104 protein-coding genes are annotated in these 115343 nt (G+C 69.0%); 45 read left to right on the forward strand and 59 right to left on the reverse strand.

Annotated features, from left to right (window positions below):
• On the forward strand, positions 1–609 hold a 609-nt coding region (locus B9C99_RS01885), incomplete at its 5' end, for a hypothetical protein (RefSeq protein WP_253249951.1).
• 10 nt (positions 610–619) lie between these two features.
• On the opposite strand, the gene B9C99_RS01890 is transcribed toward B9C99_RS01885, so the two are convergent.
• Complete coding sequence (locus tag B9C99_RS01890; RefSeq protein WP_143543535.1) at positions 620–988, reverse strand: phosphopantetheine adenylyltransferase; 369 nt, start codon at positions 986–988, stop codon at positions 620–622.
• 138 nt (positions 989–1126) lie between these two features.
• Here B9C99_RS01890 and B9C99_RS01895 point away from each other — a divergent pair, with 138 nt between their 5' ends.
• Positions 1127–1876 carry an AraC family transcriptional regulator gene (locus B9C99_RS01895; protein ID WP_172414841.1) on the forward strand — a complete coding sequence of 250 codons (750 nt, stop codon included), beginning with the start codon at positions 1127–1129 and terminating at the stop codon, positions 1874–1876.
• Here B9C99_RS01895 and B9C99_RS01900 read toward each other — a convergent pair.
• Positions 1862–4639, reverse strand: a complete 2778-nt coding sequence (locus tag B9C99_RS01900; RefSeq protein WP_088896817.1) for an FAD-binding and (Fe-S)-binding domain-containing protein — start codon at positions 4637–4639, stop codon at positions 1862–1864. The two genes, B9C99_RS01895 and B9C99_RS01900, sit on opposite strands and share 15 nt — an antisense overlap.
• A gap of 130 nt (positions 4640–4769) precedes the next feature.
• Here B9C99_RS01900 and B9C99_RS01905 point away from each other — a divergent pair, with 130 nt between their 5' ends.
• The 4 genes from B9C99_RS01905 to B9C99_RS01920 all read left to right on the forward strand — a co-directional run bounded on the left by B9C99_RS01905 (position 4770) and on the right by B9C99_RS01920 (position 12609).
• The gene (locus B9C99_RS01905; RefSeq protein WP_088896818.1) at positions 4770–8066 is read left to right on the forward strand and encodes an arabinosyltransferase domain-containing protein; all 3297 of its coding nucleotides are present in this window, start codon (positions 4770–4772) and stop codon (positions 8064–8066) included.
• Between the two features lie 44 nt (positions 8067–8110).
• On the forward strand, positions 8111–11419 hold the full coding sequence (locus B9C99_RS01910; RefSeq protein ID WP_088896819.1) for an arabinosyltransferase domain-containing protein: 3309 nt from the start codon (positions 8111–8113) through the stop codon (positions 11417–11419).
• Positions 11420–11469: 50 nt separating this feature from the next.
• Positions 11470–11898 carry a hypothetical protein gene (locus B9C99_RS01915; protein ID WP_172414842.1) on the forward strand — a complete coding sequence of 143 codons (429 nt, stop codon included), beginning with the start codon at positions 11470–11472 and terminating at the stop codon, positions 11896–11898.
• Positions 11899–11967: 69 nt separating this feature from the next.
• A complete protein-coding gene (locus B9C99_RS01920) occupies positions 11968–12609 on the forward strand; it encodes a TetR/AcrR family transcriptional regulator (RefSeq protein WP_085468766.1) in 642 nt (213 codons plus the stop codon).
• A 36-nt stretch (positions 12610–12645) separates the two neighbouring features.
• Here B9C99_RS01920 and B9C99_RS01925 read toward each other — a convergent pair whose 3' ends face one another.
• The 14 genes from B9C99_RS01925 to B9C99_RS01990 all read right to left on the reverse strand — a co-directional run bounded on the left by B9C99_RS01925 (position 12646) and on the right by B9C99_RS01990 (position 36046).
• Positions 12646–14187 (reverse strand): acyl-CoA carboxylase subunit beta, encoded by a 1542-nt coding sequence (locus B9C99_RS01925; protein ID WP_016692631.1) that lies wholly within the window; start codon positions 14185–14187, stop codon positions 12646–12648.
• A gap of 8 nt (positions 14188–14195) precedes the next feature.
• The gene (pks13, locus tag B9C99_RS01930) at positions 14196–19103 is read right to left on the reverse strand and encodes a polyketide synthase Pks13 (protein ID WP_088896821.1); all 4908 of its coding nucleotides are present in this window, start codon (positions 19101–19103) and stop codon (positions 14196–14198) included.
• A gap of 53 nt (positions 19104–19156) precedes the next feature.
• Positions 19157–21046, reverse strand: coding sequence for a long-chain-fatty-acid--AMP ligase FadD32 (gene fadD32 / locus B9C99_RS01935; protein WP_088896971.1), 1890 nt, complete (start codon positions 21044–21046; stop codon positions 19157–19159).
• Between the two features lie 684 nt (positions 21047–21730).
• Positions 21731–22690, reverse strand: a complete 960-nt coding sequence (locus tag B9C99_RS01940) for a cutinase family protein (protein ID WP_024102678.1) — start codon at positions 22688–22690, stop codon at positions 21731–21733.
• A 20-nt stretch (positions 22691–22710) separates the two neighbouring features.
• Positions 22711–23283, reverse strand: a complete 573-nt coding sequence (locus B9C99_RS01945) for a DUF732 domain-containing protein (RefSeq protein ID WP_088896822.1) — start codon at positions 23281–23283, stop codon at positions 22711–22713.
• Positions 23284–23448: 165 nt separating this feature from the next.
• Positions 23449–25365, reverse strand: a complete 1917-nt coding sequence (locus B9C99_RS01950; RefSeq protein WP_088896823.1) for an alpha/beta hydrolase-fold protein — start codon at positions 25363–25365, stop codon at positions 23449–23451.
• Between the two features lie 258 nt (positions 25366–25623).
• Positions 25624–26634 (reverse strand): alpha/beta hydrolase family protein, encoded by a 1011-nt coding sequence (locus B9C99_RS01955; protein ID WP_088896824.1) that lies wholly within the window; start codon positions 26632–26634, stop codon positions 25624–25626.
• 267 nt (positions 26635–26901) lie between these two features.
• Positions 26902–28848, reverse strand: coding sequence for a flagellar motor control protein ZomB (zomB, locus tag B9C99_RS01960; RefSeq protein ID WP_088896825.1), 1947 nt, complete (start codon positions 28846–28848; stop codon positions 26902–26904).
• Between the two features lie 4 nt (positions 28849–28852).
• On the reverse strand, positions 28853–29758 hold the full coding sequence (locus B9C99_RS01965; protein ID WP_016692623.1) for a decaprenyl-phosphate phosphoribosyltransferase: 906 nt from the start codon (positions 29756–29758) through the stop codon (positions 28853–28855).
• The gene (locus B9C99_RS01970) at positions 29755–30246 is read right to left on the reverse strand and encodes a phosphatase PAP2 family protein (protein ID WP_026061215.1); all 492 of its coding nucleotides are present in this window, start codon (positions 30244–30246) and stop codon (positions 29755–29757) included. The genes B9C99_RS01965 and B9C99_RS01970 overlap by 4 nt, the downstream gene beginning before the upstream one ends.
• Positions 30247–30349: 103 nt before the next feature.
• Positions 30350–32248 (reverse strand): glycosyltransferase, encoded by a 1899-nt coding sequence (locus tag B9C99_RS01975; RefSeq protein WP_026061214.1) that lies wholly within the window; start codon positions 32246–32248, stop codon positions 30350–30352.
• A gap of 50 nt (positions 32249–32298) precedes the next feature.
• Complete coding sequence (gene glf / locus B9C99_RS01980; RefSeq protein WP_016692620.1) at positions 32299–33519, reverse strand: UDP-galactopyranose mutase; 1221 nt, start codon at positions 33517–33519, stop codon at positions 32299–32301.
• Between the two features lie 72 nt (positions 33520–33591).
• Positions 33592–34344, reverse strand: a complete 753-nt coding sequence (locus tag B9C99_RS01985) for a MerR family transcriptional regulator (protein ID WP_088896826.1) — start codon at positions 34342–34344, stop codon at positions 33592–33594.
• A 142-nt stretch (positions 34345–34486) separates the two neighbouring features.
• Positions 34487–36046, reverse strand: coding sequence for a SpoIID/LytB domain-containing protein (locus B9C99_RS01990; protein WP_088896827.1), 1560 nt, complete (start codon positions 36044–36046; stop codon positions 34487–34489).
• 273 nt (positions 36047–36319) lie between these two features.
• On the opposite strand from B9C99_RS01990, the gene B9C99_RS01995 reads away from it, so the two are divergent.
• A complete protein-coding gene (locus tag B9C99_RS01995; protein WP_088896828.1) occupies positions 36320–38470 on the forward strand; it encodes an N-acetylmuramoyl-L-alanine amidase in 2151 nt (716 codons plus the stop codon).
• Between the two features lie 25 nt (positions 38471–38495).
• On the opposite strand, the gene B9C99_RS02000 is transcribed toward B9C99_RS01995, so the two are convergent.
• Together B9C99_RS02000 and B9C99_RS02005 are read right to left on the reverse strand one after the other, a co-directional pair.
• Positions 38496–39332 carry a Cof-type HAD-IIB family hydrolase gene (locus B9C99_RS02000; RefSeq protein ID WP_088896829.1) on the reverse strand — a complete coding sequence of 279 codons (837 nt, stop codon included), beginning with the start codon at positions 39330–39332 and terminating at the stop codon, positions 38496–38498.
• Between the two features lie 55 nt (positions 39333–39387).
• Positions 39388–40203, reverse strand: coding sequence for a 1-acyl-sn-glycerol-3-phosphate acyltransferase (locus tag B9C99_RS02005; RefSeq protein ID WP_088896830.1), 816 nt, complete (start codon positions 40201–40203; stop codon positions 39388–39390).
• Positions 40204–40266: 63 nt separating this feature from the next.
• Between B9C99_RS02005 and B9C99_RS02010 the strand changes: the two genes are divergently transcribed.
• Both B9C99_RS02010 and B9C99_RS02015 read left to right on the forward strand, forming a co-directional pair.
• Positions 40267–41082, forward strand: a complete 816-nt coding sequence (locus B9C99_RS02010; protein ID WP_088896831.1) for a hypothetical protein — start codon at positions 40267–40269, stop codon at positions 41080–41082.
• A 52-nt stretch (positions 41083–41134) separates the two neighbouring features.
• A complete protein-coding gene (locus tag B9C99_RS02015; RefSeq protein WP_088896832.1) occupies positions 41135–42685 on the forward strand; it encodes a Rieske 2Fe-2S domain-containing protein in 1551 nt (516 codons plus the stop codon).
• A 14-nt stretch (positions 42686–42699) separates the two neighbouring features.
• On the opposite strand, the gene B9C99_RS02020 is transcribed toward B9C99_RS02015, so the two are convergent.
• Positions 42700–43902 carry an MFS transporter gene (locus B9C99_RS02020; RefSeq protein ID WP_088896833.1) on the reverse strand — a complete coding sequence of 401 codons (1203 nt, stop codon included), beginning with the start codon at positions 43900–43902 and terminating at the stop codon, positions 42700–42702.
• 92 nt (positions 43903–43994) lie between these two features.
• On the opposite strand from B9C99_RS02020, the gene B9C99_RS02025 reads away from it, so the two are divergent.
• The gene (locus B9C99_RS02025; protein ID WP_088896834.1) at positions 43995–44495 is read left to right on the forward strand and encodes a PaaI family thioesterase; all 501 of its coding nucleotides are present in this window, start codon (positions 43995–43997) and stop codon (positions 44493–44495) included.
• Positions 44496–44573: 78 nt separating this feature from the next.
• Here the strand turns inward: B9C99_RS02025 and serS are convergent, their stop codons facing one another.
• Positions 44574–45836 carry a serine--tRNA ligase gene (gene serS / locus B9C99_RS02030; protein ID WP_059382100.1) on the reverse strand — a complete coding sequence of 421 codons (1263 nt, stop codon included), beginning with the start codon at positions 45834–45836 and terminating at the stop codon, positions 44574–44576.
• A gap of 11 nt (positions 45837–45847) precedes the next feature.
• Positions 45848–46240: an ankyrin repeat domain-containing protein gene (locus B9C99_RS02035; protein ID WP_016691842.1), complete on the reverse strand. Its 393-nt coding sequence runs from the start codon at positions 46238–46240 to the stop codon at positions 45848–45850.
• 45 nt (positions 46241–46285) lie between these two features.
• Between B9C99_RS02035 and B9C99_RS02040 the strand changes: the two genes are divergently transcribed.
• Together B9C99_RS02040 and B9C99_RS02045 are read left to right on the forward strand one after the other, a co-directional pair.
• The gene (locus B9C99_RS02040; protein ID WP_172414843.1) at positions 46286–47335 is read left to right on the forward strand and encodes a septum formation family protein; all 1050 of its coding nucleotides are present in this window, start codon (positions 46286–46288) and stop codon (positions 47333–47335) included.
• 13 nt (positions 47336–47348) lie between these two features.
• The gene (locus tag B9C99_RS02045; protein WP_016691840.1) at positions 47349–47687 is read left to right on the forward strand and encodes a metallopeptidase family protein; all 339 of its coding nucleotides are present in this window, start codon (positions 47349–47351) and stop codon (positions 47685–47687) included.
• A 27-nt stretch (positions 47688–47714) separates the two neighbouring features.
• Here the strand turns inward: B9C99_RS02045 and B9C99_RS25795 are convergent, their stop codons facing one another.
• The 9 genes from B9C99_RS25795 to B9C99_RS02085 all read right to left on the reverse strand — a co-directional run bounded on the left by B9C99_RS25795 (position 47715) and on the right by B9C99_RS02085 (position 54488).
• Entirely contained in the window at positions 47715–47876 is a 162-nt protein-coding gene (locus B9C99_RS25795; protein WP_016691839.1) for a hypothetical protein, read from the reverse strand.
• Positions 47877–47998: 122 nt separating this feature from the next.
• Entirely contained in the window at positions 47999–48286 is a 288-nt protein-coding gene (locus tag B9C99_RS02050; protein ID WP_016691838.1) for an antibiotic biosynthesis monooxygenase, read from the reverse strand.
• 87 nt (positions 48287–48373) lie between these two features.
• On the reverse strand, positions 48374–48802 hold the full coding sequence (locus tag B9C99_RS02055; RefSeq protein ID WP_016691837.1) for an NUDIX domain-containing protein: 429 nt from the start codon (positions 48800–48802) through the stop codon (positions 48374–48376).
• Between the two features lie 19 nt (positions 48803–48821).
• Entirely contained in the window at positions 48822–49580 is a 759-nt protein-coding gene (locus B9C99_RS02060; protein WP_016691836.1) for an SDR family NAD(P)-dependent oxidoreductase, read from the reverse strand.
• 23 nt (positions 49581–49603) lie between these two features.
• The gene (locus B9C99_RS02065; protein WP_016691835.1) at positions 49604–50761 is read right to left on the reverse strand and encodes an acyl-CoA dehydrogenase family protein; all 1158 of its coding nucleotides are present in this window, start codon (positions 50759–50761) and stop codon (positions 49604–49606) included.
• Between the two features lie 8 nt (positions 50762–50769).
• Positions 50770–51753, reverse strand: coding sequence for a nitronate monooxygenase family protein (locus B9C99_RS02070; protein ID WP_016691834.1), 984 nt, complete (start codon positions 51751–51753; stop codon positions 50770–50772).
• A 39-nt stretch (positions 51754–51792) separates the two neighbouring features.
• Positions 51793–52446: a TetR/AcrR family transcriptional regulator gene (locus tag B9C99_RS02075; protein WP_016691833.1), complete on the reverse strand. Its 654-nt coding sequence runs from the start codon at positions 52444–52446 to the stop codon at positions 51793–51795.
• A gap of 31 nt (positions 52447–52477) precedes the next feature.
• Positions 52478–53239, reverse strand: a complete 762-nt coding sequence (locus B9C99_RS02080) for a 3-hydroxyacyl-CoA dehydrogenase (protein WP_016691832.1) — start codon at positions 53237–53239, stop codon at positions 52478–52480.
• A gap of 55 nt (positions 53240–53294) precedes the next feature.
• Positions 53295–54488: a thiolase family protein gene (locus B9C99_RS02085; protein WP_016691831.1), complete on the reverse strand. Its 1194-nt coding sequence runs from the start codon at positions 54486–54488 to the stop codon at positions 53295–53297.
• Positions 54489–54660: 172 nt separating this feature from the next.
• On the opposite strand from B9C99_RS02085, the gene B9C99_RS02090 reads away from it, so the two are divergent.
• Both B9C99_RS02090 and B9C99_RS02095 read left to right on the forward strand, forming a co-directional pair.
• Positions 54661–55638 (forward strand): NADPH:quinone oxidoreductase family protein, encoded by a 978-nt coding sequence (locus B9C99_RS02090; protein ID WP_026061063.1) that lies wholly within the window; start codon positions 54661–54663, stop codon positions 55636–55638.
• Between the two features lie 10 nt (positions 55639–55648).
• The gene (locus tag B9C99_RS02095) at positions 55649–56428 is read left to right on the forward strand and encodes an enoyl-CoA hydratase (protein ID WP_016691829.1); all 780 of its coding nucleotides are present in this window, start codon (positions 55649–55651) and stop codon (positions 56426–56428) included.
• A 61-nt stretch (positions 56429–56489) separates the two neighbouring features.
• Here the strand turns inward: B9C99_RS02095 and B9C99_RS02100 are convergent, their stop codons facing one another.
• On the reverse strand, positions 56490–57065 hold the full coding sequence (locus B9C99_RS02100; RefSeq protein ID WP_016691828.1) for a TetR/AcrR family transcriptional regulator: 576 nt from the start codon (positions 57063–57065) through the stop codon (positions 56490–56492).
• Positions 57066–57135: 70 nt separating this feature from the next.
• Between B9C99_RS02100 and B9C99_RS02105 the strand changes: the two genes are divergently transcribed.
• The gene (locus B9C99_RS02105; RefSeq protein WP_016691827.1) at positions 57136–57711 is read left to right on the forward strand and encodes a dihydrofolate reductase family protein; all 576 of its coding nucleotides are present in this window, start codon (positions 57136–57138) and stop codon (positions 57709–57711) included.
• Positions 57712–57737: 26 nt separating this feature from the next.
• Here the strand turns inward: B9C99_RS02105 and B9C99_RS02110 are convergent, their stop codons facing one another.
• The 4 genes from B9C99_RS02110 to B9C99_RS02125 form a co-directional block, all read right to left on the reverse strand.
• Positions 57738–58373 carry a TetR/AcrR family transcriptional regulator gene (locus B9C99_RS02110; protein ID WP_006553412.1) on the reverse strand — a complete coding sequence of 212 codons (636 nt, stop codon included), beginning with the start codon at positions 58371–58373 and terminating at the stop codon, positions 57738–57740.
• 92 nt (positions 58374–58465) lie between these two features.
• The gene (locus tag B9C99_RS02115) at positions 58466–59128 is read right to left on the reverse strand and encodes a histidine phosphatase family protein (RefSeq protein ID WP_172414844.1); all 663 of its coding nucleotides are present in this window, start codon (positions 59126–59128) and stop codon (positions 58466–58468) included.
• A gap of 2 nt (positions 59129–59130) precedes the next feature.
• Positions 59131–60057 (reverse strand): prephenate dehydratase, encoded by a 927-nt coding sequence (gene pheA / locus B9C99_RS02120; RefSeq protein WP_016691825.1) that lies wholly within the window; start codon positions 60055–60057, stop codon positions 59131–59133.
• Positions 60058–60131: 74 nt separating this feature from the next.
• Complete coding sequence (locus B9C99_RS02125) at positions 60132–60794, reverse strand: hypothetical protein (protein ID WP_088896835.1); 663 nt, start codon at positions 60792–60794, stop codon at positions 60132–60134.
• Positions 60795–60902: 108 nt separating this feature from the next.
• Here B9C99_RS02125 and B9C99_RS02130 point away from each other — a divergent pair, with 108 nt between their 5' ends.
• Complete coding sequence (locus tag B9C99_RS02130; protein WP_016691823.1) at positions 60903–61670, forward strand: DUF2470 domain-containing protein; 768 nt, start codon at positions 60903–60905, stop codon at positions 61668–61670.
• A 32-nt stretch (positions 61671–61702) separates the two neighbouring features.
• On the opposite strand, the gene B9C99_RS02135 is transcribed toward B9C99_RS02130, so the two are convergent.
• Positions 61703–63004 carry an MFS transporter gene (locus B9C99_RS02135; protein WP_026061061.1) on the reverse strand — a complete coding sequence of 434 codons (1302 nt, stop codon included), beginning with the start codon at positions 63002–63004 and terminating at the stop codon, positions 61703–61705.
• 195 nt (positions 63005–63199) lie between these two features.
• Here B9C99_RS02135 and B9C99_RS02140 point away from each other — a divergent pair, with 195 nt between their 5' ends.
• The 3 genes from B9C99_RS02140 (at position 63200) to B9C99_RS02150 (ending at position 66100) form a co-directional block, all read left to right on the forward strand.
• Positions 63200–64006: a CPBP family intramembrane glutamic endopeptidase gene (locus B9C99_RS02140; RefSeq protein WP_088896836.1), complete on the forward strand. Its 807-nt coding sequence runs from the start codon at positions 63200–63202 to the stop codon at positions 64004–64006.
• 202 nt (positions 64007–64208) lie between these two features.
• Positions 64209–65420, forward strand: a complete 1212-nt coding sequence (locus B9C99_RS02145; RefSeq protein WP_253249953.1) for an LCP family protein — start codon at positions 64209–64211, stop codon at positions 65418–65420.
• Between the two features lie 131 nt (positions 65421–65551).
• The gene (locus B9C99_RS02150; RefSeq protein ID WP_172414845.1) at positions 65552–66100 is read left to right on the forward strand and encodes a ferritin; all 549 of its coding nucleotides are present in this window, start codon (positions 65552–65554) and stop codon (positions 66098–66100) included.
• 84 nt (positions 66101–66184) lie between these two features.
• On the opposite strand, the gene B9C99_RS02155 is transcribed toward B9C99_RS02150, so the two are convergent.
• From B9C99_RS02155 to B9C99_RS02170, 4 genes are all read right to left on the reverse strand, one after another.
• Positions 66185–67102, reverse strand: a complete 918-nt coding sequence (locus B9C99_RS02155; protein WP_088896838.1) for a DUF5926 family protein — start codon at positions 67100–67102, stop codon at positions 66185–66187.
• 62 nt (positions 67103–67164) lie between these two features.
• The gene (locus tag B9C99_RS02160; protein ID WP_088896839.1) at positions 67165–67938 is read right to left on the reverse strand and encodes a glycerophosphodiester phosphodiesterase; all 774 of its coding nucleotides are present in this window, start codon (positions 67936–67938) and stop codon (positions 67165–67167) included.
• On the reverse strand, positions 67935–68993 hold the full coding sequence (locus B9C99_RS02165; RefSeq protein WP_088896840.1) for a DUF4328 domain-containing protein: 1059 nt from the start codon (positions 68991–68993) through the stop codon (positions 67935–67937). Before B9C99_RS02165 ends, B9C99_RS02160 begins: the two co-directional genes overlap by 4 nt.
• The gene (locus B9C99_RS02170; RefSeq protein ID WP_060652314.1) at positions 68993–69319 is read right to left on the reverse strand and encodes a rhodanese-like domain-containing protein; all 327 of its coding nucleotides are present in this window, start codon (positions 69317–69319) and stop codon (positions 68993–68995) included. Before B9C99_RS02170 ends, B9C99_RS02165 begins: the two co-directional genes overlap by 1 nt.
• Before the next feature lie 258 nt (positions 69320–69577).
• Here B9C99_RS02170 and B9C99_RS02175 point away from each other — a divergent pair, with 258 nt between their 5' ends.
• On the forward strand, positions 69578–70513 hold the full coding sequence (locus B9C99_RS02175) for an LLM class F420-dependent oxidoreductase (protein WP_088896841.1): 936 nt from the start codon (positions 69578–69580) through the stop codon (positions 70511–70513).
• Positions 70514–70528: 15 nt separating this feature from the next.
• On the opposite strand, the gene B9C99_RS02180 is transcribed toward B9C99_RS02175, so the two are convergent.
• The 3 genes from B9C99_RS02180 to B9C99_RS02190 all read right to left on the reverse strand — a co-directional run bounded on the left by B9C99_RS02180 (position 70529) and on the right by B9C99_RS02190 (position 73049).
• On the reverse strand, positions 70529–71119 hold the full coding sequence (locus tag B9C99_RS02180) for a hypothetical protein (protein ID WP_253249954.1): 591 nt from the start codon (positions 71117–71119) through the stop codon (positions 70529–70531).
• A gap of 157 nt (positions 71120–71276) precedes the next feature.
• Complete coding sequence (gene msrA / locus B9C99_RS02185; RefSeq protein ID WP_006553397.1) at positions 71277–71945, reverse strand: peptide-methionine (S)-S-oxide reductase MsrA; 669 nt, start codon at positions 71943–71945, stop codon at positions 71277–71279.
• Between the two features lie 9 nt (positions 71946–71954).
• Positions 71955–73049, reverse strand: coding sequence for an acyltransferase (locus B9C99_RS02190; RefSeq protein WP_088896843.1), 1095 nt, complete (start codon positions 73047–73049; stop codon positions 71955–71957).
• 297 nt (positions 73050–73346) lie between these two features.
• On the opposite strand from B9C99_RS02190, the gene B9C99_RS02195 reads away from it, so the two are divergent.
• The 7 genes from B9C99_RS02195 to B9C99_RS02225 all read left to right on the forward strand — a co-directional run bounded on the left by B9C99_RS02195 (position 73347) and on the right by B9C99_RS02225 (position 79318).
• On the forward strand, positions 73347–73970 hold the full coding sequence (locus tag B9C99_RS02195) for a superoxide dismutase (RefSeq protein ID WP_006553395.1): 624 nt from the start codon (positions 73347–73349) through the stop codon (positions 73968–73970).
• 231 nt (positions 73971–74201) lie between these two features.
• On the forward strand, positions 74202–74735 hold the full coding sequence (locus tag B9C99_RS02200) for a hypothetical protein (protein ID WP_016694588.1): 534 nt from the start codon (positions 74202–74204) through the stop codon (positions 74733–74735).
• Positions 74736–74999: 264 nt separating this feature from the next.
• On the forward strand, positions 75000–75698 hold the full coding sequence (locus B9C99_RS02205) for a TMEM165/GDT1 family protein (RefSeq protein ID WP_016694589.1): 699 nt from the start codon (positions 75000–75002) through the stop codon (positions 75696–75698).
• A gap of 78 nt (positions 75699–75776) precedes the next feature.
• The gene (locus B9C99_RS02210; RefSeq protein WP_016694590.1) at positions 75777–76280 is read left to right on the forward strand and encodes a MarR family winged helix-turn-helix transcriptional regulator; all 504 of its coding nucleotides are present in this window, start codon (positions 75777–75779) and stop codon (positions 76278–76280) included.
• Positions 76277–77524 carry an MFS transporter gene (locus tag B9C99_RS02215; protein WP_016694591.1) on the forward strand — a complete coding sequence of 416 codons (1248 nt, stop codon included), beginning with the start codon at positions 76277–76279 and terminating at the stop codon, positions 77522–77524. Before B9C99_RS02210 ends, B9C99_RS02215 begins: the two co-directional genes overlap by 4 nt.
• A gap of 130 nt (positions 77525–77654) precedes the next feature.
• Positions 77655–78422 carry an SDR family NAD(P)-dependent oxidoreductase gene (locus tag B9C99_RS02220; RefSeq protein WP_006553390.1) on the forward strand — a complete coding sequence of 256 codons (768 nt, stop codon included), beginning with the start codon at positions 77655–77657 and terminating at the stop codon, positions 78420–78422.
• 86 nt (positions 78423–78508) lie between these two features.
• Positions 78509–79318 (forward strand): alpha/beta hydrolase, encoded by an 810-nt coding sequence (locus B9C99_RS02225; protein WP_088896844.1) that lies wholly within the window; start codon positions 78509–78511, stop codon positions 79316–79318.
• Here the strand turns inward: B9C99_RS02225 and B9C99_RS02230 are convergent.
• Together B9C99_RS02230 and B9C99_RS02235 are read right to left on the reverse strand one after the other, a co-directional pair.
• On the reverse strand, positions 79302–80060 hold the full coding sequence (locus B9C99_RS02230; RefSeq protein ID WP_016694594.1) for an IclR family transcriptional regulator: 759 nt from the start codon (positions 80058–80060) through the stop codon (positions 79302–79304). The genes B9C99_RS02225 and B9C99_RS02230 overlap by 17 nt on opposite strands.
• Positions 80057–81571 (reverse strand): APC family permease, encoded by a 1515-nt coding sequence (locus tag B9C99_RS02235; protein ID WP_088896845.1) that lies wholly within the window; start codon positions 81569–81571, stop codon positions 80057–80059. The genes B9C99_RS02230 and B9C99_RS02235 overlap by 4 nt, the downstream gene beginning before the upstream one ends.
• 354 nt (positions 81572–81925) lie before the next feature.
• On the opposite strand from B9C99_RS02235, the gene B9C99_RS02240 reads away from it, so the two are divergent.
• The 8 genes from B9C99_RS02240 (at position 81926) to B9C99_RS02275 (ending at position 88391) form a co-directional block, all read left to right on the forward strand.
• Positions 81926–82507 carry a MauE/DoxX family redox-associated membrane protein gene (locus tag B9C99_RS02240; protein ID WP_088896974.1) on the forward strand — a complete coding sequence of 194 codons (582 nt, stop codon included), beginning with the start codon at positions 81926–81928 and terminating at the stop codon, positions 82505–82507.
• Positions 82508–82528: 21 nt separating this feature from the next.
• A complete protein-coding gene (locus B9C99_RS02245) occupies positions 82529–83143 on the forward strand; it encodes a redoxin domain-containing protein (RefSeq protein ID WP_016694597.1) in 615 nt (204 codons plus the stop codon).
• Positions 83144–83245: 102 nt separating this feature from the next.
• Positions 83246–83914 carry a methylamine dehydrogenase light chain gene (locus B9C99_RS02250; RefSeq protein ID WP_088896846.1) on the forward strand — a complete coding sequence of 223 codons (669 nt, stop codon included), beginning with the start codon at positions 83246–83248 and terminating at the stop codon, positions 83912–83914.
• Positions 83911–85218 (forward strand): hypothetical protein, encoded by a 1308-nt coding sequence (locus B9C99_RS02255; protein ID WP_088896847.1) that lies wholly within the window; start codon positions 83911–83913, stop codon positions 85216–85218. Before B9C99_RS02250 ends, B9C99_RS02255 begins: the two co-directional genes overlap by 4 nt.
• A complete protein-coding gene (locus B9C99_RS02260) occupies positions 85215–86807 on the forward strand; it encodes a multicopper oxidase family protein (RefSeq protein ID WP_088896848.1) in 1593 nt (530 codons plus the stop codon). Before B9C99_RS02255 ends, B9C99_RS02260 begins: the two co-directional genes overlap by 4 nt.
• Before the next feature lie 10 nt (positions 86808–86817).
• Complete coding sequence (locus B9C99_RS02265; protein WP_016695408.1) at positions 86818–87159, forward strand: plastocyanin/azurin family copper-binding protein; 342 nt, start codon at positions 86818–86820, stop codon at positions 87157–87159.
• A complete protein-coding gene (locus B9C99_RS02270; protein ID WP_088896849.1) occupies positions 87156–87479 on the forward strand; it encodes a cupredoxin domain-containing protein in 324 nt (107 codons plus the stop codon). The genes B9C99_RS02265 and B9C99_RS02270 overlap by 4 nt, the downstream gene beginning before the upstream one ends.
• 60 nt (positions 87480–87539) lie before the next feature.
• Positions 87540–88391, forward strand: a complete 852-nt coding sequence (locus B9C99_RS02275) for a methylamine utilization protein (RefSeq protein ID WP_088896850.1) — start codon at positions 87540–87542, stop codon at positions 88389–88391.
• Between the two features lie 61 nt (positions 88392–88452).
• Here B9C99_RS02275 and B9C99_RS02280 read toward each other — a convergent pair whose 3' ends face one another.
• The gene (locus tag B9C99_RS02280) at positions 88453–90030 is read right to left on the reverse strand and encodes a TM0106 family RecB-like putative nuclease (RefSeq protein WP_088896851.1); all 1578 of its coding nucleotides are present in this window, start codon (positions 90028–90030) and stop codon (positions 88453–88455) included.
• A 149-nt stretch (positions 90031–90179) separates the two neighbouring features.
• Between B9C99_RS02280 and B9C99_RS02285 the strand changes: the two genes are divergently transcribed.
• From B9C99_RS02285 to B9C99_RS02305, 5 genes are read left to right on the forward strand one after another with little or no spacing between them, the layout of a single operon-like run.
• Positions 90180–90863 carry a DUF6474 family protein gene (locus B9C99_RS02285; protein WP_088896852.1) on the forward strand — a complete coding sequence of 228 codons (684 nt, stop codon included), beginning with the start codon at positions 90180–90182 and terminating at the stop codon, positions 90861–90863.
• A gap of 35 nt (positions 90864–90898) precedes the next feature.
• Positions 90899–91390: a hypothetical protein gene (locus B9C99_RS02290; protein WP_088896853.1), complete on the forward strand. Its 492-nt coding sequence runs from the start codon at positions 90899–90901 to the stop codon at positions 91388–91390.
• Positions 91391–91424: 34 nt separating this feature from the next.
• Positions 91425–92099 (forward strand): YcnI family protein, encoded by a 675-nt coding sequence (locus B9C99_RS02295; protein WP_088896854.1) that lies wholly within the window; start codon positions 91425–91427, stop codon positions 92097–92099.
• Positions 92096–92629 (forward strand): copper resistance CopC family protein, encoded by a 534-nt coding sequence (locus tag B9C99_RS02300; RefSeq protein WP_088896855.1) that lies wholly within the window; start codon positions 92096–92098, stop codon positions 92627–92629. Before B9C99_RS02295 ends, B9C99_RS02300 begins: the two co-directional genes overlap by 4 nt.
• A 5-nt stretch (positions 92630–92634) precedes the next feature.
• Positions 92635–93573 (forward strand): copper resistance D family protein, encoded by a 939-nt coding sequence (locus tag B9C99_RS02305; RefSeq protein ID WP_088896856.1) that lies wholly within the window; start codon positions 92635–92637, stop codon positions 93571–93573.
• Between the two features lie 54 nt (positions 93574–93627).
• On the opposite strand, the gene B9C99_RS02310 is transcribed toward B9C99_RS02305, so the two are convergent.
• The 9 genes from B9C99_RS02310 to B9C99_RS26245 form a co-directional block, all read right to left on the reverse strand.
• Positions 93628–94266 (reverse strand): UdgX family uracil-DNA binding protein, encoded by a 639-nt coding sequence (locus B9C99_RS02310; RefSeq protein WP_016695399.1) that lies wholly within the window; start codon positions 94264–94266, stop codon positions 93628–93630.
• Between the two features lie 19 nt (positions 94267–94285).
• On the reverse strand, positions 94286–97468 hold the full coding sequence (locus B9C99_RS02315) for a carboxyl transferase domain-containing protein (RefSeq protein ID WP_088896975.1): 3183 nt from the start codon (positions 97466–97468) through the stop codon (positions 94286–94288).
• Between the two features lie 107 nt (positions 97469–97575).
• Positions 97576–98184 (reverse strand): hypothetical protein, encoded by a 609-nt coding sequence (locus tag B9C99_RS02320; protein ID WP_088896857.1) that lies wholly within the window; start codon positions 98182–98184, stop codon positions 97576–97578.
• Positions 98181–98513, reverse strand: coding sequence for a hypothetical protein (locus tag B9C99_RS02325; protein WP_088896858.1), 333 nt, complete (start codon positions 98511–98513; stop codon positions 98181–98183). The genes B9C99_RS02320 and B9C99_RS02325 overlap by 4 nt, the downstream gene beginning before the upstream one ends.
• Positions 98514–98605: 92 nt before the next feature.
• The gene (locus B9C99_RS02330) at positions 98606–99358 is read right to left on the reverse strand and encodes an ABC transporter permease (protein ID WP_088896859.1); all 753 of its coding nucleotides are present in this window, start codon (positions 99356–99358) and stop codon (positions 98606–98608) included.
• 37 nt (positions 99359–99395) lie between these two features.
• On the reverse strand, positions 99396–99980 hold the full coding sequence (gene idi / locus B9C99_RS02335; protein ID WP_016695396.1) for an isopentenyl-diphosphate Delta-isomerase: 585 nt from the start codon (positions 99978–99980) through the stop codon (positions 99396–99398).
• A gap of 52 nt (positions 99981–100032) precedes the next feature.
• Positions 100033–101001, reverse strand: coding sequence for a phytoene/squalene synthase family protein (locus B9C99_RS02340; RefSeq protein WP_016695395.1), 969 nt, complete (start codon positions 100999–101001; stop codon positions 100033–100035).
• Positions 100994–102613: a phytoene desaturase family protein gene (gene crtI, locus B9C99_RS02345; RefSeq protein ID WP_088896860.1), complete on the reverse strand. Its 1620-nt coding sequence runs from the start codon at positions 102611–102613 to the stop codon at positions 100994–100996. Before crtI ends, B9C99_RS02340 begins: the two co-directional genes overlap by 8 nt.
• Positions 102610–102741 carry a hypothetical protein gene (locus tag B9C99_RS26245; protein ID WP_016695393.1) on the reverse strand — a complete coding sequence of 44 codons (132 nt, stop codon included), beginning with the start codon at positions 102739–102741 and terminating at the stop codon, positions 102610–102612. Before B9C99_RS26245 ends, crtI begins: the two co-directional genes overlap by 4 nt.
• Positions 102742–102918: 177 nt before the next feature.
• Between B9C99_RS26245 and B9C99_RS02350 the strand changes: the two genes are divergently transcribed.
• Together B9C99_RS02350 and B9C99_RS02355 are read left to right on the forward strand one after the other, a co-directional pair.
• Positions 102919–103692 carry a DUF427 domain-containing protein gene (locus tag B9C99_RS02350; RefSeq protein WP_016695392.1) on the forward strand — a complete coding sequence of 258 codons (774 nt, stop codon included), beginning with the start codon at positions 102919–102921 and terminating at the stop codon, positions 103690–103692.
• A complete protein-coding gene (locus tag B9C99_RS02355) occupies positions 103689–105110 on the forward strand; it encodes a DHA2 family efflux MFS transporter permease subunit (RefSeq protein WP_088896861.1) in 1422 nt (473 codons plus the stop codon). Before B9C99_RS02350 ends, B9C99_RS02355 begins: the two co-directional genes overlap by 4 nt.
• Before the next feature lie 7 nt (positions 105111–105117).
• On the opposite strand, the gene B9C99_RS02360 is transcribed toward B9C99_RS02355, so the two are convergent.
• Together B9C99_RS02360 and B9C99_RS02365 are read right to left on the reverse strand one after the other, a co-directional pair.
• The gene (locus B9C99_RS02360; RefSeq protein ID WP_253249956.1) at positions 105118–107658 is read right to left on the reverse strand and encodes a bifunctional lysylphosphatidylglycerol flippase/synthetase MprF; all 2541 of its coding nucleotides are present in this window, start codon (positions 107656–107658) and stop codon (positions 105118–105120) included.
• A complete protein-coding gene (locus B9C99_RS02365; RefSeq protein ID WP_016695389.1) occupies positions 107625–108944 on the reverse strand; it encodes an alpha/beta hydrolase-fold protein in 1320 nt (439 codons plus the stop codon). The genes B9C99_RS02360 and B9C99_RS02365 overlap by 34 nt, the downstream gene beginning before the upstream one ends.
• Positions 108945–109051: 107 nt before the next feature.
• On the opposite strand from B9C99_RS02365, the gene B9C99_RS02370 reads away from it, so the two are divergent.
• Together B9C99_RS02370 and B9C99_RS02375 are read left to right on the forward strand one after the other, a co-directional pair.
• Positions 109052–109717: a TetR/AcrR family transcriptional regulator gene (locus tag B9C99_RS02370; protein ID WP_016695388.1), complete on the forward strand. Its 666-nt coding sequence runs from the start codon at positions 109052–109054 to the stop codon at positions 109715–109717.
• The gene (locus B9C99_RS02375) at positions 109714–111279 is read left to right on the forward strand and encodes an MDR family MFS transporter (protein ID WP_016695387.1); all 1566 of its coding nucleotides are present in this window, start codon (positions 109714–109716) and stop codon (positions 111277–111279) included. The genes B9C99_RS02370 and B9C99_RS02375 overlap by 4 nt, the downstream gene beginning before the upstream one ends.
• Here the strand turns inward: B9C99_RS02375 and B9C99_RS02380 are convergent.
• Both B9C99_RS02380 and B9C99_RS02385 read right to left on the reverse strand, forming a co-directional pair.
• Positions 111248–112801: a succinic semialdehyde dehydrogenase gene (locus B9C99_RS02380; protein ID WP_016695386.1), complete on the reverse strand. Its 1554-nt coding sequence runs from the start codon at positions 112799–112801 to the stop codon at positions 111248–111250. The two genes, B9C99_RS02375 and B9C99_RS02380, sit on opposite strands and share 32 nt — an antisense overlap.
• A 66-nt stretch (positions 112802–112867) precedes the next feature.
• Positions 112868–113608, reverse strand: a complete 741-nt coding sequence (locus B9C99_RS02385; RefSeq protein ID WP_088896976.1) for a GAF and ANTAR domain-containing protein — start codon at positions 113606–113608, stop codon at positions 112868–112870.
• Between the two features lie 133 nt (positions 113609–113741).
• Here B9C99_RS02385 and B9C99_RS02390 point away from each other — a divergent pair, with 133 nt between their 5' ends.
• On the forward strand, positions 113742–115226 hold the full coding sequence (locus tag B9C99_RS02390; RefSeq protein WP_016695384.1) for an adenylate/guanylate cyclase domain-containing protein: 1485 nt from the start codon (positions 113742–113744) through the stop codon (positions 115224–115226).
• The last annotated feature ends 117 nt before the right edge of the window (positions 115227–115343 follow it).

Here is a 115343-nt window from a genome sequence, read left to right on the forward strand (position 1 = left end):
CGCCCACCCCGGGCGCCCCGCATCTACCACGGCACGGAATACACACCGCTCGACCGCAACCCACGGAACCCACCAGATGCACCGGACCATCTCGGCCCCACCCTCGAATGGCTCCAACCCACCGTCCGCGATAAATACATCAGCGCACTGCTGATAACGGGAATCTTGATCGTGTACCTCACCGTCATCAACGGAGATTTCCGCTGGATCCACTGGTGGATCATGTGGGTCATCATCATCGGAAGTGCCATGCTGTTGTTTCGAGGCATCGGGAATCACTGGACCGCAGCGGGTATCAACTGGGTTCAATGGCGCGAAGATTGGGTCGACACCTACCAACTCACCCGCATCCAGTTCTCCGCTGACGGCTACAACCGCGTTCTTCGTTTGAAAGATGTACACGGCAACGAGATCCATTCGTTCAAGATCAACGAGATCCAGCGCAACCCTGATCTGTGGGACCTGGTCTACAACGGAATCCTTTATTCCATTGCGTCGGGCAACTGCGACATCGACGCCAAGACCCGCCACATCCTGAAGATCCCCTACGAACTCGGGCCGCGCCCCACCAGAAGCGAACGCACCAGAGGGCGACACAGCAGAGGGTGAGCGCTGTCGATCACCGGGTGAGGGCCGCCGCACCGGCCAGGGCACCGAGGAGACCGACGTCGACCCGGACGATGCGGGTGAGCTCCTCGTTCGCAGGACCGGCCGCCTCGACGAGCCCGACGAACGACCCCAGCGACAGCACCCCCGCCAGCAGGGCCGGCAACCGGTAGGGCGGGTGGACCGCACCGGCGAGCAGCGCAGCACCGACGAGCCCGAAGAAGGTCGCACGGTGCCGCAGAAGCAGTTCGACGTTCCGGTCCCTCGCGTCGACGTCGTACAGACCCTCGACCCGCCGCCGCGACACCACCGCCGTCGCAGGAACGAGGTGAGCGACGCCGACTCCTGCCATGAGTAGCGAACCGATCCTCGATGAACGCATTCCGACTCCTTCGCTTCGTGATCGGACCGAATCGGTGAAGACCACCGGCTTCGGGACGGACACTCCTAGACTCGCGGCATGGCCTCCGCCGCGCTTCCGGAAACGTGCGCTGTTCCGGATTCATCGCCACCGGATCCGATGCTCTGGGTATGGCCCGGACGAGCGGCCTATCTCGGCCCGTCTCTCGAGCTCGATCCGCACTCGACGTCGGTGTACTGCGTGGTCGTCGGTGTCGACGCCCCGTTCACGCTGACCGCCGAGGACGGAACGGAGATCAGCGCCCGCAGTGCCCTGGTTCCGCCACGATTGGTCCACCGAGTGGTGTCTCCTCCACCGAACAGGATCCTGTTCTGCTACGCGGACGTGAACCAGGCATATCTCCGCGAGCACGAGGTCTGGAGATCGGATCGGTGCGGTCCGTTCCGTATCGGTCATCGTGAGGAGTCCGTACTGATCGATCTGTGCAAGGCGCCGGCTCCGGACGGCGTTGCCATCACCGCGACGGCGTCGGGACCGCCCCGACGGCGCCTGGACCCGCGGATCGCGCGGACCGTCGAACGCATGCGATCCGATCCGTCGTCCGAACGCAGCGCCGCCGATCTCGCACGGGCGGAATCACTCTCGACGCCGTACTTCCTGCGACTGTTCGGACGGGAGACCGGCACGAGCTTCCGTCGTTACCGTTTGTGGCTCCGCATGCTCGCCGTCGCCCGGACTATCGCGGAGGGAGGAGATTTCACCTCGGCCGCGATGTCGGCGGGGTTCGCGTCGCCGTCCCATTTCAGCGACACCTTCCTGCGCATGTTCGGGCTCACCGCCACGGCACTGACCGCATCCGGTGTGAGCATCGTCGTCGACGAGCGCCTCGATTCCCTACGGCAGTCGTGAGGCCAGCAACTCCGCCAGGTGCGTGCCGCGCCGCGTCGTGAGGTCGCTCAGTTGGGTACGGCACGAGTACCCGTCGGCGAGGATCACCGCGTCGTCGGATGCCGCCTCGACGGCCGGCAGCAGTTGGGTCTGCGCGACCGCCACCGACACGTCGTAATGCCCGCGTTCGACACCGAAGTTCCCGGCCAGGCCGCAACAGCCGGCGAGGCGCTGCACATCGGCGCCCGCGCGTCGCAGCAGTGCGGCGTCGGCTCCCCAGCCCATGACGGCGTGGTGGTGGCAGTGGGGTTGCGCGACGATCCGTGTGCCGTCCAGCGACGGCGGTTCCCAGTCGGCGAGGAGTTCGGCGAGGGTCGTGGTGCTGTCGGCCACGAGGCGAGCAGGTGCGGACCCGAGCAGTTCGACCGCGTCGGAACGCAGGACGGCGGTACACGACGGTTCGAGACCGACGATCGGCATGCCGCTGCGGAAGAGTTCGGCGACGGTGCGGCCCACGATCTTCCGAGCCTGGTCGAGCTGGCCGGTGGTGATCCACGTCAGGCCGCAGCAGCGGGGTTCGTCGGTGAGGTGCACGCTGTGTCCGGCGGCTTCGAGCACGCGCACGGCGGCAACCCCGATCTCCGGGGTGAAGTACTCGGTGAAAGTGTCGACGAACAGCAGCACCGGGTCGCCCGTGCGGGATCGTTGCGAGAGGGTGTCGGCGAACCACTTCCGGAAGGTGCGGGGCGCGAACCTCGGTACACGGCGGCGGCGGTCGAGACCGGCGACGGTCAACCCGAGCGGGGCGACCCCCGGAGCGCGGACAAGGGCGTTGACGGCGCTTGGCGCACGGGAGGCGATCGCCGCCCACTGCGGCAGCCTGCCGAGACCGTAGTGACTGGCGGGCCGCCTCCGTCCCCGGTAGGTCTGGTGCAGGACTTCGGATTTGAGGGTCGCCATGTCGACTCCGGTCGGACAGTCCGACAGACATCCCTTGCACGACAAGCACAGATCGAGCGCCTCGTGCACTTCCGGCGACTGCCACGACTCGGCGACGAGGTGACCGTTGAGCATCTCCTGCAGCACCCGGGCACGTCCTCGGGTGGAGTCCTTCTCCTCACGGGTCGCGAGGAAGGACGGGCACATCACCCCGCCGGTGCCGGTGTTGTCGGCGCGGCACTTGCCGATCCCCGTGCACCGGTGGACTGCCTGCGTGAAGTCGCCGCCGTCCTCGAGATAGCGGAAGGCCAGACCCTCACGAACCTTCCGTGCGGCCGGGACGCGGAGGTCGACGTCGACGGGACGTGGGTCGACGAGCACTCCGGGATTGAGGATGTTCTCCGGGTCGAAGACCGACTTCACGGCGCCGAACAGCGCGAGAGCGTCGGGCGAGTACATCAGGGGCAGCAGTTCGCTCCGGGCCCGGCCGTCGCCGTGCTCCCCCGACATCGACCCGCCGTACTCGGCGACGAGTTTGCCTGCTTCGAAGAGGAATTCGCGGAACAGGCCGGGAACCTCGAGCGGGATGTCGAGGCGGATGTGGATGCATCCGTCGGCGAAGTGCCCGTAGGGATAGCCGGTGACGTCGTATCCGGCGAGCAGTTCCTCGAAGTCGCGGAGATAGTCGCCGACGCGGTGGGCGGGGACGGCGGCGTCCTCCCATCCCGCGTGCGCGGGCAGTCCCTTCGGACTTCTCGCCGACAGGCCGGCCCCCTCCTCCCGGATGCGCCACAGCGCGGCGGCCCGCGCCTGGTCCTCGACGTGCAGGACGTCGGTCGCGGCTGCGGCGTGCGCGAGCGCCTTCGCCCGGTCGCGCACTTCGTCGGCGTCGTCACCCGCCAGTTCGACGAACAGCCACGCCGCACCCGACGGCAGGGGCGGTACTGCTTCCGGCCCGCGCCGGTGCCGGACGATGTCGACGATCCGCGAGTCGAGTCCTTCGCACGCCGTGGGCCGGAACCCGAGTAGTCCGTGCGCGGCATTGCCGGCGGCGACGATGTCGGGATAGCCGAGTACGACCATCGTGTGGACGGCAGGATCGGCGATCAATTGCACCGTCGCCTCGGTCGTGATCCCGAGGGTGCCCTCGCTGCCGACGAACAGCTTTCGGACGTCGAATCCGTTCTCCGGCAACAGATGCTCGAGTGCGTAACCCGATACCTGCCGGCCGAAGCGACCGAATTCGGTACGGATGGTTGCGAGATCGCGCGCGACGATCTCCCGCAGCGGCTCGAGCGTCGGGTCCTCGCCGGGCAGCGACAGCGGGTGCCCGGTGCCGGTGAGCACCTCGAGCGCGACGACGTTGTCGGACGTGCGGCCGTAGCCGAGCGCCCGCGCCCCGCACGCGTTGTTGCCGATCATCCCGCCGATCGTGCATCGGTTGTGGGTGGACGGATCGGGGCCGAAGCGCAGACCGTGCGGTGCCGCGGTGCGCTGGAGCTCGGCCTGCACGACCCCCGGTTGCACCCGCGCGGTCCGGGTCTCGGGGTCGACGGAGAGCACCCGGTTCAGGTGACGCGAGAAGTCGATGACGACGCCGGGTCCGACGGCGTTGCCCGCGAGGGAGGTGCCGGTGCCGCGGGAGGCGAGGGGGACACCCTCGCGCCGGCACACGTCGAGGGTCGTGGCGATGTCGTCGATCGATCGGGCGCGCACCACGGCCTGTGGTGGGACGCGATAGAGAGAGGCGTCGGACGAGTACAGCGCGCGCGTGGTCGAGTCGTCGCAGACCTCCCCGATGCCCGCCGCGCGCAGAGCGCGCCCGATCGGGGTGGAGGTCTTCATAGACAGCGATGCTAGTGGCGGGAGGTACGGCTCCGGACGTGGTCGGACAGAACCGCGGAGTACCCACGAGTAGTGCGAGCGGAGCGGCACGAGCCCGGACCGTGACGGGACTCGCCTAGCATCGACGCTTGTGCCAGCCGATACCGCTTCGCCCGGGAAAACCGATTCGTCCGACCCGACATCGCGCGTCCGCACAGCGCGGATCGTCGCGATCGTGTCGGGACTGCTCGGGTTCGTGCTGGCTCTGACCCTTCCGTTCCTGCCGGTCCGGCAGGAGACCGGCGAACTGCAATGGCCGCAGAACGGCAGCATCGACAGTGTCGAGGCGCCGCTCGTCACCTACGCCCCGCTCACGCTGCGGGCCAGCGTGCCGTGCGCGGCAGCAGCGCAGCTCGGTTCCGACGGCGGCACGCTCGTCTCGACCATCCCGTCCGGCTCCCCCGACGCCACGGCGGAGGGCCTGGTGATCCGCGCGGTACCCGGTGAGGACGGCGCCCCCGGCACCGTCGAGGCCGTCCTGCGCAACTCGGTGCTCGTCTCGGCGCCGCTCGACGAACCGTGCACGGCGGTGACCGTCGCATCGAACTCCGAACGCACCGCCGCCGAGATCGTGGGCTCCGACCCGCCGGTCGCGATCGAGCTCGAAGGCGACGAGCGACCGCAGATGGTCGGTGTCTTCAGCGACCTCACCGGCCCCGCGGGCGCCTTCGAACCCGGCGGTGACGACTCCACGGAACGGTTGTCGGTGCGCGCCGAGCTCGACTCGCGGTTCACCTCGACCCCCACGGTGCTCAAGCTCCTCGCGATGATCGTGTGCGCGCTCGCGACGCTGGTCTCCCTCGTCGCGCTGCATCGCCTGGACGGGATCGACGGGCGCCGCGCGCGCCGGTTCCTGCCGGCTCGCTGGTGGCGGTTCACCCTTGTGGACGCCATCGTCGTGGGCACTCTGTTGCTCTGGCACGTCCTCGGCGCGAACACCTCGGACGACGGCTACATCCTCAATATGGCGCGAGTGTCCGGCGACGCCGGATACATGGCGAACTACTTCCGCTGGTTCGGTGTGCCCGAGGCGCCGTTCGGCTGGTTCTACGACGTGCTCGTCGTGTTCGCGCAGGTGTCGACGTCGAGCGTGTGGATGCGCGTGCCCACGCTGATCGCGGCGATCCTGTGCTGGATGGTCATCAGCCGTGAGGTCATCCCCAGGCTCGGTGTCGCCGTCCGGCACAGCCGGGTGTCGCTGTGGACGGCCGGGCTGGTCTTCCTCGCGTTCTGGCTCCCCTACAACAACGGTCTGCGCCCCGAGCCGATCATCGCGGTCGGTGCACTGCTGACCTGGTGCTCGATCGAACGCGCCATCGCGACCGGTCGCATGCTGCCCGCCGCGATCGCGGTGCTCATCGCGGCCTTCTCCCTCGCTGCCGGTCCGACCGGCCTGATCGCGGTGGCCGCGCTCGTCGCCGGGATGCGCCCGCTGGTGAAGGTGCTCATTGCGCGCCGGCATCTCGTCGGTGTCGTCGCGCCCCTCGCGCCGATCCTCGCCTCGGGCACCGTCGTGCTCATCGCGGTCTTCGCCGACCAGACGCTCGCGTCGGTCCTCGAAGCGACCCGCGTGCGTTCGGCCGTGGGCCCGAACGTGCCGTGGTTCGACGAGCGGCTGCGCTGGGACGCGCTGCTCACCGTCTCCCCCGACGGTTCGCTGGCCCGCCGGTTCGGTGTGTTCGTGATGCTGTTGTGCCTGGTCGTGTGCGTGATGCTGATCCTGCGCAAGGGCCGCATTCCGGGCACCGCGATCGGACCGTCGCGCCGCATCCTCGGCATCGTCTTCGCGTCGTTGCTGCTCATGATGCTCACGCCGACGAAGTGGACGCACCACTTCGGTGTGTACGCGGGCCTGGCCGCGTCGGTGGCTGCGCTCGCCGCGATCGGAGTGGGTTCGGTCGGCATCCGATCGGCCCGCAACCGGGCGCTGTTCACCGCCGGGGTGCTGTTCGTCCTGGCGATGGCGTTCACCGGCTCGAACGGCTGGTGGTACGTCTCGAGCTACGGCATCCCGTGGTGGGACAAGCCGCCGTCGATCTCCGGTTACGCCTTCTCCACGGCGCTGCTCGGCCTGACGGTGCTCGCCCTGCTCCTCGCCGCGTGGTTCCACCTGCGCGAGCCGTTCACGACACCGCGGCCCGACCGCAACGGCAGGGTGCGGGCCCTGGCGTCGGCGCCGCTGACGCTGGTCGCGGCGGCGGTGGTGCTGTTCGAGGTGCTGTCGCTGCTCAAGGGCGCGGTCTCGCAGTACCCGGCGTATTCGATCGCCAAGTCGAACGCGGCGGCCCTGACCGGCAACTCCTGCGGTCTCGCCAACGAGGTGCTCGTCGAGTCCGACCCGAACGCGACGATGCTGCAGCCTCTCGACGGTGATCCGGGCGAGGCCCTGGGCGCCGGCACGGCCGTCGGTTTCACCCCGAACGGCGTGGCGCTCGACCTCACCGCGGATGCGGAGACCACCACGACCGGTGGCGCCAACACCGTCGACAGCGAGGAGGGCGGCACCACCACCTCCACCAGCGCCGGCACCGAGGGCGGTCGCACCAGCGACGAAGGCATCAACGGCAGCACCGTGAAGCTCCCCTTCGGCCTCGACCCGCAGACCACGCCCGTCCTCGGCAGCTACCGCTCCGGCGCGCAGCAGTCGGCCGAGCTCGAATCCGGCTGGTACGCGCTGCCGGAGCGCACCGACGAGACACCGCTGCTGGTCGTGACCGCGGCGGGACGCGTCCGCTACGTGGACCCGGACGGCGTCATCACCCCCGGTCAGGACGTGCTGCTGGAGTTCGGTTCGTCGTCCGGGGACGACGTGACGCCGCTGGCCACGCTCGCCCCGATCGACATCGGCCCGTCGCCGTCCTGGCGCAACCTGCGCGTGCCGAGCGACGCGATCCCGGCCGACGCCGACGCCGTGCGGATCGTCGTCGACGACGGTGACCTCTCCCCCGATCAGTGGGTCGCGGTCACGCCGCCGCGGATGCCGCGCATGCAGACCCTGCAGGAGGTCGTCGGATCCGACGCCCCCGTCCTCATCGACTGGTCGGTGGGTCTCGCCTTCCCGTGCCAGCGACCGTTCGGGCACCGCAACGGTGTCGCCGAGGTCCCCGAATACCGCATCCTCCCGGACCGTGTCGGGGCCGACGCGACGAACGGCTGGCAGGACGACATCGGCGGTGGACCGCTCGGCTGGATCCCGCTTCTGCTGAACGCCGAGGCCGTCCCCACCTATCTGAACCACGACTGGGATCGCGACTGGGGATCGCTCGAGCAGTACCGCCCGATCGACCCGGATGCCTCCCCGGCGGAGGTCACCACCGACGTGACGACCCGCTCCGGCCTGTGGTCGCCGGGCCGCATCCGTGACGGGGTCCCGGTCCTGCTGGAGTAAGGGCGAGTGCCGTCACACCACGTCGCCGGATACCATCGACTCCCGTGCCCGACGACGTGACGACCTCACCCGCGCCCGCTCCGACCGCCCCACGGTCGATGGGCGAGGACCTTCGCACTCGGTACCGGACCGCGCGACTCGTCGCCGTCGTCGCCGGGTTGCTCGGCATGATCTTGGCGCTGGCCACACCGTTCCTCCCGGTCCGCGTGACCGAGGCGACGATGTCGTGGCCGCAGGACGCGGCGGCGACCGACGTCGAACTGCCGTTGATGTCGCAGGTCCCCCTCCAGTTCCGCGCCACCGTGCCGTGCAGCGCCGCCGCGGAGATGCCGGGTGACGGCGGGATGCTGCTCGCGACGGCCCCCACCAACGGGCAGGACGCCGCGCTCAACGCGATGTTCGTGCGGGTCGGCGCCGAGAACGTCGACGTGCTCGACCGCAACGTGGTGGTCGCGACCGCGCCGCGCGCCGACGTCGAGTCGGGTGCGTGCAGCGAACTGCAGATCTTCTCCGACTCCGAACGCACCACCGCCGAGTTCGTCGGCCTCTCCGACGAGAACGGCAACCCGCGGTCCGGTGAGCTCACCGGCGACCTGCGGCCGCTCGTCGTCGGCGTGTTCAGCGACCTGCCGACCGCGGTTCCCGGCCTCGACGTCACCGTCGATGTCGACTCCCGGTTCACGTCGTCGCCGACACTGGTCAAGTCCCTCGCGATGATCCTGGCGGTGCTGTCGACGGCACTCGCGCTCGGCGCGCTGGCCAAACTCGACGGCACGGACGGTCGCGGACACCGCCGTTTCCTGCCGGCCCGCTGGTGGAAGTTCACCGGCGTCGACGTCGTCGTGGTCCTCACGCTCGTCGGCTGGCACTTCTTCGGCGCGAACACCTCGGACGACGGCTACCTGCTGACCATGGCCCGGGTGTCGGAGAACTCCGGCTACATGGCCAACTACTTCCGCTGGTTCGGTGTCCCCGAAGCGCCCTTCGGCTGGTACTACGACGTGCTGGCGGCGTTCGCGAAGATCTCCACGGCCAGCCCGTGGATGCGCATCCCGGCACTGATCGCCGGAATCCTGTGCTGGATGGTCATCAGCCGCGAGGTGGTGCCGCGTCTCGGCCGGGCCGTGCGGCACAACCGCATCGCGCTGTGGACCGGCGGACTGGTCTTCCTCGCCTTCTGGCTGCCCTACAACAACGGTCTGCGGCCCGAGCCGATCGTCGCCCTCGGTGCGCTGCTGACCTGGTGCTCGATCGAACGCGCCATCGCGACCGGTCGTCTGCTGCCCGCCGCGACCGCGGTGGTTGTCGGCGCGTTCACGCTCGCCGCGGCACCGACCGGCCTGATGTGTGTGGCCGCCCTGATCGCCGGTATCCGGCCGATGACGCGGATCATCGTGCGCCGTCACCGCGAGGTCGGCACCCTGCCGCTGCTCGCACCGATCGGTGCCGCCGGGTTGCTCGTGCTCGTCGTGGTGTTCTCGGACCAGACCCTCGCCGCGGTCCTCGAGGCGACCCGCGTGCGCACCATCATCGGCCCCAACGAGGAGTGGTGGAACGACTTCCTCCGCTACTACTACCTGATGGTGCAGACCGTCGACGGGTCGCTGCCGCGCCGCTTCGCGTTCCTCACGATGCTGCTGTGCCTGTTCACGACGCTGTTCGTGCTGCTGCGCCGCCGTCGCATCCCGGGCGTCGCCGTGAGCCCGACCTGGCGTCTGCTCGGCATCGTCTTCGGCACGATCTTCTTCATGATGTTCAACCCCACGAAGTGGACCCACCACTTCGGGGCGTACGCGGGCATCGCCGGATCGCTCGCGACGGTCACGGCCGTCGTGGTCTCCGCGAGCGCATTGCGGTCGCGCCGCAACCGCACGATCTTCCTTGCCGGACTGCTGTTCGTCCTGGCGGTGTCGTTCGCCGGCATCAACGGCTGGTGGTACGTCTCGAGCTACGGCGTGCCGTGGTTCGACAAGACCGTCTCGTTGAGCGGCTACCAGTCCAGCTCGTTGTTCCTGGTCCTGTTCGGTCTCGCCCTCGTGCTCGTCGCGTGGCAGTACCTCCGCGAGGGGTACGCACCGCCGCCGGAGTCGCCCGAGACGAAGAAGGGCCGGCGGATCCGCGCCCTCGCGGCCGCTCCGCTCACGGTCGTCGCCGCGGTGATGGTGCTGTTCGAGGTGCTGTCGCTGCTCAAGGGCGCGGTGTCGCAGTACCCGGCGTACTCGCTCGCCCGCTCCAACATCGGGGCGGTCGCCGGGCAGACCTGCGGTCTCGCGAACGACGTGCTCGTCGAGGCCGACCCCAACGAGGGACGCCTCGAACCGATCATCGATCCCGCCAACCCGCCGGCGAACGACGACCCGCTCGCCGGTGCGGCGCCGCGCGGCTTCACTCCCGACGGCGTGCCGTCCGATCTGACCGCCGACTACGTCGAGGTCAAGCCGGGCCAGGGCAACACCGACAACCAGAGCGTCGGCCCGACCTTCGAGACCGGCGCGGGCGGCGGCACCACGGGTGGCTCCGGTGCGCAGACGGTCAACGGCAGCACCGTGCGCCTGCCCTTCGGGCTCGACCCGGCCGTCACCCCGGTGCTCGGCAGCTACCAGGAGGGTGTGCAGGAGCCCGCCGCGCTCACCTCCAGCTGGTACGCTCTGCCCGAGATCACCGACGAGACGCCGCTGGTGATCATCTCCGCGGCCGGTCGCATCTGGTCGTACGACGACACCGGTGCACTGACCTACGGCCAGTCGCTGCTCGTCGAGTACGGCACCCGCCAGGCCGACGGCAGCGTCGAGGCGAAGGGCACCTACCTGCCGCGCGACATCGGCCCCGCGCCGTCGTGGCGGAACCTGCGTGTGCCGCTCGCCGACCTGCCCGAGGACGCCGACGCCGTCCGCATCGTCGCGAACGACCCCAACCTCACCGGCGACCAGTGGCTGGCGTTCACGCCGCCGCGCGTCCCGACCCTGGAGCGGCTCGACTCCCAGCTCGGTTCCGATCAGCCGCTCCTGCTGGACTGGGCCGTGGGCCTGCAGTTCCCGTGCCAGCGGCCGTTCGACCACTGGGCCGGTGTCGCCGAGATGCCGAACTACCGGGTCCTCCCCGACCGTCCGCTCGCGGTGTCGTCGACCGACACCTGGCAGTCGGCCGACAACGGTGGCCCGCTCGGCTTCGCGGAGGTCCTGGCACGACCCGAGCAGGTGCCCACCTACCTGGAGAACGACTGGGGTCGCGACTGGGGTTCGGTGGAGCGGTACGTGCGCTTCTACCCGAATGCGCAGCCGGCCGAACTGACCACCACCGAGGTGACGCGGTCGGGTCTGTGGAAGCCCGCGCCGATGCGCGTCTACGAGTGACGGGTGGGGCGCGAGTAACGGAAGTGATGCTCAGGGGCGACACACTGGGCATGACGACCTCGAGAAAGATCGCATTCACGGCAGCCCTGGGCGCGGCTCTCGCGTTCGGCATGGTCGCCGCTCCCGCGGCGTCCGCGGAGCCTGTCGTGGCCACGACCCTGAGCCCGGTCATCGGCGCGGTCGGTGGTACCGGTTCTGCCGGATGGGGCGGCGCCCTCGTCAACGAGAGCGTGACCGTTCGGGTGGATCCCGAGCGTCCTGGTTTCTCCCGATTCGGCAGCAGCATCCAGTGCCACTGCGTCGTGCACTGGACGAATGTCACGACCGGACAGCGTGGCGCCGTCACCCTGCCGATCTACCCGACCATCCCGGCGTCCCCGTATCCGTCGTTCGAGACCGGCTCCGGACGCATCGAGGCGGTCGTGACGACCACCGACATCACCTTCCTGGCGGGCCGGGGTTCCTGGACGGTTCCCTGATCGGTCGACGTGCGGCGTGACGGGGTCGGAGCATCCCAGAATCTGGTTTCGGTTATCTAGAATGAGCGGGTGACCACCGAGAATTCAGCTGGGTCGACCCTGTCCCCCCGCGCCTCCGAGGCCGTGAAGCGAAGCCTGACGCCCCGACAGGAGGCTGCGAGCCGCGACGTCGACACCCTGATCCGGTGCGGACGCGAACTGCTCACTCGGGGCGAACCCGCGCGCGTCGCCGACATCGTGGCCGCCGCGGGACTCTCCAACGACGCCTTCTACCGCTACTTCAAGAGCAAGGGCGATTTCGTCGACGCCGTCGTCGAGGAGGGCGGACACCGACTCGTCCGGTACCTGCGTCACAAGATCGACCAGGCCGCCGACCCCGACGCCGCCCTGCGTGCCGGCATCGCGGCCGTCCTGAACCAGGCCGTCGATCCCGAGATCGCCGCCGCCACCCGCAACGTCGTGTCCTCCGCCGGCGGCCGGTCGCACGCACCGAAGGTGCGCGAGGATCTGGAGAAGGCGGTCGCGGAGGTGCTCGCCGGTCCCATCGCCGACCTGGGATCGGCCGACCCGCAACGGGATTCGCTCACCACCTCGATCCTGCTGCTCGCGGTGATGGAGCATCTGCTGTGGCGGGACGCATCCACCTTCGACGCCGACGCAGAGGTCGAGCAGATCGTCGGATACGCGCGACGGGGCCTGCGCACGTCCTAGTGCACAGACCCCGTCGGCGAGGGTTCTCCGGCTGTTCTACAGCGGCAGCAGGTGATGCTTCCGCGGGTTCTTGAACACTTCCTTGTCGCGAAGGAGGGTCAGCGCCTTGCGGATCTCGAGGCGGGTCGTCGACGGCTCGATCACCGCGTCGACGTATCCGCGCTCGGCCGCGATGTACGGCGTCGCCACGTGCTCGTTGTAGAAGTTGATGAGCTGCTGGCGCACGGCGGGAGCGTTCTCGCCCGCGGCCTCGATCTGCCGGCGGCCGATCACCGCGACAGCCGATTCGGCACCCATCACGGCGATACGCGCGGTGGGCCACGCGAAGTTGATGTCGGCGCCGAGCTGCTTCGAACCCATCACGGCGTAACCGCCGCCGTAGGCCTTGCGGACCACGACCGTCACCTTCGGGACGGATGCCTCGACGTACGAGAACAGGAAACGGCCGCCACGCTTGATGACGCCGATCTTCTCCTGCTCGACACCGGGCAGGAAGCCGGGGGTGTCGACGACGAACACGAGCGGGATGTCGTAGGCGTCGCACACGCGCACGAAGTGGGCCGCCTTGTCGGCAGCGGCCGCGTCGAGCGCACCCGACAGGTACAGCGGCTGGTTCGCCACGACACCGACGGCATGACCGTCGACGCGTGCGTAGCCGGTGATGATGTTCGGCGCGGTCTGCGAGCGGACCTCGAGGAACTCGCCGTCGTCGAAGATCTTCAGCAGGATGTCGTGCATGTCGTAGCCGGAGTTGTCGGCGTCGGGCATGAACGTGTCGAGTTCGAGATCGTCGGGGGTGATCTCCGGTTCGAGACCGGGATTGATGACCGGCGGCTTCTCCTGCGCGTTGGACGGCATGTAGCTCAGGTACTGCCGCACCCACTCGAAGGCGGCCTTCTCGTCGGGCGCGACGTGGTGCACGTTGCCGTACTCGGCCTGCTGGCGGGCACCGCCGAGCTCTTCGAGGCTCACGCTCTCACCTGTGACCGCCTTGATGACGTCCGGGCCGGTGACGAACATGTGCGAGCCCTCGGTGGCGACCACGACGTCGGTGTTGATCGGGGCGTAGACCGCACCACCGGCGCAGTTGCCGACGATCACGGAGATCTGCGGGCACAGACCCGACAGCGGCTCGTGGCGCTTGCCGATCTCGCCGTACCAGGCGAGCGAGGTGACGGCGTCCTGCACGCGGGCACCACCGGAGTCGTTGATGCCGACGACGGGGCAACCGATCTTGAGGGCGAAGTCGAGGACCGCGGCGACCTTGCGGCCGAACATCTCACCGACGCTGCCGCCGAAGACGGTCTGGTCGTGGGAGAACACCGCGACCGGGCGGCCGTCGACCGTGCCGTGCCCGACGACGACCGCGTCGCCGTACATCGCATCGTCGCGGCCGGGCGTCTTCATCAGTGCGCCGATCTCGACGAAGCTGCCCCTGTCGAGCAGCATGTCGATGCGCTCGCGAGCGCTCGGAATGCCCTTCTTCGCGCGCTTGGCGATCGCGAGTTCGCCCGCAGGCTCCTTCGCGATCTCCAGCTTCTCGCGCAGCTCGGCCAGCTTCTGTGCCGTGGTGCTCACTTCTTCGTTCAGCTCCTCGAGGCCTCGATGTCGGCCAGCTTGCGGGTCAGGTCTTCCCCCACCTTCGAGATGTACGGCTCGTCGACGATCTGCAGGTGATCGCCGCCGACGTGCACGACCTCGAGATCCGCGACGACCTCACCCCACCCACCGTCGGGCTGCCGGGTCCCGAAGGCCGGCTCGAGATCGATCGCGTCGTCGTGATACTTGTCGGCCATGTACAGCACGACCTTGCCGTCGTAGGGCAGCAGTTCCGCGGTCTGGATGGCGCGGTTGTCGAGCCACGACGTGCGCTGGTGCTCGATGATGCCGCCGGGGATCTGTGCCCCGCTCAGCTCCAGCAGACCCATCAGGATGCCGATCTGCTCCTCGTCGCTGCCGGCCTCGGCCAGCAGGTCGTAGGGCAGCGGCGCGTCGATCCCGTAGGTCTTCTTCGCGAACGCCGAGTAACGCTGCCAGCGCTTGCGGATCTCGTCGGGCGTGTCCTCGACCTTCTCACCGGCCATGACGGTGTCGATGAGGCCGACGAGACGCACGTCCTTGCCCTCCTCGCGGAGCAGACGGGCCACCGCGTAGGCCAGGACACCGCCGAGCGACCAGCCGCACAGCACGTACGGGCCGTCGCCCTGGATCTCCTTGATGAGCGGCAGGTACGCCTGGGCGCGGGTGTCGATCGGGCCCTCGGTGCGCTCGAAACCGAACACCGGGGTGTGCGCCGGCAGGCGGCGCAGCAGCGGCTCGTACGCGACCGTCGAACCACCCGCAGGGTGGAAGACGAAGACCGGCACGGTGTCCGATCCCTCGACGCGGGGTCGCAGTGTGCGCACGAGTCCGTCGATGCGATCGGCGGATTCGAGATGCTGACGGACCGTCTCGGCGAGCTGCTCGATGGTCGGGGCGGCGAGCACGTCGTCGACGGTGATCTCGCCCTCGGCCCGCTCGGTCAGCCGTGCCGCGAGCTTCTCGGCGACATCACGCTCGAGCTTCGGCAGCGGGTTGAAGATGCCCTTGGCCGACTTGCCCGTGACCACGGCCCAGGAGGCGAAGGTCAACCGTTCCGCGGCGTCGCGCGGCGGCACGTCGACTCCGCTCGACTCCTGTTCGGGCTCGGTCGTCCCGGGCGCGGTCTGTGCCTCGGCTTCGGCGAGGATCTGCTCGGCCTCGCCCACCGCGGTGGTGTCCTCGACCTCGGGCAGATCGTCCTGCTCCGCAGCGGCGGCGCGTTCGGCTGCCTTCTCGGCGGCCTGCTGCTCGGCGAGCTGCGCGACCTCCTCGCGGTTCTCGACGGCGTACCGCAGGTACTTCGCGACGTCGCGGAGGCTCGCGTCCTTGACCGCCGACAGCTGCAGCTGCGGAATGTCGAACTCGTACTCGACGCGGTTCTTGATTCGGACCGCCATGAGCGAGTCGAGGCCCAGCTCGATGAGCGGGATCTCGGCCGGCAGGTCCTCGGGCGCGTAGCCCATGGATTCGGCGACGATCAGCGTCAGGCGATCATCGAGGGTCTGCGATCCGTTCGGATCCCATTTGTCGCCGAACGACTCGGCGACCTCGGGCAGCTCTTCGGCCTGCGCGGCCGGCTTCGCGGCCACCGCGACGGGCGCGGGCAGCGGCTCACCGGAGGTGACGACACCCTCGTGGACGAGCGTGAAACCGTCGCCGGTGTTCGCGTGCACCTGCAGCGACGCGCCACCCGGGTGCCGGGTGAGCGTCGTGGTGAGGGTGCCGGTCGCGGGGACGTCGGTGTGCGGGATGGACGCGGTGAGCGTGACATCGGACAGCACCTGCGAGGCCGCCGCGACGACCAGCTCGGCCGCATCGGTGACGGCGGATGCCTGCACCTCCCACACGTAGCGGCCGTCGGGCAGTGCGACCCGGGCGCCGGGCGCGCGGCCGTTGCCGGAGGTGCCGATGCTGGCGTCGACCCAGTACGGCTTGCGGAGGAAGGCGGTGCGCGGCAGGTCGGCGTAGTCGCCTTCCGGCAGCAGCGTCTTCAGGTCGACGGACTGCCCGTGCACGTACAACTGAGCGAGCGCGGTCAGCACGCCGAGGGACTCGTCCTCCTTGCGCTTGAGCGTCTGGATGAACTGGCCGTCCTGCACACCGGCGTCGAAGGCCGTCGCCGCGACCGACATGAGCGTCGCGGGGTTGGCGTTGAGCTCGACGAAGGTGGTGTGCCCGTCGGACAGGGCCTGCCGGATCGCCTGCGTGAAGTACACGCTGTGGCGCATGCCCTTGGTCCAGTACTCGACGTCGTGGATGCCGTCGTGACCTGCGCGGTAGAGCGTCTCCTGGTCGACTGACGAGTACAGGTCGACCTTCAGGCGGTGCGGTTCGATGCCGGCGAGCTCGGCCGCGAGCTCGCCGAGGATCGGATCGACCTGCGAGGTGTGGCTCGCGCCCTTGGTCTGCAGGACCCGGGCGAACTTCTCCTCGGCCTCGGCACGCGCCACGATCGCGTTGACCTGCTCCTGCGGGCCACCGATGACGGTGTGCGTGGGCGCCGCGTAGACGCAGACCTCGAGTTGCGGGAAGTCGGGCAGCACGTCGGTGACCTCGGCGGCGCTGTACTCGACGAGCGCCATGAGGCGGATGTCGTCGCCGGTCAGGCCGGATTCGGCCTCACCCATCAGACGCGAGCGCGAGCAGATCACGCGCACGGCGTCCTCGAGCGAGAGTCCGCCCGAGATGTAGGCACCGGCGGCCTCACCCATCGAGTGGCCGACGACCGCGGCGGGCTCGGCACCGTGGTGACGCAGCAGCGCGGCGAGACCGATCTGGATCGTGAAGATTCCGACCTGCGCCGTCTCGACGTCGTAGTCCTGCGCATCGTCGAGGAACTTCTCCTTCATGGAGTAGCCCGACTCGTCGTAGATCAGCTCGTCGACCTCGTCGACGGCCGCCGCGAAGACCGGGTTCTCCAGGTACAGCTGCTTGGCCATCTTGCGGTGCTGGGCACCGAAGCCGGACAGCACCCACACCGCGCCCTTGGAGGCGGGAGCGTCGGCGGTGAACACGCCCTGCGCGGGCTTGCCGGCGGCGACGGCACGCAGACCGGCGATCGCCTCGCCGTGGTTGCTCGCCACGACGATCGCGCGGGACCGGCCGTGGTTGCGGCGAGCGAGCGTGCGGGCGACGTCGGCGAGCGGCGTCGTGCTGCCCTTCTCGGTCTCGAGCCAGTCGGCGAGATCGGCAGCGGCACGGCGGCGACGCGACGGCATCGCAGCGGAGACGGCGAGCAGGACGGGCAGCTCGCGGGCCTGCTCGGTGGTCTCCGCGGCGGCGGGGATCTCCTCCGGCAGGACTTCGACCTCGGCTTCGGACGCTTCGAGCCCCTCGGGACCGGTGTACTCGCGCACAACGACGTGCGCGTTCGTGCCACCGAAACCGAATCCGGACACACCGGCGACGGCGCGACCGGTGTAGCGCGGCCACTTCGCACCCTCGGGGATGACCTTCAGGCGTGCGCTGTCGAACGGGATGTACGGGTTGGGCGCGGTGTAGTTGAGCGTCGGGGGCAGCTGATCGTTCTGCATCGCGAGAACGACCTTGATGAGACCGGCCGCACCGGCGGCGGACTCGAGGTGCCCGAAATTGGTCTTGGCCGAACCGAGCAGGACCGGCTTGTCGTCCTCGCGGCCACGACCGACGACACGGCCGAGCGCGTCGGCCTCGATCGGGTCGCCGAGCACCGTGCCGGTGCCGTGCGCCTCGATGTAGTCGACACCGGACGGCAGGATCTGCGCGTCGCGGTAGGCGCGGCGCAGCACGTCGACCTGCGCTTCGGGGTTGGGAGCGGCCAGACCGTTGGAGCGACCGTCCTGGTTGACGGCCGAACCGGCGATCACCGCGAGGATGTCGTCGCCGTCGCGCTCGGCGTCCTCGAGACGCTTGAGCACGACGAGACCGCCACCCTCGGCGCGGATCATGCCGTCGGCGTCGGCGGAGAACGCCTTGATGCGGCCGTCCGGTGCCATGACGCCGAGTTCGTCGAAGCCGAGGGTGCCGGCCGGGGCGAGCAGCATGTTGACGCCACCGGCGAGGGCGACGTCGGCTTCGCCGTTGCGCAGCGCACGCACGGCCTGGTGCACGGCGACCAGCGACGACGAGCACGCCGTGTCGAGCGTGACGGACGGGCCGTGGAAGTCGTAGAAGTACGACACGCGGTTGGCGATGACCGCGGTGGAGGTGCCGGTGAGCGCGTAGGGATGCGCTGCGGACGGATCGCCGACCGCGAGGAGCATGTAGTCGCTCGCCGAGCTGCCGATGAACACACCGACCGAGCCGCCCTTGAGCTCGCTCGGCGGGATGTGCGCGTGCTCGAGCGCTTCCCAGGTCAGCTCCAGCGCGAGGCGCTGCTGCGGGTCGACCATCTCGACCTCGCGCGGCGACATCGCGAAGAACTCGGCGTCGAAACCCTTGACGTCGTCGAGGTAGCCGCCCCTGGTGTTGGCGTTGCGGATCGACTCCCACACGGCGGGGTCGTTCTCGAACTCCGACCAGCGGCCCTCGGGCAGATCGGAGATGCCGTCGCGTCCGGAGGCGAGCAGCTCCCACATCTGTTCCGGAGTGTCGACGTGGCCCGGGAAACGGGTGGACAGACCGACGATGGCGACGTCCTTCGAACCCGCCGCGGCACCGACCGTGTACAGGGCGGAGTCGTCCTCGGCGGGTGCCTCGGGCTCACCTTCGATGATGCGCGTCGCGAGCGACGCGATCGTCGGGTGCTGGTAGGCGATCGTCGCGTTGAGGGTGACACCGAGGAGTTCCTCGATCTCACCCGCCATGGCGACGGCGTCCCGGGAGGACAGTCCGAACTCCTCCATCGGACGATCGTCCGAGATCTGGGAGACCGGCTGCCCGGTCGCGTCGGCGATCCAGTTGCGCAGCCATTCGCGCAGCTGCGCAACCGTCATTTCAGTGTCAGACATCAACCCACCACGCTACCCGGGAAAGAGGACATTCGTTCTTACACGCTGTCCGGGAAGGCCTGCTGCTGGTAACCACCGCGCAGCGTTCCCTCGACATATGCGGTCTTGCACGCCCGACGCGCGATCTTTCCGCTGGACGTACGGGGGATGGAACCGGCCGGCACGAGCAGCACGTCGCGGGCGGTGACACCGTGCCGGGACGAGATCGCGGCACGCACCGCGTCGGCGATCGGCTGCGGATCGGCCTTACCGGCGCCGGGAGCGCGCTCGGCGACGATCACGAGCTGCTCCGACGAATCGTCGGCATCGAACTGCAGGCCGGAGGCGTCGTTGTCGAACACCTCGCGCGGCAGCTGGTTGGCCGGCACCGCGAAGGCCGCGACGAAGCCGGGGCGCAGCGCGGAGCTGGCTTCCTGCGCCGAGAACTCGAGGTCCTGCGGGTAGTGGTTGCGGCCGTCGACGATCACGAGGTCCTTGACGCGACCGGTGATGTAGAGCTCACCGTCGATGTAGACGCCGTAGTCGCCGGTGCGCAGCCACTTGCTGTCGTCCGGGGTGCCCTCGGCGTGGCTGCCCTCGGCCAGGCGCTTGGTGATGCGGTTGTGGAAGGTGTTGTCGGTCTCTTCCTTGCGACCCCAGTAGCCGATGCCCATGTTCTCGCCGTGCAGCCAGATCTCGCCGACCTGCTCGTCGGGCATCTCGGTGCCGGTCTCGGCGTCGACGATCGCGGCCCACTGGCTGCGCGCGACGTAACCACAGGAGACCTGCGGGATGGCGTTCTCGGCGTCGGGCTCGACGCGCACGACCCGGCCCGCGTTGAGGGCGGTGCGGTCGACGTAGATGACCTTCGCCTCGTCGCTGTGACGGGTGGAGGAGACGAACAGGGTGGCCTCGGCCATGCCGTAGGACGGCTTGATCGCCGTGCGGGGCAGACCGTAGGGGCCGAACGCCTCGTTGAACTTGCGCATCGACGCCGTGGTGACCGGCTCGCTGCCGTTGATCAGGCCGATGACGTTGCTCAGGTCGAGTTCTTCGCCGGGCTTCGGGACGGCGCGTGCCGCAGCGTGCTCGAACGCGAAGTTCGGGGCGGCGGCGAAGGTGCCGGCACCGTCGGAGACAGCGGCGAGCTCGCGGATCCAGCGGCTCGGCCGGGCCACGAAGGCGCGCGGGCTCATGATGGTGATGTACTTGCCGCCGACCGCGGGCAGGATCACCGTGAGCAGGCCCATGTCGTGGAACAGCGGCAGCCAGGTCACGCCGCGCGACGACTCGTTGAGCTCGATCGAGTCGGCCATCTGGATGACATTGGTGAGCACCGAGCGGTGGGTGATCTCGACGCCGGCGGGAACGCGGGTCGAGCCAGAGGTGTACTGCAGGTACGCGATGTCGTCGGTGCCGATGGGCGGCCGGTTCCAGGACTCGGCGACCGAGTCGGGGATGGCGTCGACGGCGATCACGCGGGGACGCTGCGCAGCGGGAAGCGGGCGGAAGAACTGCCGCACGCCGGCCGCGGAGGAGGTGGCGGTGAGGATCGCGCTGGGAGTGCAGTCGCCGAGAACGGCGTGCAGGCGATCGGTGTGACCGGGCTCGTCGGGATCGAACAGCGGCACGGCGATGGTGCCGGCGTAGATCGCGGCGAAGAAGGACACGACGTAGTCGAGGCCCTGCGGAGCGAGGATCGCGACACGGTCGCCGGGAGCGGTGACCTGCTGCAGGCGCGCGGCGATGGCCTTGATGCGCACACCGAACTGATCCCAGGTCAGCTCGTGCACCTCGCCGTCGCGTTCCCGCGAGTAGTCGATGTACCGGTAGGCGAGGTCGTCACCGTTTGAAGCGAAGTTCCCCTCGAGGTGATCGAGCAGGGTCTGCCCTTCCGGCAGCCTGATCCGCCCGTTCTCATCGATGAACTCTTCGAACCCGACGCTCAATTCCTTCTCCCTGTCGAAGCGATCCCACAACCACTCGACATGGTTGCGCCACTAACTTTTCCTCCGCGCCGGCGGATCGTCGTACCGATACCGCCCCCCACGGCTTCCGGCGGTCCGTTCCTCGAACGTGTCCATCGACCCCAGATCACGAATATGTTACAGATCGGCATCACGCGCACCCTCGCAAAGTGCGGTCGCCGGGAGGAACGCTTCCCCTCGCACACGGGAAACACAAAGATACGACATGGTCGTCTTCACACACACATTCCGCGCCCGTCGAATGAGAAGAGCGCACGATCCGATTGTGTGCGACGGTTTTTCGACGCCGATACCCCCCGGCGATGCGACCCGCCGTCCTCTGCCGCCCAGGATCGGCGTCCCGGTACGTACGCCCGACCGACGCGAGAGCTCGTGACAAGGATCATTCCCGGTCGCGGGCCGTCGCTACGCCCCCGGAGGGGGCCGGCCGTTCGCCGTGCCGTCGCTGGCACCATGAACCTCTTCTCCTGTGGCAGTCGTCGTGCGCCATGATCCCGGACGGCCGGGCACGCAGCCGAGGGATGAGTCTAAAGGCAGCCCGTCTTTCGAGTGTACCGGGTGGTGAGATCGGACACTACTCGCGAGTAATATGTGGGAGGGCTCACTTCGGCCCGCGCCGTCGCCGCATGTCGCGACGGCCGCACCTCATTCTTCTGCGGGTTCCGGTGCGGCGTCGATCTTCTCCGCCGCCCAGTTCACGATCCACTGCGTCGCGGTCGTGCCGTTCTCGTCCACGACATAGGTGTTGTACATCGCGTGGATCGGGTTGTTGACGTACTCGAGCAGGCGCGGAGCGGCCGACATCCAGTTGGCGGGATTCAGCGCGTTCGGCGGCGCGTCGCAGATGCTGTCGGTGGGCGCGCAGATCTGGATCGTGCGGTCGTCGAGTTCCCCGAAGCCACCGGGCCGCGCGCCGGTCATCGTGATCCCCGGCAGCCGCAGGCCGTCGAGCGACAGTTCGGCGCCCACTCCGGCGACGGGCGCACCGATGTCGGTGCCCGAGACCCCGTCGCGGCGACCGTCGGCGACGAGTGCGACACCGAGCACCCGGTCGGCGGGGACCGGGCCGTTGCCGGCACCGATCTGCGCGGCGACGTCGCCCACGATCACGGCGCCCTGCGAGAAACCGGTGAGCACGTAGGTGGTCAGCGGGCACTCGGCCGAGCGTCGCGCGAGGATGTCGGTGGTGGCCGCGAATCCCTCACTGCGGCTGTTGTTGTAGGACTGCTGGCCGTCCGGCGGGATCGCGATGGGGTTCGAGAACTGCGCGACGTACGGCACCGTGTAGACATCGGCGCGCTGTGCGTCGAAACGCTCCTGCAGCGGCCTCGTCACGTTGAGCATGAGCGAGTACGGGTTCGCGGCCGGAGCGTACGGATCGTCGCCCACCGCGGACTCCCAGGTGCCCGGCACCGCGACGACCTGCACGTCGGGGCACGAGGCCGGCTGCGACTGCGGCTCCTCCGGCCCGGGCGGGGTGGGAATCGGCGACGGGATGTCCAGCCGCCCCGCGAGCATGTACCAGAGCACCAGCACGATCGCCAGGACGAGCAGCGCCCCCACGACCACGATCCTGCGTCCGCGACGCTGCTTCGTCCTGACCATTCGTGCTGTCCCCGCGTTCCTTAGTTGCAGTACGTCTCGCCGGCGACGGCGATGTACGTGTCGGCCGTCGAGGAGGCCTGCTCCTCCGACAACTCGACACCACCGGCTGCAGCATCACTACCCACGAGCGCGGTCACGAACACCTTGATCTCCTCCGGCGACCCGCCCTGTGCCTGGGCGCTGCAGATGTAGTCGGCGATGTTCACCGCGCCGGTCTCGTCGCTGGGCTCGACACCCTCGGCGCGGAGACCGTCGAGGAAGGCCTGTGCGCCGGGCGTGGGAGCGGGTGCCGCGCCTGTGCCGGCTCCCGTGTCCTCTCCGGCATCGTCGTCTCCGGCAGCGGGCGAGGACGGAGCCGGGGACGCCTCGCTCGTCTCGGTCTCGCCCGTGGTCTCGGCCCCGGCGGCGCCGGGGGACGTCTCGGCCGCGGAGGTCGATGTCGACGTCGAGGTCTCCGTGGCGGCAGACGTCGTCGGCGTGTTCGTCGCGGTGGAGTCGTCGCTTCCGCACGCGGAGAGAACGGCCGTGGCGGTCAGTGCCGCGGCGAGGGCGCCGAGGACTCGGATCGAGCGCGAGCGGGTCCGTGCAGGCATGTGGTGGGGTCCTCACATCCGGGATGTCGGTCGAACTTGGTCAGATGCGCCCCAGGCTACAGAGCGGCCCGTGCGGCCGGTAGGAGCGTCCCGCCTCCCCCGGTCACACGGGCCGACCCGCTTCGCGATCGCCAGCCGCACGGGGCTGGCCCTGCTGTCGTTCGGTTACGGCTGCAGCTTCACCTCGTCGCCGTCGAGCGTGATGAAGCCGTTCTGGAAGTTCTGCTGGACTCCCTTGCCGTCCACGGCCGGGAACTCGTCGCTGATCGGCAGGCCCAGACGTCCTTCGGCACCCTTCTCGGCGAGCCACGCCTCGAGGATCTTGCCGCGGACCGGCCAGGCACCGGTGAGCGGGCTCCAGTAGATGTTGCCGTGCTGGAATTCGTTGAAGCGACCGTCGCGCCCTGCGGGCTGCTCGCTGGCCGTCGGGTAGCCCAGGACTCCCGTCTCGTAGCCGAGCTGGGAGTACTTGTCGAGGATCATGCCCTGCACGCCGTGGGCGCCGGTGTCCTCGCTCCAGTACATGGCGCCGATCTCGAAACCCTGGACCGCGCCGCGGCCGTCGGGGGTCGCCGCCTCGTCGAGGATCGGGTAGCCGAGGGGGCCGCCCTCCCAGCCCTGGTTCTTCCATTCCTCGAAGATCTTGCCGCGGACCGCGTGGGCGCCGTGCTCGGGCGTCCAGTAGATCGCGCCGTTCCGGAAATGGTTGAACCGTCCGCGTCCGTCGGGAGCGACGCGTTCCTCGGTGGTCGGATAGCCGAGCTGCCCGGCCGGACCGCCGACACCCTGGTAGGCGCCGCCGATCGCACCCGCGACCGGCACCGTCGTGCCCTCGGACGAGAAGACGCGGCCGAAGCGGAAGTCCTGCACCTTGCCACCGGCGACGTCGTATTCACCGGTGAGGCAGTCGCCGAGCCAGGCGTTCGCGTTCGCGACGTCACCGAAGGCACCGGTCGGATTGCACTCGGGCTTGTCGACACCGACCCCGAGGGTGTTGGCGAGCTGCGGCCACAACTGGTGCAGTTCGAACTCCCAGTACTTCCACGTGTGGGTGCCCGACGGCCGGTACACGATCTGCGCGGGGATGCCCTGCTTCTTGAGCTTCGTCGCGAACGCCTGCGAGGTGAGGCGCGAGAGGATCTCGAGGCCCATGCCGGCGTAGTTGGTGCTGACACCGGGGATGCCCGACGGATCGTCGTAGGGGCCGGTGGTGCCGCTGCCGCTCGAGACGTACAGGCTCACGCCCTTGAGCTTGTCGGCGAGCAGGTACGGATCGTGCGACTCCCAGCCCTCGGAGCCGGGCGCACCCCACATCGCCTCGGAGTCGAAACCGCCGGCGTCCTGCATCGCGTAGTGGATGGCCTCGGGCATGCCGAGGGTGGTCGTGGTGAGGATGCCGGACAGCGATGCCGCGAACTGCGCGAAGCCCGGGTTGCGGGCGGGCAGGAACATCGCGGCGGTACCGCCCATCGACAGGCCGACGACGCCACGCTTGTCGGTGGTGCGCCAATCGCGTTCGAGGAGCGGGGGAAGTTCCTTCGTCAGGAAGGTCTCCCACTTGTAGTTCTGTCCGTTGTTCTGGTCGATCCAGTCGGAGTAGAAGCTCGACTGGCCGCCCACCGGCAGCACGACGTTGACGTTCTTGTCGGCGAAGAACGCTTCCGCGTCGGTCTCGAGCGTCCACCCGTTCTCGTCGTCGCGCGCACGCATGCCGTCGAGCATGAACACCGACGGGAACTTCGCGTCGGGCTTGCTGTTCCAGTCGCGCGCGAGCAGCAGCTGCACCTGGATCGGCGTCCCCATCGACGGCGAGTCGATCCACAGGGCGACGCGACGATCGGTGAGCCAGTCGACGGAGCGGACGGTCGCACCGGCGGTGCTCGTCGGGCCGGACTGGGCGATGAGCGGATCGGCGGTGGCCACCGAGACGGTGGTCAGACCTGCGGCGACGGGCGCGACGAGGGCTGCGGCGATCAGTGCGAGCGCACGGGATCTCCCGCTCCGCGCACCCGCAACGCGAGCCGCTCTCCTGCTCGGCCCCGTCCGTCGCTCACCGTGCTCGAGCTCAGTTCGCATCTGCATCGCTCACTTTCTGCGTTGCCGGATTTCCTGCCGAAGTGCGGCTTCGGGTGGACCGCGACGGCGGCAGTGGCAGGGCGCCCCGGCTGGATGTGCCGACTCGGGATACCGGAGTCCCGGATGTTGTTTCTACACCGGCGGCACTCGGAATCGCGGGTGCCGCGCTGTGACAGGTGAGAAAATTGTTGCAGAAAGTTACGACGCCGCCCACTCACCGGAGGGTGAGCGGGCGGCGTCGTCGCTAGCAGTGCGTACCGGGGATCAGAACCCGTTCAGCGCCTCGAGGATCTGCGGGCGTGCCTTCCAGAGCTGATCCTCCCAGTACTTCCAGGCGTGCGTGCCGCGCGCCGGGAAGTCGAAGGTGGCCGGGATGCCGAGCGTGGCCAGCTTGATCTGGAACGCGCGGGTCTGGGCGAGGGACAGCGCCTCGAGGGCCATGCCGTTGGCCGTGTTGTAGTAGCCGACGAAGCCCTGCGGGTTGTCGTGCTCACCGGGCAGACCGCTGGCGGCCGAGATGTACAGCGACAGACCCTCGAGCTTCGGAGCGAAGACGAACGGGTCGTTGCGCAGCCAGGCCGGGCTCCACGGCGGGCCCCACATCGAGTCGACGTTGAAGCGGCCGGCGTCGAGCATCGCCACGCGGATGGCCTCACGCATGCCGGGAGCCGACAGGTTGAGGTAGCCGGACAACGACGACGCGAACTTGAACTGGTCGCGGTGGTAGGCGGCCAGGGTCAGGGCGGCGGAACCGCCCATCGACAGGCCGAGAATGCCGTTGTTGTTGCGCGACACGCCACGGGTGGCGAGATAGTCGGGCAGCTGCTCCGTCAGGAACGTCTCCCACTTGTAGGTGATGTCCTGGCCGTTCAGGTTGGACGGCGCGTACCAGTCGGTGTAGAAGCTCGACTGTCCGCCGACCGGCATGATCAGGCTGACGTTGTCGTTCGCGAACTGCTGCAGGGCGTTCGTCTCGAACGTCCAGGCGTTCGCGTCGTCCCGAGCGCGCAGGCCGTCGAGCATGTAGAGCGCCGCGTCGCCACCGCGCGCAGCCCACTGGATCTGAACCTTGATCGGGCCCATGTCGGACTCGACGAAGACCTCTTCGAAGCCCCCTGCAGGCGCGCGGTGCGAGACCGGCGCTCCCTGCGCCGGCGCGGCGACGGCGGCGGTGGTTCCGACGAGGCCGGCAGCCACGGGGAGGACCAGAGCTGCGGCGGCGGTGCCGAGCAGTCGCCGTCGAAGGCCCTGCCTCAACCTCGGGACAAAACGCATGAACAATGCTCTCTTTCTCGTCTGCGGCGTCCGCGTTCGCGTCCCCCGGATTCCGGCGATGACGACCGCGGAAGGCCGCCCCAAGTCACACTGCGGTCAAAACTGTAAAGGACCGCGTGATCTCTGACAAACCCTGGTTTCAACAGCTCTTGGGCACCTCTTGACCTATAGGTCAAGCACGCGCTGCCGGAATGTTACCTATCCGTGATGCGTCGTGATCCTATCGAGACAGTCGAAAGGGGCCAAGTTGATCTCGGTGTCCGGCCGTCACCCCCGCGGCGGTGGCATCGGCAGGTCACAGCGCTGGATCTCGTACTTCGGCACCCGTTCGATCCGGTGCGAGGCGTAGTCGAACGCGTTGCGCAGGTTCCTCTTGAACAGTGCCCACGTGAGTTCGGCGCTCGAGGAATCGATCATCTCCCGGGTCTCGGGACAGGTCAGCGCGGTCTTCGCCATCGCGACCCAGTCCTCGTCGAGATAGCCCGGCATCCACGGATGCACGTCGACCATGCCCGAATCGGCGACCACCCAGTCGGGGAACAGGATCTTGTCATGGCCGATCCGGCCGTCCTCGAGACGCTCGGTGTGCGCGGCGAGCGGGTAGGCCAGGCCCATCTGGTCGACGACCCGCACGTCCAGACCGGTGTTCATGCTGGTCATGCCCAGGTTCAGGAAGAACACCGTATGTCCGGCACCACCCGGTGGGATGGGCTCGGGCGGCGGCACGACATCCCACGCGTCGAAGGAGGGAGTCGGCAGCAACAACCCGCCGTTCGGGGTGTTCGCGATGGCCTCGACCATGGCCCGCATGCGCGGGTAGTCGAGATAGTCCTCGGCCCGGATGGGATGCAGATGCCCGGTGTTGAGGGCGTAGAAGGCGCGCTCGTCGACGATGCCGGAGCGGCCCACCACGGCGCCTTCGGTCATGCCGGTCGTGTTGGCCGCAGCGGCCGTCCACACCACGGTGCCCAGCCACAGCACTGCCAGCGCACCCGCGACCTGCGTCGGCCGGTTGTTGCCGATCTCTGCCCGGCCCGGGACCCGCAGTGGGACGACGGCAACGGGCAGGAGCAGGCAGAACAGCGGCGGCAGGAGGACGCGGCCGTGCATGAAGTCGCCGCCCACACGCAGCGAGTACAACGCGAGCAGCACACCCGAGCCGAGGAACAGCACGACGACGGCGGTCGGCGTGCGCAACAGGTTCTGCGCCCAGGTCAGGGTGGCCCGCACGTCGCGCGGATCGGGACGCGCCGCCGCGGCGGTGAGGCCCGCGGCGTCACGGCTGGTCGCGAGGACGAACGCGGCGAGGATTGTGAGGAACAACAGCGGCAGCCACAGCAGATACGGCGAGACCAGGTTGCCGAGATATTCGAGGCCCTGCGACCACTTGGCACCACCGGCGTCCTTGGCGACCGCGGTGTTGGGATAGGGCAGTCCGTAGTAGCCCATGCGCCAGATCTGGTAGCCGACCGGGATCGCTCCGGCGACCGCGACCATCGCGATGCGAATGCGCAGGTCCAGGCCGGGCGCGAGGAACAGCATCGCGAGCGCGAGCACCGCGACCAGCGCGAGTTCGGGTCGCACGAGCGGGCCGAGTCCGGCGACGAACGCCGTGGCGAGGATCTGCCCCGTACCCGGAAGCGATCCGTCCCCTCCCGGCGTGGGGGTCGCCCACCGTGCCATGAGCAGCCACAGCAGACCGAGCCAGCAGATCACCAGGCAGGACTCGAGGCCCGAGGTGGCGAAATCGCGGGCGGGGGGCACCGCGATGTAGACGAGGACACCGGCGGGCAGGAGCAGCACGGTCCCCGTGGTGGCGCGCAGTCGCCACCGGTACAGGCGTGCGGCACCGAACATGGCGAGGACGATCGCGCCCGTCGACAACACGAGCGCGATCGTGAGCACCACGTATTCGAGGCGGAGGCCGGTGAGCCATCCGCCCGCGTAGACGATGTACGTCCAGGCGGTGGAGGTGTTGGCCTCCACGCGCTCCCCCGCGTTGAACACCGGCCCGTTGCCGGCGAGGAGGTTGCGCACGGTCCGCAGGACGATGAGGCCGTCGTCGGCGATCCAGCGCCGCTCCCACGCTCCCCAGAACATCAGGAACGCGGAGACGACCACACCGGCGGCGAACACGCCGCGGGCGAGGCGGTCACGCCGAACGGGCCGGACCGTACTGGACGGTCCGGCCTCGGTGTCGTGGACGCCGCGCACGACGTCAGAAGAGGTAGACAGCACCGCCGACCACCAGGATCCACACCACTGCGAGCAACTGCAGCACCCGGTCCTTCAGGGCGATCTCCTCGGGTTCGCCGGCTTCACCGCCGTCGACGTCGACCGCGTAGCGCAGGATGGCGACGACGAACGGGATCATCGAGATCGCGTACCAGTTGGAGCCGGCCACGTTGTCCTGCTCGAACGCCCACAGGCCGTAGCAGAGCACGACCGCCGTCGCCGCGACCGTCCACACGAACCGCAGGTAGGTCTCGGTGTAGTACTCGAGCGACTTGCGGATCTTCGCGCCGGTGCGGGTCGCGAGGCGCAGCTCGGCGTATCGCTTGCCGGCCGCCATGAACAGCGACCCGAACGCCATGATCAGCAGGAACCACTGCGACAGCGGGATCTCGGCGGCCACACCACCGGCGATGGCACGGATCAGGAAGCCCGACGACACGATGCAGATGTCGAGCACGGCCTGGTGCTTGAGCCCGAAGCAGTACGCGAGCTGGATGCCGATGTACACGGCCATGACGACGGCGAGCTGCCAGTTCGCGACGAACGACAGCGCGATCGAGCCGACGAGCAGCACCGCCGCGAGGATGTACGCGAGTCGCACCGGGAGCACGCCGGCCGCGATGGGCCGGAACCGCTTGGTGGGGTGTGCACGGTCGGCCTCGACGTCCATCGCGTCGTTGACGAGATAGATGCCGGAGGCGGCCATGCAGAAGACGACGAAGGCGAGCGCGACGGGCAGCAGCACGTCGACCTGGGTGACCGAGCCGGCCGCCATCGGGGCCGCGAGCACCAGGACGTTCTTCACCCACTGTCGGGGACGGACCGCCTTGACGATCCCGGCGCCCAGGCTCTTGGGCGCCTCCTTGACGGGCGCCGGTTCCTCGCTCATCGATCTCCCCACTTCGTCTCTGCCCGCGCCACGACGGCCGCGGACGCCGCACCGAGTGCCGCACCCGCCAGTACATCCGTCGGATAGTGCACGCCCAGCACCAGGCGGGACAGCATCATGGGCGGCACGAGCACCGCGGGAAAGGGTAGCCCGGTGGTGCGGGCGAGCAGCACGGCCGCCGCAGTCGTGGACGTCACATGCGACGACGGGAAGCTCAACCGGCTCGGCGTGGACACGTTGACCTGCACCGTCGGGTCCACCGGCCGCGGCCGGCGCACGACCCGCTTGATCACGACGGACGCCGCGTGGGCACCGAACGCACCGACCGCCACGCTCGCCCACTTGCGGCGACGGGGGCGGTCGACGAGGGCGCCGGCGGCGCCGATCGCGATCCAGCCGAGTGCGTGCTCACCGAAGTGCGACATGCCGCGGGCGATCTTCGTCGCGGCGGGCACGGCGCCGGCGGTGGCCTGGACGGTCTGCAGGATCCGGACCTCGGTGTCGGTGCTCCTCCAGTGACGTGCGGCCGCACCGTCCGCGGCTGCACCGTCCGCGGCCGCACCGTCTGCGGTCGTGGCCGCAGCGCTGCTGTCAGTTGCCGATACCGAAGACACGCTCCCACTCCTCCTTGCTGGTCAGGGCGGGAACCGCGTCCCGGTACCGCTTCTTCATCTCGGGGAACCGGCGAGCGAGTTCGCGTCGCAACCGGAGCGCCTCCGTGAGCAGGGCCTGGGCCTGCGCACGATCGCGCTTACGGTAGACGACACCCCGACCGTCCGCCGTGGTGACCGTCACGCCGTCGACCTGCGAGAGCAGGAACCACCGCGCGTCGATGGTCGGCACGTTCAGCTGCGGCCGTTCGTGGTGCTCGCGGTTCTCGGGGCGCACGTTGTGCAGTACACCCTTCGCGAGACGCTTGACCTTCGCGACCGCACCCTCGGGCAGGCCCACAGCGCCGACCTCGGCGCCGGATGCCATCGGCAGTTCGGTCGACGACGGCAGCACCACCGCGTCGGGGAAGTTCTTCCGCAGTGCGTGCACCTCGCCGAGGGCGCGCGGCAGCAGATCGAACAGGTTCTCCGGGCCGGCGAGGAAGTCCTCGATGGCCTTGTTCTGGATCGCGACCGTCGAGTACTCGAGGCACACGAGGTGCTTGATCGTGGCCTTGATGGTGTCGAGCACCATCGCCTTGGGGTCGCCGTGCTGGTGCAGCGCGGCCACGACGAGCCGGTTGCGCAGGTGGAAGTACGCCTGCCAGTCGATGGCGTCGTCCTTGTCGCTCCACGCCATGTGCCAGATCGCGGCACCGGGCATCGTCACCGTCGGGTAGCCGGCCTCGCGGGCCCGCAGGCCGTACTCGGCGTCGTCCCACTTGATGAACAACGGCAGGGGCTGGCCGATCACCTCCGCGACGACGCGCGGGATCATGCACATCCACCAGCCGTTGAAGTCGACGTCGATTCGGCGGTGCAGGAGCTTCGAGTTCTCCCGGTCGCGCAGCGGCTTGGTGGAGAAGTCGTGGTCGTACTCGACGTTCGGGGCGGCACCCCACATGAAGTTCGCGCGGTGGATGACCTCACCCATGGTGTGCAGGTGGCTGCGTTCCTGCAGGTTGAGCATCTGCCCGCCGACGAGCATCGGGGTCCGCGCGAACCGCGACAGGGCGAGGGCGCGCAGGATCGAGTCGGGTTCGATCTCGATGTCGTCGTCCATGAACAGGATGTAGGGAGCATCGGTGGTCTTCAGCGCCTCGTACATGATGCGGCTGTAACCACCGGAGCCACCGAGGTTGCCCTGGTCGTGGATGACGAGGCGATCACCGAAAGGTTCGGCGGCCTCCGCGAAGTCGGCCTCGTCGCGCACCTTGCGGGTGCCCTGGTCCGGGATGATGACGGCGTCGACGACGTCCATCACCAGCGGGTCGGACGCGAGCGCACGCAGCGCCTTCACGCAGTCGGCGGGACGGTTGAAGGTCGGGATGCCCACGGCGACCGAGGCACGGCCGGGCGCCTCGACGGGTGCGTACCAGCCGGCGGCGTGCAGGGTGACGTCGCTGTCGGTGGTGACGTCGAACCACAGCCAGCCGCCGTCCTCGAACGGACCCAGATCGGCGTCGATCTCGACGATCACCCCGTCGCCGCGGAACTCACGGCCGGTGACGTGGATGCGGCTCGAGTCGGCCTTGCTGCGGTACAGGTCGACGCGGCCGTGGCCGGTGAGCTCGAGACGCAGCACCACCGAACCGAGCGTGCTCCAGCGACGCCAGTAGCTCGCTGGGAAGGCATTGAAGTAGGTGCACAGCGACACCTCGGACTCCGCGCCGATCGCCAGCGTCGTCCGGCTCGTCGCGTGGGCGCGACGCGCATTGGTGGGCGACTCCTCGAGGTAGAGCGTGCGCACGTCGAGGGGCTCGCCCGGTCGCGGCAGGATGATGCGCTGCAGCAACGACCGGCCGAGCAGGCCGTCCCGCTCCGCGACGGGAGCACTCACGGCCGCCTCGTGCTTGCCGGCGTTCGCGGCCGCGGCGTGCTTCGCGGCGCTCACGAGGCATCCCCGGCGATGGGCGCTCCCGATTCGAAGTGCGGGGCCAGGACGTTGTCGAACATCGACAGCGCGCTGGCGATCGCCATATGCATGTCGAGGTACTGGTAGGTGCCGAGTCGGCCACCGAAGAGCACCTTGTTCTCGGCTGCTTCCTGCTTCGCGAGGGCGCGGTAGGCGCCCAGCTTCTCGCGGTCCTCGGAGGTGTTGATCGGGTAGTACGGCTCGTCGTCGTTCTCGGCGAACCGCGAGTACTCCCGCATGATGACCGTCTTGTCGGCCGGGTAGGTGTCGCGCTCGGGGTGGAAGTGCCGGAACTCGTGGATCCGGGTGTAGGGCACGTCGGCGTCGTTGTAGTTCATGACCGGGGTGCCCTGGAAGTCGCCGGTGGGCAGCACCTCGGTCTCGAAGTCGAGGGTGCGCCATCCGAGGCGACCCTCGGAGTAGTCGAAGTAGCGGTCGAGCGGGCCGGTGTAGACGACGGGAGCGTCGGGGCTGGCCGCGCGGATCTCGTCGCGCACCGCGAACCAGTCGGTGTCGAGCCGGACCTCGATCCGCTCGTCCTTCGCCATGTTCTCGAGCCATGCCGTGTAACCGTCGACCGGCAGACCCTCGTAGGTGTCGTTGAAGTAGCGGTTGTCGAAGGTGTAGCGGACGGGCAGCCGGGTGATGTTGCCGGCGGGCAGTTCCTTCGGGTCGGTCTGCCACTGCTTGGCCGTGTAGTCGCGGACGAACGCCTCGTAGAGGGGGCGGCCGATCAGGGAGATGGCCTTCTCCTCGAGGTTCTTCGCCTCGGCGGTGTCGATCTCGGCGGCCTGCTCCTTGATGAGGGCGCGTGCCTCGTCGGGACTGAAGTACCGGCCGAAGAACTGCGACACCAGTCCGAGACCCATCGGGAACTGATAGGCCTGGCCCTTGTGCATCGCGAACACGCGGTGCTGGTAGCCGGTGAAATCGGTGAACTGGTTCACGTAGTCCCACACCCTCTTGTTGGAGGTGTGGAACAGGTGGGCACCGTACTTGTGGACCTCGATTCCGGTTTCCGGCTCGGGCTCGGAGTACGCGTTGCCACCGAGGTGGTGGCGACGCTCGATCACGAGCACTCGCTTGCCGAGCTGCGTGGCCGCGCGCTCGGCGATCGTCAGTCCGAAGAATCCGGAGCCGACGACGATCAGGTCGTACTCACCGGTGGAGGGCTGGGGCGCTGATGCAGCAGTCACGGGAGACCAGGGTATGCGACTCCGTCGCGGAGGTGCCCTCTCGGTCCGGGCGGACCGAGAGGGCCGTCACACTCACACGTAGTGGATGAGCGCGTCACGGACGAATTCGGCGCCTTCACGTCCTCCGTAGTTCGCTGCGAAACGCTCGTCCTCGACGTACATGTCGGCGAGACCGAGCACGTACTCCCGCGGACTGCCCTCCGCAGTGCCGCCTCCCGGGGTGCCCGGAATCGACGACAGCCAGGCGACGTGCCGCCGCGCGAGGTCCTGTGCTTCGGGCCCGGCGGGGTCCAGCCCGGCCCGGGCCGCCGCGGTCCAGTCGTGGTTCAGCTGCTCGACCTGTTTCATCCAGTCGTGCCTGGCGGCGTCGTCCATGCCCCGCCACCACCGGTCGCCCGAGTCGTAGGCGTCCTTGCCCCACCGTTCGATCACTTCGTCCCGGTGCTGCGTGTGGTCGAACCCGTCGAACACTTCGTCTGCCACGAGTTCCTCCCCTCTCTCCGTCTTCGCCAAGGTGGTGCGCACCGCCGCGATACGGCGGTCCAACTGCCGGCGCTCGTGTTCGAGCAGGTCGAGGTGGGTGCGCAGTGCGCTCGCGGTGTCGTCGTGACCGGCGAGCACGTCGCGGATCGCGGGCAGGGCCAGCCCCAGGTCGCGGAGCAGCAGGATGCGCTGGAGACGCACGAGTGCGTCCTCGTCGTAGAACCGCATGCCGTTGCTGCCGGTGCGGCTCGGACGCAGCACCCCCACCTCGCCGTAGTGCCGCAGCGTGCGGCTGGTGACACCGGCGGCGCGTGCCAGTTGCTGGATCGACCATTCCCGCACGTGCCCACCTCCTCTTCTTTCCGGCTACGACCAGCGTGCATCTTGACGTTGCGTCAATGTCAACACTCGTCGTCGGGGTGCCGGAACGCCACCGGCCGGTCGCCCCGTTCGGGCGACCGGCCGGTCGAGGTGTGCCGTGGGATTACTCGGCGCTACCCGTGCTCGGGAACCAGTCCTTCAGGAAGCTCGCGTCGATGACCTGAGCACCGAGGTCCGGTGTCCACACGATCGCGCCGCCGGTGAAGATCCGGAACTTGCCGATCTCGTCGGGCAGCATCAGCTCGGGGCCGATGGGCGAGCCGAGCACGCTGTCGACGCCGCCGAGATCCAGGTAGGCCTGCTCGATGGGCGAGGTGCCGGTGCCGCTGCCGAAGGGATCGGTGCCGGTCTCCGGGCCGGGTTCGGGTGCCGGAGTGACCTCCGGGGCGTCCTCGTCGATGCCTTCCTTGACGGTGAACCAGTCGGAGCGCAGTCCCAGCTTGGTCCGCGCCTCGGCACCCGTCGTCTCGATGGTGCGGTCGGAGCCGACCACACGGACGCGGGTCACGCGACCGCCTTCGGGGCCGAGATTGTTGCGGGAGAGCACCTCAAAAGCCTGGAGGTCGCCGACGCCGAACTTGCTGCCGATCTCGGCCGCCGTGAAGGTCTTGGCCCATTCGCGGTTCGGTGCGACCTTGTCGCCCTCGTCCTCGACGGGCGGGAAGGTGCCGCCGGCCGAGTAGCCACCGGTGGAGGCGGAGAACTCGCTGCGCACGACCTCGCCGTCCTTCATCAGGACGGTTCCGCGGGTGGTGCGCACACCGTCGTCCGTGCGCGGATCCTCGACGCCCGACCCGCCGTAGACCTGGCAGTCCGTGGTGTCGCAGGTCTGCCACTTCTCGTGACGCTTCTCGGCGAGGGCGTAGGAGCGCGCGGCGATGGCCTGTGCCCGCAGCGCCTCGGCGCCACCGGTGTCGGCCCAGCCGGGCAGTGCCTCGGCGGGGACCACGCTGCGCAGGTAGTCCTCGACGTGGAGGCGGTTGACGGTGCGCGGGGCGGTGCCGTCGAGCACCACACCGAGGGCACCGCGGTAGGTCTTGTCGTCCGAGCACATCGTCAGGTGCTCGTTCGCGGGACGGTCCTCGGCGAGGTCGATCGGATCGACCCACGGCAGGTCGGTGGCGGCCTGCCACAGCACGTCGCCGCTGCAGCCCTCCGTGACGACGACGTTCGCGCCGCCGTCCGGGGTGGGTGTCAGGTGCGCGGCCTCACCGGGCGCGAGCTGCTTGCCGGCGACGATCATGCCGGTGTCGGAGTAGACGTCGAGGGTGTGGTCGTCGCGGGCCATGAGACGCACCGCGATCATCGCGTCGTCGACCGTGCCGAGTTCGGTGCCGCCGTAGTAGTGGCCGATGATCCGTTCGGCGGTCCACCCGTCCTGGGCGTAGCCGTAGGCACCCCACTGCCCCATGCCGCGACCGTGGCCGTGACCGAAGCCGCTGAACGTGAAGGGAGTGTCGGCCGAAACCGCTTGCACGACACCCGGTGCCGCCTGGTTGCTCTGGACGAGCGCGCCGACGCCGGCTCCGACGAGCAGCGCGGGAGCGACCCCGATCGCGGCAGCACGGGCGACGGAGGGACGCCATCCGTTGCGCAGCGGCCTGCCGAGGATGATGCGCCGCTTCCGGATCTTGCCTCTGCGCCCGATGGACTGTCGTGACATGACGTTGCTCCCTCGTTGTCGCTGTAGGCGCGAACTCGTGATCCGCGATATCGGACAATTTCGACCGATCCTCAAGCTCAGGTTGAGGCTTAAGGTTTGCTGCGTCTAGTGTGACAAGAGTGACGGAGCTAGGCAACAAATGTCACAGAAGCAACACAAGAATCACGAGTTACAGAACTTTCGTGTCCGAACCGGACTACGGAAGCGACACATAAGGGACGATCCGAAGTCGGAACCGTCCGCTGGAGCACCAACGACAGGGAGTAGCAAACAGTGCCGCATCGCCGCCCCAAGCCGTCGATCGTCCTGGGTGCCGTCGCCGCCCTGGCCGTCGCGACGCCCTTCGCCGTCACCGGGCTGACCAGCACCGCTCCCGAGATCCGGAATGCCAACGACACCGTCGAGGCAGTGGCACCCGATATCGCGGAAGTCGTGCTCGCCTCGGTGCCCGACCTGATCATCCCGCTCGAGGAACTGACCGGCCTCAACCTGCCGGACCTCAGCCTGAAGGAGATCGTCGACGGGCTCCCGCAGATCACGACTGCTCCCGACCCGAACGGCGGACTCGTCCAGCGCGTCGGTGCGACCGTCAAGGAACTCACCCGCGACACCCCGTTCAGCCTCGTCGCCCTCGCCGCCGAGGACGTCGCCGCCACCGACGCGCTCATCCGCGCGCAGCACGACGACGGCAGCTGGGGTCCGTGGACCGCGACCCAGCCGATCGAGACCCGCGCCGACGACGCCACGAACGAGGGACGCTCCGGCACGGAACCGATCTACGTCGGCGCCACGCGTGCGGTGCAGGTGTTGCTGACGCCGCGTCCCGGCCCCGAACCGAACCTCGCCGGCGCGGAGGCCCCGCCGGCACCCGAAGCCCCTGCTCCCGCTCCCGAGGCACCCGCCCCGGAGGCACCCGCTCCTGCAGCCCCTGCTCCCGAGGCCCCGGCGGAGGCCCCGGTCCCCGTCGACGAGGCACCCGCGCCGGTCGCTGCACCCGCAGCCGATGCGCCCGACCTCGGATACGTGCCCGCATCGTCGTCCAAGCCGCTGCGCGAGAATCCGCTGCAGGCAGCTGCCGAGGCGGTCAGCGCCGTGCTCATCTCGCCCGGCAGCAGCGAGGCCGACGCGCGACTCGAGGACATCGCGAGCCCGCTCGGCAACTCCGGCCTGAAGGTGATCACCCGCCAGCAGTGGGGTGCCGACGAGTCGATGCGCTGCCAGAACCCGACCTACGACGACTCCCTCGGTGGCGCGACCGTGCACCACACCGCGGGCAGCAACAACTACTCCAAGGCCGAATCGGCCGAGATCGTGCGCGCGATCTACGCGTACCACGCACGCACGCTCGGCTGGTGCGACATCGGATACAACACGCTCGTCGACAAGTACGGCCAGATCTTCGAGGGTCGCGCCGGTGGTCTCGAGCGCAACGTCCAGGGCGCCCACGCGGGTGGGTTCAACGAGAACACGCACGGCATCGCGATGATGGGCGACTTCTCGACCCAGGCCCCGCCGCAGGCCGCGGTGGAGTCGGTCGGCAAGTTCCTCGGCTGGCGTCTGGCCCGCGCGGGACTGAATCCCAAGGGCCGCACCACGATGTACTCCGAGGGCACGTCGTTCACCCCGTACCCGCGCGGTGCGGCGGTGGATCTGCCGATCATCTTCGCGCACCGCGACGTGGGCAACACCAGCTGCCCGGGTGATGCCGGCTACTCGCAGATGGGCAAGATCCGCGACATCGCCGCCGCTGCGGCGAAGGGCGGTGGCGGTGGCACTGCCCCGCAGCCGTCCAACCCGCAGCCCTCGAACCCCCAGCCTTCGAACCCCCAGCCTTCGAACCCGTCACCGTCGAATCCGAAGCCGAACGTGCCGGACGTCAACGTCGGAGCGCTCGCCTCGGGCTCGGCCGACACTGCCGAAGGTGTCGTCGACGAACTGATCCGCCTCAGCGGCCACCCGCTGGTCCAGAAGTGGCTCGCCGAAGGCGGCGAACTCGGACGGCTCGGGCAGGCGGTGACCTCGATCCTTCCCGCGGTCAAGAGCGGTTTCGAACGAGTGAACTTCGTCAACGGTGCCATCTACACGTCACCGAACGGCGGCACGTGGACGGTACTCGGCGAGATCTACAAGGCGTGGGAGAAGAACGGACTCGACGCTGGTGAGCTGGGGTTGCCCACCAGCGACGAGTACCGGGTGCCGGACGGTTGGCGTTCGGACTTCGAGTTCGGCTCGCTGATCTTCAACGAGGTCACGGGTGTCGTCACCAAGGTGCTGCGCGCCTACGACGACGCCTACGACCAGGCGATGCAGGATCAGCCGGCCGACGTCGCAGGACCCGCACCCGAGGGTGCTCCTGCGCCCGAACCCGGACCCGAACCGGCACCTGCGCCGGAACCGGCACCCGAACCGGCGCCCGCGGGCTGACCCGCAGCGCACCGGTAGGAACGAGTCACCGCCACCACCGTTCGAGAACGCGGGCCACCCCGTCCTCGACGTTGGTGGCGGTGACTTCGTCTGCGACCGACTTCGCGTCCGGATGCGCGTTCTCCATCGCCACACCGTGACGCGCCATCGTCAGCATCGGGATGTCGTTGGGCATGTCGCCGAAGGCCGCGAGATTCTCGTGTGAGACGCCGAGCAGCCGGGCCATCTCCTGGAGACCGGACGCCTTCGTGACCCCCGCCGCGGAGATCTCGATGAGTCCGTGGGTCGTCGAATAGGTCACGTCGACCAGCCCATGCAGTTTCGGCACGAGAGCCTCCGCCATCTCCCGGCTGGTCGCGCCGGGGAGCCGGACGAGCAGCTTGATGGCGGGCTCACCGATCACCTCGTGCTCGGCGAGTTCGGTGTTGTCCGGATTCAGCCAGGCGTGCTCGTAACCGGGAGCGCTGACGAATTGCGGCGTCGCGGCGTCGTGGGCCCGCTCCCCCACCCGCTCCGCGGCCAGACCGCAACCGGGAAGTACCGACGAGGCCACCTCGGCGAGCCACGCCAGTTCGTCGACCTCGAGCACCGCGGCGCTGAGCACCCGGTCGGTGGAACTGTCGTAGAGCACGGCACCGTTCGCGCACACCGCCATCGGCGCGTAACCCAGCTCCTCGACCACCGGCGCGATCCAGCGCGGCGGGCGGCCGGTGGCCAGGACGAACGGAACACCGGAGTCGACGACCGCATGCACCGCGGCGCGGGTCCGATCGGACACCTTCTCGGTGTCGTCGATCAGGGTGCCGTCCACGTCCGTGGCCACCAATCCGGGACGCGACGCGTCCGTGGACGCAGGACGCACCGCGTCCGTGCTGTGGTCCCGATACGGCTCTCGACTCGACTCTGCGTTCACTCCGTCATTGTGCCGAAGTACCGCGGTCGCCGCCTGCGTCGTCGTTGCCGCTACCGGCAGCACCTTCACGGGCGGCACGTTCGCGGGCCTTCCGCGCGCGGCGCTCGGCGGCCGCGGCCTCGTCCAGGGCGGTCGCCTCCTCGAGGGTCGGCGCGGATCCGCCCAGCCGGCGGGGCACCCAGTAGGCACCGGACTCGTGGGTGTAACCGTCCTGGACCCGGTGGAGCATCTCCTCCATGGTCGCGTGGAGCTGCGCGGTCATCTCCGCTGCCGGCTCGAACGGCTGGATGGGGGCGCCCACCTCGATGTTGATCGGGGTGTTCGTACGTCCGAGCCGCTTGGGGTGGCCCTTCGTCCACACCCGCTGCGATCCCCAGATGACCATGGGGACCACCGGGACGCCGGCTTCGTTCGCCATCCGTGCCGCGCCGGACCGGAACGCCTTGAGTTCGAAGCTGCGGCTGATCGTCTCCTCCGGGAAGACACCCACGAGCTGCCCGGCACGCAGCGCCTCCACGGCGAGTCGGTAGGACTCGCCGGCGTCCCCGCGGTCGACGGGGATGTGCTTCATCGCGCGCATCATGGGGCCGGAGATCTTGTGGTCGAAGACTTCCTTCTTCGCCATGAAGCGGATGTACCGCTTGGTGACCCGGGCGGGGATCCCGGCGTAGGTGAAGTCCATGTAGCCGGTGTGGTTGATCGCGATGACCGCACCACCCGTCGCCGGGATGTTCTCCGCCCCGGTGATCGCGAATTTCAGCCCTTGCGCTGCGAAGAGCGTGCGGGCGACACCGATGATGGTCCGATAGAAGGGTTCCACGCCGGTCAGCCTAGCGGGGCCCCGGTGGAGGAACGACCGTGATCATCGTCGAAAGGCAATGCTGTGCGCACCCTCGCCCGAAAGCCCGACGTACTCGCACTCGCCGGCCTCGCCGTCGCCGTCGTCCTCACCGTCACCGGTTGCGAGGGTGACGGGCAGTCCGGCATCCCCACCGAGAGTCCGGAACCGACCGCGGCGGAAACCGTCGAGGAGACCACCACCCCCGCAACGGCACCCACGGTGGTCGTCGGGGACGTCCCCGGTAATCCCGCCGCCACCGCGGCGCTGCAGGCGTGGACGAACGACCTCGCCGGCGGCGTCGATGTGGTGGGCAGGTGCTGGACGATCGCCCCGGAGCGGGCCCGGCAGATGTACGCCGACGTCGACGCGATCACCGCCGCGGTGCAACAGCCGGGCAGGGACGGCCAGTACGCGGTGACGTGGTCGGCCGGCGGCATCGACGTGTCCGTCCTGCGCAGCGAGATCGCGTCCGGCTACGCGTGCCCGTACGTGAACCCGACCGGTGCGCCGGGCTACACCGACGAGGACGCCCGCTACGCCGTCGAACGATTCCTGGGACGGGCGATCGGTGAGCCGGTGCACCCGGACGACACCGAGGAGCGGTACCCGCTGGTGTGTGAGGCGCGGGGCACATGGGATCCGTGGGGTACCGGGAACCCGGGCGTGCCGCCGCTGGCCACCGATCCCGACGTCCTCGGCGACCTCGAATCCTTCGACGCCGCGGCCGCCTCCGTCACGCCGATCTCGGAGGCGTACACGAGTGTGACGATTCCGATCGTGGAGGCCGACACACCCCGTGACCTGGTGGTCCTGCTCACGACGGGGAGCAACGGGTACTGCCTGGGCGCAATGGACTGACGGGCGGCGCCTACCCTGGTAGGCGTCGGTCAGCACGTCAGGAGGGTACGAAGTGCAGATCACCAGCGTCGGACACGCCGGTTTCCACATCCAGACCGAAGCGGGGTCCATCCTGTGCGATCCGTGGGTCACGCCCGCGTACTTCGCCTCGTGGGTGCCCTTCCCGGACAACACCGGTCTCGACTGGGACGCTCTCGGCAACGTCGACTACCTGTACGTCTCGCATCTGCACAAGGATCACTTCGATCCCGACACGCTGAGCAAGCACGTCAACAAGGACGCGACCGTCCTGCTGCCCGACTATCCGGTGCCGGACCTGCGTCGCGAGCTCGAGAAGCTCGGCTTCTCGAAATTCTTCGAGACCACCGACTCCGTCAAGCACACGGTGAGTGGGCCCGAGGGCGATCTCGACATCATGATCATCGCGCTGCGCGCGCCGGCCGACGGACCGATCGGCGACTCGGGCCTGATCGTCTCCGACGGCGAGTCGACCGTGTTCAACATGAACGACGCGCGGCCGATCGACATGGACGTCATGCACGAGGCGTTCGGGAAGATCGACATCCACCTGCTGCAGTACTCGGGCGCCATCTGGTACCCGATGGTCTACGACATCCCGAAGAAGACCAAGGCCAACTTCGGCAAGCAGAAGCGCCAGCGCGGCATGGACCGTTGCCGCAGCTACATCGACCAGGTCGACGCGACGTGGATCGTGCCGTCCGCCGGTCCGCCGGTCTTCCTCGACGACGACCTGCGCGACCTCAACGACGACCACGGCGACGAGGGCAACATCTTCCCCGACCAGCAGGTCTTCCTCGAGCAGCTGCGCATCCACGGCCGCGAGGGCGGTCTGCTCATGATCCCGGGTTCGGTGGTGGATCTGAAGGGCAGCGAGCACATGACGCTCACGCACCCGATCCCCGACGAGCAGGTCGAGGCGATCTTCACGAACAAGGCCGTCTACATCGAGGACATGGCGCAGCGTTTCGCTCCGGTGATCGCGGCGCAGAAGGCGGCCTGGGCGCCCGCCGAGGGCGAGCCGCTGCTGCCCGCGCTCAAGGCGAAGTTCGAGCCGATCATGGCGCAGTCCGATCTCATCTGCGACGGCATCGGTTATCCGGTGGGTCTGGTGATGGGCGACGAGACCGTGGTGCTCGACTTCCCGAAGCGCGTCGTGCGCGAACCCATCGAGGGAGAAGGCAAGTACCGCTACGGTTTCCGCATCGCTCCCGAGCTCGTGCGCACGGTGCTGCGCGACGACGAGCCCGACTGGGTCAACACGATCTTCCTGTCCACCCGGTTCACGGCCTGGCGCATCGGCGGATACAACGAGTTCCTCTACACCTTCTTCAAGTGCCTGACCGACGAGCGCATCGCGTACGCCGACGGCTGGTTCGCCGAGGCACACGACGACTCGGCGTCGATCGAGTTGGGCGGCTACGAGATCCAGCGTCGCTGCCCGCACCTGAAGGCGGACCTGTCGAAGTTCGGTGTCGTCGACGGCACCACGCTGACCTGCAACCTGCACGGCTGGCAGTGGGATCTCGAATCGGGCCGCTGCAAGACGTCGAAGGGTCACGAACTGCGCAGCACCAAGCTGTGATCCGCACCCGGTAGTCACCGCTCCCGTTCGGTCGCGGCGGGTCGCGCCGCGGGCAACAGCCTCGGCGCGACCACGCCCAGCCCGACCAGTGGGAGCACCGTCACCGCGACCAGCACCGCCATCGGCAACCACAGCGAGCCGAGCGCGTAGGCGGCGAAGATCGCCACCGACAGCACCTCGCTCGTCAGGCCGACGACGGACGAGACGGTCGCCCGGGCACGACCGGACATCGTGTCCTGCAGGCGCGCCTCGGCGACGATCGCCGTGTTGTGCAGAGCGCCGTAACCCACACCGATCGCCGTGAACCCGGCGATCCCTCCCGCGAGGGCACCACCGGCGATCAGTACCGATCCGACCATCACGACGGCACCCATGGTGCGGCCGCTCATCGTCGCCGTCCGTCCGGCGGTCGCGGCACCGACCACCTGCCCGACGGCCGTCAGCGCGACCAGCACCGGCACGAATCCGGTCTCCGCTCCCGATTCGCGTGCGAGGAGAGCGAAGTACTCGTCGAAGGCAAGGCAGGCGAGCAGCGCGGCCGCGAGGACGACCGATCGTCGCACCGCCCGGTCGGTGCGGATCTCGGACGTGCCGGCCCGCAGCGACGACATGTAGCGGACGAGGACGGTGTCGCCGCTGCCGGCGATCTCGTCGGCCTCCTCCACCTTCGGTGCAGCCGGAAGCGTTCCCACGAGCGCGATGTCGACGACGGTGATCGCGACCGAGACCCAGCCCACGAGCACGTACCCACCGAGTTCGAACAGCGGTGCCGCCGTGAGGATCGCGACGAAGACACACGTCATCTCACCCGCGTTGGCGTATCCCATGATCGCCGCGTACCGGTGTTCGCACCCGCGCGCGGCGAGTTCGTCGTAGACGAGGGCCTCGAAGGTGCCGGATTTCATCGACTCGCTGATGCCCCACAGGACGAAACCGAGCGCGAACCCCCAGTAACCGGGCCAGATCAGCCACGTCGTGAACGCGGCGGTGAGGAGGGCGCCGCTGCCGAACAGCAGACCGCGACGGGAGACGGTGTCGGCCCACGCACCCGACGGCACCTCGGAGACGAAGGCAACCACGGACCACAGGACGAACAGCGACGAGATCGAGCGGGTGTCGAGACCGTGATCCTCGAACAGCAGCGCGTACAGGCCGTAGAGCGGCACGAACTCACGGACGGACGCGTACGCGACCACCCGCGCGGACAGCGAGGTCACCGGATCGGATCAACATCGACGGCGCATGCAACGAGAATGGCACGCCCGGCTCCACATGTCACCCCTCCGGAGGTGGGATACGGTCGGTCATCGTGAGCACGGACGAGCAACAGCAGCGGCAGCGTACCTACACGTGGGAGGACCCGGCACCGACGTCGGCGGCCAACCGCGACATGCACGGACTCGACTTCCTGCTCGGGCTGATCGACGGGACGATCCCGCACCACCCCACCTCCCGCACGCTCGGCTTCACCGTCACCGATGCCGGCGAGGGCTTCGCCGAGGTCACCCTCGAGCCGCAGGAGTTCCACGCCAACGCGGTGGGCAGCATCCACGGCGGCGTGCTCGCCACCCTCTTCGACACCGCGATGGGCTTCTGCGTGTCGAGCACTCTCGAGGCCGGGGTCGGGTACACGACCCTCGACCTGCAGGTGCGCTACGTCCGTCCGGTGCAGACCGGTAAGGGCGTCATCCGTGTGCAGGGTTTCTGCGAGCACACCGGACGTCGCACGGCGACGGCGCGCGGCGAGGCCCGCGACTCCGAGGGCCGCCTGCTCGCGACGGGCTCGACCACCTGCCTGATCCTGCGCTGACAACTGCATCCCTTACGAAAATGGCTTCCCGCTACGGCAATTGCCGTAGCGGGAAGCCGATTCTGTAGCGGATGAAGATCAGCCGGCGGGTTCGAGCACCTCGCGTCCCACGAACGGGACGAGGGCCTCGGGCACCTTCACCGAACCGTCGGCCTGCTGATGGTTCTCGAGCAGCGCCACGAGCCAGCGGGTGGTTGCGAGCGTGCCGTTGAGGGTCGCGGCGGTCTGCGGCTTGCCGTTCTCGTCGCGGTACCGGATGTTGAGGCGACGCGCCTGGAAGGTGGTGCAGTTCGACGTCGACGTGAGCTCGCGGTAGCGCTCCTGCGTGGGCACCCACGCCTCGCAGTCGAACTTGCGGGACGCCGACGACCCGAGATCTCCGGCGGCGACGTCGATGACGCGGTACGGCACGTCGATGGCGGCGAGCATGTCGCGCTCCCAGGCCAGCAGACGTTCGTGCTCGGCCGCGGCCTCCTCGGGCCGGCAGTAGACGAACATCTCGACCTTGTCGAACTGGTGCACGCGGATGATGCCGCGAGTGTCCTTGCCGTAGCTGCCCGCCTCGCGACGGAAGCACGACGACCAGCCCGCGTAGCGCTTCGGCCCCTTCGACAGGTCGAGGATCTCGCCCGAGTGGTAGCCCGCGAGCGGCACCTCGGAGGTGCCCACGAGGTAGAGGTCGTCCTCCTCGAGCCGGTACACCTCGTCGGCGTGCTGGCCGAGGAAGCCGGTGCCCTGCATGACCTCGGGACGCACGAGCACGGGCGGGATCATCATCGTGAACCCGTTTGCGGTGGCCTTCTGAGCGGCGAGCTGCAGCAGACCCAGCTGCAGCAGCGCACCGTAACCGGTGAGGAAGTAGAACCGGGCACCGGAGACCTTGGCGCCGCGCTCCATGTCGATGAGCCCGAGCGACTCGCCGAGCGCGAGGTGGTCCTTCGGCTCGAAGTCGAAGGTGGGCAGCTCGCCGACGGTCTCGAGCGTGACGAAGTCGTCCTCGCCGCCGGCGGGCACGCCGTCCTGCACGACGTTGGAGATCGCAAGGTGCGCGCGATCGAAGGCCTCCTGCGCGGCGTGCTGCTCGGCCTCGAGTTCCTTGACCTTCGCGGCCAGTTCCTTGGCGCCGTCGAGCAGCGCGGGGCGTTCCTCGGGGGACGCCTTGCCGACCTTCTTGCCCAGGGCCTTCTGCTCGGCGCGTGCGTTGTCGCCTGCGAGGACCGCGGCGCGACGGGAGGCGTCGGCCTCGAGCAGCACGTCGACGAGGCCCGGGTCCTCTCCCCGCATGCGCTGCGACTCGCGGACGGCGTCGGGATTCTCGCGGAGGAACTTGAGGTCGATCACGGAATCGAAGCCTACCGCTGCCAGAGTTCCAGGTAGTCGTCGCGCCCGAACATCTTCGCTGTGTCCTCCGCGGTGGGGTGCCCGTGATGCGGGTCGGCGCCGGCCTCGGCGAGCACCCGCACCACTGCCTCGACACCCTTGAAGACCGCACCCGCGAGAGGTGACTGGCCGCGGTCGTTGAGCCGGTTCACGTCGGCTCCCCGCTCGACCAAGGCCTGTACGGCCTCGGCATGACCGTGGTAGGACGCCAGCATGAGCAGCGTGTCGCCGGTCTCGTTGGTGAGGTTCACCGGCACCCCGGCATCGACGTACGCGGTGAGGGTCTCGACGTCTCCCCGGCGGGCGGCGTCGAAGGTCTGCTTGGCGATCTCGAGAATCTCGGGATCGATCGGGTCGTCGGCCATGAGCCGAAACTACCTGCGTCCACTCGAACAGGCATGATGGAAGTGATGGCCGAAGACAACAAGCCCAAGCCCGACCGGCGCCCGCCCTCGGCGCGGTTGACCCGACGCGCCCTCGTGCTCGTCGCGGCCGGTGCCGTCCTGGCGGCGATCGCGACGTTCGTCGTCGCGGGGTTCCAGGGCGCCGACGGCGGGGACGACAGCGGCGGCGCCGGCATCAGCACGACCGGCGCGGTCGCCGGGGAGGCGTTCGGTACCGCCACCGCCGGTGACTGCCTGACCTGGAGTGCTCTCGACGCGAGCGACCTCGCGAAGGTCGACTGCGCCGAGACGCACCTGTTCGAGGTGGTCGCCGACATCGACCTGAGCCTGTATCCCGGCACCGAGTGGGGGCCGGGATCGCGGTTCCCGTCGGTCACGCGTTTCACCGAGCTCCGCGACGAGCAGTGCGCACCCGCCGCGATGGACTACCTCGACGGCCGGTTCGACCCGCACGGCAAGTTCAGCATCGGCCTGATCAACCCCGGCGAGGCGGGCTGGGCGGCCGGCGAGCGCACGCTGCGGTGCGGCCTGCAGTTCTCGTCGACCACCGGCAACCTGCTGCCCATCAAGGGCCGGGTCGCCGATCAGGATCAGTCGCGGGCGTGGGATGTCGGTGTCTGCATCGGCATCAACAACGGTGTGCCCGCCGACCCGGTGGAGTGTTCCAAGCCGCACGCCTTCGAGGTCGTCGCGGTCGTCGACCTGGGTGGACAGTTCCCCGGCGGCCTGCCGAGCATCGAGGACCAGGACGGCTATCTCGAGGAGACCTGCACGCGCCTGGTCAACGAGTACCTCGGCGATCCCGAGGCCCTGCGCAACAAGACCCTCACGCTGTTCTGGGACAACCTCGACTACGACAGCTGGCTCGCCGGCAGCCGCAAGGTGAACTGCTCGATCGGCAAGCAGGTCGAGGGTGGTGGCTTCTCGTCGATCACCGGCAGCGCCAAGGGCGACATCCTCATCGACGGCCAGCCGCCGGTGCCGCCGCCGCCCGTGCCGGAAGGCCGATCGCTGCCGACGCCGCTGCCGGGCGCCGTTCCCCTGCCGGGGTCGTGACGTGCCGGTGCACATGGAGGACGAGCACTTCGAGGAGCTCGTCTCGGAAGCGCTCGACGAGATCCCCCGCGAACTCGCGCGGGCGATCGACAACGTCGTCGTCCTCGTCGAGCCGCGCCACGAGGACGAACCGGATCTGCTGGGTCTGTACCAGGGTGTCGCGCTGACCGAGCGCGACAGTCACTACGCGGGATCGCTACCGGACACGATCACGATCTACCGCGACGCGATCCTCGACATCTGCGAGAGCGACGACGATGTCGTGCACGAGGTGCTCGTCACCGTCGTCCACGAGATCGCGCACTATTTCGGAATCGACGAAGAGCGCCTCCACCAGCTGGGCTGGGGCTGAGGCGCTCTTCGCGATCGGTACCGGGTGCTACTTGTTGCGGGCCGCGGTCGCCTTGTCGAGGCGGGGTCCCTTGGCCTTGCGCTGACCGAAGTGCGGGCTGATCGTCGACACGATGAACATGATGACGGCTCCGACAGCGACGACGGCCACGGTGAGCCACACGACGATGACGCCGAAGAGTTCCAACATGCCCGGTTACCTCCACAGTCGATGTCACTTCGAGGCAAACGGCACACGTCCGCCCCGGGGGTCACCCTACCGTCCGCGTTCGACCGGGTCGCGACCGACTCCGCCTGCGTTCCGGTGGGGGCTCAGAGGGTGGTGAAGTGCTCGAGCTTCGGCGCTCCCGCGAGGAGGGGTCCGAGGTCGGTGATGGCGCCCTCGCCGGCACGGAACTTGCGGTAGGCGGCGTCGTGCTCGGCCGAGCGCCACTTCTCCACGACCACCCAGCGGGCCTCGTTCTTCCGGTCGACGAGGATCTCGATGCCGTCGCATCCGTCGAACTGTCGCGTCTCGTCGAGCACGCGGGTCATGACCTTCTTCGCGTCGTCGAGGGAGTCGGCCTTGAATTCGAGTTCGAGCAGAGCGGTGAGCGCCATGGGAGACCTTCCGTGGTGTGCGATGTGACTGCCCTCACCACATTTCCCCATGGATGAGAACTGCGCAATACCTCTGGGAAAACAGGATTATCGGGAAGCCGACGCGAGAGCGGGAAGGACGTGGTGCTCGAGCAGAGGCGCGAGATCATCGGGCAACGGAAGCGCCGACGGGTCGAGCCACCGCGTCTCCGCGATCTCCGCAGCGGCACCGGCGACCTCCACGAGCGGATGCTCGTAGACGGTTCCTTCGAGCCGGTAGCCGGGCTCGTTGGCGGCCTCGGCGTCGAACACCCCCACCAGACGCAACGACGACAGATCCAGTTCGGCGCCCAGTTCCTCGGCGCACTCGCGCACGGCGGTCTCGGCCGGGGTCTCCCCCGGATCCGGCTTACCTCCGGGCAGCATGAACCGCGAGGTGTTCCGCTTCCGGACGGTGAGCACTTCACCGGCGGCGTTGCGGAGAACGACGGCGCTCACTCTGATCACACGGTCACGAATCGCGGGGTGCTGGGTCACCGGACCATCCTAGGACCGGTCAGAACATGCTGTAGCCACCGTCGATGAGCGTCGTGCTGCCGGTCTGGAAGGACGACGCATCGCTCGCGAGGTAGACGGCGATGCCTTCGAAGTCCTCCGGGGTACCCCACCGACCGAGCGGCACGCGGCCGATGACGTTCGAGTTGAAGACGTCGGATTCCTGCAGCGCACCGGTCATGTCGGTGGCGATCCAGCCCGGCAGCACGCTGTTGACCCTGATCCGGTGACGCGCGAACTCGACGGCACAGCCGTTCGCGAGCGCGAGTACCGCGGCCTTGCTCGCCCCGTACGGCTGGTTACGTCCGGCGCCCTGCAGCGCACCGAGACTCGACGTGACGATCATCGACCCCCCGGTGCCCTGCTCGACGAGCACACGCGAGGTCTCCCGCATCGTGAAGTACGCACCGTCGACGTTCGTGGCCATGACGGCGCGGTACCGCTCGGTCGTCGACTCGTGGAACTTCTGCAGCGACGACCCGATGCCGGCGTTGACCACGACGATGTCGAGCCCACCGAAGTCGTCGACGAGTGCCGCGACACCGTCGGTCACGGCCTGCTCGTCGGAGACGTCGACCGCGCGGGTGGCCACGCGGCCGGTGAACCGCCCGATGTCGGCCGCGGCCTTCGCGAGTTTGTCCTCGCTCCGGCCCCACAGGGTGACGTGGGCGCCGGCACGGGCGAGGCCCCGGGCCATGCCGAGACCGATCCCCGCGGAACCACCCGTGACGAGAGCGCGCCTGCCTGTGAGGTCGAACATCGGATCCCTCTTCCCTGAAACGATTACGCGTACCCGGCAGCGATGTCGCGGCCGATGATCTCCTTCATGATCTCGGTGGTGCCACCGTAGATCGTCTGGATGCGTGCATCGACGTAGGCGCGCCCGATCGGGTACTCCATCATGTAGCCGTACCCGCCGTGCAGCTGCACGCAGCGGTCGACGACGCGCTTCTGCAGTTCGGTCGCCCACCATTTCGCCTTCGACGCATCTACGGGAGTCAGCTCCCCCGCATTGAGGGCGAGGACGCACCGGTCGACGTGCGACTCGGTGATCTCGATCTCGGTGAGCATCTCGGCGAGCGCGAACCGGGTGTTCTGCAGGTCGCCGATGGGTTTGCCGAATGCCTTGCGTTCGAAGACGTACTGTGCGGTCCACTCGTAGGCGGCCCGCGCGGAGGTGATGGCGCTGACGGCGATGCCGATGCGTTCGAGCGGGAGGTTCTCCATCAGGTGCACGAAGCCGCGCCCCTCGGTGCCGAGGAGGTTCCCGGCGGGGACGCGGGCGTCCTCGAAGACGAGCTCGGCGGTGTCCTGCGCGGCGAGACCGACCTTGTGGAGCTTGCGGCCCCTGCTGAAACCGGGGGTGTCGCGCTCGACGACGATGAGCGAGAAGCCCTTCGACCCCGCGTTCGGGTCGGTGCGGCACACCACGATGACGAGATCGGAGTGGATCCCGTTGGTGATGAAGGTCTTCTGGCCGTTGATCACCCACTCGTCACCGTCGCGCACCGCGGTGGTCTTCACGCCCTGCAGGTCGGATCCGGCGCCCGGTTCGGTCATGGCGATCGCGCCGATGCGTTCGCCGGTGGCCAGTGCCGGCAACCAGCGTGCCTTCTGCTCCTCCGTGCCGAGGTGGAGGATGTACGGGATCGCGATGTCGTCCTGCAGTGCGAGTCCCGCGCCGAAGGAGGTCGTGCCGGTGCGCGCGATCTCCTCCTGCACGATGTGCCGGAAGCGGTAGTCGGTCACGCCCGAACCGCCGAACTCCTCGGGTACGCCGAGGCCGACGATGCCGGACTTGCCCGCGGCGATCCACGCCGACCGGTCGACGAGGCGCTCCTCCTCCCACCGCTCGTAGTTCGGTTCGATCTCGCGGGCGAGGAACTCGCGCACGGTCTCCCGGTACGCCTCGTGGTCGTCGTCGAAATGGGTGCGTTTCATGGCTTCTCCTAGGCGTTCACGCGCGACATCATGCCGCTCAGACGCTCCGTGATGAGGCTCTCGGCGTCGGCGACGATGCGCTCGACGAGTTCTCCCGCGGTGGGGATGTCGTGGATGATTCCCTGGACGGTGCCGACCGTCCAGATGCCGGCCTCAGGGTCGCCGTTCTCGTAGACGAGGCGACCGCGGGCCCCGGCGACGAGTTCGCGCACGTCCTCGAACTGCCCTCCGCGGTCGAGGATCTCGACGACCTCGCGGCTGACGGTGTTGCTGGCGACGCGGGCGGTGTTGCGCAGCGGACGGAAGATGAGTTCGGTGTCGGTCTCGTTCGCCGCGACGATGGCTTCCTTGATGGTGCGGTGGATCGGCGATTCCTCGGTGCACATGAAGCGGGTACCCATGTTGATGCCGTCGGCGCCGAGTGCGAGGGCCGCGACGAGACCACGGCCGTCACCGAAACCGCCGGAGGCGATCATCGGGATGGTGATCTTCTCGGCCGCGGCGGCGATGAGCACGAGGCCGGGGACGTCGTCCTCACCGGGATGCCCGGCGCATTCGAAACCGTCGATGCTGATGCCGTCGACACCGATGTCCTGCGCCTTGACGGCGTGCCGGACGCTGGTGCACTTGTGCAGCACCTTGATCCCGGCGGCGTGGAAGTCGGGCAGGTGCGGCGCGGGATTCGATCCGGCCGTCTCGACGATCTTCACGCCCGAGTCGATGATGACCTGGCGGTACTCCTCGTAGGGCGGCGGGTCGATCGCCGGCAGGATGGTGAGGTTGACGCCGAACGGCTGGTCGGTGAGTTCGCGGGTGCGCTCGATCTCCTTCGCCAGATCCTCGGGGGTCGGCTGCGTCAGAGCGGTGATCATGCCGAGTGCGCCGGCGTTGGCGACCGCTGCGACGAGTTCGGCACGGCCGACCCACTGCATCCCTCCCTGCACGATGGGATGGCGGACGCCGAAGGTTTCGGTGAAGGCGGTGGTCAGCACGGCATGGACTCCTTGCAGTGGAGGTGGTTCGAAAGGCTCTCAGGCGGTCGGACGATGACCGACGATCCGCAGTGCGATCACGATGTAGCGCTGCGCGACCTGAGCGGGAGTGAGGGGACCGTCGAGCTGGTACCAGCGGACGATGGACTGGAACATCCCGAGGAGAGCACGCACGGCCTCCTCGACGTCGTCGACGTCGAACACCTGCTGGTCGACGCCTTCGCGCACCAGGTCGAGCATCATCAGCTCGAGACGTTTGCGGGTCGCGGCGTAGGTACGGCGGTTCTCCGGGGAGATGTGGCGCACTTCGGAATCCAGGCCCGAACGCTGTGCGCGATGGGTCATGTTCAGCACGATCGCTTCGACGGCGTTGACGAAGCGGGCGACCGGGTCGTCGCCGCCGTCCGCGACCGCGGCCGAGACACGGTCGATGAGGTCGAGGACGGCGGCGTCGAGCAGCGTGACGAGAACGGCTTCCTTGTTCTCGTAGTGGTAGTACAGCGCGGGCACCGTCACGCCGACCCGGCGGGCCAGGTCGCGGACGGTGGTGCCGTGGAAGCCGTTCTCGCTGAATGCTTCCAGGGCGTGTTCGAGGATGGGGTCGAGCCCCAGAGGCTGGAACTCCCGCCAGTCCGCGGACTGCACGTCCGCGTGGGGCGTGTCGGATTCCTCGGCCTCGTATGCCGGGGTCATCGACCCCCTCCTCTCACAGTCGGTGCTCGGGTCAGCGCGGAGCCATTCGGATCGCGCCGTCGAGGCGGATGACCTCGCCGTTGAGCATCGGGTTGGAGACGATGTGGGCGGCGAGGGCACCGTACTCGGACGGATCGCCGAGGCGGGCCGGGTGCGGAACCTGTGCACCGAGCGAGGCCTGGGCCTCCTCCGGCAGCGAGCCGAGCAGCGGGGTCTTGAACAGGCCCGGCGCGATGGTGACGACGCGGATGAGCAGCGACGCGAGGTCGCGGGCGATCGGCAGGGTCATGCCGACGACGCCGCCCTTGGACGCCGAGTAGGCGGCCTGGCCGATCTGGCCGTCGAAGGCTGCGACGGAGGCGGTGTTGATGATGACGCCGCGCTCACCGTCGATCGGCTCGGTCTTGGCGATGCGCTCGGCGGCGAGACGGATGACGTTGAACGTGCCGAAGAGGTTGACGTCGACGACCTTCTTGAACGCGTCGAGCGGGAAGGCGCCCTTCTTGCTGACGGTCTTGATCGCGTTGCCGATGCCGGCGCAGTTCACCGCGACACGCACGGGTCCGAGCGACTCGGCGACGTCGAGGGCCTCGGTGACGGCGGCCTCGTCGGTGACGTCGGCGGCGACGAAGCGGACGCGGTCGCCGAGCTCCTTGGCGATGGTCTCACCGTTGGACGACGGCAGATCGATGATGACGATCTGAGCGCCGTCGTTCAGCAGGGCCTTGACGGTGGCGAGACCGAGGCCGGAGGCACCACCGGTGACGACGGCGACGCTGTCGTTGACGATCATTGATTACCCTTTCGGGAGTGGTTGTGGTTCGGAGCTTTTCGGTACTTCGTCGATGTCAGAGACGTTCGATGATCGTGGCGTTGGCCATGCCCGCGCCCTCGCACATGGTCTGCAGGCCGTAGCGACCGCCGGTGGCCTCGAGGTGGTTGACGAGGGTCGACAGCAGGCGGGTGCCCGACGAGCCGAGTGCGTGGCCGAGCGCGATCGCGCCACCCCACGGGTTGAGCTTGGCCGGGTCGGCACCGAGTTCGTGGGCCCAGGCGAGCGGCACGGGCGCGAACGCCTCGTTGACCTCGTAGGCGTCGATGTCGTCGATGCCCAGACCCGCGCGGGCGAGCACCTTCTGCGTGGCCGGGATCGGGGCGGTGAGCATGAAGACCGGGTCGTCGCCGGCGACGGAGAACGAGTGGAAGCGGGCGCGCGGGGTCAGGCCCAGCTTGGTGGCCATCTCCTCGCTCATGATGAGCGCGGCCGACGCACCGTCGGTCAGCGGCGACGAGTTGCCGGGGGTGATGACCCACTGCGCCTCGGGGAAGCGGGCCGCGTACTCCTCGGTGTAGAAGGAGGGCTTGAGGCCGGCGAGGCCCTCGGCGGTGGTGGAGGCGCGCAGCGTCTCGTCGACGGTGTGCTGCACCTGCTCGCCGGCGGCGTTCTCGACGGTGATCGGGACGATCTCCTTGTCGAAGTGTCCGGCCTCGTAGGCGGCGGCGGCACGCTGGTGCGACTGCGCGGAGTAGGCGTCGAGGGCGTCGCGGTCGAACTTCCACTTCGCGGCGATGAGCTCGGCGGAGATGCCCTGGTTGACCAGGCCCTCGGGGTAGCGGGCGCGCACGCTCGGGCCGTGGGTGTCCTTGCCGAGGGTGGCGGTGCCCATCGGGATGCGGCTCATCGACTCGACACCGCACGCGATGACCATGTCGTAGGCGCCGGCGATGACACCCTGGGCGGCGAAGTGCGCGGCCTGCTGGCTCGACCCGCACTGGCGGTCGATGGTGGTCGCGGGCACCGACTCGGGGAAGCCGGCGGCGAGGAGCGCGGTACGCGAGATGTTGAGGGACTGCTCGCCGACCTGGGCGACGCAGCCGCCGATCACGTCGTCGACCTGCGCGGGGTCGATGCCGTTGCGCTCGACGAGCGAGCGCAGGACGTGGGCGAGGAGTTCGACGGGGTGGGTGCCGGACAGGGCGCCACCCGGCTTGCCCTTACCGACAGCGGTACGGACGACGTCGACGATGACAGCGTTGGTCATGACGATCCTTTCGAAAGTGCAGCGTGCAGGCCGGAGACGTTCCCAGCGGCGTACTTATCGATCGCTAAAAGCTCTACCACGGACTTAACGCTCGGTCAATGGTCTCTGAGAGCTAGCGCACGCTAAGCGACTCTGATAGTGATGGATCACGACCCGAGTCGAGGAGACGCCCGTGCGCGCAGCGCAATTGACCGAACACGCCGGCCCCGACGCCGTCCGCGTGACCGACATCCCCGAACCCGAGGCGGGCGATTCGCTCGTCCTCGTCGACCTGCACGCCGCCGGCGTGTCCTTTCCCGACCTGTTGCAGACGACCGGTGGATACCAGATGGTCCGGCCGCTGCCGTGCGTACTCGGCGCCGAGGGAGCAGGCATCGTCCGCAGCGCACCCGAGGGCAGCGGCCTCACCGCCGGACAGCGCGTCGCCGTGCTGTCCATCGACGGATCGTGGCAGCAGACCGTCGCACTGCCGCGCGAACTGGTCTTCCCGCTGCCCGACAGCGTGTCCCTGACCGCGGGCGCCGGGATGCTCATGAACTACTTCACCGCACACTTCGCGCTCGACGAGCGCGCCCGGTACCGAACCGGCGAGACCGTCCTCGTCCACGGCGCGGCGGGTGGTCTCGGAGTGGCGTCGCTGCAGGTCGCGGCGGCGCTCGGCCTCGAGACGATCGCGGTGGTGAGCACCGAGGAGAAGGCCGCGGTGGCCAAGGCCAACCGCGCGACCCACACCGTCCTCGCCGACGGGTTCAAGGACCGTGTCCTCGAACTGACCGGGGGGCGCGGGGTGGACATCGTGCTCGATCCCGTGGGCGGCGACCGCTTCACCGACAGCCTGCGCAGCCTCGCTCCGGGCGGGCGTGCGGTCGTCCTCGGGTTCACCGGCGGCAGCATCCCCACCGTGAAGGTCAATCGCCTTCTGCTCAAGAACATCTCGGTCGTCGGCGCCGGGTGGGGCGAGTACCTCCGCACCGACCCCGGCTACCCGGCGCGGCAGTGGGCCGCGCTCGAACCGCTGCTGCGCGACGGGACGCTCGTCGTCCCCGAGCCCACCCTCCATCCCCTCGACGAGGCTCCGGCGGCACTGCGTTCGCTCGAGAACCGTTCCGCGACCGGCAAGGTCGCACTCGACCTGACGTCCCGACCCTAGGAGAACAGCCATGACCGACGACCTGCCCGGTGTCGACACGACCGTCGACGACGGCGTCCTGCGCGTCACCCTGAACCGTCCCACGCGGATGAACGCCGTGAAGACCGAGACGCTCGACGCGATCGCCGACGCCTTCGAGAAGTACGCCGACGACGCCTCCGTGCGGGTCGCGGTGCTCACCGGCGTCGGTCGCGCGTTCTGTTCGGGCGCCGACCTCTCCGGACGTGACCTGAGCGCACCGCCCTCCGCCGACACGATCGACGCCGCCAACCGCGCGGTGGCCGCGATCCGGGCGTTCCCCCGGCCGATCGTCGGAGCGGTCAACGGCGCGGCCGCGGGCGTCGGCGTATCGCTCGCTCTCGCATGCGATCTCACCGTCGCGAAGGAGTCGGGATACTTCCTGCTGGCCTTCACCCGGGTCGGCCTGATGCCGGACGGCGGTGCGTCCGCGCTCGTCGCCGCGTCGATCGGTCGCGCGCGGGCGCTGAAGATGGCCCTGCTGGCCGAGCGACTTCCGGCCGGTGAGGCCCTGGCCTCCGGTCTCATCGCGGACGTCTACGCGGACGACGAATTCGACGGTGCCGTGGAGACTCTCGTGCAGCGACTCGCCGACGGCCCGTCGACCGCCTTCGCCTCGACGAAGAACGCGATCAACGACGCGACGCTCACCGAACTCGACCACGCCTTCGCCCGCGAGCGCGAAGGGCAGCTCGTCCTGCTCGGCAGCGCCGACTTCACCGAGGGTGTGACGGCCTTCCAGGAGAAGCGCACCGCGAACTTCCGTCGCTGAGCCGTCGACGATGTCGGTGGATCCGGCCCCGCTGAGCGGGGTCGGATCCACCGAAGTCGTTTCAGGCGTCGGGGATCACGCGTTCGACGGCCGCCCGCACCAGTTCGGCGACACGGTCCTCGTCGACGATCCCGGGGAGGGTGAGCCGATCGAGCACCAGCCAGTTCAACGCGAGATAGAGCAGCACGATGGCGTCCTCGCCGCCCGGCAGGCCGGAGTGCCGGTAGTTGGCGATGTTGAAATCCAGGTCGGCGCGCACCCGCTCGGTGAGCAAAGCCTGCAGTTCGGGTCGCCGGGTGGCTTCGAGGCGTAGTTCGAGGAGCGCGAGGTAGCCGGCGCGGAACCGGATGAGCCGGTCGACGACCTCCGTCATCAGTTCGATCATGGATTCGCGGGTCTGCGGCGCCTGCGACTGCGCCATGACCTCGTCGGCGGGCAGGAGCCGCTCGTAGTAGCGGTGCCCCACCTGGACGAGCAGGTCGTCGCGGTTGGCGAAATAGTTCGACGCCGTCCCCGTCGGGACCCCGGCCTCCTTGTCCACCGCGCGGAAGGTCAGCCCTCGCGCACCGTCGCGCGCCAGCACCTCGATCGAGGCATCCAACAAGGCCTGTCGCCGTTCCGGATTCGTGCGAACCACTTGACACCACTCCATGTGTAGTACTACGTTCAAACCACTTCAATCATAGTACTACGAATGGTGGTCGAAGATGCGAAAGCTCGTCTACTACGTGGCAGTGACCCTCGACGGCTACATCGCCGGCCCGAACGGGGAGTACGACTTCTATCCGATCTGCGACGACATGACCGCGGCGATGAGCGCGAGGTATCCCGAAGCCGTTCCCACCGCGCTCCGCGAACAGATCGGCATGCCGGTCGACACGCCGAACAAGGAATGGGACACCGTGATCATGGGGCGCGGTGCCTACGAACCCGGTCTCTCGCTGGGACTCACGAGCCCGTACAGCCACATGCAGCAGTACGTCGTGTCCCGCACTCTCGCGCCGGTCGACGATCCGCAGGTCCGGATCGTCGACACCGACCCGGTCGAGCTGGTCCGAAAGCTGAAGGCGGAAGAGGGGCTCGACATCTGGCTCTGCGGTGGCGGCAACATCGCAGGGCAGCTGGTCGACGAGATCGACCGGCTGATCTTCAAGAGCTATCCGGTGATCGCGGGCGACGGCATCCCGGCACTGTCGGGCAACTTCGTCCCCACGCGATTCGACGTCACCGCGCGCGAGGAGTTCAGCAACGGCACGCAGGTCACCTGGTTCGACCGCCGCTGAACTTCGATCGACACCGAATCCGGCCGTCAGACCCCGACGGTCTTGAGGGCGATGCCGACGTACTTCTGCGCGACGGCCTCGGGGCTGAGCGTGCCCTCCGCGTGGTACCAGCGCGGGATCGACTGGCACATGCCGAGCAGGGCACGGGTGGTCTCGGCGGGATCGTCCACGTCGAACACGCCCGCGGCGACACCCTCCTCGACGATCTGGCGCACCAGCTGCTCGACGCCCTTGCGCACCGCGCGGTAGCGCTGACGGTTCTCGGGGCTCAGGTAGCGAGCCTCACCCTCGAGCGCGGCGAGGCGGGCCCGCAGGGTCATGCGCAGCACGATCGCCTCGATGACGTTCGACAGCCTGCGCACCGGGTCGCCGTCGGCGTCCTCGGCGGCGGCGTGAGCCCGGGAGAGCACGTCGCTGGTCGAGAGCTCGAGAAGGGCGATGAGCAGCCCTTCCTTGTTCTCGTGGTGGTAGTAGAGCGCCGGGACGGTGACGCCGACGCGGCGCGCGATCTCCCGCACCGAGGTGCCGTGGAAGCCGGTCTCGTAGAACGCGTCGAGGGCAGCGGTGAGGATGGGACTGAGCTGCATCGGCTCGAGGATGCGCCAGTCCGGGATCGCCTCACCGTTGGTGAGGGTGTCGGCCCCGTCGCTCGAAGCACCCATGAAACCGCACCTACCTACCGATCGCTACTTCATACGGACGCCCCGAGGATACCCGTATGTTTTGCGCTCGAAGGATCGGAAGGTGGGCGGTATCACCCCATCGGGTCGTCGGCACCACCGCGCGCCGTGTCGTGGAAGGGCGCGAGGAAGGTTCCCCAGCGCGCGCATTCCCAGCCACCGCCGGCCACCGGCACCAGTTCGACCGTCTCGGTGTTGGCCAGGTGGTTGGTGATGGCGAAGCCGGACGGCACCTTCCCGAGATAGGCGGCGACGAGGCGGATGGCGGCACCGTGACTGACGACCACGACGTCTCCCGAACCGGCATCGAGATAGTCGCTGCGCAGCGAGTCGAGGACGGGCAGATACCGGTCGAGCACGTCGAGCGCCGACTCACCGCCCGGGACCCGGGCCCGCAGGTCGCCGTTGTGCCATTCCTCGTAGACCTTCATGAACAGCTTGTGCGACTCCTCGTCGCTGCGGTCCTCGAGTTCGCCGACCTGCACCTCGTGCACGCCCTCGCGGACGACCGCCTCGAGCGACACCGCCGGTGCCGCGTGCTCGGCCGTCTGCCGAGCGCGGAGTGCCTGCGACGCGACGAGCAGCGACGGCGTCCGCTCGACGAGGTTCTTCCCGAGCGTGCGGGCCTGTTCGACACCGAGCTCGGTGAGCTCCGCCCCGGGGAGTTTCGTGTCGAGCCTCCGGGCGACGTTCGCCACCGTCTGGCCGTGCCGGGCCAGGATCAACCTGCCGCTCACCGTCAGTCCTCTCCGCGCCGCAGCCGGTCGAGCCACCGCGCATCCTCGTCGTCCGACACGGGTGGGACACCGTGTTCGGACACAGCGGGCCACGATCCGAGGAAGCGCACCTGCGCGAAGCGGTGCAGTCCCTGCAACGCCTCGGCGACCAGCGCGTCGTCGATGTGACCCACACAGTCCAAGTGGAAGAAGTAGGTGCCGTATTCCCTGCGTGTCGGCCGGGACTCGATGCGCGACAGATCGATTCCGCGCGTGGAGAACTCGGTGATGGCGCGCACCAGCGAGCCGGGCTCGTTGGGGAGCTGCAGCACCACCGAGGTGCGGTCGACACCGGTGCGCTTCGGTACCGGCCGCGGCTGCGTGATGAGCACGAAGCGGGTGCGGGCGCCCTCGAAGTCGGCGACCTTGTCGGCAAGGACGGACAGGCCGAGCCGCTCCCCGGCGAGCGCGGTGGACACCGCCGCGTCGACCTTGCCGGACGCGACGTCCTCGGCGGCTCCCGCGTTGGAGGCCGCGGTCACGACCTCGGCGTCGGGCAGGTGGTCCTCGATCCAGCGCCGCACCTGCGCCGCCGCCACCGGATAGGCGCCGATCGTGCGGACCCGATCGCGGGTGATCCCTTCGCGGGTGACCACCGTGAACGCGATGTCGAGTTCGACCTCCGACACGATCTGCAGGCGCGGCCCGAGAGCCAGCGCGTCCATGGTGGGCGGCACCGAACCCTCGACGGAGCTCTCGATGGGGACGACGGCACCGTCGACCTTCCCGTCGCGCAGGAGTTGCAGGGCAGCGGGCGGGCTGGCGGCCGAGACGCGCTCGACGTCGGCTGACCCGTCGCCGAGCACGTCGAGCGCACCGAGGCTCTCGAAGCGGTCGAGGGCCATCTCGGTGAACGTTCCCGACGGTCCGAAATAGGCGATACGTGGCACGTGTACGAGGTTACGCATCGGTCGTGACCGGAAGGCGGACTCTGCGTGAACCGCATCCGAGCGGCGGACGCGTGTCAGCCGGTGGTGAGGTCGAGCGCCTCGAGCTCCCGAACGACGGTGTCGGTGTCGTCGACCTCGACGACCAGCAGGATCTCCCGCACCGCCGCAGCGGCCTCAGGTACGAGCCGCCGGAGGCGGGTCACGTCGGGAGTCGCGAGAGCGTCGCGGACGTCGAAGCCGCTCAGCGCCGCGACGGTGGCGGCGAGCAGCGCGACGACGTCGTCGGTGCCGGTCGCGCGGGCGGCGTATCCGGTGTCGGCGTGCGCGAGGACGGAGAGGAAGTCGGCGATGGCGTCGGCACCGCGACCTGCGGTCAGGCCGGGGATGTGACCGGCCTCGGTGAGCGCGCGAGCGGCGTCGGCGAGCGCGGCGTCGGGCACGTGCGGATAGACCACCAGGGGTGCCGGCGCGGTGATCGCGAGGACGTCCTCGAGCTCCTCGGCCGCGCAGTCGACCTGGTACCGGACCGGACGCCACCCGGCGGGCGAGGGCAGTTCGGCCGAGGCGTCGAGTTCGACGACGAGCTCGCGGGTCGGCGATCCGGTGACGGCAGCGGCCGGGACGACGGGCGGGGCGAGCATGCGGCCGGTCGCGGCGAGGGCGTCGGTGAGGCTGTCGTGCCGGTGCGTGAGCAGCGCGTCGAGCAGGCCGCGGGGCTCGTCGCGGGACGGCGGCATTCCGAGGGGAAGTGGTATCGGCACCGATCCAGGCTACCGACGGACCACTTGCGACCGCGATCACAATGACTTAGGTTTGCCTCACCTACATCGAGAAGGAGGGTTGGCATGCAGACCACCACATCCGTCATCCCCGCGCCGACCACGGCCGAACGCGTACGCACCGCCCTCATCCGCGCCGACACGACGCAGCTCGCGATCGACGGCTGCGACCCGCTCCCCACCTCGGTCCACCATCTGCTCGACGACGGGCAGGTCGCGGTGGTCGTCGCCGAGGACAGCCTCCCCGTCGCACTCGCCTGGCAGGCCGGCAGCGCAGGCATCCCCGCGATGCTCGAGCTCACCGACCACTCCCCGATCGCCCTGCGCAATCCGGTGCGGTCGCTCATCTGGCTCAGCGGCACCCTGCGTCCCGTGGAGCATCCGCGCCGACTCGCCGCCGAGATCGCGGAGATCCTCCCGCACCCCGAACTCCTCGACGTCGGACACCGCTCCGAACTGCTGTGCCTGACGCTCGACTCCGTCGTCGCCGCCGACACCACCGGGGCCGAGGCAGTCGACGTCACCGACGTCCTCGACGCCGCACCCGACCCGTTCGCCGCACTCGAGACCGAGTGGCTCCAGCACCTCGAACAGGACCACGCCGACATCGTGCGGCAGATCGCGCGACGCATCCCGCCCGCGCACCGCGGCGGACGGATCCGTCCCCTCGGCCTCGACCGCTACGGACTGCGCCTGCGCGTCGAGTCCGAAGGCGACGACCACGACGTGCGGATCCCCTTCCACGAACCGGTCGACGATCCCGCCGCCCTGGGTCGCGCACTGCGCCTGCTCGTCGGCTGCCCCTTCCGCAACGGACTGCCGCCGCGCACCTGAGCGGTACGCGGCGGCAGGGATCATCCGAACGATCAGACCTTCTGCAGGTCGATACCCTTCGTCTCCTTCATGATCAGCGCGGCGACGCCCGTCGCGACGCACAGCGCCATGATGTAGACCCCGAAGATCCAACCGATATCCCAGCTGGTCAACAGCTGGTTCAGGTAGGGCGCGGTGCCGCCGAAGACCGCCACCGAGAAGGAGTACGCGAACCCGATGGCCTGGGTACGCAGGCGGGTCGGGAAGCTCTCCGAGAGGGTGCACGACAGGATCGCACCCGGGATCGACACGATGAGCAGGGCGAGGGTGGTCGACACGAGCAGCGTCCACCCGGCCGACGTGATCATCGACGTCAACGGGATCTGCAGCGCGAACATGAGGACCGCGAACCCACCGAGCATCGGGCGCCGGCCGATCCGGTCGGAGAGCCGACCCCAGAAGGGCAGCGAGACCAGAGCGATGACCTGGGCGATGACGAGCATCCAGTAGGCGGTGTCGGCGTCCATGCCCTTCTGCGTGATCGCATACGTCGAAACGTACGAGGTCCACGTGTAGTGCGCCGCCGTGACACCCGAGGTCATGCCGATCATCAGCAGGATCGCGCGCACGACCACCTTGCGCGGGATGCGCGGTTCGTCGACCCGGGTCTCCTGCTGGTCGAAGACCTCGCTCTCCTCCATGCTGCGTCGCAGGTAGAGAGCGAACAGTGCCAGGAAGAAGCCGAGGAGGAACGGCACGCGCCATCCCCACTCGCCCACGGCGCTCTCGGAGAGCGTCGAGGTGACCGCTCCGCCGATCGTGTACGCCAGCACGGAACCACCGAAGATCGCGACGAAGGCGACGCTGCCCCACATGCCGCGACGATGCGGCGGCGCGATCTCGCTGACGTACGAGTAGGCGGTCGCCGACTCGCCACCGTGCGCGAAGCCCTGCACCACGCGGGCGAACAGCAGGAGCACCGACGCCCACACGCCGATCGACGAGTAGGTGGGCATGAGTCCGATGACGAGGCTGCCGCCGGCCATCATGAGCATGGTCGTGACGAGCACGAACTTGCGGCCGCGCTTGTCGGCGATACGGCCGAACACGATGCCGCCGAGCGGTCGCATCAGGAATCCGACGGCGAAGACCGCGAGCGTGGACAGCAGCGCCGAGACCGGATTGTCGCTGTTGAACATCGCCGCGGCGATGAACGGAGCGAACACCGCGTAGGCGCTCCACTCGTACCACTCGAGGATGTTGCCCACGGAGCTGGCGAGAAGAGACTTCTTCTTCGATGCGAGAGTCACCGAAGTTGTTGCAGCTGGATTCTTCTCAGGTGTTTCGATGTTCATGTCCCTACTTCCGGGTCGCAGACTTCCCCTCGGCCCACAGGCCCCTATCCGCACCCGAGCGATCGATCGGTCGGGCGTGTTGAAGTGTGATGGGTCACAAGGACCGCTGTCAAATTGGACACATCACCGAGAGCCGGTGGATCGCCTCCCCGCGGGGGACGACCCGACCGCCCACGGTCCGGCACAATCGCTCCGGTGACGACCCTCCGCGACTGGCTGCGGCCCGCATCCCGCAATCCCGAGCCGCCCCTCGACCCCACCGAGCGTCGCGCGCTGTGGATCGAGATCACCATCGTCCTGCTCGTCACCTTCGGCCTGAGCGGGATCTCGTCGATCCTGTCGCTGGCCGAGGCGGCGCTGGCACCGGAACCGCTGTCGGATCAGACCGTCGCCCTGAACACGCCACGCTCGTCGCAGGGGTTCATCGATCTCGCCCGCCAACTCCTCGGCATCGTGCGCCTGCTCGCCTGGGGTGCCCTCGGCCTGTACCTGCTCTGGCGCAGCGGTGTCGGACCGCGACTCGCGGGCCTCGCCCGACCCGGCCTGCGCCGGGACGTGCTGCCCGGGGTGGGACTGGCCGCCCTGATCGGACTCCCCGGACTGGCGCTGTACCTGGTGGCGCGGGCCGCCGGCCTGAACCTGACGGTCGCGCCGAGCCTGCTCGAGGACTACTGGTGGCGACTGCCCACCGAGGTGCTGTGGGCGATCGCCAACTCCGGGGCGGAGGAGATCCTGGTCGTCGCCTATCTCCTCACCCGTCTGCGGCAGCTCGGCTGGTCGGAGAATTCGTCGTTGCTCGCCTCCGCCCTGCTGCGCGGCAGCTACCACCTCTACCAGGGCATCGGCGGCGGGTTCGGCAACGTCGTCATGGGCCTCGTCTTCGGGCGCTACTGGCAACGAAGCGGCCGGTTGTGGCCGCTCGTGATCGCCCACGCGCTCATCGACACCATCGCCTTCGTGGGCTACCAAGCACTGAGGGGCCACGTCTCCTGGCTGCCCTGAACGTAGAGTTGTCCGGGTGAACGGCGACCCTCGCGACCCTCGGAACCGGCCGCGGCCTCCGCAGGGACCTCTCCCGCAGGGCCCTCCTCCCCGGCGGGCTGTACCGCCGAACCCGCAGCGCGGGGTACCGCCACAACGACCCGCCGGACCGCCTCCGTCACAGCGCCGGGGCGCTCCCCCGCCGTCCCCCGAGGGCACCCAGGTGCTGCGGCGCGACGGACGGCCGCAGTCACCGCAGGCGTGGTCGCAGGCGCCCGCGCCGAACTACCGGCCTGCTCCGAGGCAGGACCGGCAGCAACCGCTTCCGCAGCAACGACGCGACTGGGCACCGACGCAGCGACCCGAACGGTTCGCCGAACCCGCCCCGAACCGTCGCCCGCCGCGCGGGAACACACCGCCGCCCGGACCCCCGCGACGTCCCGCAGCACCGCCTTCACGGCCGGCACCGCGACGTCCGCTCGGTGCCCGGCGCATCCTGCGGCGACTCGCGATCGTCCTGGTCGTGCTCGTCGTCGCGATGGGTGCGAGCATGATCTACCTCGACGGCAAGCTCGCGCGCGTCGATGCGCTCGCCGACTACGACGGGCGCGTCGGCGACACCCCCGGCACGAACTGGTTGCTCGTCGGCTCCGACAGCCGGGTGGGACTCACCCCCGAGCAGGAGCAGGAACTCGCGACCGGCGGGGAGGTCGGCGCCGACCGCACCGACACCGTCCTGCTCGTCCACATCCCGCCCGGTGGCGGTGCCACGACGATGGTCTCCCTGCCCCGCGACTCCTACGTGAGCGTCCCGGGCTTCGGCCAGGACAAACTCAACGCGTCGTTCGCACTGGGCGGGCCGCAACTGCTCGTGCAGACGGTCGAGGGCGCCACAGGCGTGCATATCGACCACTACGCCGAGATCGGTTTCGGCGGGTTCGCGTCGATCGTCGACGCGGTCGGCGGGGTCGACATCTGCGTGCCCTATCCGATCGACGACCCGCTCGCCGGACTCAGGCTCGAACCCGGATGTCAGGAGCTCAACGGAGCGCAGGCCCTGGGCTTCGTGCGCACGCGCGCCACTCCGCTCGCCGACCTGGACCGGATGAACAATCAGCGCCTGTTCCTGTCGGCGTTGCTGAGCAAGGCCACGAGCCCCGGCACCTTCCTGAACCCCTTCCGGGCGTGGTCGCTGATGTCGGGTGCGGCCGGGTCGCTGCGGGTCGACGACGGCGACCATCTGTGGAACCTCGCGCGACTCGCGTGGGCGATGCGCGGCGAGACGGTCACCACGACCGTTCCGGTGGGCGGATTCGAGGACGTCTACGGCATCGGTAACGTCCTGCTGTGGGATCGTGAGCGCGCCGTACCGTTCTTCGGGGCCATCTCGGAGGGCGACCCGATCCCGCCGGAACTGCTCGCTCCGGCCCCCTGACGGACGCCGCGAATCGCTGTCGATCTTGGGGAAGGCTGTCCGCATTTTCCGTAGGGTAGCCGATGCTGCCTTGTGGAAGGGTAGCCAACACTTGGATGAAAAACGCGTTGACCTGCACTAACGTCGTGATCATGACGACGATGGGCGATATGACCAAGTTCCACACGCTGCTGCACGACCAGATCCGCCACGAGTTCACGGCGTCGCATCAGTACATCGCCATCGCGGTCTTCTACGACAACACCGATCTCCCGCAGCTGGCGAAGCACTTCTACGCGCAGGCCGTCGAGGAGCGCAACCACGCCATGATGATCGTCCAGTACTTCCTGGACCGCGATATGGCCGTCGACCTCACCGGCGTCGACGCGGTGCAGTCGATGTTCGAGGATGCCCGCGAGCCGATCGCGCTGGCCCTCGCCCAGGAGAAGAAGGTCACCGACCAGATCGTCGAGCTCGCCCGCACCGCGCGCGACGAGGGCGACTACCTCGGCGAGCAGTTCATGCAGTGGTTCCTGCAGGAGCAGGTCGAGGAGGTCGCGACGATGACGACCCTGCTGACCGTGGCCGACCGCGCCGGTTCCAACCTCTTCAACCTCGAGGACTTCGTGGCCCGCGAGCTCAACTCGAAGGTGCGCGAGCCGCGCGGCAACGCCCCGCTCGCCGCCGGCGGCGCCATCTGATCGTTCCTCCATCCGGGGACAGCCCACCCGGAACGACGAAGGCCACCTCCTGCAGGAGGTGGCCTTCGTGCTGTCGTGAGCGCGTCAGCGCAGGGTGACCTGGCGGCTGCGCAGGCCGTCGCGCGACCGGCGCTCGGCGGCGGTGAGCGGTTCGTCCACGGCGAGGGCCTCGTCGAGACGCTGCCCGAACTCGATGGTCGGGGCGACCCACTCGTCGGGGTGCTTCTCGCGGTCGAGGTCGAAGACCGGCACCAGCAGACCGTGGGTGCGGAACGAACCGGCGAACCGCGATCCCTCACCGAGGTGCAGGCCGCCCGCCGCGTGCACGCGCGACAACGCCGCCATCAGCGCGTCCTCGTCCTCGGGTCGCACCCAGCGCAGGTGCGCCTTCTCGCCCGGATCGACCCACCACGCGCCGCGCAGACCGTCGCCCTCGAGACGCGCCGACGGCAGCACGGCTTCGTTCGCGTGCTTGACGGTGTGCGCGATCTCGGCGCTCGGTTCGACACCGGCCGGGATCCACCAGTCGAAATCGTTGTGGACGGTGATCGCCGGCACGGCTGCCGGGTCGATCAGCTCCGCCAGCGGCGGGGTGTCGTCGTCGCCGCTCGCGACCTGCAGCGACGAGCCCGGCTCGGCCGTGTGCGCCCAGTGCAGGGCCGCGGCCAGTTCACCCGCCGGGTCCGGCCCGAAGCCGGCGGCGAGCTGCAGGCCGACGTACGCGACCGGCGCACCGTTCTCCTCGCGGACCAGGGCCGCGACCCCGCCGGGGAGGATGGTCGCACCCACGACGCGACGGCCGTCCGCAGCGGCGGGCAGCTCTGCGAGGGCCGACGGCACGAACTCGCGAAGTGCCACGAGATCGCATTCGAAGGCGAGGCCTTCGAAGGGCCGGGACGTCGCGGCGGCCGCCGCTTCCCGCTCGAGTCGGCGCTGCTCGAGCTTCGCGGCGCGATTGCTGCCGGGCTTGGGTCCGCTGTTTCTCTTGCTCTTCTTGGCCACGGCGTCAAACTACACGGCGACCGGTGTCGCGATGTCGCGGTCGCGGGACCGGGTGGGGGTGCTCACCGATCGAAGGCGGAGTCGAGCTGCAGCTTGGTGCGCCCGGGATGGTTGGTGGCGACCCACTCGACGCCCAGCTCGCGGCACAGCTCGACGTCGGCGGGGTCGTCGACGGTCCAGCAGTAGGTGGCCCGCCCCGACAGCGCGGCCCGGTCGACGAGATCGCGGTGCTCGCGCAGCGTCGCGATCGACGGGCCGACGGCCGTCGCGCCGACGGTGGTGGCGGCGCTGCCGCGCAGGTAACGCGAGGTCTCCCCCAGCAGCACGGTGGGCAGCAGCGGTGCGGCCCGGCGGATGCGCCAGACGGCCCCGGCCGCGAACGACATCACCACCACCCGGGAGAAATCGGCGGAGGCCGGGGTCGCGAGACCGAAGCGGGCCAGTTCGGCGAGCAGTTTGCTCTCCACGAGACCGCCGTAGCGGACGGGATGCTTGGTCTCGACGAAGACCTTCACCGGCACGCTCGTGAAGTCCATGACGAGTTCGAGCAGCTGCCGCAGCGTGAGCAGGTCGGCAGGCTCGCCGGGCCGCCCGTAGTCGTACTGCGCGAGCTCGTCGAGGGTCATCTCGCTGACGACCCCGGTGCCGTTCGAGGTGCGGTCGATCGTGCGGTCGTGCACGCACACCAGATGACCGTCGCGGGTGAGCCGCACGTCGCACTCGACGCCGTCGGCGCCTTCCTTCAATGCGAGTTCGTAGGCGCCGATCGTGTGTTCGGGGAGCGCGGCGGACGCACCGCGATGCGCGACGACCCGAGGATGCGCGCTGCGCGTCACGGCGCCACCGCCTCGGCGCGCTCCTCGTCGTCCGCTCGTTCTCCGGCCTGCTCGTCCGGAACGTCGTCCCGGTCCTGGCGAGCCTGTTCCTGTTCGCGCACGGCGGCGGGGACGATGGGCGCGATCGGTGACGAGGCCGGGCCGGTCGCGTGGGTGAACCGGTGACGGCGCAGCGGCCGTCCCCACAGGTCGGTGTCGTCGAACAGGCGCAGGACGTGCAGGGTCGACAGCGCGACGACCGCGCCGAGCGCCGCGAGGACGGCGGTGAGCAGGACACCGTCGGCGCGGGCCTGCAGGGTGTCGCGCTGACGCCACGCGAGCAGCACCACGACGAGCACGCCGTTGACCACCCACAACACCCACCAGGTGCGGATCGCGCGGAGCAGGCGCGGGTCGCGGTCGGCGATCTCGGCGAGGAAGACACCGGGCATCGCGAGGTTGAGGCCCGGAACGACGAGTCCCGCGAGGATGGACAGCGGCGACCGTGACTCGGCGAGACCACGCTCGGCGTAGATGCGCCGGCGCAGGTCGATCAGCCGCAGCCCGGATGCGACCGCCGCGGCCAGCGCCACGACCGGCCCGACCACCTGGGTCGCCCATACCGCGGCATCCGACACCGCGAGCACGAGCGGGTCGACGAGACGGGTGCGGTTGTACAGCAACACCCCGTACCGGACCGCCTCGGCGAGGGCCGCGAGACCGAAGACGACGGCGGTGCCGACGAGCAGCGTCGGCGCGAGGTCGGCGGCGGTCTCGGCGCGATCGGGTTCGACGTCCTCGTCCGGGAGCGGATCGAGCAGTCCCCAGCGGGGCATCTCGCGATAGGACGGGGTCTCGGCCGACGGACGCCCACGCGAAGGCGACGCCGGTTCGGTCGTCGGAGGGCCACCCGCAGGTCGCGCGACCCAGCGGAAGTTGCGGCGCGACGGAGGAACCGACCCGTCGGGGGCGACGGGTGAGAGCAGCACACCGCGGCAGGCCGGGCACCACTGCCGCGGCTGATAGGTCACGGGCCAGCGATTCTCACAGCGCACACAGATCTGATAGGCCGACATCAATAGATCTTTGCCGGTTCGTCGCGCTCGGAGACGAGCGGGAGTCCGTGCTTCTGCCACGCCACCATGCCGCCGGCGACCTGGAAGGTCTCGTACCCGATGCGGGCCAGGTACTCGACCGCTCCGAGGGAGCGGCCGCCCTGCCTGCAGATCACGTAGATCTCGGCGTCGGGGTCGAGTTCCTCGATGCGGGCGGGCACGTCGGCGAGCGGAATGTGCAGCGCGCCGGGGGCGTGTCCGAGTTCCCATTCGTCGTCCTCGCGGACGTCGAGGAGGACGACCTCGTCGCCGAGTTCGGGTACCAGGTCGACCGACACGGTGGGCACGTCGGAAAAGCTCACGTCTCAATAGTGGCACGCGGCGTGAACGGATGTGGGTGTGGTCGTACCGATCCTGTTCCACAGGTGGGGCCGGTGGGTCCTCCACAACACTCCCCATCAACCCCATCCGCTGGAGTTATCCACAGTTTCCACAGGTTCATCAACAGGTCTATCCACGCATGGGGAATCACACTCGAGACATCTCACAGTGGACAGGCGCCCGCCGATGCCCCGTGCCGGTTCCGGCGCTGAAATGATCGGGTCATGGAATTACGCATCTTCACCGAACCCCAGCAGGGCGCCACCTACGACGACCTCCTCGCCGTCGCGCAGACCGCGGAACGACTCGGCTACGGCGCGTTCTTCCGCTCCGACCACTACCTGGCCATGAACGCCGAGGGTCTGCCCGGTCCGACGGACGCATGGATCACCCTGGCCGGTCTCGCCCGCGACACCTCGACGATCCGCCTCGGCACGCTCGTCACCTCGGCGACCTTCCGCTATCCCGGCCCGCTCGCGATCTCCGTCGCGCAGGTCGACGCCATGAGCGGCGGACGCGTCGACTTCGGCTTCGGAGCCGGCTGGTTCGAGGAGGAACACCTCGCCTACGGCATCCCCTTCCCCACACTGAAGGAGCGGTTCGACCGCTTCGAGGAGTCCCTCGCGGTCATCACCGGCCTGTGGGACACCTCCGAGGGCGAGACCTTCTCGTACGAGGGCGAGCACGTGCGGATCGAGAACTCCCCCGCCTTGCCGAAGCCCCACCAGCGTCCCCACCCGCCGATCGTCATGGGCGGCGCGGGCAAGAAGCGCACGCCGGCACTCGCGGCGCGCTACGCCGACGAGTTCAATGTGCCGTTCAAGTCGCTGGACGAGACGAAGGTCCTGTTCGAGCGTGTGCGTGCGGCCTGCCGGGATGCCGGACGCGACCCCGAGGAACTGACCTACTCGAACGCACTCGTGCTGTGCTGCGGACGGGACGAGGACGAGATCGCGCGGCGCGCGGCACGGATCGGCCGCGAGGTCGACGAGCTGCGGGAGAACGGACTCGCGGGCACGCCGCAGGAATTGATCGAGAAGATCCGCACCTTCGCCGAGGCCGGGACGCAGCGCATCTACCTGCAGGTCCTCGATCTCGCCGATCTCGAGCACCTCGAACTGGTCGCGAACGAGGTCATGCCCGCGGTCGCGGATCTCTGACGCGCGCCCAGCGGGTCAGTGGCTGCTGGTGGAGCCGAGGAACGCTTCGATGTCCCGGCTCCACTCGCGGCTGCGCCGCACCTCGAGACGCCAGTGCGCGAGGGCGAACAGGCCGCCCGCAGCGGCGGACGAGAACGTCCACAGCGACACCCCGGACAGCACGGCGGTGAACTTCGCGGCGGAGGTGGTCAGCGGGGCCTGCGTGTATTCGCCGGTGGTCGCGTCTACCCAGACCGGCACCTCGCTGCCGGCGGTCGCGAGACTGTCGACCTGGACGAGGGCGTGACGCGTCTCGTCGCCCCAACCCCAGGTCGCGGGGGCCGAGGCGATCTTCACGGTCTCGCCCCATCCGGAGGAGTCGCTCAGGGCGTCGGCGTCGAGGACGGCCGTGACGCTGACGCGTTCGGCGTTCTGCTTCTCGGAGAGTTCGAGCTGGGAGCTCCACATGATGGCGGACACCCACACCGCGACGGGGATCAGGAGCGCCATCACGACGATCATGAGGGTGAAGCAGCGCGCTTCGAGCCTGTCGGTGCGACGCACGAGCGGATCCCGCCTGCGCAGACTTCGTCGTGTGCGCCGCAGATACCCCGCCCTGGTCGTCATGTCGGCAAGCCGTCCCTTTCCCCCTCTGGAATGATCCCTTTTTCCAGCATGCGTCCGCTTTCGGGGAAGTTCAAGGAACGCCAACGCATCTCACACTCGCACTGCGAACGGAGATGTGGTGTGCGACACCGTCGGACCCTTCGGGCCGGACGTATTCTCAGGCGCCGAGCCCCACCGGGCAGCTCACGCCGGTGGCGTGGACGGGGCAGTAACCGTTGGGGTTCTTCGCGAGGTACTGCTGGTGGTAGTCCTCGGCGTAGTAGAACTGCGTCAGCGGCGCGATCTCCGTGGTGATCTGCCCGTATCCGGCGTCGGCCAGTCGCTTGCCGAACGCTTCGGCCGTGGCCTCGGCGACCTCGATCTGTGTCTCGTCGTGGGTGTAGATCGCCGAGCGGTACTGGGTCCCGTGGTCGTTGCCCTGCCGCATGCCCTGGGTGGGGTCGTGGTTCTCCCAGAACTGCTGCAGGATGTGCTCGTAGCCGATCACCTTCGGGTCGAAGACGACCAGCACCACCTCGGTGTGACCGGTCCGGCCGGAGCACACCTCCTCGTAGGTGGGGTTGGGTGTGTAGCCGCCGGAATAGCCGACCGCGGTCGAGTAGACGCCGTCGAGCTGCCAGAACTCCTTCTCGGCGCCCCAGAAGCAGCCCATGCCGACGACTGCGGCCTGCAGGCCCTCGGGGAAGGGGGGAACGATGCGGTTGCCGTTGACGTAGTGGGTCTCGGGGACGGGCAGCGGTTCGGCACGTCCGGGGAGCGCGTCCTCGCGCGTCACCATCTGCGACTTCGAACCTGCACGGGCGAGGATCTCGTCGAACCAGGACATGACCCGATGCTACGCGCGGGTCGGAGCGGCGGTCCGTTCGTCGGAAGCGACCTGCTTCGGCGCCAGCCAGCGGCTCTTGATCCAATGTGCGGCCGGAACCTCGACGCTGCGGTACAGCACCTCGGCGACGAGACCACAGCCGATCAGCAGCAGCACGATCGCCGCGGTCGTGCCGACGAGGCCGACGGTGTTCTCGTAGATCCGGTACATCACGAGGGTGTGGGTCAGGTAGATGCAGTAGCTGCGGGTCGCGACCCAGGAGACGACGGCCGAGCGCGCGAGGCGCCCGTCGTACCGGGCGACCAGCACGACTGCTGCGAAGACCACCGATACGGTCCACAGGTAGCGACTGCCCGACCAGTAGACGTTGATGTCCGTGGCCATCACGATCACCGCGATCTGCGCGAACATCGCCGCCAGCAGGGCGCGCAGCGAGATCAGGCCGGCCCATCCGAAGTACACGATCTGCCCGAGGAACAGCGTGGGCAGCGTCGACGCGATCTTCGAGAGGAACGGCACCGTGTACGGCTCGGGCACGTACAGGTTGTAGAGGAGCACCAGCATGCACAGCACGGCGCCGAGCATCGGCACCGCCACCGGCGCCGTCCGCAGCAGCGACCGTCCCGCTACACACCACAGGTAGAACGAGATCTGTGCGGCGAGCGTCCACACCACGCCGAGCACGATCACCTGCGGTTTCAGGAAGAACGCGCCGAGGAAGAAGGACAGGAACGCCTCGGAGACCGACACCGTGGTGTGACCGCTGAAGGTGCCGTTGATCCCGAGCCACACGAGCACGACCGCGGCGAGGATCGCCACCCAGAAGGCCGGCAGGAGCCGCGCGGCCCGGGCGATGAGGAACTTCCGGCGGTCCTGCCGGATCGCGGACCGGGTGACGAGCATGCCCGTGAGCATCATGAACGCCGTCACGCCGACGGACGACAGGTGCTGGTTGAGACCGGCGCCCTTGACGAGCACCTCGTAGGTGAGGTCGATGCCCCACCAGCCCGTCCCGAGGTCGTCGATCAGGTAGAAGGCGATGTGGGAGTAGAGCACGGCCGCGACCGCGACGAACCGGACGACATCGACGCCCGGCAGATCCACACGCGGTGCATCGGCCCCGCGTGTCGGTTCGTTCAGGAAGGGCCGAAACACGCGCCAATGTTAAGGTCCCGTTCACGCAGCCGTTGCCGATGGTCCCGCTATCCGACTGTTTACGCTGGTGAGAGCTATTTTCCGGACGCGTGGGCGGTTTCGGGTGCTCTCCGACACAGTCGGGGTCCGATCGTGTCCGCATTACGGGGAATGTTGCGGACGGTGTAGTTATGGACTTGGGTGGAAACCCGAAAAGGTACGGAATAACTGCACGGGCCGGACGGCCCGGTGAAGAAGGGACCCTTCGTGGCTGAATACACACTTCCGGACTTGCCCTACGACTACGCAGCGCTCGAGCCGCACATCTCGGCGAAGATCATGGAGCTGCACCACTCGAAGCACCACGCCACCTACGTCGCCGGTGCGAACACCGCTCTCGAGAAGCTGGCCGAGGCCCGCGAGAACGGCACCATGGCGGCCCAGGCGACCAAGCTCGAGAAGGACCTCGCCTTCCACCTGGGTGGTCACACCAACCACTCCGTCTTCTGGAACAACCTCTCCCCCGAGGGTGGCGACAAGCCCGAGGGTGAGCTCGCTGCCGCGATCGACGACGCCTTCGGCTCGTTCGACAAGTTCCGCGATCACTTCTCCGCGAACGCGAACTCCATCCAGGGCTCCGGCTGGTCGATCCTCGCGTGGGATTCGATCGGACAGCGTCTGATCATCGTCCAGCTGTACGACCAGCAGGGCAACATCCCGATCGGCCTGACCCCGCTGCTCATGCTCGACATGTGGGAGCACGCCTTCTACCTGCAGTACCAGAACGTCAAGGCCGACTACGTCAAGGCCTTCTGGAACATCGTCAACTGGGCGGACGTGCAGGCTCGCTTCGAGCGCGCTCGCACCGCCACCTCGGGCCTGATCGTCTAGTACGGATCGGTCACAGGTCGCGAGACCGACAGCGAGGGCGCCGGGAGACCGGCGCCCTTCGTCGTCTCCGGGGCCTGGTCTTCCCCCTCCGCTACAGAAATCGCCATTCGCCGCAGCAATTGCTGAGGCGGATAGCAAAAAGTGGAGCGGAAGTGCTGGCACTCGACACCTCTTGTGTGCCAACGGAGAAAACGGGCATTCTCCCCTTACCGACCGAGAGGGAGGAGTGGGATGAACGCCGAGGAACACAGCCGCATCGAGCTGTCCGCATTCCAGTCCGACGGGTCGCTTCGAGGTTTCGTCGTCTCGGGCAGATGGCCCGCGACCACCCGTGAATGGGCCCAGGTGCTGGCGATGACGGTGCGGATCGCGTCGCTGCCGGGACTGCTGCCCACCTCGACGGTGTTCGGGGTCAAGGAAGAACTGCCCGACGACCCCGCACCCGGAACCGTGGGTCTCGTGGTCGCCGAAGGTCCGGTGCTCGGCGAACGTGCCGTGCAGCCCGGACGGTTCGCCGAGCATCAGCCGCCGGCGCTGATCATGCTGCATCCCCCGTCGGAGACGACGCCGTCACTCCCGGAGAATGCCGGCGCCGCCTCGGGCTGCGTACTGCTCCCCGGGATCCCGCATCTCGGACTCGAGCATCGCGCGGCGTGGGTCGAGGCCGAACCGGACGGCACGGTGACGGCGCTGGTCAGCAAGGTGGGAGTGGATCCGGGCAACGATCCCGACACCGCGATTCTGGCCATGCTGCTCGCGTCGTGAGGGCGCCCTGACAATGAGAGTTCGGTTCTCCGAAAGTTAGCATTGCCTTTACAGAAATCGGTTCGCCGGGCTAACGTTGTCGTCGACGAAGGGGAGTAGCCCCCAATCGCAGGGTCGACATACTGGCGGCGCCCGAGAACGGCAACGCCCGGCCCCGCGGACCGGATCATCCTCCGGTGGGCGAGACCTTCGGCCGCTGGTCGCACCGTGCGTCCGGCGACCGGAGGAAGCCCCGTTTCCTCCATACGGAAGGAGGAAACGCATATGTGGTCCGCTCTCGTCCTGTCCTTCGCAGTCGTCTTCGTCGCCGAACTCGGCGACAAGTCCCAGCTCATGGCGATGACCTTCGCCCTGCGCTATCGCTGGTGGGTCGTCCTGTCGGGGATCCTGTTCGCGACCACCGCGGTCCACCTCGTGTCGGTGGCCGTCGGGCACTATCTGGGTGTCGCGATCCCCGCGACCGCCATCTCCATCGTCGGCGGCATCGCCTTCCTGATCTTCGGCGCGTGGACGCTGCGCGGCGACTCCCTCGACGACGACGAGCAGTCCAAGGCCGGACGCGTCGCGCGCTCCGCCTTTCTCGCCGTGACCTCGGCGTTCTTCCTCGCCGAACTCGGCGACAAGACGATGCTCGCGACCATCACGCTCGCGACCGACAACAACTGGGCCGGGGTGTGGATCGGGTCCACCGTCGGCATGGTCGCCGCCGACGCACTGGCCATCGTCATCGGTGCCGTGCTCGGCCGGCACCTTCCCGACAACGCCATCCGCTACGGCGCCGCCGCCCTGTTCTTCGGCTTCGGGGCGTGGATGCTCGGCGACGGCCTGTTCCCGGAGACCGGTGCCGTGGGACCGATCGCCGGCGCGGTGGCCCTGCTGCTGTCCGTCGCCGCGATGGTGGTCGTCCGCCGGCGTGCCCGCCGTGTCACCGAGGACGAGGCCCCGGCGCTCATGCGTCCCTGATCACCGTTCCGAACAGTGTCTTTCCGCTCCGGACAGGAGTATGCTTGCCGATAGGCAAATAAATTCGGAGGTGGTTCCATGTCTGAACTCACGGACAGCACCCCTCGATCCGAAACTCCTCCGTTCGACGCGGAAGACGTCCACCGTCTGCGTATCGCGATCGGACGGATCTCCCGCCGCATGGGCATGTTCGCCTCGGAGGAAGGGCTGACGCGTTCGCAGTCGACCCTCCTCACGACCGTCGCCCGCCACGAGACGATCGGAGTCCGCGACCTCGCGGAGATCGAAGGGCTCAACCCCACCATGTGTTCGCGCATGGTGGGCAAACTCGAAGACGCCGGGTTGCTCACCCGGTCCCCCGACGCCGACGACAAGCGCGTCGTCCGCGTCCACATCACTGCTGCCGGTGCCGCACTGTCGGCGGAACTGCGCGATCGCCGCACCGCCCTGTTCGCCCGTCACCTCACCGAGCTGAGCGACCGGCACCTCGAAGCTCTGCACGACGCACTGCCCGCCCTCGAGGCACTCTCGCAGCGCGTCGCCGATTCACCGCGTCCCTCCACCGAGGGGGGTCGCCCGTGACAGTGCTCGCCGACATCAGAGGACAGACCTTCGCCGCTCTGCGCGGCCCCAACTTCCGCCTCTACATCAGCGGCCAGGCCGTCTCGCTCATCGGCACGTGGATGCAGACGGTCGCGCAGTCGTGGCTGGTCCTGCAGCTCACCGGCTCCCCGACCGCCATCGGCGTCGTGCTCGCGCTGCAGACCGTGCCGATGTTGTTGCTCGGCCCCTACGGCGGCGTGGTCGCCGACCGCTCCGACAAGCGCCGGCTCATGATCGGATTGCAGACCCTCATGGGTGTGCAGGCCCTGATCCTGGGACTGCTCGTCGTCACCGACACCGTGGCCCTGTGGCACGTCTACGTCCTGGCGGTCGCGCTCGGCCTCAACCAGTGCTTCGAGAACCCCGCCCGCCAGTCGTTCATGCTCGAACTCGTCGGTCCGGAGGACCTGCGCAATGCCGTGAGCCTGCAGTCGGTCCTCGCCTCGTGCTCCCGCATGATCGGCCCGGCGGTCGCCGGCCTGGTCATCGCCGCGGGCGGACTCGGCGTGTGCTTCCTGCTCAACGCCGCGAGCTTCGTCGCCGTCGTCACCTCGCTGCTGCGACTCGACGTCTCCCGGCTCCAGCGCTCCCCCGCCGCCGCCCGCGCGAAGGGACAGCTGCGCGAGGGTTTCGCCTACGTCCGCAGCACGTCCGATCTGGCCGTCCCGCTGCTGATGATGGCGCTCGTCGGGTGTCTGGCCTTCGAGTTCCAGGTGGTCCTGCCGGTCCTGGCCGACCACACCTTCGCTGCCGGTGCCGGGGCCTACGGCTTCCTCACCGCCGCGATGGGCGCCGGATCGGTCGTGGGTGGGCTCGCCGTCGCCACCTGGGGTCGCACCGGAACCCGGCCGCTGATCCTCACCTCTCTCGCGTTCGGCATCGCCATGGCGATCGCCGCCGCGGCCCCGAACCTGACCACGCTCATCGTGCTCATGGTGATCGTCGGTGCCCTGAGCGTGACGTTCACGTCCACGACCAACAGTTCGCTGCAGCTCGCCTCCGCGCCGACGATGCGCGGACGGGTGATGGCCCTGTGGTCGGTCGCCTTCCTCGGCTCCACGGCCATCGGCGGTCCCATCGCCGGATGGGTCTGCGAGCAGTGGGGTGGCCGGGCCGGACTGCTGCTCGGTGCCGTCGCGTGTCTCGTCGCCGCGGCGATGGGAGTCGTCGCACTGCGCCGCCGGACCGCGACCCCCGCGGAACCCGCGGCCGTGACCGGTTAGGGTTCGTGACGAACGACACTCACACGCCGTAGGGCTCTGTGAGAGAACCCGACGGAGTCGGACTCGGTGCCAGCGAGCCCGAACCCGTCGGGTTCACGCAGCCCTCGGCTCGGGACAGGAGATACGAACAGTGGAGATTCAGGGATCCGCCGCACTGGTGACCGGTGCCGCATCCGGTCTCGGCGCCGCAACCGCACGCCGCCTCGCCGACGCCGGAGCCACCGTCTTCGGCCTCGACCTGCAGCAGTCCATCGACCGCGTCGGCGATGCCGCACCCGCGGGCGTCACGCTCCTCGCCACCGATGTGACCAGCGGCGACGAGGTGCAGGCCGCCGTCGACCGCATCGTCGAGTCCGGTGTTCCGCTGCGCATCGTCGTCAACTGCGCCGGTGTCGGCTGGGCCGGCCGCATCCTGTCGAAGAACGGCCCGCACGACCTCGAGCTGTTCCGCACGGTCATCACCGTCAACCTGCTCGGCACCTTCAACGTCATGCGCCTCGCGGCCGACGCGATCTCCAAGACCGAGACGGTCGACGAGTCGGGTCAGCGCGGCGTCGTCATCAACACCGCCTCGGTGGCGGCGTTCGAAGGCCAGATCGGCCAGATCGCGTACTCCGCGTCGAAGGGTGGCGTGCACGGCATGACCGTCCCCGCCGCACGCGACCTCGCGCAGTTCGGCATCCGCGTCAACACCATCGCCCCCGGCATCGTCGACACCCCGATGCTCGCCGGTGTCACCGAGGAGTACCGCAAGGGCCTCGAGGCCGGTGTGCCGTTCCCGTCGCGGCTCGCCCAGCCCGCCGAGTACGCACAGCTCGCGCAGATGATCGTCGAGCACGACTACCTCAACGGCGAGACCATCCGCATGGACGGCGCGCTGCGCATGGCGCCGCGGTAACCCTTCCTCCGGTAACCCCGCCTCTTCCGTGCGCGTTTCCGGCAGTTCCGGCTGCCGGGAACGCGCACGTGCGTTAGACCGGACCCATGCGGATCGTTCTCGCCGTGGTGCTCGTCGTCGCGCTCGTCGGCGTCGCCGGCTGGGCGTTGCAACGACGCCTGATCTATTTGCCCGACAGCTCCACTCCCCCGTCCGCTGCGACCGTCCTGCCCGGCGCCGAGGACGTCGTGCTCACCACCGACGACGGTCTCGAGCTCGACGCCTGGTTCGTGCCCGGTCGCGCCCCCGACGGTCCCGGAGCCGGCTTCACGGTTCTCCTCGCTCCCGGTAACGGCGGCAACCGCCTCGGCCGCGTCGACACCGCCGCCGACCTCGCCGCGGCGGGTTTCTCGACGCTCCTGTTCGACTACCGCGGGTACGGCGGTAATCCCGGCACCCCCACCGAGGAGGGTCTCGCCGCCGACGCCCGCGCGGCCCTCAAGCATCTCCGTGCACGCGACGACGTCGACCCCACCCGGTTGCTGTACTTCGGGGAGAGCCTCGGCTGCGCCGTGGTCACCGCGCTCGCCGTCGACGAACCACCCGCCGGGATGCTGCTGCGCTCGCCGTTCACCGACCTCGCCGCCGTGGCCCGGCACCACTATCCGTTCGTCCCCGCCGCAGCGCTGAAGGACGAGTTCCCCGTCGCCGAACTCGTCGGCCGCATCGATGTGCCGATCACGGTCGTCTACGGCACCGCCGACAGCATCGTCCCGCCCGCCCAGAGCACGGCGGTCGCCGATGCCGCCCGGCAGTTGCACGAGCGGGTCGAGCTCGACGGTCTCGAACACAACGATCCGCCGATGTTCGGCGCGCCCGTGGTGGACGCCCTGATCCGGCTCAGAGCAGGCCTGTGAGCCTGGCGGAGCCGTCGACGAGGAATCTCACCAGATCGGGATCCGGCTGCACCTTCGCAGCCGACCCGTGCAGGTACAGGCCGCCGACGACGAAGGACGACGAGTCGCGGATCGGGACGGCCAGCGCCGCCCGGCCCAGCCGCGTCTCCTGGCATTCCCGCGCGTAACCGAACGAGACGATCTCGCGCAGCTCCCGCGCCAGCGACTCGCGGTCGCACATCGTGAACTCGGTGAGCCGGCGCAACTCGGCGTCCGGGGCCGCCCCCGGCACGTGTGCCAGCATCAGCTTGCCGATGGCATTGGCGTGCAACGACTTCGACAGCGTGGTGATGGCGACGATCTCGTGGTCCGGATCCTGGTCGACGAAGCGGAGCCGGCTCCCGGCGAAGGACGCGACGTGCAGCCCGAAACGCGTGCGCCCCCGCAGATCCTCCATCACATCGTGGAGCGATTCGGACGGAGTGGATTCCGCTGCGGCCTGGGCGAGTTCGGCGGTACGACGACCGAGCGCGAAACCCGACAGGTCGGGGACGCGCACGAGATAGCCGTCTGCGACGAGCAGGTTCAGCATCCGGTAGGCGGTGGCGGGAGGCACTCCGGCGAACGCCGCGATCTCCTTGGCGGTGGTGCCGGGACCGAGCTGTGCGACGGCCTCGAGCATCCCCAGCGCCTTCTGCACGGCATGGGGTTGTCGTCCTCCGAAAGGTGTCTCGGAGGACCGGATCGGCACGTGCGCGGTCACATCCGCTCCTCCTGTGTGCCCCCCGTGACGATCTGCGGCCGACCGTGCTCGTCGAGGACCAGTGTCCCCGCCCCCGGCAGCAGATCGGTGGTCTCGACGGTGTCGAAGGCTCCGATCGTCGCAAGACTCTGCGGGCGGAGCCGGCGCAGCACCGCATGCCAGACCGGTCCCGACACCAGGAGCGCGACGAGTGCCACCGGCACGACGAGCAGCGAGTGCGTGACCCCGTCGACGGCCGTTCCCACCAGCAGACCGCCGCCGAGCAACGCGACGAACACCGCCGCGACCCGCGTCCAGGTGGTGTCCTCACCGATGCGGTGCAGGAACCGCAGCGACGCCACAGCGACCAGCGTGTACGCCGCGACCAGCGCGACCTCGACGACCCCGTCGAAGACGGACGAATCCGCGTCCGCCGCCAGGGTGTACAGCACCGAACCCGCGACGCTCACTGCGACGAACGTGCCCACCGCGAGATAGGGCGTCCGCAGGGTGCCGTGCACGCGGGCGAGGGCGGACGGCAGTACCCGTTCGACACCCATCGAGTACAGGAGCCTCGAGCCTGCCTGGGCGCAGCCGAGCGTCGACGCGAACCACGAGCACGCCATGCCCGTCTTCACGGCGAGCACGACCGCCCACGACGCGCCGGAGTCGACACCGTCGAAATACGCTCCGATGATGAGCGATCCGCGTCCGGTCAGCGAGGCGACGGCCGCGAAGACGAACAGCGCCCCGACGACGAGAGGGGTGATCAGCACCGTCCGGCTCACGGTGACGAGCGGCCGACGGGCCTCGGGACCGAAGAACGCCGCGCTCTCGAAACCGGCCATGGACAGGACGGTCATCAGCGCCAGGAATGGCAGCAGACTCAGCGGTGAGACCGGCAACTCGCTCGTCGTCGAGCCACCCGTCGGCGCGACCAGCATCGTCGCGACGATCAGTACCAGCGAACACGTTTCGACGAGCAGGATCGCGCGGGTCGCGAACCGCACCCCGCGAATCGCGATCAGGGCGACGACCCCGCCGAGCACCGCCGTCGTCACCAGCCACGGCCCCGTCCCCGGAAGATGCAGTCCGGCAAGCTCGCCGATGTCCAGTACGGTGCGTGCTCCCTGGCCGAGCACGGAGATCGAGATGCCGAGATATCCGACGATGAGTGCCGTGCCCGTCACGAGGGCCGCGCGCGTGCCGAGTCCCTGGAAGACGAAGCTGTAGAGCGATCCCGCTGCGGCCAGGCGTCGAGTGAACTGTGTGATGCACCATGCGACCAGCACGACGACGCCGGTCGTCGCGGCGATGGTGAGCACACCGCCGAGTCCCGGAGCGCTCACGGTCATCCACAGGGCGATGAACACCATGCCGGTGGCGGGGGCGATCGTCGACAGCGACTGTCCGATCAGATCGAGCTGGGACAACTGCCGGCGGCCGAGCGCGTGCAGGGGTGAGCGCACGTGAGCCCCGGTGGGTTCCGCGTCCTGCGCGCGGTCGATCGCCGCCCGGAGTGCTGACGTCACGACCGTGGTCCTTTCACTGATTTCGTCCGGACGCTAACCCCGTTCTGTTACAGCTGCATTACCTGCGCGAACACGACGTGCCGTCCAAATGGGAATCCGCTCGCGGCAGCGCTGCGAGGTACATCACGCCGCCGCCTTCCCCACGGAGTCGCGCGAACGCAAAAGCCCACGTCGCCGAGGCTCGGCCCCACGGATTTCCGCGGCTCGCGTTCTCGTTCGAGGTGTCCCCGTTCGTTTCTCCGGCGTCGCATGCCCGACTCGAGACCACAGCACGATGTGTCCATCCCCACCTGCGAGGGATCCGCCGGGACCTCGAGAAGGTCCCGCAGCGAAACGGAAGGAGTGGTCGCACACATGCTGTGGGTGCTGATCGCATCGATCGTCGGAGGCACGCTGTTGCTCGCCGGCATCCCCAAGACCCGGGACCGCCAGGGTCTGCTGCGCACGGTCCGCGGGTACAAGCTGCTTCCCGCGCCGCTCGAGAACGCGGTGTCGTTCGCGCTGCCGTGGGCCGAGATCGTCCTCGGTGCCGCGCTCGTCACGGGCATCGCCGGACGGTGGGCGGCCGCAGGCGCCGCGCTGCTGTTCCTGTGCTTCTTCGGCGGCCTGACGATCAACCTCCTCCGAGGCCGTCGTGACCTCGACTGCGGCTGTTTCGCATTCGGTTCCCACGATGTCCCGCGGATCGGGTGGTTCCATGCGGTTCGGGCCGGCGCGTTCGTGCTCGTCTCCGCAGCCCTGGCCCTCGTTCCCGCCGGCGCACCGTCGCTCGCCGAGCACCTCCTCGCCGTCGCGCTCGCCGCGCTGGTGCTGGTCGTGGTCGTCACCGCGGTGCAGTTGCGGTCGATCGTGCATCCGGGTCGGCGCCCGGTCGACGACCACCTGACGAAGGCCTCGATCGAACTCCGTGCCGCCTCGACCCTCTCGCGGTACTGACAAATCCGAACGGAGAAATCTGTGAACACCTTCCTGCTGATCGCGGTCATCGTGCTGGCCGTCGCCGTCGCGGCGCTGTTCCTCATGCTGCTCGCCCTCGCCCGCGAGATCGGGCGCGTGCAGGTGCGTCTCGGCCCCCTCGGCGCCCGGATGATGGACACCGGCCCGAAGATCGCCCAGGTCGGTCCGAGCTTCCGCGGCCTGAAGGACCACCTCGGCCGCGAGATCGGTGTCGGCGGCCACCGCGACAGGGCGCAGCTGCTGCTGTTCACCGCGCCGTCGTGCTCGACCTGCAAGAGCCTGCTGCCCGGCGTCAAGGCGATGGCGAAGGCGGAGAAGGACCTCGACGTCGTCATCATCTCGGACGGTACGCCCGAGGAGCACCAGAACTTCCTCGCCGGTTCGGGTATCGGAGCCGAGCTCAGCTACGTCGACGCCCGCGATGTGGGCATCGCCTACCAGGTGGGCACCACTCCGTACGGCGTGATCCTCGACGAGCACGGCAAGATCCAGGCCAAGGGCCTGTGCAACCACATGGCGCAGGTCGAATCCCTCCTCAACGCACTCGAATCCGGTACGCCGTCGCTGCAGCACCTGCACGAGGCAGCCAAGACTCGCGCCGCAGCCGGTCTGTGATCTGCGAGCGCCGACCGCGCCGTCGGTACGGGCGGAATCTCATCCCCTTCTCGAGATCGGAGTACGTCGTTGGACCTCAGACCCTCATCCGGTGAACCGGAGATGCACGAGAACCGATATCCGGTGGACGAAGCCACCGTCAAGGAACAGGCCGAATGGATGGCCGGCCGCGGCGGATCCTTCATCGGCCGCACCGGACGCAGGATGTCCGAGCGGGTCTCCCGCCGTTCGGTGATCAGCAAGATCGGCCGGTGGACCATGGGTGTCTCCGGTGTGGCACTGATCAGTTCGCTGCCCGTCACCCGCACAGCCCTGGCGCAGGAGCCGCCGGCCCCCGCCCCCGCCGAACCCGAACCGTTCGTTCCGGTCTACGACGGCAAGGATCCCGCCGAGTGCGAGTACTGGCGCTGGTGCAACATGGACGGCACCTCGTGCGCCGCCTGCAACGGCGGCGGCGTCACCACCTGTGCACCGGGAAGCCGTCCCGGAGCGGAGTTCTGGGTGGGGTGCTGCACGCATCCCGACACCGGTAAGACCTACCTGATCGCCTACTACGACTGCTGTGGTGCACCGTCGTGCTCGAACGCCTTCTGCGGTGAGCCCGACATGCAGGCCATCATGTACAACCCGGTCTCGGGCAGCTTCGACCAGGAGGTCATCTGGTGCGTGTCCGACGAATCCCAGTCGTACACCTGCACGATGGCACCGATCATCGGTGAGGACTGCCAGACCCGTCCCGCCGCACGACCGAAGGTGGGCGCCGGATCATGAAGCGCACCCAACGGGCGGTCGCCGCGACCGTCCCGCTCGCTCTCGCACTGTCCCTCGCGGCGTGCTCGAGCGACGACGACAGCGCCTCGTCCGCTGCGGCGGGCGAGGTCAGCTACCCGACCGTCCCCTACACCACTCCCGGTGAGGGCATCTCCCTCGGCCACGACGACCAGGAGATCGGCGACACCATCCCGGAACCCGTGCACGTCTCGGAGATCCAGCCCGCGAGCGAGAACGACCTGCTCGCGGTCCTCCGGACTCCGGGCGGGCTCGAGATCGGTGTGAACGTCCTCGACCCGGTCACCGGCGTCGCGGGCAGCCGCATCGTCGTGGGCCCCGGCATCTGGGATCCCGTCATCCACGGCTTCGTGGGCGAGAGTTCCTCGGACCCGGCGGTTCTCGCCGCCGAGGTGTGGCGGCCCCGCGGTTCGCGCGGCCAGGCCGACTTCACCGTCACCACCTACTCGGGCGACCTGCTCGAGCCGGACGAGATCGAACTGCCCGACTACGCCCGCGCGCACTCGCGCCCCGGCTCCAGTGCCGTCACCTCGGACGGGAAGTACTTCGTGACGTGGGACGACGGCCTGTACGGCGTCCGCGTCGTCGATCTCGAGGCCGGCGAGGAGAGTGGCGCGCTGCAGATCATCGGGTGCGGGCCGTTCACCTGGCTCGTCGACCACGAGCTCTACAGCGTGTGCGAGGACACCCGCGAGCTGATCCAGATCTCCATCGACGATGCCGGTGTCCCCACGGAGACGGCGCGCACGAAGGTGCTGCCCGACGACTTCGTCAGCAACCGCAAGGTGACCTGGGCCGCGGACGCGAAGAAGGCACTGCTCGTCGGCGCGACCGGCGACGTCTTCGTCTTCGACTTCTCGAACGGTCTGCCGGAGGATCCCGTCGCTCCCATCGGGAACGCGGGTCAGGACGGTGGCCGCTTCGCGGAGAACGCCATCAACAACACCGGCGACCGGATCGCGATCGAGTACACCGACAGCGAGATCCATCCGCACTCGGCGCGCGGCGGCGACATCGTCAAGGTCGAGTTGTTCGACGCCGCCGGCCTCACACCGATCCGCACCCTCGATCTCGCGGCGCTGGGACTGACGGACATCGCGTCCATGGCCTTCTCCGTCGACGGATCGATCCTGTACGTGGTCGGTTCGGGCCCCGAGGTCGACGGCGAGTCGGCCCAGCGCATCGTCGGTGTCTCGGCGAGCGACGGCGCCGAGGTCAGTGCTGCCGAGGTCACCGGCACCGTCGACGACATCCGTTCCCTCCTGACCCCGCAGGTGATCCGATGACACGACCCGGTACCGGGCTCGTGCTCGACCGCCGACGCTTCCTCCGCCTGGGCACCCTCGGTGCCGGGGCGGTGGGGCTCGGCGCCGTCGGGTTCGGTGCCGCCGCCTGCAGCTCCGGTACGTCCGGGCAGCAGGCGGCGGCCGCCGAGCTCGACTACATCCGTCCCACCGACCCCGAGGTGGCCGCGGCCGAGGCGGCCCGCGTCACCTCGGGGGCGACGGCCGCCTTCGCGCTCGCTGCGGGTGTGGGCGCCGTGGACCTCGGTGGGCGGATCGTGAACACGTGGACCTACGGCGGGGCCGCCGTCGCACCCGAGCTGCGGTTGTCGAAGGGCGACCGGGTGCGGGTGTCGGTGGACAACGGGCTTCCGCAGGAGACCACGCTGCACTGGCACGGCATCCGGATCCGCAACGACATGGACGGTGCGGCTCCGGTCACGCAGGAACCGATCGGCGCCGACGGCGGCCGGTTCGAGTACGACTTCGTCGCACCCGATCCGGGCACCTACTGGTACCACTCGCACAGCGGACTGCAGGCCGACCGCGGCCTGTTCGGGGCCATGATCATCGAGGACCCGAACGACGCGACCGGCGCGGACGCCGACGCGGTGCTCGTGCTCGACGACTGGGTCGACGGTCTGGGCACCACCCCCGACGCGGTCCTGGCCGCGCTCAACCCGCAGGTCGCCGGGCACGGTCACGCCGGGCACAGCGGTGGGCCGGCCGAGTACTCGGACGCCGATGCCTCGGTGGCGCAGCAGATCACGTCGGCGGGCCACGGGGACTCCGTCCCGCTCGGCGGCATGACCCAGCACATCGCGTACCCGCTGCACCTGATCAACGGACGCCCGCCGAACGATCCCGTCGTGGTGGAAGCCGCTGCGGGACAACGGTTGCGACTGCGGATCATCAACGCCGCCGCGGAGACGCCCTACCGCTTCGCCGTGGCCGGTCACGAACTGACCGTCGTCGCCGTGGACGGTTTCGACGTGCAGCCGACGACCGCCGACACCGTGATCCTCGGCATGGCGCAGCGGGTGGACGTGCTCGTCACGGTCCGCTCCGGTGCGTGGCCGATCGTGGCGAAGGTCGAGGGTCGCGACGGCTACGCGTCGACCGTGCTGCGGTCCCACGACGCGGTTCCGATGTCGAACCCCGATGTGGGAGGAAACATCCCGGAGCTGAACGGGCGACTGGTACCCGAGAGCGAACTGCGGCCCGCCGAATCGGTGCTGCTCGAGAAGCGGGACGTCGACCGCGACTACCGCGTCGAGCTGATCCAGGCCGGCGACCGCTACGTGTGGGGCATGGCCGGCCCCGACGCCGGCCGACTGGTGATGAAGGAGGGTGAACGGATCCGGATCACGATGGTCAACTCGTCGCCGATGTGGCATCCCATGCACACCCACGGCCACACCTTCGCCGTACCGAGTTACGGCGGTCTGCGACGCGACACCGTCAACGTGCTTCCGGGGACCGAACTCGCCATCGAGTTCGACGCGGACAATCCGGGCGAGTGGATGTTTCACTGCCACAACGCCTATCACTTCGAGGCAGGAATGACCGCGAATCTGCGGTACATCCGGTGAGGACGAGATCATGAAGAAGTTTCTTTCCGCGATCGCGGGCACGACACTCGCGATGGGACTGCTGACCGGATGCGGCAGTGCGGACGCCGACGAACCCGCCGTCGTCATCGAGGTCTCCAACATGTCGTACAGCCCGGCCTCGGTCACCATCGAGAAGGGCCAGACCGTGCAGTGGCACTTCGACGACTCGGGTCTGCCGCACGACGTGGCCGGTGACGGTGCGCTCGAAGGTGACCTGAAGAGCGAACTGCTCACCGAGGGCACCTACGAGTACACCTTCGACGAGGCCGGCACGTTCACCTACCACTGCACGCCGCACCCCGCGATGGTCGGCACGATCATCGTCGAATGAGGCGGATCCGGTGGGGCGTGGCCGCGTTCGCGATGCTGGCCGCGACCTCGTGTGCGGGCTCCCCCGCCGGGCCGGACGCGGAGATCGTCGTGCGCGACGTGCACTTCGCACCGGTGGACGTGACCGTACCGGTGGGCGGCACCGTCCGGTGGACGTTCGACGACGGCGGGGTCCTGCATCACGTCGGATCGGAGGGCGAGTTCGACAGCGGCATCACCCCCGAGGGGAGCTTCGAGCACACCTTCACGACGCCGGGCGTCTACGAGTACCACTGCTCGGTCCACCGGTACATGACCGGAACCGTCACCGTGACCGGGTGACGGACAACGCCGTCCGCCGTCCGATCGCACCCTAGAGCACCACAGCAAAGGAGCATCCCAATGACGGAAACACTCGTGCGTGAGCCCCTGGCTCACCCACCCCTCGGAGTCGACGTACCGGAGATACGCCCGACGCTCGAGAACGCCGTCGCGAAGAAGACCCGCGGCGGCCTGATCGCCGGTGCCGCGGTGGTCGGCGCCGCCGCCGGTCTCGTCGCGGCCCCCTCGACCCCGACGGCCATGACCGCCGCGGTGATCACGACCGGTGCGGTGACGGCACTGGCCGCCAACTGGTCGACCTGCGGCATGTCGGTGGCCGGCGTGGTCGCCGCACCGAAGCAGCCGGGACGCCGCGGGTCGTCGACCCCGGTGCGCCGCCTCGGCTGGCACGCCCTGGGATCGCTCGCGACGGGCATTCCCACCGGCGCGCTCTTCGGTGCACTCGGTGCGCTCGTGACCGGCTCGGTGCCGTGGGCATGGATGCTCGCGGCCTGGGGCGTGATCGCACTCGGCTACGGCCTGCACGAGCTGGGCATGATCACCCTGCCGACGCCCATGCGGCGTCAGCAGCTCCCCCGCCATCTGCGGCGCACGATGGCGCCGTGGAAGGTATCGCTGCTGTTCGGCGCGCTCATCGGCCCCGGCTTCATGATCTTCATCCGGTCCAGCGCGTACTACCTGCTGGTCCTCGGCGTGATCGCCTCCGGTTCGCCGGTGCTCGGCGCCGCGATGTTCGCGACCGTCAGCCTCGGTCGCTGCATGCCGAGCGTGCTGGCCATCCTGCACACCCGCCGCGGTGGTTCGATGCCCGGCTTCCTGTCGGCGATGTGCGTCATCGACCGTCGCGTCCAGACCCTCACCGGCGGTGTCCTCATCGCCCTGGCGGCCTTCGCTCTTGCCGCACTGGTCTGATCTCCCGTGCGTGGTTCCGGTGGCCGAGGCCGCCGGAACCACGCACGTGGCATGCTCTGCGCTACAGGTCCTCGACGAACGGGATGTCGAGCACCGCGCGATCGCTCATCCACTCGCGCAGGACCTTCGTGGCGATCACGTCGTCCTCGTTGTACTCGAGCAACCGCACACGCTGCGCCGGATCGGGCTCGCCCGCCATACCCACGGCCTCGCGGTACCAGCTCATCGACGCCTCACCCCCGGCCTCGGCGTCACGCCAGTGATGCCCCGCGATCGGCGCGATCTTCTTGAGCCCCTTGCCGTTCGGGCACACGAACTGGTCGGTGACGGCCTGGAAGATGTCGACCCACTCGTTCGAACCGATGAACGCCTTGACCTCCGCGAGCTCCGGCACACCCGGGAATCCGTGGAACCGCCGCGCCGACGACAGCAACCACTTGTCCTCCGCCGACCGCGAATAGCAGTAGGCCGCAAAGGTCTTCCCGCGACGTTCGGCCGCGCGCCGCTGGTCCGACAGCCAGCGCCAGAACTCGGCGAACGAGCGCGCCTCGTCGTCGGTCGGCACGGGCTCCCACGTCGCGAACGGGATGTACTCGGAGGACGATCCCGAATTGAGCAGCGTGCCCCACAGATAGGCGCCGTGCTCGTGGTAGCTCTCCATGTCGATGTCGACCTCGACGTCGGCGCGGTGGACGTGCACGTGCCGGTAGCGACGCACGAGCGGCGCACCGGCGATCCACGCCCGCGCCGTGACGATCGCGTCCTCGAACGAACCCTGCGGCCACGCCTCGGGTTCCTCGCCGTCCCACCGGGCGAGGCCGTCGATGGTGTGCACCTCCAGTTCGCGCAGCACTGCGGCACGTTGCCCCGGCGCGACGAGCGACACGTCCCGGGTGACGGTGAGTTCGGCGCGGCAGCGGTCCCACCACGGGCAGGTCTTGCACTCGCCGATCTGCGACGGCGCCGTCGGAGTGAGACCCCGCGCGATCTCGAGTCGGTCCGCCAGGCGGGCGTCGTAGTCGTCGAGGATCTGGTCGAGATCGTGCACGAGGATGCAGTCGCCGCCGTATCCGATCGCGCCGGCGACCTTCGCGGGGCTCGCGAGTCCGTGACGTTCGAGCATCCGGTACAGGTGCGCGAGGCGCATCTGGTCGCGCACCTGACTGCGCACCTTGCGGGTCTCGTCGACGGCGGGTGCCCACGCGAACAGGTCGGTGGTGAGCGCGCCGCGTCCGGGATCGGTGACCTTGTGGTTGACGACGATCACCGGGATGTAGCCACCGCGTTCGGCATCGCGCAGCAGGATCTCCGAGCGGCCGCGGCGTCCGGTGTCGGGTTCGCTCGGCAGCACCGCACCCCAGATGCGGTCGGCTCCCGCGCGGCACGCGTCGAGGGTGCGCTCGGCGCGCTGCGACATCGGCCCTTCCGGGGCGACGAGCACCCACCCGTCCGGGTCGGCGTCGAACAGCGTCTGGCGGATCGCCTCACGATGCGCAGCCGCCGCCTCCTGGCGTTGCCGCGCACCCGGATTCTCGGGTGCACCTGCGAGTTCGTCGGGGAAGGTGGCGTCGAGATAGACCCGGTGGCGGCACCTCGTCAGCGCAGCGGCCTCGAGGGAGACGGCTGTGCGCTGTGACACTCCGCGTTCGGGCCGCGGTAGTTCTCCGGTTGCGTCCACGACATTCCAGGGTATTCCCTGCACAGGCGACGGCTCGCAGCAGCACCGTCACGTTAGGCTGACGCGGGGCGCCGGAGCGTCGTGTCGTACCGAATGGAGGGTGCTGTTCGATGGGGTTGTTCACACGGAAGCGTCGCGCGACTCGCAGGGCGGAAGCGAAGGCGCTGAGGACCAAGGCGAAGCTCGAGGCCAGACTGGTCGCGAAGAATCGGCTCGAGAACGACCGGCGGGCAGCGAAGGCCCGGGCGAAGATCGACAAGAAGCTCGCGAAGTCGCAGGTCAAGCTCGACCAGGAACTCGTGAGGTCGCAGGCCAAGGTCGAGAAGGAACAGATCGCGACCCTCAAGGCACAGAAGAAGGCCGCTGAGAATCAGGGCCTCACCGCAGCGAAGGTGCGCCGCTATCTCGGCGTCGCGCGTCTGCTCGCGCCGGTGCTCGTCCCGATCGTCTACCAGGCCGTGACGGCGCTGCGCGGTCAGCTCGACTCGCGTCGCGCGCAGCAGCTCGGGGTGCCGATCGAGGAACTGGGTTCGTTCACCGGTCACGGTGCCCGGCTCAGTGCCCGCATCGCGGGTGCGGAGCAGTCGCTCGCGAAGGTCGAGCAGCGCAACCCCAAGGACGCGGAGACGCAGAAGTTCGCCACGGCGACCCGCGAACGCCTCACCGATCTGACCGCCGCCGTGCAGACGGCCGAGCAGATGCCGGCCGCGCGCCGGAAGTCGGCGCATGCGGCGATCTCGTCGGAACTCGACGGCATCGAAGCGGATCTTCTCGCACGCCTCGGCGTGCGCTGACACGGCCTGCACATCAGGAACGAGCACGACCGACAGTGACCAGGTACCCGACCGTTCTCGGCACCACCGCGGGCATCGCCACCGCGGTGCTGGCGGTGGCCGCCCACGGCTCCGCCGGCGGTGGTGTGCCGACGGGACCGGTCGCGGTATTGCTGGTCGCGGTCGCGGCGATCGTCGGGATCCTCGGCGCGCACCAGCCGTCGCTGTCACCGCTCGTGCTCCTCGCCGGTGGGCAGGCGGCCACGCACGTCGCGCTCACCGTGCTGGTGCCCGGCCACGAACACCTGTCGGTGTCCATGCTGGGCGCCCACATGCTCGCCGTCGCCGTATGTGCGGTGCTGCTCACCGCTGCGGCCCACGTATACGCGGCGTGCGGCACCGCGCTGCGGGTCGTGCTGCTGCGCGGCCCCCGGGTCGCCGCACCCGCCGTGCTCGCTCCCACCTCGTCGACCGACCGGCTCGTGTGGGGACGTGCACCCCCGGCCATCTCGCGGAGAGGACCACCGCTCGCCACGGCTGCGCTGTGACGATCGATCCTCCAACCACGAGAAAGACCCATACATGTTCGAGTTCTCCCGTCGCGCCCTCGTGGGCGCGACAGCAACCGCTGCGCTGATGGTCGCGGGCGCCGGCATCGCCTCCGCCCACGTCACCGTCGTCGCACCCGGGGCCGAGCAGGGCGGCTACACCGTCCTGACCTTCCGGGTCCCCACCGAGTCCGAGACCGCCGGCACGACGGCCGTCACCGTCGAGCTTCCGGGCCTGCGCTCGGCGCGCACCGAGCCGTTGCCCGGCTGGACGGCGACCGTCGAGAAGGATCCCGAGTCGCAGCTCGCGACCTCCGTGACGTGGACCGCCGAGCCGGACGTGCAGGTCGGGCCGGGACAGTTCCAGCAGTTCGTCCTGTCCGTCGGGCCGCTGCCCGACGAGGACGAGGTCTCCTTCCCCGCGATCCAGACCTACAGCGACGGCGAGGTCGTGGCGTGGGACGAGATCGCGACCGGCGACGAGGAGCCCGAGCGTCCCGCCCCCAGCCTGACCCTCGCCGCGAGCAGCGGAGACGGGCACGGCGGCAGCGGCGACGCGCACGTCACCGACACCGGTGAGACCGCCGCGGCGTCGGAGGGTACCACCACCGACAGCACCGCGCGCTGGCTCGGCGGTATCGGCCTGGTGCTCGGCGCGCTCGGTGCCGCACTCGGCCTCGGCGCCGTGATCCGGGGGCGGCGGGCATGAAGCGCATCCTCGTTCTCCTCACCGCGGTGATCGCGGCTCTGACCCTGTCCGTCGGCTCCGCGTCCGCCCACTCGGTGGTGCTGTCGAGCTCGCCCGAGGACGGCGAGCAGATCGCCGAGGCACCCGATCGGGTGACCGTGACGTTCAACGAGAACCTGCAGGAGCAGTTCGCGGCCCTGACCGTCGTCGGGCCGGACGGCAACCTGTGGTCGAAGAGCGACCCGATCATCGAGGGTGCGACCGCAGCCGTCGAACTCGACGGCCTCGGCCCCGTGGGCGAGTACACGATCGCCTACCGGGTGACCTCCGCCGACGGACATCCCGTCAGCGGAACCCGCACCTTCACGCTCACCCGGGAGGGAACCGGCACGCCCGGCGAGGCGGCATCCGGTGACACCGCGACCGGCGAGACCGGCGCGGAGTCGGGCGAGAGCGACAGCAGCGGACCGGCCGTGTGGTGGTTCGTCGTCGCAGGTGTCGTCGTGGTCGCCGCAGGTCTCGCCTTCGCGCTGCGCAAGCCGAAGGCCTGACCCGCATGATCCCGGAACGCCGGCAGTGGCTCGTCGTGGCCGCTGCCGGCGTTGCCTTCGGAACCGTCGCGGGCATCGCCGTGGCCGGTTCCCTCGCCCTGCCCGCCCCGTCGAGTTCGGTGCGGGCGATCGGGCTGTGTGTCGGCTCGACCGTGCTCGGACTCGCGGTCCTGGCGGTCATGGTGCAGCGGCAACGCCGTCCCGCGGTCTCCTCCGACACGCTGTGGCGCACGATCGCCGCGCTCGGCGGTGTCTGGCTCGCGCTCGCGAGCATCGACCTCGCCTGGGCCGCGTCCACCGCCGCCGACGTTCCCGCCACAGATGTGGACGTGGGGCGGTTCGGGCAGTTCCTGGCCACCACCACGGGCCGCGTGGATGCGTCGGCGTGGGTGTGCATCGCCGCGATCGTCGTCGTCGCCGCGGTGGCGTACCGCCGGTCGGCGTCGTGGTCCACCCTGCCGGTGCTCGTCGCCGCGGCGCTCGCGTTGATTGCCCGCCCGGTCACCGGCCACATGGCGCAACAACCGCTCGGGTCGCTGTTCAACGCCGTGCACGTGCTCGCGGCCGCGGTGTGGTTCGGGGTGCTCGTGGCGCTGGCCGTCACCGTGCGGGGCCGCGGAGCGTGGGCGGAACTGCTACCGCGCTACTCGCAGCTGGCCGTGCGGTGCGTGGTGGCGTTGGTGATCACGGGCGTGGTCGACGCGGCGGTACGGCTCGGCTCGGTCTCTGCGCTACTGGGCACCGGCTACGGACGCGTCGTGCTCGCGAAGGCGATCGTGCTGTGCGCCCTGCTCGGGCTCGCGTGGAACTGGCGGCGCAACTGGCTCCCGGCAGCCTCGACGCACCGCCTGCCGGAGGAGGAGTCGCTGCGCAACGCCGTCCTCGAGGTGTGCGCGATGTCGGTGGCGCTCGGGCTCGCAGCGGGGCTCGCGACCACCGGCTGAGCCGTCACAAGCCGACGACGGCCGAGCCGTCACAAACCGACGACGGCCGAGTCGTCACAGGCTTGCCGCGCGTTCCAGGTCCTGCACGAACGAGCGGAACATGTCGTCGCGCTGCGATTTCGCCCGCAGCACCGCCGACGGGTGCACGGTGACGACCACCGCCGGATCGCACGACCCGCACAGCTCCTCGGGCAGATGCAGGACCTCACCGCGGTGTTGTGTGAGCTTGAAGTCCTTGCCGAGCAGCGACTGCGCGGCGGTGGCTCCGAGGCACACCACCACGTCGGGGCGGACGGCATCGAGCTCGGCCTCGAGCCACGGGCGGCACGCCGCGACCTGCCCACCCGACGGTTTCTTGTGGATCCGTCTGCGGCCGTTGGCGGACCGGTCGAAGCGGAAATGCTTGACGGCGTTGGTCACGTACACCGTGCCGCGATCGATGCCCGCGCGTTCGAGGGCCTTGTCGAACAGGTGCCCCGCGGGCCCGACGAACGGTTCTCCCGCGAGGTCCTCCTCGTTGCCCGGTTGTTCGCCGACGAACAGCATGCGCGCGTCGCGCACCCCTGCGCCGAAGACCGTCCGCTCGGCGGCCTTGTAGAGATCGCATCCCCGGCATCCCGCGGACGCGGCGGCGAGTTCGGCGAGGTCGCGGCTGTCGGGTACGTACTCCTGCGCGCCGGGATAGGTCACCATGGCTGTCGCATACCCGGCTTCACCGCGGTTGCACCAGTCGCGCGATCCAGGCGCGGCTGTCGGCGGGGTCGATGACGTCGTCGAGTTCGAAGCTCGTCGCCGCCTGCAGGGCCTTGCCCTGCTGGTAGGCGAGGGCGACGAGCCGGTCGAACAGCTCCTCGCGCTCCCGGGGTGTCTCCGCGGCGTCGAGTTCCTTGCGGAATCCGAGACGCACGGCTCCCTCGAGTCCCATTCCGCCGATCTCCCCCGTCGGCCACGCGACGGTGAATTCGGGTGCGTGGAAGGACCCGCCCGCCATCGCCATCGCGCCGAGGCCGTAACCCTTGCGGAGGATGATCATGCCGAACGGGACGGTCAGGCGTGCGCCGGCGACGAAGAAGCGTCCGAAGCGGCGCACGGTGGCGTCCTTCTCCGATTCCGGTCCGACCATGAATCCCGGTGTGTCGCACAGACTCACCACGGGCAGCCGGTGCGATTCGCACAGTTCCAGGAAATCCGCGGCCTTGTCGGCGGCCTCGGCATCGATCGCCCCGCCGAGGTGGGCACTGCTGTTGGCGAGCACACCGTAGGCGGCGCCCTCGACGCGCATCAGGGCGGTGACGATGCCGACGCCGTAGTCCGGGCGCAGTTCGAGCACCGATCCGACGTCGGCGATCGCGTCGATCGCCGATCGCACGTCGTAGGCGCGGAGACGGTTCTCCGGCACCACATGTCGCGCGAGACGCGGGTCGGGTGCCTGCCGGTCCTCGTGCGGCGCGGTGAAGTAGGCGAGATATCGCCGGGCGACGTCCACGGCGTGCGCCTCGTCGCGCGCCGCGACGTGCACGACCCCGTTGCGGCGTTGCACGTCGATCGGTCCGATGTCCTCGGGGCGGTGCACCCCGAGCCCTCCGCCCTCGATCATCGCGGGACCGCCCATGCCGATAGTGGCGTCGGGGGTCGCGATGAGCACGTCGCACACCCCGGCGAGCGCGGCGTTGCCCGCGAAGCAGCGGCCGGAGACGACCGCGACGGTGGGCACGCGTCCGCGCAGTGACGCCATCGAGCGGAAGGTGGGCAGGTCGAGTCCCGCACCGGAACCGGCGTCGACGTCCCCGGGTCGCCCGCCGCCACCCTCGGCGAACAGCACGAGCGGCACCCGCCGCCGGGCGGCGAGTTCGAGCAGCCGATCGGTCTTGCGGTGGTTGTTGCGGCCCTGGGTGCCCGCGAGGACGGTGTAGTCGTAGGACATCACGACCACCTCGGCCCCACCGATCCGGGCGGTGCCGCCGACGAGCCCGTCCGCGGGGGTGTTCGCGATCAGGTCCTCCTCGCTGCGGCGGCCGCGCTGCGCGGCGAGGACGAGCGGTCCGTATTCGACGAAGCTGCCGTCGTCGACGAGGTCGGCGATGTTCTCGCGTGCCGTGCGTCGGCCCCGCCCGTGCCGCTTCGCCACGACCTCGGGTCGCGCCGCGTCGGTGGTGATCTCGTGTCTGCGACGGATCTCGTCGAGGTCGGCGCGGTCGGCGTCGAGGTCGACGGCGGCGATGTCGTCCGTCGCGGTCTCCGCGTCGAACAGGCGGACCACCGCGAGCACCGTGCCCGGGTCGACGGTGCGGCCCGGCTCGACGAGCACACGTTCGACCACGGCACTGCCGGGTGCCCGGATCTCGTGCTGCATCTTCATCGCGTCGAGAACGGCGAGCGGCGCACCCGCCGGAACGGTGTCGCCTGCGCGGGCGATCTCCACGACCGTGCCGACCATCTCGGCGCGCACCGCGTGTTCGTCGGCGCGCAGATCCGTGTACTCCACCGGCGCGGCCGTGGTGGCGTCGACGAAATCCGCGAGCCGCTCCCCCAACCACGTGGTGTGGATACTTCCGGATCGGAACTCCTTGTCGTCCAGGATCTTCTGCAGAAGGTCGCGGTTGGTGTCCACACCGTCGACGACGAACTCGCCGAGTGCCGTCGACGCCTTGCGCAGGACCGCCGCGCGGTCGCCGGAGCGCACGTACGCGACGACCTTGGCGAGCAGCGAGTCGTAACGTCCGGTCACCTCGAGGCCGGGCCGGCCGTGGGTGTCGACGCGGATGCCCGGTCCGGTGGGTGGTGTGAACGCGGTGAGCGTCCCGGCGGCGGGCAGGGCGATGCCGTCGGCGCGCGGCATCTCGGCGTTGACGCGCACCTGCACCGCGATGCCCTGCGCCGCCGCAGGACGTCCGCCTATCCCGCTGCCGTCGAAGGCGATTCCTTCCGGGAGACCGAGTTCGTCGAATCCCGCCCCGCGAGCGATCGCGATCTGGGTCGCCACGAGGTCGACGCCCGTCACCTCCTCGGTGACGGTGTGTTCCACCTGGATCCGGGGGTTGACCTCGAGAAACACGAAACCGTCGTCGTGGACGAGGAATTCGACGGTGGACAGTCCGTGGCACCCGACGTGCCCGATCAGCCGGACCGCCGCGCCGTGCAGCGCCTCCCGCAGGGCGTGGGGCAGATCGGGCGCGGGTGCGATCTCCACGAGCTTCTGGTGCCGGCGTTGCACGCTGCAGTCGCGATCGCCCGACGCCACCGCGCGGGTACCCGACCCCGATTCGGCAGCCACGACCTGCACCTCGACGTGCCGGGCACGCTCGACGAGCGCCTCGGCGTACAACCGGTCGTCGTCGAAGGCGACGTGCGCTTCGGCAGCGGCGAGCCGGAGCGCCTCGTCGAGATCGGCGGCATCGCGGACCACGCGCATGCCGCGACCGCCACCACCTGCCAGTGCCTTGACGACGATCCCGCCCGGACGGTCGCGCAGGAAGGCCCGCACGGACTCCGGATCCGTCGCCTCGACGGCGGCGGTCACCGGGATGCCGAGTTCCTCCGCCACCGAGCGGGCGGCCCGCTTGTCGCCGAGGATGCGCAATGCTTCCGGGGACGGCCCGACGAAGGTGAGTCCGGCGTCCGCGCAGGCCTGTGCGAAGGCGGCGTTCTCGCTGAGGAATCCGTAACCGGGATGCACGAGCGTGCATCCGGTCGCCCGGGCGACACCGACGATCGCGTCGGGGTCGAGATAGGCCGAGGGACCGGACCCCGGCAGGGCCTCGGCTCGCGTGGCGGCGCGGACGTGCGGAGCGTCGGCGTCGTCCGCGGCGTGGACGGCGACGGTGTCGAGTCCGAGGTCCCCGGCCGTGCGGACGACACGCAACGCGATCTCACCCCGGTTGGCTACGAGCAGCATCGACGATCCTTCCCTCGGCAGCGGCTGCATCCACGATTACTACCGGGTCCGGAAAGGACAAGATCATCGATCGACGGTACTCGGGTTCATGGCGACGGTACAGACATTCAGCGAGAGCGTTCTGCCCCTGATCGGTACGATTCGAGCCAGTTCGTTGCGCGGGTCAGCGCAAGACCGCGGTCATCGGTATAGGCGGCCGACCACTGGATTCCCGCTCTGGTGATGCGATCGAGGATATCGGTCGCATCGATGATGCCGTCCCGGATGAGAGCGGACACGAACTCGTAGTCCTTGGTCCGGCCGGCGATGATCTTCGCCGCACACAGATCCACCGGATCGAGGCACAAACCGGTGCGCCCGTACTCCGCGCCGGATCCGTCGTCAGCGGTGAAATGCACGAGTCGGTTCTCCCAGCCGTTGGGCAGTACCACCGTATCCTTGTGGATGCCTTCGACGTAGACGCCGTGCAGATTGTGGAACGGGGAATCTTCCCCGACAAAAACATCCAGGACACTGAGCTTGTCATCGAGGTCGGTCCCGGCTGTGAAGGCGCTGCCCGGCGATATGTCCACCTCGCGGGACATGGATGCCTCGGCAGGAAGCGCCGAATCGTCGTAGCTGCCCAGGATGGACTGCGATCCGAAGACCACTACATACGGTTCTCCGAGATATGCGCACGCCGTCCTGATCGCGCGGGCGAACTGTTCGCGGTTCACGCAGCGCGATGCCGCAGGTTATCGAGCACCTCGAGACGCTCGGACTCGGTCAACAACACGGTCAGCGGCGACAGATTCCGCATCTCGCGTCCCACCTCGTCATCGGAGAGGACCACTTGCCGGATCAAGTCGAGATCACCCGTTCGCAACAGGTGCTCCCACCGCTCCACGTGCTCGAGCAGGGACTTACCTCGGACCTGCTCGCGGATCCTGTCCAGGTTCCGACGAACCTGGTCGGTGTCCATCGGCAGATGCTCACGCTCGATCTTGTCCAGGACCGCAGTCTGCATGAGTTCTTGTCGGATGACCTTCCGCGGTACGACGGACATCTCAACTCCCTCATGCTCGAAACCGCAATGCGTTGACCTGGAAAATTGCCGATTTCAGTCTAATGCAGCCGGCACCCGCACGAAGATGCGTCTCACGTGACCACCACGGGACGGTGGCGCAGGGCGCGGCCGAGACCGAGCGCCATCAGCACGGACGTGATCGAGGCCGTCGCCATGATCGCGGCGAGCACGACCACCTGGAACCGTCCGGCCTCTACCGGCGACAGCCCGCCGAAGACCGCGCCGACGAACGCCCCGGGCAGGGTCACCAGACCGGTCGTCCTCGTCTGGTCGGTCGACGGGATCATCGCCGCGTGCACGGCGAAGCGTGCGGGTGAGAGCGTCGCCTGCCGCATGGTCGCGCCGAGCGCGAGCCAGCCCTCCACCTCGGGCCAGTGGTCGTCGACGGTTTCGTGGAAGCGGCGACCGGCGAGGGTCGCGACCGTCATGGTGTTGCCGATGATGATGCCGCCGAGCGCGAGCGCGTAGCGCGGGGTTGCCTCCACCGCGCCGGTCGCGAAGACGATGCCCGCCGCGACGAGTACGCCGGTCGACATCGCGACGGCCGTCGCCCCGCGCACGACGGCCTCGTTCCCGATCCGCCGGCAGGCCGTCCACCACGCGACAGTGAACATCACGACGAGCACCGCCGCGACCCACCGGGCGTCGGTGATGACGCCGGAGAGCACGACGCTGATGAGCGCGAGCTGCACCGCGCCGCGGGCGATGGCACCGACCGGCGCGAACCGGTGCGGGACCCGGAACGCCCACAGCACCGCCGTCGAGATCGCGGCGAGGGCGAGGACGCCGACGATCGTGCGGATCAGGACGGTCGGGTCGATCACAGGGTCGACGTTAACGTCCCGGTCGTCGGGTGAGGCCCTATCGACGCTCGGGCGCGGCGTGCGGCAGATCCGCGGCAGACGCCACCGGCCAGCGCAGCGGGTCGGGACCGAGCGTGCGGAGCTGCTCGACCTGCTCACGGCACCACACCGAGACTTCACGGCGTCCCTCGACGACGTCCTCGGCGAATTCCGTCCAGTCGACCCATTCGGTGTCGTGCACCTCCGACGGCTCGGGGACCGGCGCGGGCCCGTCGTAGAGCACGCGGAAGACGGGGCAGATCTCGTTCTCCACGATCCCGTTGTCCATCACCGCGCGGTAGCGGAAGGACGGCAGGACCACCTCGATGTCGTGCACGTCGAGCCCGAGTTCCTGACGCAGCCGGCGGCGCACGGCCTCGGTGAGCGGCTCGTCCGGCGCCGGATGACCGCAGCAGCTGTTCGTCAGGACACCGGGGAAGGTCGACTTGTCCAGGGCGCGCCGGGTGAGCAGAACGTTGCCGTGGGGGTCGAAGACGTACGACGAGAAGGCGAGGTGCAGCGGGGTGTCGGTGGTGTGCACCGTGGCCTTCGGTTCGATCCCGACCGCGCGGCCTGCGTCGTCGAGCAGCACGACCTGTTCCATGTGTTGTCCTGTTCTGTATTCGTGTCCGAATGCCGGCTCGGCCGGGCGGGCCTCACCGGCCGAGCGGCGCGGTGGGCGTCCCCAGTCTCGACCGTGAACGCAGCGTGGTCCAACCGGCCGAGGCCAGCCGTGGTGCCGCCACCGACAGGCGCCGGCGCCGCGACACGCGTGCGCGCTGGTGGAGTACCCGGTATCCGCTCTCCTCCACCGCCCGCAGGATGTCGCCGTAGAGGACGAAGGCGGTCCGCATCGCGGGACGCACCTTGGGGTCGAGCAGGTCGATGCCCGGTTCGGCCACACGGTAGATCGAACGGGTGTGCGCGATCAGGTGTGCGAGGGCGCGCTCGAGCCGCACGTCGCGCTGCCCGGTCCGGCGGCAGTGCCACAGCAGGTCCTCGTCCACGTCGAAGGCGGCGAGGATGTCGGTGGGCAGGTAGATGCGGTCGCGGTCGAGGTCCTCACCCATGTCGCGGATGAAGTTGGTGAGCTGGAAGGCCTCACCGAGTGCGGCGGCGGGGGCTTCGGCCCGTTCGCGTGCGCCCTCGATCCCGAGGATGGGCAGCATCTGCAGCCCGATGACGGCAGCCGAGCCGTACATGTACTCCGACAGTTCGTCCATCGTGCGGTACCGCGACCGGAACAGTTCGGTGCCGGGGATGTCCATCCGCATCGATCGCAGGAAGGCGTAGTAGTACTCGTGCGGGATGTCGTACCGCTGCGTGGTGTCGACGAGGGCCCGCAGCACGAGACCGAATTCGTCGTAGGTCGGCGGCCTGCCCCCGAGCGCGTCGGACAGACGGCGTTCGAGCGCGTCGAGAACCGGCGCCGCGTCGACCGGTTTCACATCGACTATGTCGTCGACCATCCGCGCGAAACCGTAGAGGGCGTGCACCCCGGCCCGTTTGGACGCCGGGAAGATGCGGGTCGCGAGGAAGTAGGTCTTGCCGTGACGCCGATTGAGCTCACGGCACAGCTGATATGCCTCGTGCAGATCGGGATCGATCCCGTCGAGTTCACCCATGAGCAACCGCACCTGCTTCCATCGGAATCGACATCGTCGTGGAGCCGGCAGTCGCGCCACCGGAGATACGTTCTGCGGCAAGACGTCCGGAGATGAGCACGGTCGGGACGCCGACACCCGGCGTGGTGCCCGACCCGGCGAGGACAACATTGTCGACGCCGTGCACGAGGTTCGGGCGGCGGAAGGGCCCGGTCTGCCGGAACAGGTGCGCCGCCGAGAAGGGGCTGCCGTCGAGCATGCCCTTGTCGGCCCAGGTCTGCGGGGTGTCGATGTGGTCGACCCGCATGGAGCTCGCGAGTCCCCGGTAGCCGCGCTGCTCGAGGACCTGCTGGATCTCCCGCATGTACGGCTTGCCGAGGCGCTCCCAATCGAGGGGTGCGGCAGCAAGATTCGGGCACGGCGCCAGCACCGAGACCGGTTCGCACTCCACACCGTCCCGCACGACCCGCAGGGACGGATCGGTCACGGCGGGTCGTGTGATGAGCAGGGACGGATCGGCCATCAACCGGCCGCGGCCGCGCGGTGCGGTGATCCGCGCGAAGGTCTCCTCCCACTCGGCACCGAAATCGATGGTGTGGTGGGACTCCGGCCAGGCCTGCGTCACGTCGGTGGGCACCGTGCCGTGGAAGACGACGGCCGAGGGCGACGCGACGGTGGCGCTGCGGGCGCGCCGGCGTGGCGGAACCCCGGCACGCAGCAGCAGATCGTCGACCACCGGCAGGTCCACGGTGAGGACGACGGCGTCGGCGGCGAACTCACGGCCGTCCCCGGATCGCACGCTCGTCGCGCGGCCGCCGTCGACGCGGAGTTCCGACACCTCGACGCCGGTGTGCACGGTGCCGCCGCCCCGGACGAGCGCATCGACCATCGCGGCGGCGATGGTGGACATGCCACCCTTCGGGAAGTAGACGCCGAGCGAGGTGTCCATGTGGGCGATGGCGCCGTAGACCGCCAGCGCCGTCGACGGGGCGGTGCCCGCGTACAGGGCCTGGAAGGTGAAGATGCGCCGCAACCGGTCGTCCCGGATGAACGATCCGACCCGTGATCCGAGCCGGCCGAAGCCGCCGAGCCGGACGAGGTTGGCGGTGTCCCGCAGCGCCGCGGGTGTCGACACGAGGTCGAGCGGCGAATCGAAGTTGGAGTCGATATAGCGGTCGAACTCGGCGTCGAAGATCGACGCGAGCCAGCGGCGCAGCCGCCGGTACCCGCCGGCCTCGTCGGGACCGCACACGCGCGCGATCTCGGCGGTCATCTCGTCCGGATCGGAGTACACGTTCAGGGCGGTGCCGTCGGCGAAGCGCGCGTGGTAGCCGGGGGCGAGCGGGGTGAGGTCGAGTGCGGGGGTGGTCGAGTCGAAGGATTCCCCGACGGCCGCGAGCGCGTCGGCGAGGAGGTTCGGCATCGTCAGCACGCTGGCACCGTTGTCGATGTCGTAGAGGTGCCGCCCGTCCTCGAACACCGGGTACGTACCGACGCGACCACCGACCGTGTCCTCGCGTTCGAGGACGGTGACGCGCTTGCCGGCGCCGGTGAGGTGGAGCGCCGCGGACAGTCCCGCGAGGCCCGCACCCACCACGACGACGGACTCGACGGGGCCGCCGACGGACCTCACGCCTTGCCTCCCTGCGCGCGGGGCGTCGTCTGTTCGGTGCGCGTGCGCGCCTCCATGAACAGCTGGAGGAAACCCACGGACGGGTGCGGGTGCCGATTCTCGTTCTGCCGGGCTTCGTAGTGGGGCATGATCGGTGTTCCTCTGGTCGTCGTCTGAGCCGCGTGGGCGTGCGTAGTGGTTCGTGTCGGTCGGTTCGGGTGACGGCCCTCACGCCGTCTCTCCCCGTATTCGGAGCCGGTCGTCGCGCGGATGGGTCGGGTCCGAGGATTCGTCCCGTCCCTGGACGGGCGCGATACGGTCGAGGTATGGCTGCCCGCAAGACCGCTGTGCTCCGACGGCCGTCGGAGACCGACGACTACCTCTACGAACCCGTCGATCGCCGGATCAGAGGTGAGTGGTTCGGCCGGACGGTCGTCGACAGCACCCGGGCGGTGCTGGTGTGGGCGCCCGGCAAGCCCGTCCCGTTCTATGCCTTCCCCCGCGAGGACGTGCGGCTCGACCTGATCTCGGCGTCCCTGTCGCCGAGCCGCTCCCGGCAGGACGTGTGGCAGTGGTACGACATCGTCGTCGGCGACCATCGGGCCTATTCACCGGTCTGCCAGCTCGACGTCGACGGGCTCGACGACCGTCTCGTCTTCCAGTGGTTCCGGTGGGGCGAGACCGGTCCGGGCGACGACGTCGACGAGGGCGAACGGTGGTTCGAGGAGGAGACCGAAGTGTTCACCCATCCGCGCGACCCCTATCACCGCGTCGACGCCCTGCGCAGCTCCCGGCACGTGCGGGTGGCCATCGGCGACGTCGTGGTCGCCGAGACCCGCAACCCCGTGCTCGTGTTCGAGACCGGCCTCCCGACCCGCTACTACCTGCCGCCCGAGGACGTCGACTTCTCGGTGCTCGAGGAATCCGAGTGGCGGACGAGCTGCCCCTACAAGGGCGTCGCCCGGTACTGGTCGTTCTCCGGCACGCCGCCGGCCGAGAACGTCGCATGGTCGTATCCCGAGCCGTTCCCCGGCATGGAGTACATCGAGGGATACGTGTGCTTCTACGACGACGCCGCGGAGATCACGGTCGAGGAGTGAGTGCGTCGGCTGCGGGACGCAGCGCTGCCCCGATCCCCGAGCCGCGGGCCTGGCGTGCGCTGGCGGCCCTGTGCGTGGGTCTGTTCATCACCCTGCTCGACCAGTCGCTCGTCGCGGTGTCGCTGCCGCGCATCCGCGAGGATCTGGACGCGAGCATCAATCAGGTGGTGTGGGTGTCGGCGGCCTATCTGCTGACCTTCGCGGTGCCGCTGCTGGTCACCGGTCGTCTCGGTGACCGCTTCGGTCAGCGCAACGTCTACCTGGTGGGCATGGCGATCTTCACGGCCGCGGCCTTCGCGTGCTCGATGGCTCCGACGATCGAGTGGCTGATCGCGCTGCGTGCGGTGCAGGGGCTCGGCGGGTCGCTGATCAACCCGCAACCGTTGAGCATCATCCACCGGATCTTCGCGCACGACCGGCGCGGTGCCGCCACCGGCGTGTGGAGCGCGGTGGCCAGTTCGGCGGGTCTGTTCGGTCCCGTCCTCGGTGGGGTGCTCGTCGGTACCGGCGGGTGGCGGTGGGTCTTCTTCGTCTACATCCCGCTGGGCCTGATCTCTCTGGTGATGGTCGCGCGGTACGTGCCGAGATTGCCGACCGGGGCGCGTCGCATCGACGTGCTGAGCGCCGTCGTCTCGCTGGTCGCGGTCACAGGCGTGATCTTCTCCCTGCAGCAGGGTCCCGATCTCGGCTGGACCGTGTGGGTGTGGGTCGTCCTCGGTATCGGGATCGTGGCGTTCGGGATGTTCGTGCGCCTGCAGCGGACCGCGACGGCCCGCGGCACCGAGGCGCTGGCCCCGCTCGGGTTGTTCACCCGCCGCAACTTCACCCTCGGAGTGACCGCCGTGGCGACGCTGGGTTTCACGGTCTACGCCGTGAACCTGCCGATCATGCTCTACCTGCAGGTGGGTCAGGGACTGTCCGCGCAGGTCGCAGGTCTGATGCTGGTACCGATGGGCGTGATCTCGGTGATCATGGCGCCCTTGATCGGACGGGTCACCGACCGGGTCGCGCCGGGCCGGATCTCCCGGATCGGTTTCTCCGCGATGATCGCGGCGATGCTGTCGTTCGGTGTGGCGATGCATCTCGAGGCCACCGTCGGCTGGCTCCTGATCCCGATCGTGCTGCTCGGTTTCGCGAACTCGTTGTGCTGGGCCCCGAACTCGACGATCGCGTTGCGCGACCTGCCCGGTGACCTCGTGGGCGCAGGTTCGGGTGTGTACAACACCGCCCGGCAGGTCGGTGCGGTACTCGGTGCGGCCGCCCTCGGCGCGGTGATGCAGATGGGTGAGGGGACGCTCGGCTTCGGTGCCGCGATGGGCAATGCGGTGCTGCTCCCGGTGGTCTTCCTCCTGGTGGGACTGGTGGCGGTCTCCCGTTTCCGGGAGAGTTCCACCGTCACCAGCGCAACGGGTGCGTGAGCAATCGTCATCGGCGCAACAGGTGCGTGACCAGGCGTCCGCCTTCCTCGAGCGACATGTGGGGAAGATAGGCACGACCGACCGCGATCCCGATGGTCGGCAGCGCCGCCGGGTCCGGGAACACCATGTACAGCGGGCGGTAACGGGGTTGGAACTTCGCCTTGAACGCCAGCAGCGAGCGGAATCCGTATACCGGTTCGAGCGTGCGGCCGAGCAGATCGAGCAGGGCGTCGAGGGCTCCTCGGTCGAGTCCGGACCCACTGTCCACACTCGCGAGGGGTGCCCCCGACAAGCTCAGGAATTCGAGGCCCTCGTCGGCGGCGGACCGTGCCGCGGACGCGATGAGGAATTCCATGGCCGGCCGGAAGCCGTCCGAACGTCGCCGCATGAAGTCCAGCGTCAGCCCGACCACCTTCCCGTCCCGGTGGACCGGCATCCACGACGTGATCGCATGGACGTGGTCGTTCGCGTCGACCGCGAGCAGCAACCGGACTTCGGGATCGCGCAGTTCGGCGAGTCCTCCGAGCGTGAACCCCATCTCGGGCAGTCCCTTGTCGGCCACCCATTCCTCGGAGATGTCGACGATCTGCTCGGTCACCGACAGCGGCGCGGCGGGGAAGGTCGTCCATCTCGCTTCGATCCCGTCCTTGGCAGCACGGTTGAGCGCGGTGCGGACGTCCTGGAACTTCTTGCCCTTGAAGGCGAGGTCCGCGAGATCGACGACGGTCTCCTCACCCACCTGCAGACAGGTCCAACCGTGGTCCCGGGCGATCGCCGCCGTCTCCTCGCCCACCGAGTACAGGCAGGGTGTCCATCCGTTGCCGAGGCAGTACGCCGCGAACTCGTCGATCGCCTCGGTCATCGAGGCGCGCTCACCGATCGGATCCGTCGCCGTCAGGGCGACACCCGAGTGGACCCGATACGCCACGGCGTGCCTGCCGTCGGCGCCGAACCAGTACCGATTCCCCGCCCAGGTGGTCATCCACGACATCGATCCGCCGCCCGGGTCGTGCAGGAGTTCTCGCACCCTTTGCTCGTCGCCGAGGTCGACCCCGGCAGGGGGCACGAGGAAGCTGCGCCACAGGAGCACGCAGAAGGCGATCCAGACGATCACGCCGATCCACTCGAACAACAGGGTGGCGGGGGTGTCGAGGGGCATCACGGGAGGCTCGAAGAGCTGGAGGTAGACCGGCGGAAGGAGCCGGCGCGGTGCGTCGCGGAGCAAGGTGCCGATGCCGGGATCACGATCGAACCCGTCTGCCACAAGCATGCCCACCACCACGTACGTCACGAGCGCGATGCCTGCGGCGGCTGCGGTTCCGGCCCATACCCGGCGATAGGTTCCCCGCGGTGCACGGACATCGAAGAGGGTGCGGGTCAGCAGCAACAGGGCGAGCACGGAGACCAGCGCGAGGAGTGGCGCGAGTTCCATGGATACGGAGCTGTGCCGGTGGATTCCGTACAGCAGGGAGCGGGTCTCGTCCTGTTCGGTCACGCGGACGATCGTGCTCGCGGCGGCCACGACGATCAGCACGATGTGTCCTCCGACCGAGAGGAACCATGCTGCCCGCCGCCCTCGACGCAGCCCTTCGGCACCGATCAGCAGCAGTATCGACGGCATGAGATTCGCGACGAGCGGACCTGCACCGGAGAGCCGAAGGGCCTGTTGCCCTTTCCTGCACTCGTCGTGCAGCGCGGGATCGGCACACACTTCGACGAGTTCTCGCGGGGTGTAGGGAACCTGCTCGAACAGCTCGCGTAGCGCGGACAGCGGACCGATCGAGTGCGGGGAGAGCGCCGCGAAGATCGGGCCGAGCACGCTCGCCGCGACGACGAGCGCGACGAGCGTGCGGCGTTCCCGGATGGTGCCGCCGAGCACCGGACGGCGCACACCGCGTCCGAACAGGAGCGGGCCGGCGAGCAACCCGGCCAGCGCGACGGTCACCCTGTTCACGTCCTGCAGGTGTCCGGCGAACAAGGCTGCGGTCACCAGGAACACCAGCAGGAGTGTCCGGATGCGGCGACGCCACAGGGTGCCCATCGCGGTGGTGGAGGCGAGCAGGACGCCGAGCACCCACGCCAGCGGGTCCTCGGTGAGGTGGGTGTGCAGCTCCCTGCCCCACAGGTTCGGCACCAGGGAGGCGACCTGAGCCACGAGCAATGCGAGTGCCGCGCCCAGGCCCTGTGAGACGAGCGCGGCGAGCATGAACCTGCGACTGCCGATGCGACGTTCGACCGGCACCGCGACGGCGAGGATCGCAATGCTTCCGAGCACATACTCACCGGGACCGGAGGCGAACAACCCTGAAGTCCACAGTGTCCACAGGTGGCCGTCGGTGATATTCGGGATCCCGAGCGACATCTCGGATGCCGTTGCGTGCGACGGCCCGCTCCTCACAGAACCGGTGACGACCGCCAGGAGCCAGATCAGCACGAGCAGTCCGCACGAGACGGGCGCCCGGAGCACCACCGTCCCTGTGCGGGACATCAGCACCCCTGCCCCTGTGCGGGACATCAGCTGCCGAGCCCGAGCCGTTGTGCGAGCCATGGCAACTCCTTCTCGAGCCCTGCGGACCACAGGGCGAAGCTGTGTGTGCCCGGCAGTTCGGTGAGGTGGACGTCCATCCCCGCGCTCCGAGCCGCCGAAGCGAGTTGTTCCACCCCGGCACGGTATTCGGAATCGTCGAGTCCCACCACGAAAGCACCGGCGGAATCGGGATACCGATTGCGTGCGAGCAGGTCGGCAGGATTGTTGCGCGCGAATGCTTCCGCATCACCACCGAACACGTCCCGGATCGTCGACGCCCGGTCACCGATGGTCGGCTCGGCCTGTCCCGACATGTCCAGGAAGGTCGGGTAGACGTCCGGCCGGGTGGTCGCGAGTTGCAGTGCGCACGTTCCGCCGTACGAGAGTCCGCCCACGGCCCGTGCCCGTGGGTCGTCGTCGACCTGCAGGTCGTCCCGTACCCATGCCGGAACGTCGACGGCCAGATAGGTCGCCACGTTGCCGAGATGCGAGTCGACGCACAAGGGGTTGTCGAACTGGCCTCCGGTGCCGTCCGCGAGCACGACGACCGGCGCCAGGCCGTGATGCTGCGCGGCATAGGCGTCCATGGTGGACGGGAGATGTCCGCCCACGAGCCAGTCCTCCGGACTGCCGGGCTGTCCGGCGAGCAGTACCAGCACCGGCAGTTCCGGTCGTGGATCCGAGAAGTAGGCCGGCGGGAGATAGACGCGGGCTTCCCGCGCCCGGAATCCGGAGACCGTTCCGGGAATCGTCACAGAGGTGACCGCCCCGGTCGCAGGCAGGTCGTCCGGCGCCGACCAGTCCTCCACCGGCACGGTCCGCGATGCTCGGAGAGAGGGGTCGTCGAAGGGGACGGTCCGGTAGTCGCTGATTCCGAGAACAGCCCGAACGGTGGGATAGGCGTCGTAGACCGCGTCGATCCGGCCCGCGGCGGAGATCACGACGAGTACCGCCGACACCACGAGTGCCGTCGCGACGAGTGGGCGGGCCCGGTCGCGGCGTCGCACGAACCATCGTCCGATCAGCAGCGAGACGGCGAGCAGGGCCACTGCCACCCATCCGTACACCGCCCACGGCAGACGATCCGGGAACGGCTTCCAGACCTTCTCGACCAGGAGCGCGGCCACTGCCGTCAGGCCGAGGGCGACCGTCACGGCGACGGGCACTCCCCGTACGAACCACGCCCGGTAGCGGCGGACGAGCAACACGATCAGCCCGATGACGGCGAGGATCGCGAACACCACGGTCGCCGTCGGGGTGGTCAGCGGTATCCCCAGCACCCCGTTCACCATCCCGGTCGCGGACATGGCGATCAGTATGCGCGACCCTGCAGGAAGAACCGATCAGAGAATGTCACTCTCATACTAAAGAACATAATTTACGATTACGAGAATTTGCGCTACTGTAAAACTTCATGACTGCAGCTGCGGCGGACGACGTCCGCACCATGACGCTCTCCCACCGCGAACGCAAACGCGTGCGCACGTGGACGGCGATCCACCTGGCCGCCGCCGAAGCCGCAGCACGCCACACCCGCCTGTCCGACATCACCGTCGAGACCATCGCAGAACAAGCGGAGGTTTCTCCACGCACCTTCTTCAACTACTTCCGGTCGAAGGAGGACGCCGTGCTCGGCCTGTCCTCCCCTGTCATCGACGACGCCGTCGCCGACGGTTTCGACTTCACGCCGGGCGACGATCTCGTGGAGAAGGTCGCCTTCCTGCTCCTTGCGGTCTTCCGCGCCGCGGCGAGCCGTCGCGCGATCGGTTACGACGAGTACATCGCCCTCATGGACCGCCATCCCGAGCTCGCGCGCAGACGCTTCCAGCACATCGACGACGTCGAGGCCGTCGTCGCCGAACTCGTCACCGAACGACTCGCGGCCACACCGCCCGCGGACGGAGCGCCGGTGCCCGCAAGCAACGTCGAAGGTGCGGCCGACATGATCGTCACGGTCGCCGGCGCCCTCATGCGCTCCGCGTTGCGCCCGTTGCTCACCGCCCCCGGGAAGACGGAGGCCGATGCCGATTCGGTCCTGCACCGCACCTGCCTGTTGTTCCGGGAGGTCACGCGACCGTGACCGACCCATTCCGGAACGAGACCGAAAGAGCCACGCCCGCACCGGAACAGAGCACCCCGCGGGTCACCTTCGTCTTCGCGGGTCTCATGCTCGCGATGCTGGCGGCGTCGCTCAACCAGACCGTCCTGAATCCCGCCCTGCCGACCATCGTCGGCGAACTGCACGGCGTGGACCGGATGCTGTGGGTCATCACCGCCTACATCCTGGCGTCGACGATCACCATGCCCGCCTACGGCAAACTCGGGGATCTGTTCGGTCGAAAGCCGCTGCTGCTCACCGCGTTGACGATCTTCGTCGTCGGATCGACGATCGGCGCTCTCGCCGGGGACATCACGTGGCTCATCGTCGGCCGGGCCGTCCAGGGCGCCGGTGGTGGCGGCCTGATGGTGCTGTCGCAGGCCACCATCGCCGACGTGATCCCCGCTCGTCAGCGCGGGAAGTATCTCGGCATCATGAGCAGCGTCTTCGCCCTGTCGTCGGTGGCCGGGCCGCTGCTCGGCGGATGGTTCACCGAGGGTCCCGGTTGGCGGTGGGTGTTCTGGATGAACGTGCCGCTCGGTGCCGTCGCCGTCGTCGCGGCGCTGGTCTTCCTGCGTCTGCCCCGCGTCTCCGGTTCGGGCCGGCGGATCGACGTGCTCGGCATGGCCGTGCTGTCCGTCGTCACGACGCTCCTCGTGCTCGTCGCGACCTGGGGCGGTTCACGCTATCCGTGGTCGTCGCCGGTCGTGATCGCGCTGATCGCCGCCACCACGGTCGGTGCGGTGCTGTTCGTCGCGGTGGAACGACGTGCCGCCGAACCCGTGATCGGCCTGCACCTGTTCCGCGACCGCAACTTCGATCTCGTCACCGCAGCCGGATTCGTCATGAGCGTCGCATTGTTCGGCGTTGCCGCCTACATGCCCACCTACCTCCAGATGGTCGCGGGTGTGAACGCCACTGCCGCCGGCCTTCTGATGCTCCCCATGATGGGAACATTGTTCCTGACGTCGACACTGGCGGGACGGTACGTGACGAGAACCGGCCGCTACAAACGGATCCCGATCATCGGGTCGGTCTTCGTCACGGCCGGTCTGGTGCTCCTGTCGACCCTCGGGGCGGACACCCCGATCTGGGTGCTGGGCTGCTGGTTCGCCGTGATCGGCGTCGGATTCGGCACGTCCATGCAGCTTCTCGTGCTGGTCGTGCAGAATTCCTTCTCCGTCGAGGAGGTCGGCACCGCGACGGCGGGCAACAACTACTTCCGCCAGATCGGCGCGACGCTCGGTTCCGCAGTCGTGGGCAGTGTCTTCGCCACGCGCCTGGCGGGTGGACTGTCGGGAACCGGCATCGACGATCCCGATTCGCTGACCCCCGGCGCGGTCCGGGCACTGCCCGACGCGTTCCGGCAACCGGTCCTCGAGGCGTACAACGACGCGCTCGTGCCGATCTACCTGTACATCGCGCCGCTCGTGGTGGTCGCGGGGGTCCTGCTGTGCCTCGTCGTCGAGAAGCCCCTCGCGACCACCATCGTGCGGAAGAACGATCCGGCCCCTAGCGACCCGGCAGCCACTGCATCGACTTGACGAAGGGGGCGAGCATCTTCGCCCACACCCGCCGCGGAAGTCCGCGCGGGCCGTCGAGATTGAGCAGGCGCGTCGTCGCGATCGTCTGTGCCTCGGTGTACTTGTACAGGCCCTCCGCGCCGTGGCGGCGTCCCATGCCGGAGATGCCCATACCGCCCATCGGCGCGTCGGTGCTGCCCCAGGCCGGGGCGTATCCCTCGTCGACGTTGACCGTGCCGGCACGCACCCGCGCGGCGATGGCCTCGCCCTGCGCCTTCGTCGCACCCCACACCGACGCGTTGAGCCCGTACTCGGTGTCGTTGGCCTCTCGGATCGCTTCTTCGACGTTCTCCACCGGATAGATCGACACCACCGGGCCGAACGTCTCGTTCCGGTAGCACTCGGCGTCCTCGGGCACGTCGGTGAGCACGGTGGGTTCGAAGAACAGCGGTCCGAGGTCGGGCCGCGCCTTCCCGCCGGCGACGACGGTCGCGCCCTTGGCGACGGCATCCTCGACGTGCCGGGTCACCGTCTTGACCTGGCTCTCGCTGATGAGGCAGCCCATCTCGGTGCCGAAGTCGTAGTCGGGACCGAGCGACATCTCGCGCACCCGCGCCCCGAACATCCGGATGAACTCGGGGGCGATCGACTTCTCGACGTAGATCCGCTCGATCGAGATGCACAGCTGTCCGGAGTTCGAGAAGCATGCCCGCACCGCGGCGTTCGTGACCTCGCGCAGGTTCACCCCGGAGGTGACGATCATGGGGTTCTTGCCGCCGAGTTCGGCGGAGAACCCGATGAGGCGCCGGCCGGCCTGCTCGGCGAGGAGACGCCCGGTCTCCGACGAACCCGTGAACATCAGGTAGTCGGTGTTCTCGACGATCGCGGTGCCCACCACGGTTCCGGGCCCGGTGACCACGGCGAAGACGTCGCGGGGAACGCCGGCCTCGTAGAGGAGTTCGACGACGGCGAGCGCGCAGTAGGGCGTCTGGCTGTCGGGCTTGAGCACCACACTGTTGCCGGCGAGCAGCGCCGGGATCGCGTCGGACACGGCGAGCGTCATCGGGTAGTTCCACGGTGCGATCACGCCGACGACACCCTTGGGATGGTGCAGGACGGTGGTCTTCGTCAGGCCCGGCAGCATGCCCGTGGCCTTGCGGGGGCGCAGCAGCTTCGGTGCGACGCGCGCGTAGAACCGCGCGGTCATCGAGATGTCGAGCACCTCCTCCTGCGCGGAGACACGGGACTTGCCGGTCTCGGCCTGCGCCATGTCCATGAGCTGCTCGCGCCGGGAGAGCACGAGTTCGCGGTAGCGGTGCATGATCGCGGCGCGCTTCTCCACGGGTAGCTTCGCCCAGGCGACCTGCGCGGTGCGGGCCCGGTCGATCGCGGCCTTCGTGTCCTCGGCCGTGCCGACCGGCACGGTGGCCAGTTCCCGTCCGGTGAACGCCTCGACGACGGGGCGGGTGGTCCGCTCGGCGGCGTCGGGGATCGCGATGAGGTCGGCAAGACGCTGGAAGGTCGCAGCGCTCGGAGCTGGCATGATGCACCCCTACCGGTGAGTAGTACTTGCGGTTTCACCAAACCTACCCGGGCGGGGTGTGTGCTGTCACACAGACGTGGGGTCGGCCCCCGCCTCGTGCTCGTGCTCGCCGCCCTTGCGCTCGGGACCGGCCTCGACGATCCGCTGGGCGACCTCGGCGAGGGGGACGTTGCTGTCCTGCGAGAGCCTGCGCAGCAGTTCGAACGCTGCGACGGCGTCGATGCCGAAACGTTCCATGATCATGCCCTTGGCCTGCCCGATGATGTCGCGGGTCGCGAGGGCGGACGCGAACTGCCCCTGGGTGCGCGCCGCACTCATCGCCATCGCCGCGTGGGCGGCCAGGACCTCGGCGGTCGCCTCCGCGAGCGGATCGAACGCATCGGCCCGGGAGGAGAACATGTTCAGCGCACCCATGCTCTCCTGATCGAGATACAGCTGGAACGACAACGTGCTGAGCACGTTCGCCTCCACCGCGGCCTTCGCGAAACGCGGCCAGCGCGTCTCCTTCCGCAGATCGTCGGAGCGCACCACGAGACACTTCGCGCTCGCATCGAGGCACGGCCCCTCACCGAACTGCTCCTGGATGTCGTCGAGGTGTTCGGCGAGTTCACAGGTCGCGGCGAGGGAGCGGAACTGCTTGCGGCCGGTCACGATGAGAATGTCGGCGCAATCGGCCCCCTCCACCAGTTCGACCGCGGCCGCCGTCACGCCGCGCAGCGTCTCGTCGAGATCCGTCGGGTGGTAGAAACCGCGAGCGAGCTGCGCCATACGGCGCCCCAGATCGCCCGCTTCCGACGAACGCGTCATGGTCCATCCCTTCTCCGCGGAATTCATCATCCGACGGATCCGACGACCGGATTGCCGGATTACGCGATTTCTACACAGCCGCCCCCTCGCCGGAACACGACCTCTTCAGTTCTACCCTCGATAGGCTGGACTGGTGGATCCGCCGGTGACCCGGTATCTGCCCCGCGACGGTCACAACCTGGCCTACGGGGTGATCGGAACAGGTCCCACCGACGTCGTGTGGTTCTTCGAGGTCCAGATGCATCTGGACCTGTTGTGGACCGATCCGTACATGCACTCGCTCTTCGAACGCCTCGCCACCTACTCGCGGGCCGTCTACTTCCAGCGTCGCGGTTTCGGGTTGTCCGACCCCGTCGACCACGTGCCCACGATCGAACAGCAGGCCGAGGACGTCCTCGCCGTCATGGACGCCGAGCAGATCCGGCACGCCACCCTCGTCGGGATCCACAGCACGTGCGGCCCGCAGGTGCTCGTCGCGGCGACGGCCCCCGAACGTGTCAATGCGTTGATGCTGATCGCGCCGTACTGCGAACCGCTGCTCGACTACGACCGGCCACCGCACGGGTGGACCGAATCCGAGATCGCCGAGTTCGTCGCATTGTGGCGCGACGCCGTGCGGCACTGGGGCGAGGGACGCACCGTGCCGTTGACCGATGGCCACGTCGACAGTCCCTACAACCGCCGGTTGATGGCCATGCTCGAGCGGTGCTCCGCGTCGCCGAGCACGATGAGCGCGCACCTCGAGGCGAGCCTGCGGATCGACTATTCGCACGCTCTCGGCTCTGTGCAGTGCCCGACGAAGGTGGTGCTGGTCGCCGGGGGTTCGATACCGGTGGGTCCGGCGAGACATCTGGCCGATCTGGTGCCCCACGGTGAGCTCGTGATCACCCGGCCGTCACCGCGCGGCGCCGCGCTCGGCGAAGCGTGGTCGCAGGTCCAGACGATGGTCGAGGAACTCGTCCGCGGGTCCGTCCCGCCCGTCGACGCCGGTCGACGTTTCGCGGCGACCCTGTTCACCGACATCGTGGGGTCGACCAAGCTCCTCGCACGCATCGGCGACACCTCCTACCGGGCCCTGCTCGCGCGTCACGAACGCGACGTGCGGTTCGCCGTGACCGAAGCGGGCGGGCAGCTCGTGAGCACCGTCGGGGACGGCACCTTCAGTCTGTTCGACGGACCCGTGGCCGCCGTGCAGTGCGCGGCGCGGATCGTCGCGGAGGCCCGCCGCCTCGGATTCGAGGTGCGTGCCGGGGTGCACGCCGGCACCGTCGAGCCGACCGGGACGGATGTCACCGGTCTGACCGTGCACGTGGGGGCACGTATCGGCGCCGCGGCCGGTCCCGGCGAGGTGCTCGTCTCGAGCCACGTGCGCGAGCTGGCCGGCGGATCGGGACTGCAGTTCGCCGACCGGGGCTCGCACCGGCTCGCCGGCGTGCCGGGCAAGGTCCACCTGTTCGCCCTGACCGGCGGGCAGCCGTCCCTGCAGGCGCCGCGGAAACGGGTCTCGCTCAATCCCTTCGACCGCGCCGTTCTCCGGGCGGCGCGCCGCACGCCGCAGGTACTGCGTTCGGCTGCCGCACACGCGAACGCCCGGCAGCGGCGACGCTCGGACGGTTGAACACGAACGGTTGAACACGGACGGCTGAACACGAACATCGGCGATCGTTCGGCCCGACCGCGCTCACCGGATCACGACCGCGCTCACCGGATCGACGCCCTCGCACCCCGGCCATAT

The organism is Rhodococcus sp. BUPNP1 (genome assembly GCF_002215235.1).
Classification (GTDB): Bacteria; Actinomycetota; Actinomycetes; order Mycobacteriales; family Mycobacteriaceae; genus Rhodococcus.

Coding starts and splice junctions, on each gene's coding strand:
- B9C99_RS02165 (WP_088896840.1), bottom strand. CDS start 68,993: ATGTCGGCCTATCAGATCTGTGTGCGCTGTGAGAATCGCTGGCCCGTG.
- B9C99_RS02105 (WP_016691827.1), top strand. CDS start 57,136: ATGCGAAAGCTCGTCTACTACGTGGCAGTGACCCTCGACGGCTACATC.
- B9C99_RS02035 (WP_016691842.1), bottom strand. CDS start 46,240: ATGGCCGACGACCCGATCGATCCCGAGATTCTCGAGATCGCCAAGCAG.
- B9C99_RS02240 (WP_088896974.1), top strand. CDS start 81,926: ATGCTGTGGGTGCTGATCGCATCGATCGTCGGAGGCACGCTGTTGCTC.
- B9C99_RS01915 (WP_172414842.1), top strand. CDS start 11,470: ATGACGACCTCGAGAAAGATCGCATTCACGGCAGCCCTGGGCGCGGCT.
- B9C99_RS01895 (WP_172414841.1), top strand. CDS start 1,127: ATGCTCTGGGTATGGCCCGGACGAGCGGCCTATCTCGGCCCGTCTCTC.
- B9C99_RS02315 (WP_088896975.1), bottom strand. CDS start 97,468: ATGCTGCTCGTAGCCAACCGGGGTGAGATCGCGTTGCGTGTCGTCCGC.
- B9C99_RS01990 (WP_088896827.1), bottom strand. CDS start 36,046: ATGTCACGACAGTCCATCGGGCGCAGAGGCAAGATCCGGAAGCGGCGC.
- B9C99_RS02045 (WP_016691840.1), top strand. CDS start 47,349: ATGGAGGACGAGCACTTCGAGGAGCTCGTCTCGGAAGCGCTCGACGAG.
- B9C99_RS02275 (WP_088896850.1), top strand. CDS start 87,540: ATGACGGAAACACTCGTGCGTGAGCCCCTGGCTCACCCACCCCTCGGA.
- B9C99_RS02050 (WP_016691838.1), bottom strand. CDS start 48,286: ATGGCGCTCACCGCTCTGCTCGAACTCGAATTCAAGGCCGACTCCCTC.
- B9C99_RS02095 (WP_016691829.1), top strand. CDS start 55,649: ATGACCGACGACCTGCCCGGTGTCGACACGACCGTCGACGACGGCGTC.
- B9C99_RS25795 (WP_016691839.1), bottom strand. CDS start 47,876: ATGTTGGAACTCTTCGGCGTCATCGTCGTGTGGCTCACCGTGGCCGTC.
- B9C99_RS02300 (WP_088896855.1), top strand. CDS start 92,096: ATGAAGCGCATCCTCGTTCTCCTCACCGCGGTGATCGCGGCTCTGACC.
- B9C99_RS01950 (WP_088896823.1), bottom strand. CDS start 25,365: ATGCAGATGCGAACTGAGCTCGAGCACGGTGAGCGACGGACGGGGCCG.
- B9C99_RS02065 (WP_016691835.1), bottom strand. CDS start 50,761: ATGAAACGCACCCATTTCGACGACGACCACGAGGCGTACCGGGAGACC.
- B9C99_RS01955 (WP_088896824.1), bottom strand. CDS start 26,634: ATGCGTTTTGTCCCGAGGTTGAGGCAGGGCCTTCGACGGCGACTGCTC.
- B9C99_RS02200 (WP_016694588.1), top strand. CDS start 74,202: ATGAACGCCGAGGAACACAGCCGCATCGAGCTGTCCGCATTCCAGTCC.
- B9C99_RS01890 (WP_143543535.1), bottom strand. CDS start 988: ATGCGTTCATCGAGGATCGGTTCGCTACTCATGGCAGGAGTCGGCGTC.
- msrA (WP_006553397.1), bottom strand. CDS start 71,945: ATGTCCTGGTTCGACGAGATCCTCGCCCGTGCAGGTTCGAAGTCGCAG.
- B9C99_RS01945 (WP_088896822.1), bottom strand. CDS start 23,283: ATGCCTGCACGGACCCGCTCGCGCTCGATCCGAGTCCTCGGCGCCCTC.
- B9C99_RS02205 (WP_016694589.1), top strand. CDS start 75,000: ATGTGGTCCGCTCTCGTCCTGTCCTTCGCAGTCGTCTTCGTCGCCGAA.
- B9C99_RS02150 (WP_172414845.1), top strand. CDS start 65,552: ATGACGACGATGGGCGATATGACCAAGTTCCACACGCTGCTGCACGAC.
- B9C99_RS02305 (WP_088896856.1), top strand. CDS start 92,635: ATGATCCCGGAACGCCGGCAGTGGCTCGTCGTGGCCGCTGCCGGCGTT.
- B9C99_RS02340 (WP_016695395.1), bottom strand. CDS start 101,001: ATGGGTGAACTCGACGGGATCGATCCCGATCTGCACGAGGCATATCAG.
- B9C99_RS02310 (WP_016695399.1), bottom strand. CDS start 94,266: ATGGTGACCTATCCCGGCGCGCAGGAGTACGTACCCGACAGCCGCGAC.
- B9C99_RS02285 (WP_088896852.1), top strand. CDS start 90,180: ATGGGGTTGTTCACACGGAAGCGTCGCGCGACTCGCAGGGCGGAAGCG.
- B9C99_RS02130 (WP_016691823.1), top strand. CDS start 60,903: ATGCAGACCACCACATCCGTCATCCCCGCGCCGACCACGGCCGAACGC.
- B9C99_RS02270 (WP_088896849.1), top strand. CDS start 87,156: ATGAGGCGGATCCGGTGGGGCGTGGCCGCGTTCGCGATGCTGGCCGCG.
- B9C99_RS02360 (WP_253249956.1), bottom strand. CDS start 107,658: ATGGCTCGCACAACGGCTCGGGCTCGGCAGCTGATGTCCCGCACAGGG.
- B9C99_RS02085 (WP_016691831.1), bottom strand. CDS start 54,488: ATGACCAACGCTGTCATCGTCGACGTCGTCCGTACCGCTGTCGGTAAG.
- B9C99_RS26245 (WP_016695393.1), bottom strand. CDS start 102,741: ATGCCCCACTACGAAGCCCGGCAGAACGAGAATCGGCACCCGCACCCG.
- B9C99_RS02350 (WP_016695392.1), top strand. CDS start 102,919: ATGGCTGCCCGCAAGACCGCTGTGCTCCGACGGCCGTCGGAGACCGAC.
- B9C99_RS02380 (WP_016695386.1), bottom strand. CDS start 112,801: ATGCCAGCTCCGAGCGCTGCGACCTTCCAGCGTCTTGCCGACCTCATC.
- B9C99_RS01900 (WP_088896817.1), bottom strand. CDS start 4,639: ATGAAGACCTCCACCCCGATCGGGCGCGCTCTGCGCGCGGCGGGCATC.
- B9C99_RS02225 (WP_088896844.1), top strand. CDS start 78,509: ATGCGGATCGTTCTCGCCGTGGTGCTCGTCGTCGCGCTCGTCGGCGTC.
- B9C99_RS02385 (WP_088896976.1), bottom strand. CDS start 113,608: ATGACGCGTTCGTCGGAAGCGGGCGATCTGGGGCGCCGTATGGCGCAG.
- B9C99_RS02060 (WP_016691836.1), bottom strand. CDS start 49,580: ATGTTCGACCTCACAGGCAGGCGCGCTCTCGTCACGGGTGGTTCCGCG.
- B9C99_RS02210 (WP_016694590.1), top strand. CDS start 75,777: ATGTCTGAACTCACGGACAGCACCCCTCGATCCGAAACTCCTCCGTTC.
- B9C99_RS02265 (WP_016695408.1), top strand. CDS start 86,818: ATGAAGAAGTTTCTTTCCGCGATCGCGGGCACGACACTCGCGATGGGA.
- B9C99_RS02110 (WP_006553412.1), bottom strand. CDS start 58,373: ATGGGTGCTTCGAGCGACGGGGCCGACACCCTCACCAACGGTGAGGCG.
- B9C99_RS02075 (WP_016691833.1), bottom strand. CDS start 52,446: ATGACCCCGGCATACGAGGCCGAGGAATCCGACACGCCCCACGCGGAC.
- idi (WP_016695396.1), bottom strand. CDS start 99,980: ATGGAACAGGTCGTGCTGCTCGACGACGCAGGCCGCGCGGTCGGGATC.
- pks13 (WP_088896821.1), bottom strand. CDS start 19,103: ATGACGGTTGCGCAGCTGCGCGAATGGCTGCGCAACTGGATCGCCGAC.
- B9C99_RS02125 (WP_088896835.1), bottom strand. CDS start 60,794: ATGCCGCCGTCCCGCGACGAGCCCCGCGGCCTGCTCGACGCGCTGCTC.
- B9C99_RS02250 (WP_088896846.1), top strand. CDS start 83,246: ATGCACGAGAACCGATATCCGGTGGACGAAGCCACCGTCAAGGAACAG.
- B9C99_RS02180 (WP_253249954.1), bottom strand. CDS start 71,119: ATGACGACCAGGGCGGGGTATCTGCGGCGCACACGACGAAGTCTGCGC.
- B9C99_RS01940 (WP_024102678.1), bottom strand. CDS start 22,690: ATGGTCAGGACGAAGCAGCGTCGCGGACGCAGGATCGTGGTCGTGGGG.
- B9C99_RS02325 (WP_088896858.1), bottom strand. CDS start 98,513: ATGTCCGTCGTACCGCGGAAGGTCATCCGACAAGAACTCATGCAGACT.
- B9C99_RS02370 (WP_016695388.1), top strand. CDS start 109,052: ATGACTGCAGCTGCGGCGGACGACGTCCGCACCATGACGCTCTCCCAC.
- B9C99_RS02080 (WP_016691832.1), bottom strand. CDS start 53,239: ATGATCGTCAACGACAGCGTCGCCGTCGTCACCGGTGGTGCCTCCGGC.
- B9C99_RS02365 (WP_016695389.1), bottom strand. CDS start 108,944: ATGTCCGCGACCGGGATGGTGAACGGGGTGCTGGGGATACCGCTGACC.
- B9C99_RS02260 (WP_088896848.1), top strand. CDS start 85,215: ATGACACGACCCGGTACCGGGCTCGTGCTCGACCGCCGACGCTTCCTC.
- B9C99_RS02295 (WP_088896854.1), top strand. CDS start 91,425: ATGTTCGAGTTCTCCCGTCGCGCCCTCGTGGGCGCGACAGCAACCGCT.
- B9C99_RS02040 (WP_172414843.1), top strand. CDS start 46,286: ATGGCCGAAGACAACAAGCCCAAGCCCGACCGGCGCCCGCCCTCGGCG.
- B9C99_RS02135 (WP_026061061.1), bottom strand. CDS start 63,004: ATGAACATCGAAACACCTGAGAAGAATCCAGCTGCAACAACTTCGGTG.
- B9C99_RS02175 (WP_088896841.1), top strand. CDS start 69,578: ATGGAATTACGCATCTTCACCGAACCCCAGCAGGGCGCCACCTACGAC.
- B9C99_RS02255 (WP_088896847.1), top strand. CDS start 83,911: ATGAAGCGCACCCAACGGGCGGTCGCCGCGACCGTCCCGCTCGCTCTC.
- B9C99_RS01965 (WP_016692623.1), bottom strand. CDS start 29,758: ATGAGCGAGGAACCGGCGCCCGTCAAGGAGGCGCCCAAGAGCCTGGGC.